The organism is Spirillospora sp. NPDC048824 (assembly GCF_043198455.1).
GTDB lineage: Bacteria > Actinomycetota > Actinomycetes > Streptosporangiales > Streptosporangiaceae > Spirillospora.
In genome coordinates this window covers 112,276-196,497 of the sequence record NZ_JBICUS010000016.1, presented here as the reverse complement: position 1 = coordinate 196,497, position 84,222 = coordinate 112,276, and the positions used below count along the sequence as shown (strand labels likewise).

Here is an 84,222-nt window from a genome sequence, read left to right as displayed (position 1 = left end):
TCGAGATCCGCCAACGCCACCCCGTCTTCGGCGTCGGCTCCTACGTCGAACTCTCCGCCTCCAACCCCTCCGTCCTCGCCTTCACCCGCGAGATCGGAAATGGCGACACCAACCAGTGGGGCGGCATGGACACGATCCTCTGCGTGAACAACCTGTCCCGGTTCCCGCAGCCCGTGGAACTGGACCTGCGGCGTTTCCGCGACTCCACCCCGATCGAGTGCATGGGCGGCGTCCAGTTCCCCGCCATCGGTGACCTGCCCTATCTGCTGACCCTGCCCGGACACGGCTTCTACTGGTTCCTGCTGCCGCCGCCCGAGGAACGCGACCCGGGAGAAGGAGTGATGTGACCGTGCCGCCGCCCGACCATTCCCTCGTTCGGCTCCTGGCCGGCTGGCTTCCACGCCAGCGGTGGTTCGGCGGCAAGGACGGCCCCATCGACGAGCTCTCCATCGGCACCGCCACCGAACTGCGCGCCGGCGACCCGGGCCTGCACCACCTCATCCTCGACGTCACCCAGAACGGCGTCACCGACCACTACCAGCTGCTCCTCGGCGTCCGCCGCGACCTGCCCGAGCGGCTGAACCCCCGCCTGATCGGACGGGCGGCCGGGGGGCCGGGCATCACCGGCCACGTCTACGACGCCGCGTACGACCCGGAGCTCACCCGCCCGCTGCTGACCTCCATGGCCAACGAGACGCTGATCGGCCCGCTGCAGTTCCGGCGCGCGCCCGGCACCGGTGTCCGCGCGGACCTGGAGGGCATCCCCATCGGGGCCGAGCAGAGCAACACCTCGCTGGTCTTCGGCGACTCCTACATCTGCAAGCTGTTCCGCCGCCTGTCCCCCGGCGTCAACCCGGACCTGGAGGTCAACCTGGCGCTGTCCCGCGAGGGCTGCGAGCACATCGCCACGGTGCACGGGTGGATCGAGCTGGAGCCGGGCGCGAGCGCCATCGGAGGCGCCGCCGGGGGCGAGCCCGTCACGCTGGCGCTGCTCTCGGAGTTCCTGCGCACCGCGACCGACGGCTGGCAGCTCGCCGTCACCAGCGTCCGCGACTGGTTCGCCCAGCCCACGCCGCCGGGCCTTGCCGGGACACCGGGCGGGCTCACCGCCGGCGACGCCGCGGCCGCCGGAGGCGACTTCGCCGCGGAGGCCGAGCGGCTCGGCGCGGCGACCGCGCAGGTGCACCGCGACCTCGCCGCCGCGTTCGGCGTGACGCAGGCGCCCGCCACGACGCTGCGGGACTCGGTCTTCGCGATGAACGAGCAGCTCGACGAGGTCAGCGCCGCCGTCCCGGAGATACGCCCGCACACCCCCGCGATCCGCGCGGTGTTCGACGAGGTCGCCGCGGAGGCGCGGACGCTGCCCGTCCAGCGCGTGCACGGCGACTACCACCTCGGGCAGGTCCTGCGCACCGACACGGGCTGGGTGCTGCTGGACTTCGAGGGCGAGCCGGCCCGCACGCCCGCCGAGCGCCGCGCGCCCGCGCATCCGCTGCGGGACGTCGCCGGGATGCTGCGCTCGTTCGAGTACGCGGCCCGGTTTCTGCTCGCGCGGGAGGACGACCTGCAGCCGGACACGGCCGAGGCGCTGGAGCTGCGCGCCCGGGCGTGGGCGGAGCGGAACCGGGAGGCGTTCTGCGCCGGCTACGCGGCGGCCGGCGGGCCCGACCCCGCCGCGCACGCGGCGCTGGTGCGGGCGTTCGAGTTCGACAAGGCGGTCTACGAGATCCGCTACGAGGCGCGGAACCGCCCGAGCTGGCTCCCCGTCCCCCTGCGCTCCCTGGCCCACCTCGCAACGCCCCCGGCTCGTTAGAGGTCGATGGAGTAGTCGAGGACCACTCGGTCGGCGGGCAGGACTATGTCGCGGCACACCTCCATCACACCGGCGCCCGACAGCAGCCTGCGGGTGATGGCGAGGACGGGCACCCCGGCGGTCATGCGGAGGGCCTCCGCCTCCTCCGGGGTCGGCATGCGGGAGCGGACTGCCTCCTCGACGCGGGTGGGCGGGTGGCCGAGATAGGCCAGCTGCGCGAGCGTCCCCCCGGGCCACGGCTCGCGCGCCGGGTCGGACACGGGGGTGTCGCCCACGAGGTCCCACGGCAGGTAGTTGACGGAGATCTGCTGCGGCTCGCCGCGGGCGTGGAACACGAACCGGCGGCGCAGCAGCTCGGTGCCGGCCGGCAGCTCGAACAGCGCGCCGAGCTCGGCATCGGCCCGCACCCGGCTGAACTCCTTGTCGAGCCGGTACTCCTCCCAGGTGATCCTCTGGTCACGGGTGAAGGTCGTCTCGGGGACCGCCATGGGCCGTGTCACCGCGCGGTAGCGGTCCATCGCAACCCTGCGAGCAGGGGGAACGAGCCGGACGAGCGTGCCGCCGCCGCGGCGGGTCTCGACCAGCCCCTCGCCGCGCAGCAGCGCGATGGCCTGCCGGACGACGATCTCCGAGACGCCGTGGGCCTCGCACAGCTCCGCGATGGTCGGCAGCCGGGTTCCCGGCGGGAGGCTGCCGTCCCGGATGCCCTCTCGCAGCGTGTCGGCGATGCGCAGGTAGGCGGGACGGTCCGGCACCGGCGTCACCTCCCCTTCCTCCGGCCGCGCCGTCCGGCCGCCCGGCCCGGTGTTGCCGTTCGACTCGGCGTTCGACGCGGTGTTCGATCCTGGCTCGTCCTCCCGCTCATCCATACCTTCCGCGCGCTATCCGCGGGGGCATGGTCCGCTTACGGACAGCTTGACACCTCTTTGACCGAGTACGACTTTTGTATACAGAAGAGCGGCCTCGGGGAAAGGACGACCTTGATGGGCGACTTCGATGATCTGAAGGCGGCCATCGAGGGGGAGTTTCCGGGTTGGCAGGTGTGGCGGAGCGACGCGGGGCGCTGGTACGCGACCCGCAGCGGCGATCTCAGCGACTCCCAGCTCCAGGCGGGATACGCGCGGACGGTGGCCTCCGACGACTCCGCGGGGCTCCGCCGGCTGCTGCTCGACCAGACGCGCGAGGAGCACGGAGACGGGTGACGGGACACCGTTGGGGAACGGCGCGGCCCGGTCCGCGAGCGGGGGCGGACCGGGCCGGGGCGTTCCGGTACGGCAGGTACCTGTGGCGCTCAAGTGACACAGGAGTGGAGCCCAGGGTGGCGGGGTCGATGTCACCACTGGGGCCAGGTAGACGTGGCCGCACGGACGGCACTATCGGCGCGACCCCCCGACAAAGAGTCGTGCCGCCCGTGCGGTCGCACACCGTCCTCCATCCCGCCCACCGCGCGGCCGCCGCCGAGCGTCCGGAAACTTCCAAGCTCCCGGAAACAGGTGCGTCCCCGACGTGAGACCGGCCGATCTCGGGGCACCTCTACTGAGGTGATGCCACTGGGACGGGAGGCCGTGAGGTCATGGCACGGGTGACGCGCGCGGAGATCGACCGGCTCGTCGGCGGCGACCACCACGATCCGCACGGCGTCCTCGGCGCGCATCCCGGCCGCGACGGCGTGACGATCCGGACGCTGCGGCCGCTCGCCGAACGGGTCGAGGTCGTCCTGCCGAACGGCGACCGGCACCCGCTCCGCCACTTCCACGAGGGCCTGTTCACGGGCACGCTGCCGGACGGCTCGTCCCTGGCCGGCGACGGCAAGGACGCCGACGGCAAGGACCGGGCGCCCCTCGCGGTCCCCGACTACCGGCTCGCCGTCACCTATGGGGACGGCATCGAGACGCTCCAGGACGACCCGTACCGGCACCTGCCCACGCTCGGCGAACTCGACCTCCACCTCATCAGCGAGGGACGGCACGAGGAGCTGTGGAAGGCCCTCGGCGCGCGGGTCCGCAGCTACGCCTCCGCGTTCGGCACCGTGCACGGGACGGGTTTCTCGGTGTGGGCGCCGACTGCGCGCGGCGTCCGGGTGGTCGGGGACTTCAACCACTGGGACGGCCGTGCGTACCCGATGCGGTCGCTCGGTTCCACAGGCGTCTGGGAACTGTTCGTCCCCGGCATCGGTGACGGCATGTGCTACAAGTACGAGATCCTCGGCGCGGACGGTGTGTGGCGCTCCAAGGCCGACCCGATGGCGCAGTGCACCGAGGGTCCCCCTGCGACGGCGTCCCGCATCTACACCTCGTCCTACGAGTGGGGCGACGGCCAATGGATGGACGGCCGCAAGGAACACGACTGGTTGCACGAACCCATGAGCGCGTACGAGGTGCATCTCGGGTCGTGGCGCCCTGGGCTCGGCTACAGGGAACTGGCCGACGAACTGACCGAGTACGTACGCGACATGGGTTTCACGCACGTGGAGTTGCTGCCGGTCGCCGAGCACCCGTACGGCCCCTCCTGGGGCTACCAGGTGACGTCGTACTACGCGCCGACCGCACGGTTCGGAAGCCCGGACGACTTCCGGCACCTGGTCGACCGGCTCCACCAGGCGGGCATCGGCGTCCTCATGGACTGGGTGCCCGCCCACTTCCCCAAGGACGAATGGGCACTGGCCCGGTTCGACGGCACCGCCCTGTACGAACACGACGATCCGACGCGCGGCGAACACCCCGACTGGGGGACGCTCGTGTTCAACTTCGGGCGCGCCGAAGTGCGCAACTTCCTCGTGGCCAACGCGTCGTACTGGCTGGAGGAGTTCCATATCGACGGGCTGCGCGTGGACGCCGTCGCCTCGATGCTGTACCTGGACTACTCGCGCAACGAGGGCGAGTGGACGCCCAACGTCTACGGCGGCCGCGAGAACCTGGAGGCCATCTCGTTCCTCCAGGAGATGAACGCGACGGTCTACAAGCGCAACCCGGGTGTGGTGACGATCGCCGAGGAGTCGACGGCGTGGCCGGGCGTGTCCCGTCCCACCCATCTCGGCGGCCTCGGCTTCGGGTTCAAGTGGAACATGGGCTGGATGCACGACACGCTGGAGTACCTGCGCCACGAGGCCGTGTTCCGGCACTACCACCACAACGAGATCACGTTCTCGCTGGTGTACGCGTTCTCGGAGAACTACGTCCTGCCGCTTTCGCACGACGAGGTGGTCCACGGCAAGGGGTCGCTGCTGAGCAAGATGCCGGGGGACGCCTGGCAGCAGTTCGCCGGGCTGCGCGCCCTGCTCGCCTACATGTGGTCGCATCCCGGCAAGCAGCTCCTGTTCATGGGGCAGGAGTTCGGCCAGGGCGCCGAATGGGCCGAGGAGCGTCCGCTCGACTGGTGGCTGCTGGAGAACGCCGCCGAGGGCGCCCACCACCTCGGCCTGCAGAAGCTCGTCCGCGAACTGAACCGCGCCTACCAGGCCGAGCCCGCGCTGTGGACGCGCGACAGCGACCACGACGGGTTCCGCTGGATCGACGGCAACGACGCGGGCGGAAACACGCTGTCCTACCTGCGTTACGGCACGGCGCAGGAAGGCGGGCAGCCGGTTCTCGCGTGCGTCGTCAACTTCGCCGGGAACCCGCACGAGAACTACCGGCTGGGCCTGCCCCGCGAGGGGCGCTGGCGCGAACTCGTCAACACCGACGCCTACGAGTACGGCGGCAGCGGCGTCGGGAACCTCGGCAGCGTCGAGGCGACCGCCGACCCCTGCCACGGCCTGCCCGCGTCCGCGGTGCTGCGCGTCCCGCCCTTGGGCGCGGTCTGGCTCGTGCCCGAGTAGCCCAGGCCTGAACGACCTCTACCCGGACATGACGTACCGGGTGGCCCGTGCTGAATAGTCTGGCGGGATGGAAGCGCAGCGCCTGCACGTCGTCCCCGGCCAGTTCATCATCGAGCACCTGCCTCACGCGACGTTCCCCGAGGACGACGACTGGATCGCGCTGATACGCGCCCCCGAGGGCCTCACCGTGATCCGGGACGCGTCGCCGTTCACCGAGACGGAACGCTGGGTCGGCTTCTACGGCGAGACCGGCCACGGCCTCCGCGTGCCCGGCACACCGGCCGAGATCGTGGGCCCGCTCGCCGGCGCCGGGATCCCCGTCTTCGTGGCGTCCACCTACCACGCCGACCTCGTCCTCGTCCCCGGGCACCGGCGGAAGGAGGCGGCCGACGCGCTCCGCGACGCCGGCCACCGCGTCGAGGACTGAGCGGTCCTAGAGGCGTTCGAGGAGCCAGCGCGGGCCGATGACGGCGGCGCCGGCCGCCTCGCAGCGGGCCCGCAGTTCCCGGTCGGCGGTCACCACGAGGTGGGCGGTGTCGGGCCCGGTCCCGCGGACCAGATCAACGATCTTGTCGTCGCCGCTGCCGGGGGCGGCCACGACCCGTACCCCGTTCCCCGGCTCCTCGGCGACGCTTCGCGCCGCACCCTCCACCACCAGGACGACCTCGGGGAAGCAGTGGTCGAACCGGACGAGACCGCCGGGCACGTCGCGCACGCCCGCGCCCAGGGCCTTCAGGTCGTCACGGAGCCTCGCGTTCGCCCCCGCGCGGTCCTTCCACCAGCCGTCGGCGCGCGAGCCGACGACGTTCGCCGCGTCCACGACGAGGACGACGCCCTTCATCGCGTCCCGCAGCCGGGGCCATGACCGCGCGAACGGCTCGAACAGGTTGCGGTCGGTGACCTCCTCGGCACGCACCCATTCGGCGCGGCGCGTCTCCCGCGACGCGGGCCGGACGCGCGGAAGCTCGGACAGCGACCCCATCACGGACGTGAACGACCAGCCGCCGTGGTCCTCGACGCTCGTGCCGTGCACGTTCACGATCCCGGTGTCGAGCGTGCACTCCTCGGACGTCTCGCGCAATGCGCCCGTCACGGCGTCCTCGTGGCTGTGGAGCGCGCCGCCGAACATGCCCCACGTCCCGCCACCGATCCCCCACCACGCGCGCTGCTGCAAGAGGATCCACACCTGGCCGCCGGGATCACGGTGGTAGGCCAGCAGGCCCGCCGCACCGAACCGCCCCCAGTGCGTGTGCCCGAGCCCGCAGCCGGCCCAGCCGTCGCCGTCTCCCATGCGACGACAATATCCGCTGGGCGTCATCCGTCCGCCGGGCCAAGTACGGTTGACGAGTCGCCGGGGACGATGCCCGCCGACCATGCCCGAGGAGTCCGCCGATGCCCGCCCATCCCCTGGCCCACGACGATCCGCGCACGGCCGGCCGCTACCGGCTGACCGGGCGCCTCGGCGAGGGCGGCCAGGGCGTCGTCTACCTCGGGGAGGGGCCGGCCGGGGAGCGCGTCGCCGTCAAGATGCTCAAGACCACCGACGCGGCCGCCCGCGGCCGCTTCGCGCGCGAGATGCAGGCCGCCCGGCAGGTCGCCCCGTTCTGCACGGCCGCCGTCCTCGACTCGTCGGCCGACGGCGAGGCGCCCTACGTCGTCAGCGAGTTCATCGACGGGCCGTCCCTCCAGCAGCGCGTCGTGGAGAGCGGGCCGCTGCGCGGCGGCGACCTGGAACGGCTGGCCGTGAACACCGCGAGCGCGCTCGCCGCGATCCACGGCGCGGGAATCGTCCACCGCGACCTGAAGCCCGCCAACGTCCTGCTCGGCCCGGACGGCCCGCGCGTCGTCGACTTCGGCATCGCCCGCGCCATCGACGCCGAGACCCACACGCAGCTCGTCGGCACACCCTCGTACTTCGCGCCCGAATGGCTGGAGGGGCATCCGCCGACCGACAGGTCGGACGTCTTCGCCTGGGCGGGCACGATCGTGTACGCGGCCACCGGGCATCCGCCGTTCGGCCCGGCGACCAGCATCCCGGCCACCATGCACCGCATCGCCAACGGCGAACCCGATCTCGGCGAGGTACCGTCCTCGCTCCTCCCCCTGATCACCGAGTGCCTCGCCAAGGACCCGGCCCGCCGCCCGGCCGCCCGCGACCTGATGGTCCGCCTCGTCGACCCGTCCGCCATGGCCGGGCCGGCCTCCGGCGGCCGGCCGCCGCATCCCCTGGCGCCTCCGGCCGTCGAGGGGCACACGCCCGCCGCCCACGCGCCCACGGTGCCCCGCGCCCCCGGCCCGGACGGCGGCCCGCGCACCGGTCCAGGTCATGACCCCGGCGGGCGCCGCGGGCGCGTCATCGCGGGCGTGGTCGGCGCCGCCGCCGCCCTCGCCGTCATCGCGATCGCCGCGGCGGCGTTCATCCTCGCGGACGCCGGGGACGACGGCTCCCCCGAGGCGGGACGCTCGACGGGCACCGCCGGCGAGACGACGCCGCCCTCGCAGACGACCCGCCCCTCCCAGACCACACCGGCGCCCCCAGGCGGCGGCGGTCAGGGCGGTGCCGCGACGGTGCCCGCCGAGTTCGGCGGCATCTGGACGGGGACGGTCACCCAGACCGGCGGGCTCACCGTGGGCGAGACCAGCACCAGGGTGACGATCACCCTGGCGGCCGGCGCGACGGGCGGCACGTCCGACTACCCCGACTGGGGCTGCCACGACACGCTGACCGTCACGAACGTGTCCGGCACGACCGTCCGGTTCCAGGAGACCCCCGAGAACGCGCAGGGGACCCAGGGCTTCTGCGTCGGCGGCACCCTCACGCTCACGAAGGCGGCGGACGGGCTGGAGTACACGTCCCCGGGAATCGGCACCACCGAGGGCACGCTCCGCAAGTCCGGCTGAAACCCCCGGCCGGGGCGGCGTCCGTGATGAACGGCACAGCACCGGGCCTCCGATGACCGAATAACATTCTAGAATCCGTTGTGATCAAGGAGTGCGAGTGAGCGTCGAGGCGAGCCCGGAGGCCCTGCAGGAGGCCGCCGATCTGTGGAACACGCTGTCCGGCGTGGAGTTCATCCGGGCGATGCGGGACAAGAGGCTCCCGGAGATCTCCGATATCAGCGACTACATCGGGCAGGTCGTCACATCCGCCGACCCGGGCCGGGTGGAGATCTCCTGGACGCCCGCGGAGAAGCTGTGCAACCCGGGCGGCATCGTCCACGGCGGCTACATCGCGATGATCCTCGACAATGCCGTCTGCCTCGCCGCGAGCAGCACATGCGACCGTTTCCTGCCGATGCTCACGCTCAACCTGAACATCGACTACCTGCGCGGTGTCCAGTCCGGTCAGACCTACACGGTGACCGGCACGTGCGTGCACCCCGGCAGCACCCGCATGGTCGCCAACGCGGTGATCGGTGACGCGCAGGGGCGCCCGCTGGCCCAGGCGTCGGCGAGCGTCATCCCCAACAAGGCGTTCATGCGCTAACAAGGCGTTCATGCGCTGACGCGCGCTCCGGCTCCGGCTCCGGCTTCGTCCTGGCGGCGGAGGCGGCCGGCGGCACCGAGCGAGGCCCCTCCGAACGCATAGGCTGGGCCCATGGTGGATCCCGGCACAGTCGTCAACGTCATCAAACAGGCCCGCGACCGGCGGACGGCTCCGCTGATCCTCGAACTGGACCTCACCGAGGGCATCGTGGAGACCGCGCCGTCCGACCCCATCTCGGCGATCATGTCCATGCGCCGAACGCACCTGCGCGACGTCCTGGACGGGCTGCGCCGCGCCCGCTCCGACAGCCGGGTGCGCGCCCTCGTCGTGAAGGTGAGCGGCGGCATCGGTCTGGCGCTCGTCCAGGAGCTGCGCGAGGCGGTGCAGGCACTGCGCGACGCGGGCAAGCTCACCGTCGCGTGGGCGGAGACCTACGGGGAGAGCGGCCGCGGCACCGTGCCGTACTACCTGGCCACCGGGTTCGACAAGGTCTACCTGCAGCCCACCGGCGAGGTCGGCCTGGTCGGCATGGCGCTCGAAGAGCCGTTCTTCGCGGGCGCCCTGGAGAAGGCGGGCGTGGAACCCAGGTTCGCCAAGCGCCACGAGTACAAGACCATGGCGAACACGTTCATGGAGAAGACCTACACGCCCGAGCACGAGGAGTCGTCGCAACGCCTCGTCGCCTCGATCGGCGAGCAGATCACCGCCGCCGTCGCCGCCGCCCGCGGCCTGTCCGAGGACAGGGTCAGGGAGCTGACCGACCGCGGCCCCTTCCTCGCCGGCGAGGCGCTGGAGGAGAACCTCGTCGACCGCCTCGGCTACCGCGACGAGGTCTACGCCGACCTGCGCGAGGAGTTCGGCGAGGACGCGCAGCTCCGCTATGTCGCCCGCTACAACCGCGCGCACGGCCTCGCGGCCATGCTCCCCCAGCCCGGCCGGCAGGACGCCGTCGCGCTGATCAACGGGCACGGCCCGATCCGGCTCGGCCGCAGCGGCCGCGGCGGCCCGCTCCCGGCCTCCGGCCCCGCGATGGGCTCGGACACGATCGGCGCCGCGTTCCGCGCCGCCGTGAAGGACGACACGGTCAAGGCGATCGTCTTCCGGGTCAACAGCCCGGGCGGTTCCGCCGTCGCGTCCGACGCGATCTGGCGGGAGGTGGTCCTGGCCGGCCGCGCCGGCAAGCCCGTGATCGTGTCGATGGGCAACGTCGCCGCGTCGGGCGGCTACTACGTCGCGGCGGCCGCGGACACGATCGTCGCGCAGCCCGGCACCATCACCGGCTCGATCGGCGTCGTCACCGGCAAGGCCGTGGTGAACGGCCTCCTGGACCGCATCGGCATCACCCTCGGCAGCGTCGCGAACGGCGACCACGCCCGCATGTCGAGCGCCACGAAGGACTTCAGCGAATCCGAGTGGGAACGCGTCAACGCCTCCCTCGACCAGATCTACGACGATTTCACCTCGCGGGTCGCCGAGGGCCGCGGCCTCTCCCGCGAACGCGTCCACGAACTGGCCCGCGGCCGCGTCTGGACGGGCGCCGACGCCAAGGAGCACGGCCTCGTCGACGAGCTGGGCGGCATCGACCGGGCCCTCGGCGTGGCCCGCAAGAAGGCCGGTCTCGCCGCCGACGCCCCGGTCCGCGTCTACCCGCACAGCTCTCCGCTGGAGCGGCTGCGCCCGCCGGAGTCCAGCGAGGACCGCGCCGCCGCCTCGGCCCGCTTCGACGCCTGGGGTTCGCTCGGCGGCGTCGCCGCCCGCCTGGGCCTGCCCGCCGCCGGCCCGCTGTCCCTCCCCGGCATCTGGGAGATCCGCTGACCGCCCCCACCGACTTCGTCGAGGCCGTCGCGGGCTTCGCGACGGGCGTCGTCGTCCTGACCGTCCGCGACGGCCGCGACGACCTCGGCACGACGGTGACGTCGTTCATGTCGGTGTCCCTGGACCCGCCGCTGGTGCTGGCGAGCGTGGCGACGTCCTCCTACCTGGCGGAGGTCCTGAACCGGCAGAGCCGCTGGGCGGCGACCGTCCTGTCCGCGCGCCAGCGCGCCCTGGCCGGCCGTTTCGCCGCCGAGGGCCGCCCGAGCGCCCGCATCCTCCTTGCGAGCGAACCGCACCACCGGGGCGGCCTCTCGGACGCCCTCATCCCCGAAACCGGGCAATCCGCCCTGGAATGCGAAACCCGCCAGACGGTCGAAGCCGGAGACCACACCCTTTTCGTCGCCGAAGTCCTCTCAACGGACTACATAGCCCGCGACCACAAACCCCTGATCAGAGTCAACCGCCGTTATCTGGAGGACGGGTCAAGTGCCGGACGGCGGTGATCGCTCAACCTGACCACCCTGTGGCACTGCCCGCCTGACCGTCACACCCGGCGGCCGGCCTTCCAGACGGCGGCCGTCTGGGGAACGCCGGGGCGGTAGGCGAGGTGGATGTGTGACGGGGCGTCCAGGACATGGACGTCGGCGCGGGCGCCCGGGGTGAGGTGCCCGACGTCGGTGCGGCGCAGGGCGCGGGCGCCGCCCGCCGTGGCGGACCAGACGGCCTCGGCGGGGGTCATGCGCATGTCGCGGACGGCGACGGCGATGCAGAAGGCCATGCTGGAGCTGTAGCAGGAGCCGGGGTTGCAGTCGGTGGCGAGGCCGACGGTGGCTCCCGCGTCCAGGAGGCGGCGGGCGTCCGGGTAGGGCTGGCGGGTGGAGAACTCGACGCCCGGCAGGAGGGTCGCCACGGTCCGGGAGGACGCCAGGGCGTCCACGTCGGCGTCGCTGAGGAACGTGCAGTGGTCGGCGGACGCGGCGTCCATCTCGACGGCGAGTTGCACGGCGGGGCCCTGGGTGAGCTGGTTCGCGTGCAGGCGGGGGCGCAGGCCCGCTTTGACCCCGGCTTGGAGGACCTCGCGCGCCTGGTCGGCGTCGAAGGCGCCTTGTTCGCAGAAGACGTCCACCCAGCGGGCATGGGGGGCGCAGGCCGAGAGCATATCGGTGGCGGCGAGGTGCGTGTAGGCGGCGGCGTCGCCGTCGAATTCGGGCGGGACGATGTGGGCGCCCAGGTAGGTGACCTCGTCGGCCAGTTCGGCGGCGATGCGGACGGCGCGTTCCTCCTGGTCGACGGTGAGGCCGTAGCCCGACTTGCACTCGACGGTGGTGGTGCCCTGCCGCGCCATCTCGGTGATCAGGCGGCGGACGTTGGCGCGGAGGTCGTCGTCGGACGCGGCGCGGGTGCGTTCGACGGTCGTCCGGATGCCGCCCGCGGCGTATTTGCGGCCGCTCATCCGGGCGGCGAACTCCTCGGCGCGTTCACCGGCGAAGACGAGGTGGGCGTGGGAGTCGACGAAGCCGGGCAGGACGGCCCGGCCGGCGGCGTCGAAGGACGCGTCGGCGGCGGGGGCGTCCGTGGACGGGCCCGTCCACGCGACGCTGCCGTCCTCGATCACCAGGGCGGCGTCGCGGACGATGCCCAGTCCGCCGAGGGCGGGGTCGTTGGTGACCAGTTCCCCGATGTTCGCGATGACGGTGCTGCCGGTGCTCACCTGGGCAGGATCTCACGCCGCGACCCGCAGCCAGACGTCGGCGGACCCGGTGCCGCACGCGCGAGCGGCCGGGCGTGCGGCTGGGCGGCGCCGGTCATGCGTCGTCGGGGGCCGTGGCGGCGGCGACGGTCTCGGCCAGGGCGGCGGGAACGTCGTCGATCAGGAGGTGGCGGCCGTCGTGGACGATCTGCCGGCCGGAGACGACCACGTGCCGGACGTCGGCGGCGGTGGCGGCGAACACGGCGGCCTCGGCGGTGTGGCCGGGTCCGGCTCCGGCCGTCCGCACCGAGTCGAGCGCCACGGTGACGAGGTCGGCGTACGCGCCGGGCTCCAGCCGTCCCGCCTCCGGCCAGCCGAGCCCGTAGTGGCCGTTGGACGTAGCGGCGGCGAGGAGTTCCCCCGCCGTCCAGTGGCCGCGGACGCGGGTGCGGAGCCGCTCGTCCAGCTCGACCGCGCGGGCCTCTTCGAACAGGTCGATGACGGCGTGCTGGTCGGAGCCCAGGCAGATCGGCGAGCCGGCGTCGGCGAGGTCGCGGGCGCGGCCGATCCCGTCGGCGAGGTCCCGTTCGGTGGTCGGGCACATGCACACGCCGGTCATGGTCGCCCCGAGCAGGCCGATGTCGTCGTCGGTGAGGTGCGTCGCGTGGACGGCCGTGGTCAGCGCGCCCAGCGCCCCCGACTCGGCCAGGAGGCGGGTGGGCGTCATGTCGTAGGCGCCGAGGCACGCCTCGTTCTCGGCGGGCTGCTCCGACAGGTGGACGTGCAGGGGCGCGCGGTGCTCCTTCGCCCAGGACGCGACGGCCCGCAACTGCTCGCGGGGCACGGCGCGGACGGAGTGGATCGCGGCCCCGACGCGGGCGTGGAGCCGTCCCGCCTTGTCCGTCTCCTCGTGCAGGCTTTCGACCCGGCGCATCCAGTTGCCCGCGGTTCCGTCGCCGAAGCGCAGCTGCGGCCCCTTGAGGGGACGGCCGATGCCGCCGGTGAGGTAGCAGGCGTCCAGGAGGGTGATCCTGATGCCCGCGTCGGACGCGGCGGCGATCAGCGCTTCGCCCATCGCGTTCGGCTCGTCGTAGGGGGTGCCGCCGGGGCCGTGGTGCAGGTAGTGGAACTCGCCGACGCAGCTGATCCCGGCGAGGGCCATCTCGGCGTAGACGGCGGTGGCGAGGGCGCGGTAGGAGTCCGGGTCGAGACGGTCGGCGACCTTGTACATCTGCTCGCGCCACGTCCAGAACGTCCCGGAATGGACTTGGGCGCGGGAGCGGAGGGCGCGGTGGAAGGCGTGGGAGTGCGCGTCGGCGAGGCCCGGCAGGGTCAGGCCGGGCAGGCGCTGTGCGTCGTGCGGGGCGGGGACGCCGGCGGCGACGCGGGTGATCCGCTCGCCGTCGGCCTCGATGAGCACGTCGGACGCCACACCGTCCCCGAGCCAGGCGAACTGGGCATGCCACTGCATATCCGGAGTCCTACCCGCACGCCAGGTCGTCCAGTACCGCGGTCAGGGCCTCCACTCCGGCCAGGCAGTCGGCCGGTTCCGCGAACTCCTCGGGGGCGTGCGAGACCCCGGTCGGGTTGCGGACGAACAGCATCGCCGTCGGCAGCCGGGCCGACAGGACGCCCGCGTCGTGGCCCGCGCCGGTCGGCAGGACGGGGACGCCGCCGAGCGTCCCGCCGATGCGGTCGCGCAAGGCCAGGTTGAAGTCGACGATCTCGGTGTAGGACTCCTCGGCGAGGTCGACGCTCACTCTGTGCGGGCGCGCGGCGATCCGCGCGGCCTCGTCGATCTCCGTGACCGTCCGCCGGACCGCCTCGTCCGCCGGACCGCGGGCGTCCAGCCAGGCCGTGACGGACGAGGCGATCGCGTTCACCCCGCCCGGAACGACCCGGACCTTCCCCACGGTCGCGACGGTCCCGTTCCGCTCGGCCGCCTCCCGCGCGGCGATCACCATGCCCGCGAACGGCAGCATCGGGTCGCGCCGGTCGCGCAGCCCCGTCGTTCCGGCGTGGTTGCCCTCGCCGCAGAAGTCGAACCGCCACCGGCCGTGCGGGACGATCGCGCTCGCCACCCCGACCGGTTCCCGAAGCGCCCGGCCCTGCTCGACGTGGAGTTCGACGTAGCAGGCGATCCGCCCGAGGAGGCCGTCGTCCGGGCCGATCGCGTCCGGGTCGAACCCGGCGTTGTGCATGACCTCGGCGAACGTGCGGCCGCCGGCGTCGCTCAGGGCGCGGGCCCGCGCCGGGTCGATCGCCCCGGACAGCAGCCGCGACCCGAGGCACGCCACCCCGAACCGAGCGCCCTCCTCCTCGGCGAACGCCCCGATCCCGATCGGCCGCCTCGGTTCACGTCCCCGGTCGCGGAGCAGATCGACGGCCGCGAACGCCGACACGATGCCGAGCGGCCCGTCGAACGCCCCGCCGCCGGGCACCGAGTCGAGGTGGCTCCCGGTCAGGACGGCGTCGCCGCGCGAACCGTCCCCGGGCCGCCACCAGGCGAACATGTTCCCGTTGGGGTCGTGCTCGACGTCCAGGTCGCGGCGCCGCGCCTCGTCCAGGAACCAGGCACGGCACTCCAGCTCGGCAGGCGTCCACGCGAACCGGTGGTAGCCGCCGGTCGCCTCGTCCCGCCCGATGGGCAGCAGCGCCGCCCACATCTCCTCGAACCCCATACCCTCCCTCTCCCCGGACCGCGTTCACCTGCGGCGTGTCAGCGCATCGGGATGCGGACGCCGCGGTCGGCGGCGACCTCGGCGGCGCGGTCGTAGCCGGCGTCGGCGTGCCGCATGACGCCGGTGCCGGGGTCGTTGGTCAGGACGCGCTGGAGCTTCTCGGCGGCGAGGGCCGTCCCGTCCGCGACGCAGACCTGGCCCGCGTGGATGGAGCGGCCGATGCCGACGCCTCCGCCGTGGTGGATGGACACCCACGTCGCGCCGGACGAGGTGTTCAGCATCGCGTTCAGCAGCGGCCAGTCGGCGATCGCGTCCGAACCGTCCGCCATGCCCTCGGTCTCCCGGTACGGGCTGGCGACGGACCCGCAGTCGAGGTGGTCGCGGCCGAGGACGATCGGCGCGCTGATCTCACCGCGCGCCACGAGGTCGTTGAACACCTCCCCGGCCCGGTCGCGCTCGCCGTAGCCCAGCCAGCAGATCCGGGACGGCAGGCCCTGGAAGTGCACCCGCTCCCCCGCCATCCTGATCCACCGGGCCAGCGGCTCGTTGTCCGGGAACAGGTCGAGGATCGCCCGGTCGGTGCGGGCGATGTCGCGCGGGTCGCCGGACAGCGCCGCCCACCGGAACGGGCCCTTGCCCTCGCAGAACAGCGGCCGGATGTAGGCGGGGACGAACCCGGGGAAGTCGAACGCCCGCGCGTACCCGGCGAGCTGCGCCTCGCCCCGGATGGAGTTGCCGTAGTCGAAGACCTCGGCGCCCGCGTCCTGGAAGCCGACCATCGCCTCGACGTGCGCGGCCATCGACGCGCGGGCCTTCTCGATGAACGCGGCCGGGTCCTTGTCGCGCTCGGCGGCCATGTCCTCGAACGCGACGCCGCGCGGCAGGTAGGCGAGCGGGTCGTGGGCGCTGGTCTGGTCGGTGACGACGTCGATCGGCGCGCCGCGGCGCAGCAGTTCGGGGACGACGTCGGCGGCGTTCCCGAGCAGCGCGATCGACAGCGGCCGGCGGGCCGCCTTCGCCTCCTCCGCGAGCCGCAGCGCCTCGTCCAGCGAGCCGGCGCGGACGTCGCAGTACCGGTGCTCGACGCGCCGCTCGATGCGGGACGGGTCGCACTCGACGCAGATCGCGACGCCGCCGTTCATCGTCACGGCGAGGGGCTGCGCGCCGCCCATCCCGCCGAGCCCGGCGGTCAGCGTGATCGTCCCCGCGAGGGTGCCGCCGAAGCGCTTCTCGGCGACGGCGGCGAACGTCTCGTAGGTGCCCTGGAGGATGCCCTGGGTGCCGATGTAGATCCACGACCCGGCGGTCATCTGGCCGAACATCGTCAGGCCGAGCGACTCCAGGCGGCGGAACTCCTCCCACGTCGCCCACTGCGGGACGAGGTTGGAGTTCGCGATCAGCACCCGGGGCGCCCACTCGTGCGTCCGGAAGACGCCCACCGGTTTGCCGGACTGGACGAGCAGCGTCTCGTCCCCCTCCAGGTCGGTCAGCGAGCGGACGATGCCGTCGAAGGCGTCCCAGCTGCGGGCCGCCTTCCCCGAGCCGCCGTAGACGACCAGCTCGTCGGGGTGCTCGGCGACCTCCGGGTCGAGGTTGTTCTGGATCATGCGGAGGGCGGCCTCCTGCGGCCAGCCCTTGGCGGTGAGGTCGGTGCCGCGCGGCGCGCGGACGGGACGGGGACCGGACATCTGCGGACTCCTTAGGAGAGGGGGCCGGTGACGGCCTCGGCGGCGGCGACCAGCGAGCCGTCCCGGACCAGCTCGGTCGCGGCGGCGATCTCGGGCGCGAGGTAGCGGTCCGGGCCGGGCGGCGGGACGGCCTCCCGCAGCCGCGCGACGACGGCGCCGGTCGCCGGGCCGGGCCGCAGCGGGGTGCGCAGGTCCAGCGCCCGCGCGGCGGTGAGGATCTCGATGGCGATCACCTGCGCCAGCCCGTCGACCGACCGGCGCAGCTTGCGGGCCGCGTTCCAGCCCATCGACACGTGGTCCTCCTGCATGGCCGAGCTCGGGATGGAGTCGGCACTGGCCGGGGCGGCGCGGCGCTTCAGGTCCGACACGATCGCGGCCTGCGTGTACTGGGCGATCATGTGGCCGGAGTCGACGCCGGGGTCGTCGGCGAGGAACGCGGGCAGCCCGCCCGAGCGGCCCTTGTCGAGCATCCGGTCGGTGCGCCGCTCCGACATCGACGCGACGTCGGCGGCGGGCACCGCGAGGAAGTCCAGCACGTACGCGACGGGCGCGCCGTGGAAGTTGCCGTTGGACTCGACCCGGCCGTCCGGCAGCACCACCGGGTTGTCGATGGCGGACGCCAGCTCCCGTCCCGCGACGAGTTCGGCGTGCGCCAGCGTGTCCCTGGCGGCACCGTTCACCTGGGGTGCGCAGCGCAGCGAGTACGCGTCCTGGACGCGGGTGCAGTCGGGCCCGCGGTGCGACTCCATGATCTCCGAGGCGCCCAGCAGCGCCCGCAGGTTCGCCGCCGACGCGGCCTGGCCCGGGTGGGGGCGCAGCTCCTGCAGGTCGGCGGCGAAGACCCGGTCGGTGCCGAGCAGCGCCTCGACCGTCATCGCGGCGGCGACGTCGGCGGCCGTGAGGAGCCGGCGCAGGTCGTGGACGGCCATGACGAGCATGCCGAGCATCCCGTCCGTGCCGTTCAGGAGGGCGAGCCCCTCCTTGGCGCCGAGCTCGACCGGTGCGATCCCGGCCTCCGCCAGCGCGTCCGCCGCGGGCTTCAGCTCGCCGGCGGCGTCCCGGACCGACCCTTCGCCGATCAGCGCCAGCGCCACGTGCGCGAGCGGGGCGAGGTCCCCGGAGCAGCCGAGGCTGCCGTGCTCGAAGACCTGGGGCGTGATGCCGGCGTTGAGCAGCGCGGCGAGCGTCCGCGCCGTCGCCGGCTGCACCCCGGTCCGTCCCGTGGCGAGCGTGCGCAGCCGGAGCAGCATCAGCGCCCGGACGACCTCCCGCTCCACCTCCGGACCCGACCCGGCCGCGTGCGACCGGACAATGTTGAGCTGCAGCTGCGCCCGCAGCTCCGGGGCGATGTGCCGGGTGGCGAGCGCCCCGAAACCCGTCGAGACCCCGTAGACCGGGGTCGGGCGGGCGGCCAGCTCCTCGACATGGGCCCGCGACTCGCCGATGAGCTTCAGCGCCGCGTCCGTCAGCGAGACCGCCGCGCCGCCGCGCGCCACCGCCACCACCTGCTCGAACGCCAGCGCCTCGGGGCCGACCTCGATGATCTCGTCCGCCATGTCGATGCTCATACCCACCATTGGAGCGTCCCCGGCGCCGCGGCGGGAGGGGTGGCGACCGGCGACTGTCTCAGATACGAGACTATTGCGGGATAATGGGGCCATGAGCCAGGTTCCGGCCGCCCGCCGCGCCCTGGCGGTGCTGCGCCTGCTGGCCGCGGCGCCCGGCCCGCTCCCCGCCTCGGCGATCGCGCGCTCCCTCGGGCTGCCCCGGTCCAGTACGTACCACCTCCTGGCGGCCATGGCCGAGGACGGCTTCGTCACCGCCATCCCGGAGGAGCGCCGCTGGGGCCTGGGCGTCGCCGCCTTCGAGATCGGGTCCGCCTACCTGCGGCACGAGCCGCTGGAGCGCCTGGCCCGCCCGCTGCTCCGCCGCCTGGTGGACCGCGTGGGCGAGATCGTCCAGCTGGGCGTCCTGCACGGCGCCGAGACGCTCTACCTGCTCAAGGAGCAGCCGCCCGGCCACGCCACGCTGCTCACCGACGTGGGCGTCCGCATGCCCGCCCACCTCACGGCGAGCGGCCGCTCGATGCTCGCCCACCTGCCCGCGGCGCAGGTCCGCGCCCTCTTCCCCGGCCGGTTCGTCGACCGCACCGGGCTGGGGCCCGCGTCCCTGCGCGAACTGCGCCGCGTCCTCGCCGAGGACGCGCGCCGGGGATGGGCGGTGGAGGACGGCCACATCACCGAGGGCTTCGCGAGCATCGCCGCCTGCGCCTTCGACCACACGGCCCACCCCACGGCGGCGATCACCGTGACGTTCCGCCGCGAGGCCCACCCGCCCGGGACATGGCCCGCCCTGGCGGGTCCGGTCCGCGACACGGCCACCGCCCTGACGACGCGCCTGACCGGCCGGGCGCCGGGCTGAGCCGGTCCCGGAGGGTCAGAGGCCGTATCGGGAGAGGACGTCGCGCTTGCCGCCGGCGAGGAACTTCCGCGTCATCCGGCCGCTGGTGAGCCACTTGATGGCGGCGCCGTTCTTCTTGCTGGCCAGCATCCGGTCGACCAGGTAGGGCGCGACGTCGTCGACGTGGTCGCACAGGATGTTGAGGATCTTCCGCTGGTCCCGCACCTGCTCCGGTGCCGCCGCGGCCTCCCGGAGCCAGCCCTCGGTGATGAGCATCCCGGGGCTGACCTGCCCGACCCGGACGTCCGTCCCGTCGACCTCCTTGACCAGCGCGCGGGTGAACGAGTCGAGGCCGCGCTTGGTGGCCGAGTACACGCCCATCCCCGGGCGGATCCGGCCGTCGCTGCCGCCGCCCAGGATGTTGAAGACCTGGCCGCCCTTCCCGCTCATGCCGCGCACGGCGACCTGGGAGCCGTACACGGTGCCGAGCATGTTCGTGGTCACCATCGTCCGGACGTCGGCGGCGGGCGTCTCCGCGATCGGGCGGGTGGTGTTGGCGACACCGGCGTTGTTGATCCAGAGGTCGACGCCGCCGAGCGCCTCCACGGCGGCGTCCCACAGCTTCTCGACCTGCGCGGGGTCGGTGACGTCCACGGCGACTCCGTGGACGGCGGCCTCCCCGGCGGCCTCGGGCGCGAGCCGCTCGACGGCGTCGTCCACCGCCGCCCGGGTGCGTCCCGAGACGACCACTCCGTGGCCGCGGCGCAGCAGCTCGCGCGCGAGCGCGAACCCGATCCCCTTGGTGCTTCCGGTGACGACTGCCTTCCGCATGGCCACTCCCGGGGTAAGCCGGGCCTTACGCCCGGACGGCGTTGATCGTACGCACGCCGCGAGCCCCCGCCACAGGCCCAATCCCGCACAGCCGCAGGCTTGATCCTGCACAGCCGCAGGCTTGATCCGGCCTGCCGCCGTCACGCGTCCGCGGGAGGACGCAACCCGTCGAGCAGGGCCTGGACGATCGGGTCGAGGTAGGCGGCGTCGCCGTCGATCCCGCCGATGGCGACGATCATGTCGAGGATCTGCTCCAGGGCGAGGTCGCGGCGGACCTCCCCGGCCTCCTGGGCGGCGGCGAGGAGCCCGCCCCCGGCCGCGAGCACCCTGGCGCGGTTCCGGCCGAACACGGGGTTGTCGCCGTCGATGTGGGTGAGCAGCTCGGCGGCGATGGGCCGCTTGCCCGCCGTGAAGACGAGGAAGCGCTGCAGCCAGGCCGTGAACACCGCGCCGGGCGTCTCCCCCTCGGCCGTCCCGGCGGCCGCGCAGACGGCGTCGACCTCGTCCTGGTAGAGGGCCTCCAGGAGCTCCCGCCGGCTGGCGAAGTTGCGGTAGAGCGTGGCCATGCCGACCCCCGCGCGCCGGGAGATCTCGGCCATGGAGATGTCGTGGTCGGAGCGGGCGAACGCCTCCCGGGCCACCGCGAGGATCTTCTCGCGGTTGCGCCGGGCATCGGCACGCCGCGTGGGAGGGCTCGCTGCGCCGGCTGGGCACTGACTGGATCGACCTGTTCCAGATCCACCGCCTCGACCCGGCCGTCGACGTGGACGAGACCCTCGGCGTGCTGTCCGACCTCGTGCACGCCGGGAAGATCCGGATGTTCGGCACCTCGACGGCCGCCGCCTCCGAGATCGTCGAGGCGCAGTGGACCGCGGAGCGGCGGGGCCGCGAACGCGTCCGCACCGAGCAGCCGCCGTACAGCATCCTGGCCCGCGCCGCCGAGTACGACGTGCTGCCGACCTGCCTGCGGCACGGCATGGGCGTGCTGACCTACAGCCCGCTCGCCGGCGGCTGGCTGACCGGCAGGTACCGCAAGGGCCGGGACGTCGAGCCGCCGGGTTCGGTCGCGCGCCGGGAGGGCTTCGCCGCCGTGTACGACGCGACGTCGCGGGCCAACGCGGCCAAGCTCGACGCCGCCGAGGCCCTCGCGGTGCTCGCCGAGGAGGCCGGGCTGTCGCTCGTGCAGCTGGCGCTCGCGTTCGTCACCCGCCACCCGGCGGTCACGTCCGCGATCGTCGGCCCCCGCACGATGGAGCACCTCGACTCGTACCTGGCGGCCGCCGGCGTCGAGCTCTCCGAAGACGTCCTCGACCGCATCGACGAGATCGTGCCGCCCGGCCACACCGTCAACATCGCCGACAACATGTGGAACACGAGCACGAGGGCCCTGGAACCCGCGTCCCGCCGCCGCTGAGCGGCCCCCTGCCGGCCACGCCGCCCCGGCACGCTGCTCTCAGCGGATCTGCCGCAGGCGGATAGGGCGTGAACCACCGCCGGCCCCGCCGCATAGTCGAGGCATGAGCGAGGAACAGAAGATCCCGTTGTTCAACGAACGAGCGCGGCGCGAGCTGTACCAGCAGCGCGTCCTCGTGCTCGACGGCGGACTCGACGACGACAACGGCACCCTGCTTGCCACCCAGCTGATCACCTTGGCGCGGGAGGACGCGTCCACCGACATCGCGCTGTGGATCCACTCCCACGGCGGGTCGGTGCCGTCGATGCTCGCGATCCGCGACGTGATGCGGCTCGTCCCCTGCGACGTCTCCACACTGGTGCTCGGCGTCGCCTACAGCGCGGGCCAGTTCCTGCTGTCGTCGGGGACCCGCGGCAAGCGCCGCGCGATGCCGCACGCCCGCGTGCTGATGCACCAGGGCTCCGCCGGCATCGCCGGCGCGGCCGTCGACATCGAACTGCAGGCCAACGACCTGCGCCACACCCGCGACACCGTCCTCGGGCTCATCGCCGAGGACACCGGGCAGCCGCTGGAGCGCGTCTTCGAGGACTCGCTGCACGACCGCTGGTTCACCGCGCGGGAGGCGCTCGACTACGGGTTCATCGACTCGATCGTCACCTCGCTGGACGAGGTCGTGCCCGACGCCCGCCGGCGCGTCGGGCTCGGCGTCCCCGCGGAAGGAGCCGCCCGGTGAGCAGCTACACGATCCCCAACGTGATCGCGCAGCACCCCCGCGGTGAGCGGATCATGGACGTCTACTCCCACCTGCTCACCGAGCGGATCATCTACCTCGGCACCGCCATCGACGCGGGCGTGGCCAACGCCCTCGTCGCGCAGCTGCTGCACCTGGAGTCCGACAGCCCGGACACCGACATCCAGCTCTACATCAACTGCGAGGGCGGGGACCCGAGCGCGATGCTCGCGGTGTACGACACGCTGCGCTTCATCCGGTCGCCGGTGGCGACGACGTGCGTGGGGCAGGCGGTCGCCGTCGGCGCGGTGCTCCTCGCGGCGGGCGCCCCCGGCAAGCGCGCCGCGCTCCCCCACACCCGCGTGGTGCTGCACCAGCCGATGGGGCAGAGCCGCGGCGCGATCCCGGACCTGATCCTGCAGGCGGACGAGGTCGTCCGCGTCCGCGCGGACATCGAGGAGATCCTGTCCCGGCACACCGGGCAGGACACCGCGACCCTGCGCGCCGACACCGACCGGGACCGGGTCTTCACCGCGCACGCGGCGCTGGACTACGGCCTCATCGACCATGTCCTCGAGGAGCGGCAGCCGCTCCCCGCGTAGGCACGCCGCCGGGGCGTACCGTCACGCGGCCAGCGCGTAGGCGGTCGGCCCGGCCGGCGCGCTGACCGGGGCGCTGACCGGGGCGCCGACCGGGGCGCCGACCGGGGCGCCGAGGAGGGTCGTCGCGACGGCGAGGGTCAGGTCGGCGAGCGTCACGTCGAGGGCGCCGGCGACCGCGGCGATCATCTCGCTCGACGGCTCCTTGACCCCGCGCTCCATCTCGGAGAGGTACTGCGGGGAGACCCCGGCCCGGCGGGCGGTCTCGACCAGGATCTCGCCGCGCTCGGTGCGCAGGCGCCGCAGGCATTCGCCGAGCGCCTCGCGCCACAGCGGCTCCTGGCCGGGCCCGCCCGGCTCGGGCGGCGTGTCGTCGGCGGGCGGGAACGGTCGGACGATCTCAGCCATGCCTCATCGTAAATCGGCCGTCCCGCGATGTCCCGGCCATTCCGCCCACCGCAGAACGGCCGCCTCCTAGGGCGCCTCGCCGGCGCGCCGGGCGGCACGGTCCCGCGCGTTCTCATGGGCCTCGCGCAGCAGGGCGACCACGGTCGGCCCGGTCCTCTCGCCCGGGACGACGACGGCGATCCAGCCGAGCGCCCCGTAGACGGGGTGCGGGAGGATCACGTCGGCGGCGCCGAAGTCCCGCGGCGCCGGTTCGCGGCCCGGCTCCGCACCGGTGAGCTCGGTGTACCGGGCGCGGCCGACGTGGACGTTGACCCGCCACCGTCCCGCCGGGCCGAGGCCGGACAGGGCGTCGCCGGGGTAGTCCTTGGTCACGATGGTGGCGTAGGGCTGCGCCCGGACCGGGACCGTGCCGTCGGGGGCGTAGTAGAAGAAGTGATCCCCCCACGCGATCTCGGGGCCTCCATCGCCTTCCGTGGGCGCGAGTTCGTGGACGCCGACGAACGCACGGATCGTCTCCAGCAGTTCCTCCATACTCATGCTTGAAGTGTGAGGTTGAAGTGCTGACGGAGGGTTTGCGGTGGGCGAAGGGCTCGGCACGGCCGCGCTTTCGGCGGCCTCGGGGTACTCCGCGCAGCAGATCCGCGACCTTGAGGCACTGGGCGTCATCCCGCGGGCGCCCCGGGCGGCGAACGGGTACCGGCGGTTCTCCCGGCGCCACGTGCGGGACCTGCGCGCGTACCGCGAACTCGCCACCGCCGTGGGGCCGGTCCGCGCCCGCCACGCCATGCGCGAGATCCGCGCGCTGCCGCCCGGCGAGGCGGCCGCCCTGGTGAGCTCGTTCCACATCGCCCTGAACCGCGAGCGGGACGACGCGCTCGCCGCGCGGGAGGCGCTGGAGATGATCCGCGCGGAGGCGGCGGCCGACGCGGCACCGGCCGCCGGGGACTCGATGACGATCACCGAGCTGGCCGAGGCCCTCGGCGTCCGCGCCTCGGCGCTCCGGTTCTGGGAGAAGGCGGGCCTCGTCCGGCCGGAGCGGGTGGCGGCCCGGGCCGGCTCCGCCCGCCGCTACCCGCTCCCGGCGATCCGCGAAGCCCGGATCACCGCGGTGCTGAGGGCGGCGGGCTACCGCGTCCCCGACGTCCAGCGGACGATGGCCGCCGTCCGCCGCGTGCACGACCTGGACGACCCGCTCCGCACCCTGGACGCCCGCGTAGAAGCGATCACCCACCGCACACGAGCCCTGTTGAGGGCCGGCACCGACCTGGCCGAGATCATCACCGACTCCGCAACCGGTGGCATCGACTGAAGGCGGTCCGACCGTCGACCTTGGTCGGTCGGGATTCGTCCTCGGGCTCTCGTGGGTGCGGTCGCGGAAACGCGACACTCCACTTGGAGAGCGAGGAGGAGCGCGGAAGTGAGCAAGTCATCCGAGGAGCACGACCGGCCCGCGGTGCTGCGGGAGCCCGCCTGGAGTACGGCGGCCGTGTACGTCGTCGCCGCGTTGCTGGGGGCGGCCGCCGGCTGGCTCCTCGGTCTCCTGGCGGAGTGGCTGGTGTCGCTGCCCTACGCGCCGATGAAGGGTCCCGCCCGGCTGGTCGACATGATCCCCGGCGTGGTGCTGCCCGTCCTGGGTGCCCTGGCGGGGCTCGTGGTGGGACTCATCGCCCAGTACGAGCAGCTGGTGATCCGCCTGTACAAGGACCATGTCGTGCTCACCCGCAAGGGGCACGAGCAGCGGCTCTCCCGCGAGGACATCGCCATCATCTGCCGGGACGGCGGCAAGCTGGTCGTGCTCGGCACCGACGGCGGCGAACTCGCCCGCGTCGAGAGCGGGCTGGACTTCGGCCGAGTCGCCGCGACGGTCGCCGAGCACGGCTACCGGTGGGCGGACGCCGATCCGTACGCGCACGAGTTCCGCCTCTGGGTCCCCGACCTTCCCGGCCTGTCCGAAGGGGCGAACGCCCTCCTCAAGGCCCGCCAGAACTCACTGGAAGACGACAACGAGGACGACGCGCGGCTGCTCCGCGAGGAACTGGCGCACCTCGGCGTCGTGGTGAAGGAGGAGAAGCGCCGCCAGTACGTCCGAACCCTGGGACAGGTGCCGGTGAGGAAGGACGAGAGACCCGAGCAATAGGCCACGCGTCAGGCCGGGAAGGTGGCGCGAACGGTGCGGGCCTCTGGCGTGCCGGTCCAGGACCAGGTGGCTGCGAGGGCGTCCACCGTGAGGAGTCCACGACCGCCCTCCGCGAGCTCGGCCAGGTTGCGGAGGCGGGGCTCCCCCGGCCCGCCCTGGTCGGTGACGTAGACGATGACGCCTGCCACGTCCATGCTGATGTCCACGGTGAACCGGCCGCCGGGGCGACCCGAGGCGGTGTGCCGGATCGCGTTGACGGCCAACTCGTCCAGGACGAGGAGGACGTCGTCCAGCGCCGGGAAGTCGGCCAGCAGGTGAGCGGCGAACGCCCGGACGAACCGGGCCTGTTCCGGCTTTCCCCGGAACTCGCGCCGCCAGTACATCGGCGCCTCCGGCTTTGCGGGGGCGGAAACGGCGAGGAGCATTGATCACCTCTCGGGGACGACGTGTTCTTCGGCCGTTCCATCTTCAGTAACCGAGCGACCACAGGACGGAAAAGCAGCAGCACAGCGGCCCGCCTGAGGCTTCGGCACGCCTTCAGGGCGAACGCGCACGCCCGTTTACGTAAACGAACGGAACGTTCGAGCGGAAGACCTTCGATGACACGCTCGGCGATCACGTGATAACACAGAGTCGACAACGCTGATCCCCCGGTCAGCGCCCCCGCCTGAGCACGGAGGTCTCCGGTGACCAGCCCGTTCGTCCGCCGGCGCCGCCTCGCCGCCGAACTGCGCACCCTCCGCGAGCAGAACGGAATTACGGCCGACGAACTGGCCCGCCGCATCTACCGCTCCCGCATGACGGTGTCCAAACTGGAGAACGCCCGCTGCCGCCCCGACGTCCGCGACATCGTGAAGATCATGAAGGTCCTCGGCGTCACCGGCGAGAGGTTCGACGCCATCTTCGAGATCGCCTGCGACGCCGCCGACCGCGGCTGGTGGGACGCCTACGGCGACGCCATGGGCGCCCGCCAGCGCATGTACGCCGACCTCGAATCCGGCGCCGCGACCATCCGCGAGTACAACCAGTTCACCATCCCCGGAGTCCTCCAGACACCCGACTTCATCCAGTTCATGATCGAGATGGCCGAGGCGGAGGGAGAGCGCGGCTTCGTCGCCGACCGCCTCATCGAGGCTCGGCTCCGGCGTCGGGCGCATGTGCTCGGTGCTGGAGGTCCGCGCTATGAGGTCATCCTGGACGAAGTCGTCGTGCGCCGCCCGACGGCACAGCCGCAGATCATGCTCGCCCAGCTTCGATCGCTGATCGAAACCGCTGCCCGCCACCCGTACGTCACGGTGCTCATGCTGCCCGTCGCGGCTGATTTCACCGGCCGCCTGCTGCCCAAGTCGGCCTTCTTCCTCTTCGACTTCAAGGATTCAGTCGATCCACTTATCGCAGTGGTTGACACGGTTAGCACGGACATCGTGCACACCCGAGCCAGAGGAGGTGATGCGATATAACCAACGGTACGAGTATCTTCGGCAGGCTGCGCTCTCGGGTACCGCAAGCCTCAGCTTGCTGGAAGACGCGGCCGACGGCCTTGAGAAAAGGATCGATCCCTCCCCATGACCCCTCAGTACGGCACTTGGCGCAAGTCCCGGATCAGCGAAGCCAACGGCGCCTGCCTTGAAGTCGCCGTTTCTGACCACGGGACCATCGGCGTACGGGACAGCAGGCAAGGCGACTCGAGTCCCGTCTTGGACTTCTCACCCCGCGAGTGGGGTGCCTTCATGCAGGCCCTCCGCTCCGCGAGGCTGTAGCGAGCAGCTCGGCCGGGCCTCATCCGCCGTACCGTTCGCACCAGTACCGGATCTTGGGGCGGAGACGTATCGCATGAACATGTGGTTCACATCGGACTCACAGGGAGTGAGCGGCGTCGAAGAGGGCCGACTGACCCGGGACGTCTCGGCAGCCGCGACGACACCGTCGTCGTGCAAGTCCTGACGGACGGCGAACGCCAGGGTGATCACAACAATCGCCGCGAACACCGCGCCGCAAGCCACGATCACGGGTATACGAACTAGGTCCATGCATATTCGTCCATGCATATTCCGTCCCCGGAGGTGTGCAGCACAGCAATATAGCGCTGACCTGCCCGAAGCGGGTTTCGCGTGCGGTCGGCGGGTGGGCGGGGGCAATACCCGGCGAGAGGCCATCAGGTGCCACGAGCACCACGTCGACCGCGGGGTCTACAGATCATCACCCGCCGACCGACCGGGCTCCCATCGGGATGGCTTGATGTCCATGGGGGGCTATGGGGGCATCTGCCCCGGTCAGGGGCCGGCTGCCTGGCGTCGGCCGCGGGTCGGGTTGGGGTGGAGCCGACGGGGCCGGGGCCGGACTCGATGCTTCGTGGTGGGGTTCCACAGGTCGGTGGCGGGCGTCGGCGGCGACGGGGGCGTATCGCTCGGCGGCCGGATGCGGTAGGTGTAGCGTCCGTCGCCGTCCTTGGCGATGTGGACGTGCTCGGGGTTGGTGGCCTTGAAACGGTTGTGGAACCCGCAGGTGAGGGCCAGTTCGTCGATGTCGGTGCGGCCGTTGCCCATGGCCCAGCCGTTGACGTGGTCGACTTCGCAGAGCGGACCGGGGACCTCACAGCCCTGGACCGCGCAGCTCGGGTTGAGGGCTTCCAGTACCTGGCGTTGAGCCGGGGTGGCGAAGCGGACGCGGCGCCCGAGGTAGAGGGGGATGTGGCCGCGCCCCAGAAGAAGTGGCGCCACCCCGGCGTTCAGGGCGATCCGGCGGGCCTGCTCGGCGGGGATCGGGGTGCCGTCGGTGAGGCGGGCGGGCGCGGTGCCGCCGGTCAGGGTGTCCAGATCGCAGATGACGGTGACCTTGGTGGCCTTGTGGCCCCCGGCGAGCACGTTCGTCAGAGCTGCCGCCGTCCGCTCTGACAGGTCGCGCTGGTCCTCGGTCCCGGCCGGTTTGGCGAGGGGCGCAAGGGTCCCGTCCCAGACGGCGGCGTCTTCGGCGTTCAACCAGCCCTTGACGTAGCGGCCACCGTCCAGTGAGCGGGTGGAGTCGATCCAGGACAGCTCGTAGCCGCGCCGACTGTCGGGATCGGGCTTCTCCGTGCCGTCGCGTTCGGCGATCAGATCGGTGATCCGGCTGCCGAAGGCGGCGACCTTTCCAGCGGAGAAGCCCTGCCCGGCCAGGTCGAGGAGGATGTCCTGGGCGGTGGCACAGTCGTCATCGTCCAGTCGCGTGACGGCGGAGGCGATGGTGGCGGCGTACCCGTAGGAGATGTCGCCGCGGGCGAGTCGCCTGGCGACCTCGCCGATTCGGTGACGTTGCCGGGCCAGGTTGATGCGCTCCTTGGCGCGGGCCTCGCGCATGCCGAGGCGGGAACGCAGCCAACTGCGGACGGACGGGTACCCCCAGCGGCGCATCTCCCCCGCCGCATCGACTCGGGCGATCAGCGTGGCGAGGGCGCTTTCGTGCAGGTCGTTGGCACGAGCCAGGGTTTCGGTGGCCCGCATGCATACGGCCGCAGAGTCGGGCGCATCACGTTGAGCGAGTTCGGCCGCGATCGTCGCCGCCGCGTCCACCAACTCACTGGTGGACATCGAGGCCACATCGATTTCAGTCGAACACATGACTCAATCATATCGAACAATTACAACGAGTGACGCCACATCAAGGTGAAAATAATTAGACCTTCAAGATAGTCCGAAAGCCAGAATACCGAGCAGAATTCGGCACCCGCTTGAGCGCCCGCGAAGCCACATGCCATGATCGAAACGCACTCGCCACTTCCTTCCTGAAGCATCCACCTCGACCGACCACCTCGACCCGGCGGACCGGTTACCGCTCCCACTGGCAGCAGATTTGTCGCAAAGTGACCACAACCCGCACAGTCCGAACCGAGCGCAACATGGGAACCTCACTTCAGAACCCTGCACAAAACTCAACACAGTCGCCTACCACCGACCGGCGAGCCCAGCCGAAGTGACGTCAACCGACAGCAACCCGCACCATTGCGCACCCAACTTGCCAGGGGCCACCTCAGCCAGGCACCCACCGCAACCACACCATTCCGATAAAAGATCGCCGCAACCCCAAAGGGCCACAGAACCACCGCTGGCACCGCGCCGAAATCCCGAATCTCGGGAGTGTCCAGAATCTGGGAGCGAGGCGGCTCTCACTTCAGGGCCGGGCCGGGCTGGCGAGCATCAGGCACACAGGCCGGCGAGACCAGGGCGACAGAGACGACCCCAGCCACACCTGGTTCCTCCGCCTGGTTCCGCGCTGCATCCTGCGCGGGCGGGGTGTGCAGGTCGGCGGAGGCGGGGCCGGCCATCGCCAGGCCCGCCGCGGCGGCGGCAGCTCCGGCCGGTGCGAGCATCCGCTGCCTTGTCAGGGCCGTCGGCTTCTTTCCATTCATACCGGTGCTTCCTTTCCCGCTGAGGTGGAGCATCGGCTGCACCATCCACTGACACGGCGAGTCAAGCATCGGCCCGCTTCGGGTTTACTTCTTGGCGGCTTCATGACCGTTCACCGGCCCGGAGCGCCGGGACGGGAAGCGCGATCTATGGCGGTAGGGCGGGGATTGCTGTGGGTGGTCTTGATCGATTCGGTTCGGGCGGGGATGTTCGAAGGGTGTGGGGTCTCGGTCCGGGTTCCGCGGCGGGAGTGTGATGGGCGGGCGTCGGTGGTTCTGGGCGGTGGTCGCCGCCGGGGCGCTACTGCTCGTCTCGGGGTTCGTGGTGGCCGAGCCGGCGCGGGGCGACGCGACCGTGCGGGTGATGACCTACAACGTGCGGGGGGTCAACGATCCGCCGCCACGGGACTGGCGCACCCGGCGGAAGCTGGTCGAGCGTCTCCTCGGCCGTCATGATCCCGACCTGCTGGGCGTCCAGGAGGGGCGGTGGCACCAGATCCGCGACCTCGCCCGAATGCTGCCGGACCACCGGTGGATCGGGCTCGGCACCCAGGGCGGCACCAAGGACCAGATCCTGGCGATCTTCTACGGCAAGCGGTTCGAGGTGCTGGACTTCGACCACTTCTGGCTGTCCGACACCCCCGACGCCATCGGTTCCGCGAGCTGGGGGAACCGGTACGTGCGGATGGTGACCTGGGCCAAGTTCCGCGATCGGCGCACCGGCGTGGTCTTCCACCACGTCAACACGCATCTGGACAACGGGTCGGCGGAGTCGAGGGTGAAGAGCGCCGAGCTGATCCTGCGCCGCGTCCGCGGGTTCCAGGCGGGCGTCCCGGTGGTGCTGACCGGGGACTTCAACTCCGCCGCCGGGACGTCGCCCGAGTACACCGTCCTCACCGGAGCGGACGCGTTCCACGACACATGGACGACGGCCCGGAAACGCGGCACCGAGTACGGCACCCTCGGACGGTGGCGTCCACCGAAACGGGGCGGCCGGCGGCTGGACTGGATCCTGGCGCGGGGGCAGGTGCGGACGTCGTGGGCCGAGATCGACCCGTACCGGGGCGGCGGGCTCTACCCCTCCGACCACCTCCCCGTCGTCGCGCATCTCCGGATCGGCTGAGTCACGTGCCGTGTCACCGTCGCGCGGCGTCCTTGCCGGACGCCGTACGGTGGCGCCGCAGCCGGTGCGCCGCCAGGGTCGCGGCCACGAGGGCGGTGAAGACGGCGGCGATCCACCAGACGCCGAGCTGGTCCAGCCAGGTCGTGAGCGCGCCCTGGACCTCGGTGGCGGTGTCCACGACCGTGGAGTCGGCCGAGGCCCCCGCATTGAGGCGTGTCTCGTACCAGCCGTAGTAGGTGACGTAGAGCCCGGCCGGGAGGAGGAAGGCGCCGCTGACGCGGGAGACGTGCGGCAGTATCCGGCGGGTGCGCGCCACGGCCGCCTCGCGTGCCAGCGCCACCAGCATCGACAGAAGCCCGACGACCAAGCCCATGCCGATGCCGTACGCGGCGAACGCCGCGAGTCCGGCCGCGATGCCCGTGCCGCCGGACACCAGCCCGGTGACGGCCAGGAACGGCGCGATCGTGCACGACAGGGAGGCGACGGCGTACGAGACGCCGTATCCGTACAGTCCCGCCAGTGAACCCGTCAGGCCGCCCGCCTGGACGCGGGGCAGGCGGACCAGCAGTTCCCGCCCGGTCAGCAGCCACCCGCCGAGCACGGCCAGGGCCAGGCCGATGACGATGGTGAGCCAGGGCAGGTACTCCTGGACCGAGGTCGTCAGAACGGAGATGAGCAGGCCGAACGCGCCGAAGACGGTGACGAACCCCGCGGTCACCGCGGCCGAGAGCCGCAACGCCCGCCACACCCCGCCCGCCCCCGGCGTCGCGACCAGCAGCGTCAGGTAGGAGGGCAGCAGCGCGAAACCGCACGGGTTGAACGCCGCGACCAGCCCGGCGGCCAGGGCGAGCGAGATCCGCTCCATCAGCCGAGCAGGCCGTCGACGTGGCGGCTCAGCTCGTCCTCGTCCAGCGGTCCGGAGTCCTTGCTCGTCTTGCCGTCGGGCGCCATGAACAGGAACGAGGACTGGGAGGTCACCTTGAAGTGGGAGTACAGGCTGCCGGTCCGGTCGTCCAGGTGGGTGAGGTTCCCGGTGCCGGTCCGGGAGACGAAGTCCCGCAGCCGGCCCTTGTCCTTCTCCAGGCCCCCGATGCCGACGAAGGAGACCTCGTCCCCATACTTCTCGGCCGCCTTGGCCACGTTGGGGCCCTCAGACTGGCATTTGGAGCACCATGGCGCCCAGAACCAGAACACGGCCGGCCTGCCTGCCAGGGCCGCCCCGTCGAACTGCTCGCCGGCCAGCGTCTCGCCCTTGAACCGCAGCGCCTCGGGGACGTCGCGGCCCTGCGCGCCGGGACTCTGCGCGCCAGAACTCTGCGCGCCGGGACTCGCGGGTGCCTCGCTCGGCGATTCGACGGCGCTCGTCGCCTCGCCGCCACCACCGCATCCGGCCACGAGCAGCGCGGCACCGGCCATCGTCACGATCGCCTTCTTCATGCCCATCACGCTAACGGCCGGAGGCGCCGCCATTCCTTACGAAGCGATGAAGTCCGCTCCGGCGGGTGGCCGGCCGGGTCAGACGACGCCGCGGAGCGGATCGGAGGCGAGTTCCCACAGCCTCCGGGCCACGGGATGCCGGAGGTCCGGGTCGATGGCCCGGGCCAGTGCCGCGAGCTGGTCGGGCGGCAGGAGCGCACCGCCGCGGGACGGGTCGCGCAACCAGATCCGTGCCGGCGCGGTGCCGGGTGCCCGCACGACCAGGCGGGGCAGGACGCCTCCGCGCCAGTTCGTCCAGACCGGCGTGGCGGTCTCCGCGGCGACATGGGCGGCCCGGAGATCGTACGTCCTGCGGCCGAAGAGCAGGCGCCGGACGAGGACCCTGCCGTCCAGCCAGTACGCGTTGCGGTACTGCAGGGCCAGCGTGAGGACGACCAGGACGTCGATCAGCAGGAGCATGAGCAGGAAGAAAGCGCCTACGCCCGGCACCTCCGACGAGGTGAGGAACATCCAGCCGAGGGCGCCGAGCATCAGGTTCGCCAGGGCGATCAGAGGGACCAGGCATCCGAGCCAGACGACCCGCATCGACCGGGGCATGCCGACGTGCAATCGGATCATTCGTCCTCCCTCGCCGGTCCGCCACGCCTCGCCGGGCGCCGGCCACGCCATGATCGTAGGAGGCGGCGCGTCGCGGACCGGCTCGGCCCCCGGGCGCTCCGCGCCTAGGCGTCGCCGCCGGGGTGCCGTGCCCGGTGCGCCAGGGCGGTGCGGAGGATGCTGGTGGGGTGCTTCCACAGCACGGCGCCGCCGACCGCGGGGACCGTGTGGAGGCGGGCGCCGGGAATGCGCGCCGCGAGGGTCCTGCCGTTGTCGGGTGAATGGCCCGTGTCCTCCTCGCCGTACCAGAGGTCGACCGGGACGCCGATACCGCCGAGGTCGAACGGCCAGCGGCCCATCGCCAGCACGGTGTCGCGGGCGTAACCGTCCGGGCCCTGCACGAACGCTTCGTCCAGAGCCCGCCGGTATCCCGCCATGAAGTACGGGTCCCGGTAGACGCGGAGGTCCGAGGGCGGGCTCGCGTCCATGACCATGCTCCACAGCGCGTCGGGGCCCAGCCCGCGGAAGAACAGCTCGGCACCCGCGCGATCTGAGGCGACACGGTCGACCAGGCCGCGCAGCTCGCCCGGGAGCGCGGACGCGAACTCCGGTGCGGCCACCTCGTCGGCCCCGGAGACGATCGCGACCGCCGAGCCGACCCCCTCGGCGGCGCAGGCGAGCGCGAACGGGGCGCCCTGCGAGTTGCCGACCAGGACGGGGTCCGCCAGCCCGCGCAGGGCGGCGAGGTCGCTCATGTCCGCGGCGAAGCCAGCGAAGGTCCTGCCGGGCGACGGGGTCGACGCGCCGAGGCCCGGCCGGTCGGCGGAGACGAGGCGCACCCCGAGGGGGCCGACCGCCTCCGGGCCGAAGCCGAGCCGGCGGCTGGTCGCCGCCCCCGGGCACAGCAGCACCGGGACGCCGTCCTCCGGACCCCATTCCGCCCAGCCGAGCAGTCGGCCGTCGGGCAGTTCGATCTCGCCCGCCCGCTCGGGCGCCCGCACATAAGCCATGACCCCCATCATGGGCGCCGGCGAGGCCGAGCGCACAATGCTTTTCCGGGCGTACACGACGGAGCCCGCCGTCACCGGGGTGACGGCGGGCTCCGGGGGGTGCGTCAGCTGAGGCCGGCCTTCTTCAGCCAGTCCTCGGCGACCTTCTCCTGGTCGTCCTTGTCGATGACGATGCGCTTCATCATGTCGAGGAGGTCCTGGGTGGTGAGCTTGGCGGAGATGGCGTTGAGCGCCGCCCGCGCCGTCTCGTTCACCGACTCCTTGTGGATCAGCGGCGTGACGTTCTGCGCGCTGAACACGTTCTCCGGGTCTTCGAGGACGACCAGCTTGTTCTCCTGGATCGTCGGGTCGGTGGTGAACAGGTCGGCGGCCTGGATCTTGTTCTCGGTGAGGAGCTTCACCAGCGTGGACTGGGCGCCGGCGTCGAACGACCGGAACTCCTTGAACTCGATCCCGTAGGCCTCCTTGAGGCCCTTGAGGCCCTGCTGGCGGGTCTCGAACTCCGACGGCCCGGCGATGACGAGCTCGTTCGCGACGCCCTTGAGGTCCGCGATGGACTTGAGGTCGTGCTTGGCGGCCGTCTGCGGGTTGACGGTGACGGAGTCCTTGTCCTCCGCCTCGGCCGAGTCGAGGATCTCGACCGACTGCGGCAGCTTCGCCTTCAGCTCGGCGTTGATCTCCTCGGTGGTGGCGGCCTTGCTGTTCTCGTCGACGGACGTGGTCAGCAGCGCGCCGTTGTACTCCGGCATGACGCTGATGCCGCCCTTGACGACCTGGTCGTAGTAGACCTCGCGGGCGCCGATGTTGAACTTGCGGGTGACCTTGAGCTCCTTGGCCTCCAGGGCCTGGGCGTAGATCTCGGCGAGCAGGTTGCTCTCCGGGAAGTTGGCGCCGCCGACGGTGATGGTGCCGCTCGCACCGCCGCCCTCCAGGGGGTTGTCGTCGCCGGAGTCACCGCCGCCGCAGGCCGACAGGGCCAGCGCGGCCGCGAGGCCGACGACCGCGCCACGGATCAGTTTCTTCATTGCGTTTTCCTCTGTTTCGGTGGTCAGGAGGAACGGGCGGTGCCGAGCAGGCCCGGCGAGACGACGAGGCGGCGCAGGCCCGCGAAGATCAGCTGGACGATCAGCGCGAGCAGCACCACCAGAACGGTGCCCCCGACGACGAGCTGGTAGTCGTTGCGGGCCAGCCCGTCGATGATGTAGCGGCCGAGGCCGCCGAAACCGGGGTAGGCGGCGATGGTCGCGGTGGCGACGACCTGGATCGCGGACGTGCGCAGCCCCAGCAGGATCAGCGGCAGCGCCATCGGCAGCTCCGCCCGCCACAGCACGCCCCAGCCGGACATGCCCATGCCGCGGGCGGCGTCCTTGGCGTCGGCGTCCACGCCGCGGACGCCCTCGAAGGTGTTGACCAGGATCGGCGGGACGGCCAGCGCGACCAGCGCGACCAGCACCGGCGTGATGCTGTAGTCGATCACGACGATGAACAGCACCAGGCCGAAGGTGGGGATCGCCCGCGCGACGTTGGCGACGCTGACCGCGAGGAAGCCGCCGCGGCCGGTGTGCCCGACGAGCAGGCCGAGGGCGAGGCCGATCACGGCGGCGGCGAACAGCGCCACCCCCGTGTAGTAGAGGTGCTCCAGCGTCCGGTGCGGGATGCCGTCGTCGCCCTCCCACTGGGAGGAGGCGGTCAGCCACGTCCAGAACAGATCGATCTGGTTCCAGAGGTCGTTCATGCTGCCTCCCCGTGGGGGGACGACCCCCCACACCCCCCGCGCTCGCTTCGCTCGTTCATGAGACCTTCCCCCGCACCCGCGCCCATGGGGTGAGCAGCCGCTGGACGGTGACCAGGATCGCGTCGGTGACGAGCGCCAGCAGCACGATCAGGACGGTGGCGGCGATGATCTGCGTCGGGAACGACAGCTGGTAGCCGCGGATGATGTCGTAGCCGAGCCCGCCCTGGCCGATCAGCTGCCCGACCGCGACGAGGCTGATGGACGAGACCGCGGCGACGCGCGTCCCAGCGATGACGATGGGCACGGCGATCGGCAGCTCGACCCGCAGCAGGCGGCGCAGCGGGCCGAACCCCATGGCCGTCGCGGCCTGCCGGACGGGGTCGGACACCGAGGCCAGCCCGTCCACCACGTTCGGGACGAGCACCGACAGGCTGTACAGCGTCAGCGGGATCATGACGGTGGACGCGGTGAGCCCGGTGTACTGGATGAAGATCATGAACAGCGCCAGCGACGGGATCGCGTAGAACACGTTCGCGATGGTCAGCGCGGGCGGGTAGAGCCAGCCCCAGCGGCGGCACAGCACCCCCACCGGCAGCGCGATGAGCAGCCCGAACAGCACCGGCAGCAGCGCGAGCCGCAGGTGGACGAGGGCGTGCTCGCCGAGCGAGTCGGTGTTGCGGGCGATCCAGTCCCAGTCGAACTCCATCAGCCACCGTCCTCGGCGGCCTCGGCAGGACGCGGGTCGGCGCCGGCGCGGGCGATGGCGGTGCTCAGGTCCTGCTGGTCGGCGACGCCCGCGAGGCGGCCCTCGGCGTCCACCCCGACGGCGCGGCCGGACGGCGACAGGATCGCGGCGTCGAGCGCGGCCCGGACCGAGTCGCCCGCGACGTCGAAGGTGTGCCCGATCGGCGCGAGGGACGCGTCGCCGACGACCCCGGACGCGGGCAGGCCGGCCGCGGCGGCCCAGCCGAGCGGGCGCCGGTCGGCGTCCACGACCAGGACCCATCCGCCGGCGGCGTCGCGGGCCCGCTCGATGGGGGCGTCGGCGGGCAGGACGTCCCGTTCGCTCAGCGGCGCCGAGGAGGCGGGGATGAACGACAGCCGCCGGATGCCGCGGTCGTGGCCGATGAACCCGGCGACGAAGTCGTCCGCGGGACGGGCCAGCAGCGTCTCGGGGCTGTCCACCTGGACGAGCTTGCCGCCGGTCTGGAACACCGCGATGCGGTCGCCGAGCTTGATGGCCTCGTCGATGTCGTGGGTGACGAACACGATGGTCTTGTGCAGTTCGTCCTGGAGGCGCAGGAACTCGTCCTGGAGTTCGGCGCGGACGACGGGGTCGACGGCGCTGAACGGCTCGTCCATCAGCATGATCGGCGGGTCGGCGGCGAGGGCCCGCGCGACGCCGACGCGCTGCTGCTGGCCGCCGGACAGCTGGAACGGGTACCGCCGCGCCATCGAGTGCTCGAGCCCGACCCGCTCCATCAGCTCGTGGGCCCGCGTCCGCGCCTCCTTCTTGTTCCAGCGCAGCAGGTGCGGGACGGTCGCGATGTTGTCCTCGATGGTGCGGTGCGGGAACAGCCCGGCGTGCTGGATCACGTAGCCGATGCCGCGCCGCAGCCGGGCGGGCTTGTGCTCGCGGACGTCCTGCCCGTCGATGAGGACGCGGCCGGACGTGGGCTCCACCATCCGGTTGATGGTGCGCAGCGCGGTGGTCTTGCCGCCGCCGGACGTGCCGACGAACACGCTGATGCGGCCGGTGGGGCAGTCGAGGCTGACGTCGTCCAGGGCGACGGTGCCGCCGGGGTAGCGCTTGGTCACGCCCTCAAAGGTGATCAAGGATTCACGTCCTGGTCGGGCGCCCGCGACGCCGATGATCGATTCGGCCTTCTTCCCAACCGTAACCACAGGGTACGGTCGGCGAAGAATCCCAGCTTGTCCTGAACATCGGATGTGGAGCCTACCTACCTGGAATCCGGGGAAAGTAGCCTCGCGGCGTGGAGAACAGCCGAATCGTTATCGACGGCACCGCGCTCACCTGCGCCCAGGTCGTCCGCGCCGCCCGCGAGGATGTGATCATCGCCATAGCCCCCGGCGGCGCCGAACGGGCCCGCGAGGCGTGGCGGGTGGCCGGTGCGGTCGCCGCGTCGCAGCCGGTGTACGGGCGGACGACGGGGGTCGGCGCGAACCGCGTGGTGGACGTGGAGTGGGAGGACGCCGACGCGCACGGCCTGCGGCTCCTGCGCAGCCACGCGGCGGGCGCGGGCCCCCTGGTCGCGCCGGAGATCGTCCGGGCGATGCTGACGGTCCGGCTGAACCAGATCGCGGCGGGCGGCTCGGGTGTCGAGCCGGGCGTGCTGCAGGCCCTCGCGGACGTTCTCAACCTTGGCCTTCTTCCTCCGGTGCCGGTGCACGGGGCGATCGGCACCGGTGACCTCACGGCGCTGGCCTCGACCGCGCTGTGCCTGCTGGGCGAGCGGGCCTGGCTCGCGGAGCCGGACGACGTCCCCGAGCGGGGCCCCGGGTACCGGCTGCGGTCGCCCGACGCGCTGGCCTTCATCAGCTCCAACGCGGCCACGCTCGGGGAGGCGGCGCTCGCGGCGGCCGACCTGCGGGAGATGCTCCGCGCGTCCACCGTCGTCGCGGCGCTGTCGCACTTCGCCGTGCGGGCCTCGGAGGAGCCGTACGCGCAGGCCGTGCAGGACGCGTGCCCGCATCCGGGGCAGCAGGAGGCCGCGGCGGCGATGCGGGCGCTGCTCGCCTTCGACCGGCCCGCGCCCATGCGCATCCAGGACCCGTACGGCTACCGGGCGTTCCCGCAGGTGCACGGCCCCGCGCTGGAGGCCGGCTCCTACGCCGAACAGGTCGTCACCCGCGAGATCAACGCGGCGGCCGAGAACCCGCTCATCGACGTCGCCGGGCGGACGGCCTGGCACAACGGCAACTTCCACACCGGCTACGTCGGCCTGGCCCTGGACTCGGCCCGCGCCGCCCTGTTCCAGACGATGGCCCTCGCCGCCGCCCGACTCGGAACGCTCGCCGAGCCGTCGTTCACCGGCCTGTACCCGTTCCAGGGCGCCACCGAGGCGTCCTCGGGAATCATGATCCTGGAGTACGTGGCGCACTCGTGCCTGGCCGACGTCCGCCGCCTCGCGACCCCGGCGGCCCTCGGCAGCGCGGTCCTGTCGCGCGGCGTCGAGGAGCACGCGGGCTTCTCCACCCAGTCGGCCCGCGCGACGACCGACGCCGTCGCCGCCTACCGGCTGGGACTCGGCTGCGAGCTGGTCGCCGCCGCGCGGGCGCTGCGGATGCAGGGACGCGCGCCGTCGGGCGGCCCGCTCCGGTCGGCGTACGACATGGCCGCCGCCGTGCTCGACCCGCGCGTGGAGGACCGGCCGCTGGACACCGACATCGCCGCCGCCGCCGACCTCCTGCCCGGGCTGGCCCGGCTCCATCCCTGACCCTTATCCCCGCGGCTCGCCCGTCGAGGCGCGCACGCGCAGGGACGGCTCGCGGACCACGCGGCGCTTGCGGGGCTTGCCCTCGATGACGTCCACGATGAGCCGGACGGCGGAGTGCACGATGCCGTCGATGTCCCAGTCGACGGTGGTCAGCGGCGGCGTGAGCAGCGCCGACATCGGATGGTTGTCATAACCGCAGACGGCGACGTCACCGGGGACGGCGAGGCCGAGTTCGCGGGTAGCGGCGTAGACGCCGTAGGCGATGGAGTCGGCGAAGCAGAACACGGCCGAGGGACGGTCGGGAGCGGCGAGTACCCGCATGGCGACCTCGGTGGCGGCGGCGAGCGACTGCGGTACGACGACCACGTCGACGCGCAGGCCGAGACGCTCTGCCTCGGCGTTGACGTGCACGTCGGCGGGACGGTCGGGGGTGCTGGCGCCCGTCGGGGTGAACACGGTGAGGCGCTCGTGCCCGAGGTCGCGCAGATGCTCCAGCGCGAGCGTGACGCCGCGCCGGTTGTCGAACACGACCTCGCCCTGCGCCTGCCCGCCGTGCAGCGCGTCGCCGATGGACACCACCGGGATCGCGGCGGCCAGCTCCGTCCACAGCGCGGCGGACGGGTCGAGCGGCTGGACGATCAGGCCGTCCACCCGCTGGTCGCGCAGCCGGCGGGCGAGGGCCAGCTCCCGCTCGGGTTCGCCGCCGGCGTCCACGATCAGGGCGTAGCGGTCGCGGGCCAGCAGCGCCCGGCCGATGCCGACCGCGAGCGACTGCTGCCAGTAGTCCTCGAGGGAGCCGCACAGCAGGCCGACCTGCGCGGTGCGGCCGCTGGCGAGGGCTCGGGCGATCGGGTGCGCCTCGTAGCCGAGCTCGTCGGCGGCGGCGCGGACCCGCTCCTGGGTCTCCTCGGAGGTCTGGATGCCGCGCAGCGCGTACGACACGGCGGCGGGCGACAACCCCGTCGCCTGCGCCACTTCCCGGATGGTCGCGCGCTTGCGCTTGTCCGACATCTCTCCAACCCTAGAGCCCGCCACCGACAACGCGGCGGACCCCGCTTGACGGGCGCGGCTCTGAACCGGTTCACTGAAGCGGTTAACTGATGCGGTTCAGTGATGCGGTTCAGTAGCCGTGTCCAGCCCGTTCACACAGTGCGGAGATCCCGCGATTCCCACGGATGAACGGTGCCGCGACAACGAGAGAACGGAAAGGAGCGAACCCGTGACATCCGAGGTCCTGCCCCGCGCCGCCTGCTTCGAGACCCTGCCAGGCCGTCCCCTGGACGAGCACGAGCTGCGCGAGCTCGTCGACGACCTGGCGGAGCGGCCGGACCTGTGGCGGCAGCACGTCGCGTTCCCCGGCGGGCGGCGCCACTACGCCTCGCTGTACCGGGACGACCACGTGGACGTGTGGCTGCTCTGCTGGACGCCCCAGAACGACACCGGCTGGCACGACCACGACGTCTCGTCCGGCGCCGTCCGCGTCGTCGCCGGCGCCGTGGAGGAGAACAACCCGCGCATCGGCGGCGAACCCCTGCGGACCGTGGTCGGGGAGGGCCGGTCGTTCTGCTTCGGGCCCGACCACATCCACCGGCTCACCGGCGTGGACGACGCAAGCGTCTCGATCCACGCGTACTCGCCGCCGCTGGAGCGTCTCGGCCAGTACTCCATTGACGAGTCGGGCGTGATGCGCCGCCTGACCGTCGGCTACACCGAGGAACTGCGGCCGCAGGACGACAAGCCCGCAGACGAGCCCGAGGACGGGGAGAGCGGGCCCGCGGCGTCCTGAGGTGGAACCCCCCGGCGGGCCCGACCGGGGGTGTACGGGCCCGCCGGAGGCGGCGCGTCCAGCCGATGCCCGCTCACATCGGCCGAGCGCCCACATCTCCTTCAGCGCGGACCGTCTCGGGAATGTCACACCACCGGTCGGTCAGCGCGCATACGGCCGCCACGACGGCGAAGCAGACCCCTGCCCCTCTGAGGAGTCCCGCCTCGTAGTAGGTGTCCTTCACCACCAGTACGGCCGCATACCCGGCCGCGCCCCCGGCGGACAGCGCCGCGACGGCTTGCGCCGCCCAGAGCACGATTCTTCTCGTCCCGACCCCTGCGAGGGTTTCCCTCAGACTGCACACGGAGGCGACCAGGCACACGACCAGTCCCGCCATTGCCGCGACGACGGGCGCACCGACGTTGGGCCCGTACCGGACGGCCAAGGCCGGGACGAAGAACAGGACCAGCACCCAGCGCAGCCCACCCGCGATGGACGACAACGCGACCCCGGCACCCGCGTCCGACCGCAACCGTGACGCCGTCCAGCGCGCCCCGACGAGAACGCACATCGCGACGATCGCGCCTGGCAGCCGTCCTCCCAGATGACCGAGGTTGTAGAGCAGGGCGGTGTCATAGACGGTCAGCACGAGATGCCCCAAGGCCCAGACTGAGGCGGCGAAGAGAAGCAGTCGCACCGGCGATGTCTCGCCGGCCTCGCTCTCCTCCTGCCCTGCCAGCCACCAGAGCAGCAGTGGTGTCACCACAGCCGAACAGACCCGGATCACGATGTCGTCCATCGTGTAGGGGTTGCGCAGATCCCACTCGACCGCGCAGAAGACGAACGTGTACGAGATCGATGCCGCCCACACCAGCCACGAACGTGCCAGACGCCGGTACAGGCCGCGATCCAGCCACCGCAGAACCGTCACGTACGCGAGCAGCACCAGCGGCAGCTCAAAGAACGCTTGCACCCGCAGGACGGACGGCTCCAGCGACTCCGGCACCGGAAAGCGTTCCGCCACCCCGCGCATGGACGGGCCGTCGGCAAGCGCGAACCATCCCTCGGGCAGATACTTCGCGATGAACGACACATCGCCGTCGTGCACGCGCAGTACGTACACGGTGAACAGCACCTGGTTCACATAGGCGAGCGCGACCACCAAGGCCAGGAACGCCTCTGGACGTGCCCAAGGCCGCCGTCCCGCACCCGGCCCGCGTTCACCTGTGCGCCGCATCAGCCGGGGTGCGATTCCCAGGCTCACCGCCGTTGAGGCTAGTACCGCCGCGTCCACCCCGACCGCCATGACCGACCAACGTAGACGTTTCCGCAGGCGGCCGCATCGGCTCCAGCGACGCGTACAGGCGGCGGCGCATCCAGGCCGCGCCCGGACGTTCGACCAGCCGGTGCACGGCGTAGGCGGCCAGCAGGGACGCGGCGATGACCACCGCGAGCGCCGCCCACCGGTCGATGCCCGGGTACAGCGCGTCCAGCAGTGGCAGCGCGAGCTGCGAATGGACGAGGTACAGCGGATACGTCAGCGCCCCGAGGACGGTCAGCCCGCTCCACCGGAGACGGCGCAGCCGCCCGGTCGCGACGAGGATCACCACCGCGAAGATCCCGGTGATGACGGCGCTGACCACGACCTCGTCGGCCCCGCGGAACACCGTCTCCGCGCGCCAGGCGCCCCAGCGGAGCGCCATCAGGTACGACACGGCCACGTACCCCCACAGCAGCAGCGTCGGCCCGAACCGGTGGATCATGTAGAGCGCCATGCCCGCGATGAAGTACGGGCTCCACGTCGGCACGAGCATCACCTGGAGCAGCTCGTGGTCGGCCTGGTCGGCGAACAGGCCGCCGAACATCCAGGCCGCCATGAAGACGAGGCACGACCGGTACGTGATCCCGATGGCCGCGAGGACGGCGACGAGCACGTAGAAGTGCAGTTCGACCCAGAGCGTCCAGTAGACGGCGTCCACGTTCCGGACGCCGAGCCCGCCCTGCAGCATGGTCAGGTTCGGCACGACCAGGCCGGGGACGCCGTGCCCCTGCCGGAACACCGCGTACACGAACGCGCCGAGCAGCACGCTGACCCAGTACGCGGGCATCAGCCGGACCAGCCGGGAGATCCCGAACTCGCCCGGCCCGCGCCCCCACACGCTCATCAGGATCACGAACCCGCTGATGACGAAGAACAGGTCGACGCCGAGGTAGCCGAACCGGGTGAGCGAGGCGATCTCGGGGAAGACCTCGCGCGCCGGTTCGGGCCAGGGGCCGGCCCCGCCGAACCCGGTGAAGTGGTACAGCACCACCGCCAGCGCGGCCAGGAAGCGCAGGAGGTCGAGTTCACGCAGCCGTTCCCGTCGAGTCACCGCGGAACCCTCTCGGCGGCAGATTGCCCGTCCTGAGCCAGGAGGTTAACGGCGGGTGTAGGCGAGGACGCGATTCCACGTCGGTTCGCCGACGCGCCGCCGTACGGGCGGATCCGGCCCGCCACGCGGGCGCGGACCCGGCCCCGGCAGGCGCGGCGGATCAGTAGTATGCGATGCGTCCCTGAGCCTTTGGCGGCTCCGGATGATTGGTGGTCCTCGATGACATCTCGCCGCGTCCGACGCGGCGCGGCGACTCTCGTCCTGTGCCTGAGCCTGGTGGCGGCCCTGGCCGCGACCGGCTGCTCCCCGCTCGGGGGCTCGGTGCAGCGTTCGGCGGTGGCGGACGCCCCCGGAGAGGGCGGCGAACGGGAGACGCGCGACGCCCCGTCCGTGGTGATGTTCCTCGGCGACAGCTACACGGTCGCCGACGGACGGGCCCGGCCCGAGGCGACGTACGCCTCCGCCACGGCCCGGCTGCTCGGCTGGCAGGTCGTCGTCGGCGGACGGTCCGGTACCGGGTTCGTCACGAAGGGCCGCGGGCGGCAGGCGTTCCTCGCGCTGTTCGAGAGCCAGCTCGGCTGGCGTCCCGCACCCGACATGCTCATCGTGTCCGGCGGCCACAACGACTTCCGCGTCCCGGCGCCGCAGGTCGCCGCCGCCGCGCACGTCATCCTCGAGCGCGCCGGGCAGCGCTGGCCCGGCACCCACATCGTGCTGATGGGCCCGGTCTGGGGGACGGGGACGCCGACGCGGGGCGCGATCGCCGTGCGGGACGCCCTGAAGAACCTGGCCGGGCAGCTCGGCGTCCCGTTCGTCGACCCGATCGGCGAGCGGTGGATCACCGGCGACTCGCTGACCGGCGCCGGCAACGCGCCGCGCTACATCAAGCGGGACCGCACCCATCCGACCCCGGAGGGCCACCGGTACATGGCGACCCGCCTGGCCGGGGACCTGAAGCGGATGGGCCTCGCCCAGCCCGTCCGCAAGAAGTAGCTCCACCGGCGGTGGGGACCGGGGCGGCGGGGACCGGGGCGGCGGGCGTCAGCCGGCGGCGGGGCGGGCGAGGCTGAGGGAGAAGTCGCCCTCCGCGTCCGTCCAGAACTCGGCGAGTTCCATCCCGGCCGCGCCGAGTTCGGACTCCAGCCGTTCCCTCCGGAACTTGGCGGAGACCTCGGTGCGCATCTCCTCACCGGCGTCGAACGACACCTCCAGGTCGAGGCCGCCGACGCGGACGTCCTGGTCGCGGACGGACCGCAGCCGCATCTCGATCCACTCCTCGGCCTCGTTCCAGACGGCGCGGTGCTCGAAGGCGTCCGGGTCGAAGCCGGCGTCCAGTTCCCGGTTGATGACGTGCAGGACGTTGCGGTTGAACTCGGCGGTGACGCCGGCCGCGTCGTCGTAGGCGCGGACGAGCCGGTCCGTGTCCTTGACGAGGTCGGCGCCGAGCAGCAGGAAGTCGCCGTCGGACATGGTGGCGCGGACGCCGCCGAGGAAGCCGACCCGCGCGGCGGGCGCCATGTTGCCGATCGTCCCGCCGAGGAAGGCGATGAGGCGGCGCTCACCGCCCGGCAGCAGGTGCAGGTGCTGCTCGTAGTCGGCGACGACGGTCCGGACGGCCAGGCCCGGATGGTCGGACGCGATGCCCGCCGCCGCCTCCTCCAGGAAGTCGCCGCTCACGTCCACCGGCACGTACGAGCGCAGCGTGCCGGCGAGGGCGTCGAGCAGCAGCCGCGTCTTCTCCCCCGACCCGGCGCCGAGTTCCAGCAGGGTCCGGGCGCCGGTGGCGGCGGCGACCTCGGGCGCCCGCGCGACGAGGATCTCCCGTTCGCGGCGGGTCGGGTAGTACTCCTCCAGCTTCGTGATCTCCTCGAAGAGCGCGCTGCCGCGCTCGTCGTAGAACCATTTGGGCGGCAGGGTCTTGGGCGTGCCGGTGAGTCCCTCCCGGACGTCCTGGCGGAGCGTCTTGGCGAGGTCGTCTGCGGTCAGGAACCGGTCCACGTGGTTCTCTCCTTCGGAGGGGAATCGGTGTTCACAGGGACGTGACGGAGACGCCGGCGGTGAGACCGGCGGTGACGAGTGAGCGGTCGGGGACGGCCCGCCAGGCGGCGTCGCCGTCGAGCGGCTCGGACGCGATCCGGATCTCGTCCGCGTCCTCGCGGACGAACAGGGAGTCGCCCCAGGTCGTGGCGGCCAGGGACGTGCCGTCGGAGGCGAGCAGGTTGTAGCGGCCGGGGGCGAGCGCGGTGATCGCCTCGACGACGGCGGCGAGGCCGTCGCCCAGGGGCAGCCCGTCCCGCCAGTGCCGGACGGCGAGGGCGAACAGCGGCGCGGAGTCGACGGGGGCGCGGGCGTCCGGTACCCCGGCGACGTCGCCGGCCAGTTCGCGGAGTTTGCCTTCGACGCCGCCGAAGTCGTCGATCTTCCCGTTGTGGCTGAACAGCCAGGCCCCGGCGCGGAACGGCTGGGCGCAGGACTCGTCCACGGGGAAACCGGCGGTCGCCGACCGGATCGCCGCGATCGCGCACGACGCCCGGACGGCCCCGGCGACCTCGCGGAACGACTCGTCGGTCCAGATGGGCTGGGCGCGCCGGAACCGGACGGCCTCGCCGTCCTGGTACCAGCCGGCGCCGTACCCGTCGGCGTTGAGGATGCACCCCTGCGTCATGCGCGGCGCGTACGACTGGGTCTCCAGGGAGTGCTCACCGTCGTAGATGAGCGAGTGCAGCGTCCGTTCGGGCCCCAGGTAGCCGAGATGGCGGCACATTCAGCGCGCCTCCCCTGTGAGGGAGCGCGCGCAGCGGAACCCGGAGAAGATCTGCCGCCTGATGGGGTAGTCCCAGTTGCGGAACGATCCGCGTACGGCGAGCGGGTGCGTCGCCCAGGAGCCGCCTCTCAGCACCTTGTACTCGGGGCCGAAGAAGACCTCCGAGTACTCCTTGTAGGGGAAGGAACGGAAGCCGGGGTAGCCGTGGAAGTCGGACGACGTCCACTCCCACACGTCCCCAAGGAGACGCCTGACCCCGTACGCGGACGCGCCCGCCGCGTAGGAGCCCGTCTCGGCCGGGCGGAGCGTGCGCTGCCCGAGGTTGGCGCGTCCCTCTTCGTAGGCCTCGCCCCACGGGTAGCGGCGTGACCGCCCGGCCGCCGGGTCCCAGCGGGCGGCCTTCTCCCACTCGGCCTCGGTCGGCAGTCTCTTGCCGGCCCATCGCGCGTACGCGTCCGCTTCGTACCAGCACACGTGCTGGACGGGCTCGCCGGGCGGGACGGGTTCGGTTCGCCCGAACCGGCGGCGCAGCCATTGGCCGCCCTGCCGCACCCAGAACGCGGGGGCGCGTTTCCCACCGCTGTTGCGCCATTCCCATCCGGCGGGGTCCCACCAGCGGGGATCGTCGTATCCGCCGGCTTCCATGAAGGCGATGTAGGCGGCGTTGGTCACCGGCTCGACGTCGATGTAGTACGCGGGCAGATCAACAACGTGCACGGGACGTTCGTTGTCGTACGCCCATGGGTCGTCCGAGGTGCCCATTCGGAATGGACCTGCCTCGATCAGGACCTCGTCCATCCCGCGGCCCTGGGAAATCCCGCGGCCCTGGGAAGGGGCCTTCTGAAGCGGCTCGGCGGCGGGGTCGAGGAGCGCGGGGGCGCCCTTGCGCAGCTGGTGCGTGGCCAGCATGGTCTCGTCGTGCATGTGCTCGTGCTGGACGACCATCCCGTACACGAACCCACCGGACGTGAGCGGATCCGCCGTGTCGAACCGCACCGACGACAGCGAGTCGAGCACCTTGGCCCGCACCGTGCCGATGTAGGAGCGGGCGTCCTCCGGCGGCAGGAGCGGCAGTGACGGCCGTTCGGCGCGTGGATGCTCGAACGCGTCGTACAGGCCGTCGATCTCGGGTCGCATCGCCTCCGCACCCGCCGCCGCGCGCAGCAGCCACAGTTCCTCGTAGTTGCCGACGTGCGCGAGGTCCCACACGAGCGGCGACATCAGCGGCGAGACCTGGCCGGTGAGGTCGTCCCCGGCCAGGACGTCGGTGGTGAGGCCGAAGCTGCGGTCCCGTACCGCGCCGAGTTCGCCGGCGATCAGCTCTTTGAGCGCGTCCTCATCGCCGGCGGCGACGTGGCCGGCGTACAGGTCGGCCGCGCCCGGGGGGGTCATCGGGGCCATGTCGGGTCCTCCTCGGACAGCGGTAGGGGGAAGTCCGGTGAATCTGGGGCGGGGTCGTCGGCGGGGGTGCGTCCCCGTTCGACGTACCGGCGCGCGTACTCCTCGACCAGCGGGACGAGGCCGGACGCGCCGAGCCGCGGCAGCGCGTCCAGCGCCGCGGCGAAGCAGGCCCGTGCCGCGGCGGCCAGGGGCGGGTCCGACAGCCCGCGCAGGGCGGCCTCCGCCCACCGGTGCGCCACCGGCTCGGCCGCGGCCTCCGCGGCGCGCGACGCGGCCGGGTCGTCCAGCAGCGCGGTGGCGACGGCGACGGGGACGGGCCAGTACGGGCCGGGCAGCGCGTCGATCATGCGCAGTTCGAGCCAGCCGCGCGGCCGGACCGGGGGGAACAGGGTGGACAGGTGGTAGGACAGGTCGTCCTCGCCGGGCTCGCCCTTGTTCAGCCACTCCAGGAACGACATCCCGGGGTCGGACACCCATTCGCCCTCGGCGGTGTGGACGAGCATGACCTGGGCGTCCAGCGCGTACCGCGTCCACGCCTCGGCGGGGTCGGCGTCCACGCCGTCGCGCAGGACGGGGAGGGTGCGGCAGGGGTCGAGTTCAGTCCAGATGCCCTGCCGGGACGAGCGCATCCCGGTGCGGCGTCCGGCGCGCAGCGGCGAGTTCGCGAACGCCGCGACCAGCACCGGGCCGAGCGCGTGAACGAGCCGCCAGCGGCGGAACGCGTCGGTGTGGTCTGCGCCGATGTCCAGGTTGACCTGGACTGACGCCGTGGAGCACATCATGGCCAAGCCCGCGTCGGTGAAGCCGCCCGCGAAGAAGTAGTCGCGCATGCAGGCGTAGCGGGGATGGTCTGCCTGGAAGCGCGGCCTCCGTACGGGGTCGACGCCGTGGCCGACGAGGGCGAGCCCGTCCGGCGAAAGGGCGTCCCGGACGTGCGCGATGTCCCGGTCGAGCGCCGAATGCAGTGCGCCGAGCCCGTCGAACGGCGCGGAGCTGAGCTCCAGCTGCCCGCCCGGCTCGTAGGTCACCCTGCTGCCGCCGGACGGCGGGCCGGCGTCGTCGACGAGCGCGCGCACCCGGTCGCCGGGGACATGGGCGGCGGGGTCGGCCGCGTCGATCACGAACCACTCGGTCTCCGCGCCGACCGTCCCGGGTGGGCCGGTCTTGAAGCAGACACCGCGAATGTGCTGGTAGACGTCGTCCACGGTCAGCCGGGTCACGGCTCACTCCTCACCTTTTCATCGGCGGGTGCCAACCTTCCCTGCTGAACCGCATCAGAAATCCGGCGAATTTCGTGAACTTCCTTAAATCTCCGTGAACGTCACTGTCAGCAGGGCTCTCCGTTACCTTCCGTGCTACTCGACGCATCGCCTAATCTCGGACTTCTCAGGCATTGACCGGAGGCGCTAGAGTCCGTCAACCAGCGGTATGCACTATTTGTACGTACCGTGGCGACGATCGGGAGGTCACATGCGCGGGGACATGGGTTCGCTCTACGACGCGCACGCCGACCGCCTGTACGCGTACTGCTGGTCGCTCGTCGGCGACCAGCTCGCGGCGGCCGCCGTGGGGGACACCTTCACCGCGGCCGTCCACCAGCCGCCGCGCGGCGACCGGGTCCTGTGGCTGCACTCGCTCTCCCGGTCGGCCTGCGCCGAGCGCGGCGCCTTCACCGGCAACCTCGGTGGACGGGGCGGCCTCCTGTTCGCCGATCCCGACCCGCTGCTGCGCGCCGCCGGGGCCCTGCGCTCCGACCACCGCGAGGTGCTGCTGCTGTGGGCGGGCGACTGGCTCGAACCCCACGACATCGCCCGCGTCCTCGGCATCGCGCCGGACACCGTCCTCCAGCTGCTCGACGCGGCGCGGACCCGGCTGGAACGATCCGTCCTCGACATCCTGATGCGCGGGGCGGCCGAGGCGCGCCTCGACCTCATCACCGCGTTCGAGAAGAAGCGGCTGCCGCAGCTGCTCGCCCGGCGGGCACCGGCCCGCGCGCCCGGCTGGCTGCGCGACCAGGTCCTCGCGGCCTGCGAGGACGAGGCCGTCCGGCCGCTGCCGAGCGTCATCTCCCCGAGCCCGCTCGTCGTCATCGGCGCGGACGGACCGCGTTCCGGCCGCTCCGGGCGCTCGGGCCGGGACGGCGACCGGGTGCGGCGCGGGCTGTCCGGCGGCATCTCCAAGGGCCTCGGCGCCGCCGCCGGCGTCGCCGCGTCCGCCGCGGCGGTCATCGGCCTGCTCGCCAGCTGGCCGTCGGCCAAGGGCGGCGGCGGGGCCGCCTCGCTGGTGCCGACGGCGAGCACCGGCCAGACGAACCCGGCGTCCGCGACGAGCGGTCCCGCCCCGCAGCACCCGCTGCCCGGCCTCAGCGGCACCGAGCGGGCGACGGGCAGCGCGCCCGGCACCCCGCGGGACCCGGCCACGGACGACGGCGACCCGGCACGGCAGGGCGCCGGAACCCCGGGCGCAGCCGCTCCCGCCCCGGCACCGCCGGCGGCGTCCCCGGCCGGCACGCCCACACGGGAGACGAGCCCGGCGCCGCCGGCCACGCCGCCGCAGCCGGACCGCCCGTCCACCCCGCCGACCGGCGAGTCTCCGACCACTCCCCCGGACACGCCGGGCGACCCGGCGACCCCGCCGCCCGGCGACGGCACCGCCGACCCGACCACGCCGCCGCCGGACACCCCGTCCGAGCCGCCCGCGGACGACCCGGGCACGCCGAGCCCCAGCCCGACGACCAACCCGGCGCCGTCCCCGAGCGGGAACTGACCGGCCCGCACACCCCGGCGGCGCATCAGGCCGCCGCGGCGCCTTCGACCGGGGAGGTGCCGCGCCGGACGAGCAGGGCCGCGAGGACCGCGACGACGGCGACCGCTCCGGCGACGGTCAGCGAGTTCTGGAAACCGTCCATGAACGCGAGGTGGCTTCCGGTGGTGATGGCCTCGGCGGCCGGGGCCGGTGTGCCCGGCGGGACCGGCGCGACGCCCTGCGAGACGATCCCGCCCTGGCCCGCGAGCTGCTGGGCGGCGGCGCCGGGGACGCCCGCGTCCGTCAGACGGCCGAACAGCACGTCGCCGACCTTGGTGGACAGCAGCACGCCCAGGACGGAGGTGCCGAGGACGCCGCCGAGCTGCGCGGCGGTCTGCTGGAGCCCTCCCGCGACCCCGGCGAGATGGGCCGGCGCGTTGCCGACGATGGCCTCGGTCCCGGCGACGATGACGAACCCGAACGCCATGCCGAGCAGCACGAACCACGGCCACAGCTCGACGTAGGGGGCCTCCACCCCGATGCGCGACAGGCCGAACAGCGCGGCCGCGGTGAAGCCCATCCCGAGGGCGAGCGGCACCCTCGGCCCGAACCGGCTGGTCAGCACCCCCGCCAGCGGTGAGGAGACGATGAACACGGCGGTCATCGGCAGCATCCGCACGCCGGCGTCCACCGGGCTCATGCCGTGCACCTGCTGCAGGTAGAGGGTGATGAAGAAGATCGTCCCGAACATCCCGAAGAAGCCGAGGACGATGAGCCCGGTCGCCGCCGACAGCGACACCGAGCGGAACAGCCCGAGCGGGAGCAGCGGACGCTCGACGCGCAACTCGTTCCGGATGAACCCGGCGAACAGCACGACGGACACGGCGAACGACACCAGCGGGACGGCGTCCCCGAACCCGGACTCGCCGGCCTTGATGAGCCCCCAGACCAGGGCGAACAGCGCACCGGTGAGCAGCGCGACGCCGGGCAGGTCGAAGGAGCCGGTGGCCTCCTCGTCCCGCGATTCGCGGATCACCCACAGGCCGACGGCGAGGGCGACCAGGCCGAGGGGGGCGTTGAGGAAGAAGACCGACTCCCAGCTGACGTTCTCGACCAGCAGCCCGGCGACGATCGGGCCGCCCGCGATGGAGATGCCGACGGTGGAGCCCCAGACGCCGATCGCGGTGTTGAGCCGGTCGGCCGGGAACGTGTTGCGCAGGATGGCGAGGCTCGCGGGCTGGAGCAGCGCCCCCGCGAAGCCCTGCACGACCCGCCAGAAGATGACCATGCCGAGACCGCCGGAGAGTCCGATCATGACCGACGCGGCGGCGAACCCGACCACGCCGGCCAGGAACGTCCGCCTGCGCCCGAACCTGTCGGCGATCTTCCCGGCCGGGATCAGGGTGACGGCGAGCGCCAACAGGTAGGCGTTGGTGACCCACTGCAGGCCGGACAGGTTCGCGCCCAGGTCGCGGGCGATCGCGGGGTTGGCGATGGACACGACGGTGGCGTCGAGCCCGACCATCATCACGCCGAGCGCGACCGCCACGAGGGTGAGCCACGGATGCCCGTGCCCGGCTCTCACGGGACGGCCGCGCTCCTTGTCGCGCGGCGGGACGTGGACGGCGCCGGGCTCGAGTGTTCCGGCGCCTGGGGAGTGAGTCATGGATCGACCTCCGGATGGGGAAGACCCAAAAGTGTCATGGCATGACACTTGTCGTCAACCGACTCAGGTCGCGGTACGACATTAGTTACATCAGGACATTGGTCGCCCGCTGTCTCTTGGCGCGGGACGACGAGATGGTTACACTTCGCCCATGACCGCGACCGACCCCGAGACCGGCGCCACCGGCCCCGGGCCCCAGCCCCCGGGCCGGCGCGAACGCAAGAAGCAGCGCACCCGGGACGCGCTCGTCGACGCGGCGTTCACCCTCTTCGCCGAGAAGGGGTTCGACTCCACCACCGTCGAGGAGATCGCCGACGCCGTGGACGTCTCGTCCCGCACGTTCTTCCGCTACTTCGCCTCGAAAGAGGACGTCGCGCTCACCTTCCAGGAGGAGCAGACCCGCGCCGTCCTGGCCTCGCTGACCGAGCGGCCCGCCGATGAGCCGATCATGACGGCGCTGCGCCGGGCCGTCGTCGGCATCGCCCGCGCCTGCGAGGCCGGCGAACTCGGCTTCGACCCCGAGCGCTTCCAGTGCATGCTGTCGATGATGCACGACAGCCCGTCCCTCATGGCGGGCAGCCTGGAGCACGCCCAGAAGAAGCAGGCCCTGCTGATCGAGTTCATCGCCGAGCGGCTCGGCGTCGACCCCGCCGCCGACCTGCGCCCGCACGTCATCGCCGCCGCCACCACCTGCGGCTTCCAGGCCGCCGCCGACGCGATGCGCCGCCACGGAGGCACGTTCGGCTCGCTCTCCGAGACCGTCGACCAGACCTTCGCCATCCTGGAGACCGGCCTCAACCGGCCCCCCTGCTAGACCTCGGGCCTCAGCGGGGCGCGCGGGGCAGGCCGAGGCCGATCATCGCGATCAGCTCGCGCTGGATCTCGTTGACGCCGCCGCCGAACGTCAGCACGAGCGCGCCCTTGGCGAGGCGGTCGGTGGCCTCGATGAACTCCGCGGTCACCGGGTCGCCCGGATCGCCGTACCGGGCGAGGACGTCCCCGACGATCCGGCCGACCTCCTGGACCCGCTCCGAGCCGTAGATCTTGGTGGCGGACGCGTCCGCCGCGCCGAGCCAGCCGAGGTCCTGGTTTGCGGCGACCTGCCAGTTGAGCAGCTCGTTGACGCGCAGGTAGGCGTAGATCCGCGCGACCGCGCGGCGGACGGCGGGCTCCTCGATGAGCGGCCGGCCGTCCCGCCCGGCGGTCGTGCGGGCCCAGCGCTCGAACCGGACATGGGTGTGGCCGATGTTGCCGGCGGGGCCGAGCGTGACCCGCTCGTGGTTGAGCTGGTTGACGATGAGGTCCCAGCCCTTGTTCTCCTCGCCGATCAGCATGTCCGCCGGGACGCGGATGTCCTGGAAGTACGTCGAGTTGGTGTGGTGCCGGCCGTCCATCGTGATGATCGGCGTCCACGAGAACCCCGGGTCCTCGCAGTCGACGATGAGCATCGAGATGCCCTTGTGCTTCTTCGCGTCCGGGTCGGTGCGGGCGGCGAGCCACACGTAGTCGGCGGTGTTCGCCCCCGACGTGAAGATCTTCTGGCCGTTCACGACGTAGTGGTCGCCGTCCCTGACCGCGGTGGTGCGCAGGGCGGCGAGGTCGGTCCCGGCGCCCGGCTCGCTGTAGCCGATCGCGAAATGGCACTCCCCCGCGAGGATGCGCGGGATGAAGAACTCCTTCTGCGCGTCCGTCCCGTACTGCAGGATCGTCGGCGCGACGGAGTTCAGCGTGATGAGCGGGTAGGTGACCTCGGCGCGGGCGATCTCGTTGGCGAAGATCGTCTGCTCGACGGGTCCGTAGCCGCGGCCGCCGTACTCCTTCGGCAGCGCGACGCCGAGCATCCCGTCGCGGCCGAGCCGCCGGCAGTGCTCCATGTAGGCGGTCCCGAACGGGTCCTCCAGGATCGCGGCGCGCTGCTGCCCGTCCAGGCAGCCCTCGAAGTACTCGCGCAGCTCGGCGCGGAGCCTCTTCTGCTCGTCGGTCAGATCGATGAACATCAGGCCTCCTGAGAAACGAGCGCGCCGAGCGAGTCGAGCTGGTGTTCCGCACCGCCGAGCAGGTGCGCGCACTGCTTGCCCCAGGCGAAGTAGCGGTGCAGCGGATAGGTGACGTCCAGGCCGATGCCGCCGTGCAAGTGCTGGCAGGTGTACAGGGCCTGCACGACGGGGTCGCAGGCGTTGTACGCGGCGACGGCGAGGACCTCGTCGGCGTCGGCGTCGCCCTCCGCGAGGCGCCACACGCCGGCCCAGACGGCCACGTCCAGGGCCCGCTTGGCGATGTAGACGTCACCGATCTGCATCGTCACGGCCTGGAACTGCGCGAGGGCGCGCTCGAACTGCTCGCGCGTCTTCACGTACTCCTTGGTCAGCTCCAGCGCGCCCTCGATGACGCCGGACGAGACGGCGACCGCGCCGGCGACCGCGGAGCGGCGCAGGGTGTCCCAGGCGGCGCCGTCCGCCGTTCCGCCGAGCAGGGCGTCCGGCCCGACCCGCACGCCGTCGAGCGCGACGCGCGACAGCGGCTCGGTCGTCGCCGACGGCTGCCTCGTGATCGCCGTGGCGGCGGGCTCGACGAGGAAGACCCCGACGCCCGCGCCCTCGACGCGGGCCGGGACGAGGATGCGGGCCGCCTCCCGCGCGTACGGGACGAACGTCTTCACCCCGTCGAGGACGAAGCCGTCACCGTCCCGGCGCGCCGTCGTGGAGACCTCGCCCGGCGGGCCGACCTCGCGGTACGCGCCGGTCAGGACCGTCTCGCCCTCGGTCAGCGGGCCCAGGAGGGCACACTGACCGGCGGTGCCGTGCCGCCCGATCGGAACGGCCGCCAGCGCGAGCGACGCGTACACGGGGACGGGCGCGACCGTCAGGCCGGCCTGCCGCAGGATGACCGCCAGCTCGACCTGCCCGAGGCCCGCGCCGCCGGCGTCCTCCGGCACGACGACCCCGAGCAGCCCCGCCTGCGCGAGGGCCTTCCAGGTCACCGCGTCGTAGGACGCACCGCTCTTCTCGAAGGCCTCCAGCCGCTCCTGCGTCGCCTCACGCGCGAGCAGGCCCGCCGCGAGGCCGTTGAGCTCCTGCTGGGTCTCGTCCAGGTTGAAGTCCACTCATCCGCTCCCTTCCAGAAGGTGCAGCCGGCCGCGCCGCTCGAACTCCGCCCGGGTGCCGGCCGCGTCCTCCGCGGTCATCCGGCGGTAGGCGAGGTCCGGGACGGCCGTCGTCCGCCCGCGCTTCCAGCAGTGCCGCGACGCTCATCCCGTCACCTCCGAGGACCCGCCCCACGGCGAAAAAGTAGAACAGATTCTAGTCTGTGTCCAGAGGCATGATCGCCCTCGTTCGCGGGCAGATTCGCCTAGCATGCCAGGGTTCATCGACCGGATGACGGGACCCGGCGGGCCACCCGCCCGCCGACGATCAGATAACACGTTCTCGTGAGAGCTGTATCCTTGGTGGGACACGTCGGGCGACCGCGCCCGCACAGAAGGGATCGACCGTGACCGCAGAGCCGACAGTGACCGGGGGCGAGACCCCGGGTCAGCCCGCGGAACAGGCGGCCGGCCGGCCGGGGCAGAGCGTGCGCTCCCGCAGCCAGCACCAGCGGCGCAAGCGTATCGTGCAGGCGGCCGCGGCACTGGCGTCGCGCGGCGGCATCGAGGCGATGCAGATGCGCACCGTCTCCGAGCGCGCCGGGGTCGCCCTCGGCACCCTGTACCGCTACTTCCCGTCCAAGATGGACCTGGTCGTCGCCGTCGTCAGCGAGGAACTCGACCTCCTCGAACGCAGCATCGAGCGCCGCCCTCCCCGCGCCGGCGACGCACCGCAGCGCGCGGTGGAGGTGCTGATGCGCGCCACCCGCGGCCTGATGCGCGAACCGGAGCTGGCGGAGGCGCTGATCCGCTCCCTGCTGCTGTCCGACGTCAAGACCGACTTCGGCGACCGGATGACCGGGCTGCTGCTGCTCGCCGCGTCCGGCCCGCCGCAGGACATCACCGACGACGATCCGCGCCGCCTGGTGGCGCGGGCACTGGCCGGCATCTGGACCATGGAGATGATCGAGATGCTGCGCGGCAACGCGACCGCGGAGGAGATCCAGGCCCGGCTGGAGATCTCCGCCGCCCGCCTGCTCATCGACTCCTGACGGCGGCGGACGGGCGACCCGATCGCCCGTCCGCCCTCCGGGAGGTCAGAGCCGCTGCCCCGCCTCGTCCACGATGCCCGCCTTGAGGCGGACGGTCAGGTTCATCAGGTCGCCCTTCTCCACCGACATGGTCCCGTCGACGTGACGGGTCCTGTGGTCCTTGATCACAACGGACCGTTCACCCAGGTACCCGTAGGTCTCCGCGTCGAGCAGCAGCTCCTGGTGCAGGTAGCCGTCGGTGACACGTCCGAGCCCCAGGGCCAGGCGTCCCGCCGCGTCCACCCGGCCCTCGGCGAGCGTCACGCCGGGAATCTGCTTGATCGCCCGGAACACCGCCGCCTCGGTCCTGGGCGGCAGGACGTTGTTCCGCAGGATCGCGCCGAACATCGAGTACGCGGTCGAGTACCGCCCCTCCTTCGCCGCACCGAGGCCGCCCGTCTGCTTGTAGATCCACTTCAGCAGCGCGTCCGGGTCGGCCGGCAGCGCGGCCAGCGAGGCGTAGTCGGACGGCGGCGTCGTCGGCAGCATCCCGGTGAACCGCAGCCTCCCGTCCTCGATCGTCGCCGACTTCGTGCCGTCGGCACGCTGCCAGTTCCGCGTCACGACGTCCTTGCCGGGGTCCGTGGAGACGGGGCCGTTCGGCTCGCGTCCTCTCCGCACCCGGGACTCGACGTAGATCCACTGGTCGGGCCGGGGCGGCGTGAACGCGCGCGTCTCCGCCGCGCGTGCCGCCCGTTCGAGCGCCTCGGACGCGTTGGCCACCGGGCCCGCCGGGATCCCCGGCACCACGGGGCGCGGGTTGCCGTCCCGGTCGGTGCCGCCCGCGGTCTGGACGACGGTCACACCGACCGCCACGGCGGCGGCCAGCACGCCCACGGCCACGAGCCGGACACCGAACCGCGACGGCCGGAAGCGCCGCCTCCCGCCACCGGACGCGCGTTCGAGCAGGGCCGTCCGGGCGGCGGCGCGGGACGCCTCCGCGGGCGCCTCGGGCTCGGTCCAGGCATCACGCAGAATTTCCAGGTCGTTCATCGGTCGATGTCCTCTCCAAAGGTCGTGGGGTCGGTCTCGCCCAGTACGGCGCGGATCCTCGTCCGGGCCCGGTGCAGCCGGGAGCGCGCCGTTCCCGCCGGGATCCCGAGCGCCTCGCCCGCCTCCCGCACACCGAGCTGAGCCCAGGCGACGAGCAGCAGGACGTCCCGGTCGCCGCGCGGCAGCCCGCCGAGCGCCGCCGCCAGCGGCCCCCGCGCCGCCTGCGCGTCGACCTGCCCGGCGACCCGCTCGTCGTGGCCCTCGGCGGCCTCGGACGCGCCGGCCCGCGCCAGCGCCCGGTACTGGCGCACCTCCGCGCGGTGATGCCGGGAGATGAGGTTGGACGCGATCCCGTACAGCCACGGCCGCGCGTCGTCCCGCGTCAGGTCGTAGCGGTCGCGCCGGTCGAACGCGATGAGGAACGTCTCGGCGGCCACGTCGTCGGCGGGGCCCCGCCCGAGCCGCCGCGCCGCGTAACCGTGGATGGCGCCGTAATGGCGGTCGAAGAGCGCGGCGAAGCACTCCGGCTCGTGCCGGGACCGCCGCAGGATCTCGGCGTCGCCGGTGGTCACCGCGACCATGCCGGTCTTTCTCGGGTCATGTCGTGCCTTCCTGAGCGTTGGTGGGTCACTCCTGGTTCGCCGAACGCCCGCCAGGCGTTCGCGGCGTTCGGGCGAAACGCAATCAACTGTGAAAAGTCAGTCGGGGGCGATTCGTTGTCCTCGGCGTTCAAGCGGTCCAGCATTCCGGGCATCGGGGCGACCATCCCTCACCCCCACCCCCCAGGAGCGCCCACATGGCCCGCAGAAATCTGGTGTTGGGCGTCATGGCCGTTTCCGGCCTGACCGCGTCGCTGGCGACCCCGGCGCACGCGCACACCAGCCCCACCGTCACCGACCGGCCGCAGGTCACCGCCGCACCCGCCGACCGCGCCGCCGGCATCCAGAAGCAACTGCAGATCTCGCTCGGCGCGGCGTTCGGCGGCGCCTGGGTCGAGCACGGCTCCAAGGTCGTCGTCGCGACCACCGACGCCGCGTCCACCGCCACGATCAAGGCGGCCGGCGCGGTGCCCAAGGTGGTGAAGTACGACGCCCGCGACCTCCACTCGGTCCAGACGAAGCTGAACCGGCACGCCCGGTCGGCCCCCAAGGCGGTGACCGCCTGGTACATCGACCCGGAGACCAACCGCGTCGTCGTCCAGGCGTCGTCCAAAGCCGCCGTGAAGCGGTTCGCCAAGGCCGGCGGCGTCGACGCCGGGGCCGTGCGGTACGTCCACTCGACGGCCACGCCGCGTCCGCTCTACGACATCGTCGGCGGCGAACGGTACTGGACGCCCTCGGCGGGCTGCTCGGTGGCGTTCTCGGTCGACGGGGGCTACGTCACCGCCGGCCACTGCGGCGACCAGGGCGAGACGACCAGCGGCGCCAACCGGGTCGCGCAGGGATCGTTCGGCGGCTCCTCGTTCCCCGGCAACGACTACGCGTGGGTCAACACCAACAGCCAGTGGACGCCGACGCCCACCGTCAACAAGTGGGACGGCTCCTACCAGACGATCCACGGCGCCGTGGAGGCACCGGTCGGCTCCGAGGTCTGCCGTTCGGGTTCCACCACCAACACCCGGATCTGGTGCGGCCAGATCCTCCAGCGCGGCGCGACCGTCCGCTACGCGGAGGGAACCGTCACCGGGCTGATCCGCACCGACATCTGCGCCGACCCCGGCGACTCCGGCGGCGCGCTGTTCACCCCGGAGGGGCAGGCGCAGGGCATCACGTCCGGCGGCTCGGGCACCTGCGACGACGGCCAGGGCGGCGGAGACCAGATGTACTTCCAGCCGGTCGGCGAGGTCCTGCAGATCCTCGCCCAGCAGGGCCGCGAACTCGTCACCTCGGGCGGCGGGCCCGGCGACCCCGGACCGGGCGACCCCGGCACCTGCGACGGCCACGAGGACAGCGCGACGGGCTCGCTGAGCTCCGGCGGCAGCGCCTACCAGCCGGACGGCAGCTACTACCGCAGCACCTCCTCCGGAACCCACTCCGCATGCCTCGACGGCCCCGACGGCACCGACTTCGACCTGTACCTCCAGAAGTGGTCCGGCTCGTCCTGGCAGACGGTGGCGCAGTCCATCAGCCCCACTCCCGACGAGAACATCTCCTACAACGGCACCGCGGGCTACTACCGGTACCGGGTCCACGCCTACAGCGGCTCGGGCCAGTACACACTCGGCTTCGACGCTCCGTGACCCCGCCCCCGGCCGCCCTCCCTCATGGGCGGCCGGGGATCCGGTTCCGGCCTGTCACCGTCCTCTCACGCACTAGCCTTGAGCCCGACAGAGCCAGGACGAAGAAGGTGGGCCAGTGACGGAGCAGGAACCGATCCTCAGCGACGGGGTCATCATCGAGTTCATTGATGGCAAGGACGTTCCCGTCCAGCACAAGGACTTCGGTGAGAGGGCCGTCGTCATGCGCGACGCCAAGAACCCCGCGGGGCCGATCCTCTACTTCACCGAGGCCGAGTGGGACGCCTTCATCGCCGGCGTCAAGGACGGCGAGTTCGACGACCTTCTGGAAGAGGACCCCACCGAGGCCCCCTGACGCACGCGAGCGCCCCCGGCACACCACCGGGGGCGCTCGACGTCCCGGCCGCTTCGGCGGTCCGTCAGACCTCGGGGTCAGACCTTGGCCCCCTCCCCGACCCCGGCCGGTGGAGCCGGCACCGTCACCGGCGCCCGGCGACCGGGCATCCACCAGTTGGCCTTGCCGCACAGTTCCATCACCGCCGGGACGAGGACCATCCGGACGATGGACGCGTCGATGAGCACGGCGACGGCCATGCCAAGGCCGCCCTGCTTGACCGCGACGTCGGGGCCGAGCAGGGAGGTCGTGAAGACGGCGATCATGATGGCGGCCGCGGCGGTGATGACCTTGGCGGTCCGCGCCAGCCCGCGGGTGACGGCCATCCGGGTGTCGCCGGTGCGCTCGTACTCCTCGCGGACCCGTGAGATCAGGAAGACCTGGTAGTCCATCGACAGGCCGAACAGGACCGGGAACATCACCATGGGCACCCAGGTCGTGACCGGCATTTCGGCGGGGAAACCGAGGGCCGGGCCGAACCATCCCCACTGCACGACCGCGACGATCACACCGTAGGCGGCGCCGATCGACAGCAGGTTCACCACGGCGGCCTGCAGCGCGATCGTGACGGACCGGACCAGGGCGATCAGCAGGACCATGGCCATCGCGATGACGACCGCGATCATCAGGGGCAGGCGCGAGCCGACGTCCTCGGCGAAGTCGATGGTGCCGGCGTTCGGCCCGCCGAGGTGCACCCCTTCGCCGCCGGGCGCCCCGGGCAGCACGTCGTCGCGGAGATGGTGCACCAGGTCCGCGGTCGCCTCGTCCTGGTATCCGGTCTTCGGGAAGGCCATGAAGGTGGCGGCCCGCCCGTCCTCGCTCACCTGGGGCGGCGTGACGTGGGCGATGCCCTCGGCCCTCCCGACCGCTTCGACGACGGGGCGCAGATCGGCGTCCCTGGAGCCGACCTCGGTGGCGAAGATCAGGGGTGCGCCGTAGCCAGGACCGAACCCCTCCGAGATGATCTCGTACGAGGTGTAGCTGCTCCGGTCGTGCGGCTGGACGCTGGCGTCCGGCTGGCTCAGCCGCATCGACAGCGCGGGCGCCGCCAGCACCAGCAGGACCGCTCCGGCCAGGAGGGCGGCGACCAGCGGCCTGCGCTGCACCACGCCGGCCCAGCGCTCGGCGGGAGTGCGGCGCTCCCGGAACGGGGCGCCGGCGGCCCCGCGCCGGCGCGAGGTGCGGCGCGGCAGCCGCAGCGAGTTGATCCTGTGGCCGGTGAAGCCCAGGAACGCCGGCAGCAGGGTCAGCGCGGCGATCATCGTCACCAGCACGGTCACCGACGTGGCGACGGCCACCCCGGTCATCAGCCGCTGTCCCATCACGATCAGGCCGAGCAGCGCGATCACCACGGTCGTGCCGGCGAACAGCACCGCGCGGCCCGCGGTCGTGATGGCCGTGACCGTGGCGCCCTCGGGGTCGTCGCCGTCCTGCAGGCGGTCCTTGTAGCGGGTCACGATGAACAGTGCGTAGTCGATGCCGACGCCGAGCCCGATCATCGCGGCGAAGACCACGGTGAAGTCCGGCGCGGGCATCACGTACCCGACCAGCTTCATCAGTGCGATGCCGCCGACGATCGACATCAGCGCGGTCACGATCGGCAGGCCCATCGCCACCAGCGACCCGAAGGCGATGAACAGGATCACCGCCGCCGCGAGGATGCCCACGCTCTCCGCCGACCCCTGCGCGGGCGTCTCGGCCTTCTCGGCCTTCTCCCCGCCGAGCCCCAGCGTCACCCCATCACCGGAGGCGTCCTTGACCGTGTCGACCAGGGGCTTGACCTCGGTCTTCTCCGCGTCCCCGTCGGTCAGCGGGATGGTCGTACGGGCGATACGGCGATCGTCGGTCACCAGATCCCCGTTCTGGTACGGCGACGTCACCGGTCCCGTCACGGGTGAGGCGGACAGATCGGCGATGACCTTCTCGATCTTCCGCCGGGCGGCCGGATCGTCGATCCCCCTTTCCGCTTTGATCGCGAGTGTCAGCGTGTCCCCCTGCCGCTCGGGGAAATGCCTCTCGATCAGCTCCTGCGTCTTGGCGGACTCGGAATCCCCGCCGGAGAAGTCATTGTCGGGTGCCGCGCCGTAGCCGAAGCCGGCGAAAGCCACGGCGATCACGCCGGCGATCCAGGTCAGGAGGACCAGGCGGCGGCGCCGGTAGCAGAACCGGGCCAGACCCGCCAGGACTCCCCCCGCGGCCGGAGTCTCGGTTGACATCATCTCGTCCCCAACTCTCTTCTCTTTCACAATGCGTCCTGATATTGCCCGCAGAACACAATTCCGGTCGTCCCCCGGACGCATGCAATTCGCGCTACCGCCAATGCCGCATTCCGTTACCGCGGAAAGCGCAGGCGCCGCGGAAGTACTGCGGTCGCGGTAGCCGGTTCCTCGTCCGCCAGCAGGAGTCGCAACGCGTCGGCACGCGGCTAGGGTGCGCGTATGAGCACAGGACTTTCGGCTGCCTGGGCCAGGTCCGGGCGCTGGGTGATCGCGGTCTGCGTGACGGTGACGCTGCTGGTCACCGCACTGACCGCGGACCACCCCGGCACGGACCTCGACGTACTCGGCTACGCCCTGCTGGTGACGAGCGGCATGGTGCTGGCCGCGGGCCGCCGGGCCCCCGTTCCCGTCCTGGCCGTCACCGGGCTCTGCGCGCTGGGCTACCAGGCGGCCGGTTTCGACGTACCCGCCGTCGCGTACCTGTTCGCGGTGTACGCCGCCGTACGCGCGGGGCACCGCGTCATCACGCTGGCGGCGAGCGTGGCCCTGCTGGCCGCGCTCCCCTTCGCCGCCATGGCGTCACTGGCGGACGGGCCCGCCTCCGACGCGTTCGCCCAGGCCCGGGGCGCCCTCGAAGTGGCCTGGCTGATCGCCGCCGGCGCCGCGGGTGAGGCGCTGCGGCAGGCCGAGCGGCGGGCGGACGAGGCCGAGCGCACCCGCGAGGAGACCGCCCGGCTGCGGGCGTCCGAGGAGCGGCTGCACATCGCGCGGGAACTGCACGATTCGCTCACCCACCAGATCTCGATCATCAAGGTGCAGGCCGGAGTCGCCGTCCACCTGGCCCGCAAACGCGGCGAGCAGGTGCCGGAGGCCCTGCTGGCGATCCAGGAGGCCGGCCGTGAGGCGACCCGGGAACTGCGCGCGACCCTGGACACGCTGCGGGACGACGACAAGACCCCCTCACATGGCCTCGATCACGTCCCCGACCTGGTGGAGCGGGCTCGCTGGACGGGCCTCAACACCACCCTGACGATCGAGGGCCAACGCCACGACGTACCGACCGCGGTGGACCAGACCGCCTACCGGATCGTCCAGGAGTCGCTCACCAACACCGCGCGCCACGCCGCCGCCTCCACGGCGTCGATCCGGATCGACTACCGTCCGGACACCCTCGCCATACGGGTCGACGACGACGGCAAGGCCATGCCGGGCACGGCTCCGGTGCCCGGCGTCGGGCTGCTCGGTATGCGTGAGCGGGTCACCGCCCTGGGCGGCCGCCTGCGCGCCGAACCGCGCAGTGAGGGCGGCTTCAGCGTCCAGGCCGAACTCCCCGTGGGCGGGCCGCGGTGATCCGTGTCCTGCTGGTCGACGACCAGCCGCTCCTCCGCGGCGGATTCCGCGCGCTCCTCGACGCCGAGGACGACATCGAGGTGGTCGCCGAGGCCGCCGACGGCGAGCAGGGCCTGGCCCTCATCAGGGAGCACCTCCCCGACATCGCGCTCATCGACATCCAGATGCCGGTCATGGACGGCATAGAGACGACCCGCCGCATCGCCGCCGACCCCGCTCTGGCCGGCGTCCATGTCGTCATTTTGACCAACTACGGCTTCGACGAGTACGTCTTCAACGCCCTGCGCGCCGGAGCCGCCGGATTCCTGGTGAAAGACATCGAGCCAGAGGACCTCCTCCACTCCGTGCGCGTCGCCGCACGCGGTGACGCCCTGCTCGCACCGTCGATCACCAGAATGCTGATCAGCCGGTACGTCGCGCAGCCGCTCAACACGGGAGCCGGCACAGAACTGAAGGAACTGACCAACCGCGAACGCGAGGCCGTCGCCCTGGCCGCACAGGGTCTGTCCAACGGCCAGATCGCCGACCGCATGGTGATCAGCCCCGTGACCGCGAAGACCCACATCAACCGGGCCATGATCAAACTCCACGCCCGCGACCGCGCCCAGCTGGTCGTCCTCGCCTACGAATCCGGCCTGGTGACTCCCCGGAACTCCTGAACGAGGGGCCACCACGCCCGAACGGCGTCAGTCGAACAACTCAACGGCGGCCCCCGCCGTCACTGCGCGCGTTGCCCACTCGGTGAGTTGCTCCTCGTCCGTGCAGGCCATGATCCGCTCACGCACCTCATCGGACACACTCAGCCCGCGGGCCGCAAGCACGACGAGCACCATCTTCGCTTCGCCCTCGGCCTTGCCCTCGGCCTTGCCCTCGGCCTTGCCGATGGCTTGGTGGCGGAGGAAGAGGTCGCTCTTGAACTCGTAGCCGGTGGCGCTCACCGCGGTCAGTCGAACAACTCGTCGGCGGTGTCGACCGTGATGGCGCGGGCCAGCCACTCGTCCAACTGCTCCTGATCCCGGCAGGACCGAATCCGCTCACGAACCTCATCCGGAACAGTCAGGTCCCGCGCGGCGAGAACCTTTAGCACCGACTCGGCCTCCCCGAGGGCTTGGTGGCGGAGGAAGAGGTCGCTCTTGAACTTGTATTCGGCGGTGCCAGTGGACACGAGTTCCTCCAGGATGCGGCGCGCCAGCCTCGGCAGCGCGCTGACCACAAGGTCAGTGTACAGGTCGGCGTTTTCGTGGTCCGCGTTCTCGATGGTGGCGAGGGCCGCATGGGTGATCTCCAGGGTCTCCCTGGTATGGCTGCTGACGTTGGCCAGCGTGCTGATGATGGCCAGTTCGGGCATCTGGGCCGCCTGCTCGGTCGTGGTGACGAGCGGCTTGGTGCCCGGGCCGATCACCAGGGGCTCCAGGACGAAACCGGGGTGGCCGATCCTGATCGGCTCGCGTGCCCAGTCGGCGACCGAGCGCTTGGGGCAGATGACGATGAGGTAGCACGGGCAGGCGGTTCTGTGGTGGAGCGCGGTGAGGTAGATGGGCCAGGACTTGCGCTTCCGCAGGTCCTTTGCCTGCTGCATTTCCGCGACGACGGCGAGGGTCGTCTTCCCGGAGCCTCCCTCGCAGATCTCTACGACGTTGTCGGCTCGGTAGGTGGTCGGGGCGATCTGGGTGCACTCTTCGGACGCCGATCTGATCATCAGGTCGTCCCCGACCTCGACGTCGAACGCGGTGCGCAGGATCTGGGCTATGACCTCCGGGTTGTCGCGGATGATCTGGATTGGTCCTTCGTGGACTGCGGTGACCATGCACGGGAAGTTATCGAGCCATCACCATTAGATACCTTGACTATCCAATGACTCAAAGTGTGGCTTCCATCACAGTGAGTTATGGATGGGATGGTTGGGTTACGAGGCGGTTTGGGCGGTAGCGGATGAAGGCCGAGGGGTCGAGGGAGAGGGACTCGGCGGCCTTGTTCAGGGAGCGGGCGGTGGTGTTCGGCCAGTGGCCGGTCTTGACGCGCTTCTCCAGGGCCCGGAGGGAGGCCACGTACTCGGACGCCGTGAAGTTGCAGTGGCCGATGCGGTGGACGTAGGCCTGGCGCAGCAGGTGGGTACGGCCGGCCCGGCGGACGGACGTGGCGTACTCCGCCTGGTGCTCGACCGGGACGAGCTGGTCGGAGATGGTGTGGATGTTCAGAGCCGGAACGTCGACGCGGCCGGTCGGCTGGGAGGTGCGGGCCATCCAGGCGAGGGGGCGTGGTTCGACCTTCTTGGCGGCGGTGGCGGTCAGGCGCGAAAGGTCTGCTTTCAGGTTCAGGCCCGCGGTGCGGTAGAGGGCCTTCACCTGGCGTTGGTTGCCGGACTCGTGGAGCAGGCGCGAGTGGTCGAGGCCTTTGTTCCAAGCGCTGTCGCCGCCGGCGGCCAGGTTGATCCAGTAGCGGCCGCCGAAGACGAAGTTGAGGACGCCGCCGGAGGTGAGCCACTGGTACTGCTGGCGTTCCCGGGCGGCGTGATCATGGCGGGGTGGCGGGGCGTCGCCCGAGAACCAGGATGACTGGTTGAGGAACGCGGAGGCCAGGGCGATGCGGGCGCGGCCGGCGGGGGTGTCCTGGGCATCGCTGACGGCCTGGGTGAGCTGGGCTCCGGCGGCCGCGGCCTCGGCGGGCGTCTCGTAGTCGGTCAGCTTGATGTGCTGGTCAGGGGCCAGGAGCGTGGCCACGGTGTGGCCCGCGTTGAGCTGGTAGTTGTTCAGGTCGACACCGCCGGCGACGATGCCGCAGGCGGTGAGGACGCCGTCCACCGCGCGGGTTTCGGCGATCTTGGCGCTGACGAGGCCGCCCATGGACTGGCCGAGGGCGAGCGTGGTGCGCGGGCGGCCGATGATCTCTGAGACGGCCCTGCCGGTGGCGAGCTGGTCTTGGACGGCGCTGCCCAGTGCCCAGAGGGAGCCCGACGGGTCGTAGGACGAGCCGGCGAGGGCGTAGCCGCGGTCGAGGAGGGCCTTGCCCGCGGCTTCGCTCGGGCGGTTCGCCGGGGCGAGGGGGCCGAATCCGTGGCTGAACAGGACGAGGGTCCCGTTCCAGTCGGCCGGGACGTCGGCGATCCAGGTGGAGCCGTCGGGGAGGGTGCCGGTGTAGTGCGCGGGACCGGCGAGCCCGTGGGCGGCGGTCGGTGTCAGGACTGCGGGGGCGGCGAAGACGGCGGCCACGGCGACGGTCGGCAGTCGTTTCATGGTGATCCTCCGGCCTGGGGGCGGGCCCAGAAATGGATACATGTGCCACGAACGTCAGAATTTTGTCGAGCATCGCAGAATGTAGGCAGAATCACTGCGGCAGTCAATGGTCTGCCTAGTATTGGCCTAGCCGACGATGTGCTCCGGGCGGACCGGGATCCGGGGCAGGGGGCGGCCGGTGGCGTCCCTGATCGCGGCGACGATGGCGGGAGTGGACGACAGCGTCGGCGGCTCGCCGGCGCCGCGCAGCCCGTAGGGCGCCGCGGGGTCCGGGTTCTCCAGGATGTCCAGGCGCATCGGCGGCATGTCGAGGATCGTCGGGATCAGGTAGTCGGTGAAGGACGGGTTGCGGACGAGGCCGTCCGACACGACGATCTCCTCCATCACGGCGAGGCCGAGGCCCTGCGCGGAGCCGCCGTGGATCTGCCCCTCCACCCCCGTCCGGTTGATGATCTTGCCGACGTCCTGGACGGCGGCCAGCTCGACGACCTTGACGAGGCCGAGGTCGACGTCCACGTCGACGACGGCGCGGTGGACGCACAGGGCGAGCTGGGTGTGGCTGGTGCCCTGCCCGGTGACGGGGTCCAGCGCCGTCGTGGGCCGGTGGTGGTACTCGCGGGTCTCCTCGATGGCGGCGTCGCCGAGGACGTCCTCGATGGTGCCGAGCACGCCGTCCGAGCGGGAGACGATCTTCCCGCCCGTGGTGGTCAGATCCGTGGTCAGGTCGGTGGAGGTCGCGCGGCCGAAGTGGCGGGCGGCGAGGGCGAGGAGTTCGGCGCGCACCGCTTCGCAGGCCGCCTTGACCGCGCCGCCCGTCATGTACGACTGGCGGGACGCGCTGGACGAGCCGGCGTCGCCGGCCCGGTCGTCCGCCGGGGCGATGGTGACCCGCTGGACGCCCAGTTCCGTCCGCGCGATCTGCGCCTGGACCGTGACGAGGCCCTGCCCGACCTCGGCGGCGGCGGTGTGCACGAGCACGGTCGCCTCGCCGCCGATGACCTCCAGCCGGACGCGGGCGGTGGAGTAGTCGTCGAAGCCTTCGGAGAAGCAGATGTTCTTGATCCCGACGCCGTACCCGACGCCCCGTACGACGCCTTCGCCGCGGGTCGTCTGGGAGACGCCGCCGGGCAGGTTCCTGAGGTCGGACGGGTCGAGCGGCGCCGGCATCGGCATCGCCTCCAGCCGGGCCAGCATCCCGGCGAGCGGAGCGGGCGAATCGATGACCTGCCCGGTCGCGAGCTTCGAGCCCTGGGAGACGGCATTGCGGCGGCGGATCTCGATCGGGCCGATACCGCAGGCGGCGCCGAGCCTGTCCATCATCGACTCGTAGGCGAAGCACGCCTGGACGGCGCCGAACCCGCGCATGGCGCCGCACGGCGGGTTGTTGGTGTAGACACCGTAAGCGTCGATGCTGATGTTCGGGATCTCGTACGGGCCGACGCCGAGTGAGGCCGCGTTGCCGGTGACGTTCTTCGTGGACGAGGTGTACGCGCCGCCGTCGAGGACGATGTCGACGTCGGCGTAGAGGAGCCGTCCGTCCGATGTGGCGCCGTACTCGTACCGCATCTGCGCGGGATGCCGGTGGACGTGCCCGAAGAACGACTCGTACCGGTTGTAGGACATCTTGACGGGCCGCCCGGTGTGCAGGGCGAGCATCCCGGCGTGGATCTGCATCGACAGGTCCTCGCGTCCGCCGAACGCGCCGCCGACGCCCGCGAGCGACATGTGGATCTGGTCCTCGGCCAGGCCGAGGCAGGGCGCGATCTGCTTGAGGTCGTTGTGGATCCACTGGGTGGACACGTAGAGGTCGATGCCGCCGTCCTCGGCCGGGACCGCCAGGCCGGACTCGGGTCCGAGGAACGCCTGGTCCTGGATGCCGACCTCGTACTCGCCCGACACGACGACGTCCGCCTCGGACCTGGCGGCGGCGACATCGCCGACGCGAACCGGCTGGTGGCGGGTGATGCCGCCGAGGTCCTGGACCTTCAGGCCCTCCGGGTCGGCGATCACGGCGCGCGGATCGGTGATCGGCTCCAGTACCGCGTAGCCGACGGCGATCTTCTCCATGGCGCGCCGCGCCGTCTCCGGATGGTCGGCGGCGACGAGCGCGACCGGCTCGCCCTCGTGCCTGACCTGGTCGATGGCGAGGACGGGCTGGTCCTCGGTGTGGTCGATGCCGAACATCTTGCGGCCCGGCACGTCCTCGTGGGTGAGGACGGCGCGGACGCCCGGCATCGCGAGCGCGGGCCCGATGTCGATCGACGTGATCAGCGCCCGGGGGTGCGGGCTGCGCAGGGTGGCGCCCCACAGCATCCCGTCCATCCACAGGTCGGACGCGTACGCGAACTCGCCGGCGACCTTGAGCGTCCCGTCCGGCCGCGGCGCGCTCTCCCCGACGCCGCCGAGCCCGGGGGCGGCGACGTGACCCGGAGTCCTCACCGGTGACGTCATCGGAGCACCTCCTCCGCGAGGCGCATCAGGCGGCGGTGGGCGTCGGCGCCGCGCCGCCCGGCCTCGTCCTGCGGGACGGTGACGAGGGAGTCGCCGTCCACGACCGTCCGGCCGCCGACGAGGAGGCGCTGGAGCGGCGGGGTCGTCCCGAACGCGAACGCGACGACGGGGTCGTCGACGGCCGCGTGGAAGCCGTCCACCCGCCACAGCGCGACGTCGGCGAGCTTGCCGGGTTCGAGGGTGCCGATCTCGCCGGCGCGGCCGAGGCAGCGGGCGCCGCCGAGCGTCGCCATCTCCAGGGCCTGCCGGGCGGTCAGCGCGGTCGGCCCGGACCGGGCGCGCTGCATGTAGATCGCCTGCCGGATCTCCCCGGCGAGGGGGACGAGTTCCGCCGACGCCGACCCGTCCACGCCGAGGCCGACGGCCGCGCCCTCCTCCAGGAGGCGGGACACGCGGGCGATCCCGGCGCCGAGGCGCGCGTTGGAACTGGGGCAGTGCGCGGTGCCGGTGCGGGTCTCGGCGAGCCGTTTGATGTCGGTGTCGTGCAGGTGGACGCAGTGGGCGAGCCACACGTCGGGGCCGAGCCAGCCGATCGAGTCCATGTACTCGGTCGGCGTCATGCCGAACTGCTCCGTCGTGTGCTCCTCCTCGTCCAGCGTCTCGGCGAGGTGGGTGTGCAGCCGGACGCCCTTGGCCCGCGCCAGTTCCGCCGACCTGACCAGCAGTTCCCTGGTGACGGTGAACGGGGAGCAGGGCGCGACGGCCACCCGCAGCATGGAGCCGGGCGACGGGTCGTGGTACCGGTCGATGGCGGCCTCGGTCTCGGCGAGGACCGTGTCGAGGTCTTCGACGACCTCGTCCGGCGGGAGCCCGCCCTGCGACTCGCCCCGGTCCATCGACCCCCGGCACGGGTGGAAGCGGACGCCCATCTCGGCCGCCGCCTCCACTTCGGCGGCGAACAGGTCGCCGCGCCCCTTCGGGAACAGGTAGTGGTGGTCGGTGGACGTGGTGCAGCCCGACTTGGCGAGCCACCCGAGGCCAGCGCTCGCCGCCCCGGCCACGACTTCGGCGTCCATCTTCGACCACGGCCTGTAGAGCGTGGTCAGCCACTCGAACAGGGTGTTGTCGACGGCAAGTCCCTGGCTGGCCCACTGGAAGAGGTGGTGGTGCGTGTTGACCAGACCGGGGGTGGCGAGGCATCCGGTGCCGTCGATCCGTTCGGCGTCCCCGCCGGCGGACGGGGCGGGGCCGGGGCCGACGGCCGTGATCCGGTCGCCGTCGACCACGATGTGGCCGCCCGGGTACTCGTCGCCGGAGACGGTGACGACGTGGGCGTTCTCGATGACGATCGTCATTTCGCGGCCGCCTTCCGCTCGGCGGCGAGGCGCACCGCGTCCAGGATCTTCTCGTAGCCGGTGCAGCGGCACAGGTTGCCGGCGAGCGCCTCGCGGATCTCGGCGTCGGCCGGCGCGGGGTTCCGCCCGATCAGGTCGTGCGCCTGGACGATCAGGCCGGGCGTGCAGAACCCGCACTGGACGGCGCCGGTCTCGGCGAACGCCTCCTGAACGGGGTCGAGCCGCTCGTCACCGGGCTGACCCTCGGCGAGACCCTCCACGGTGCGGACGTCACGTCCTTCCGCCTGCCCGGCCGCGACCAGGCACGCGCAGGCGGGCACACCGTCCAGGTAGACGGTGCAGGAGCCGCATTCGCCCTGTTCGCAGGCGTTCTTGGAGCCGGGGAGGCCCATCCGCTCCCGCAGCATGTAGAGCAGGCTCTCGCCCTCCCAGACGTCGTCCACGGTCTCCATGGATCCGTTGACGGTGACGTTCACGCGCATCACGAGGCCCCCCTTCCGGCGGCGCGGTGGTCGTTCCAGGCCCAGGTCAGGGTGCGGCGCGCCATCACCGCCAAGGCGTGCGCGCGGTAGCGGCCCGTTCCCCGGACGTCGTCGATCGGCGACGCCGCCCGCGTCACCAGCTCGCCGAACCGCCGCGCCGCCGATTCGGCGAGCGGCCCGCGGCCGTCCCAGTCGAGTTCGCGGGAGATGAACGCCTCGGCGGCGGTGGCGCGGCGCGGTGTCGGGGCGGCCGACCCGAGTCCCGTTCCGACGCGCCGCTCCCCCGGATGCAGGGCGACCGCGAACGAGCAGACCGCGATCACCATCGCGTTCCGGGTGCCGATCTTGGAGAAGTACTGCGGGCCGGACGCGGGCGCCGTCCAGAACGCGCGGATCAGCTCGTCCGGCTCCAGCGCGTTGCGTTTCACGCCGGTGAAGAAGTCCGCCGCCGGGATCATGCGGACGCCGCGCGCCGCCGACTCGGCCTCGATCTCGGCGCCGCCCGCCAGCAGCGGCGGATGGCCGTCCCCGGCGGGGGACGCCGCGCCGAGGTTGCCGCCGGCCGTGCCCCGGTTGCGGATCTGCGGCGACCCGACCGTCCGGGACGCCTGCGCGAGTCCGGGCAGGCGGTCCCCCAGCTCGCCGATCAGCCGGGTGTAGGTGACACCGGCGCCGACGCGCAGCCGCCCGTCCGCCATGCCCCACTCCGCCAGGTCGCGGACGCGGGTCAGGTCGAGCAGCGCCTCCGGCCGCCGCACATCGAAGTTGATCTCGACCATGACGTCGGTGCCGCCCTGGAGGGGCAGCGCACCCGGCCGTTCCGCCTTCGCGGCGAGGGCGTCCTCCCAGGTCACCGGTCGCAGGAAGTCCATATCTCGGTGTCCCTAGCTCCCTCGGTAGGTCGAGTAGGCGAACGGGCTGATCAGCAGCGGCACGTGCAGATGCCGCCCCGGATCGGTGACCGTGAACGCCACCGCGACCTCGGGATAGAAGTCCGACAGGCCCGCCGTGTCGAACGCCAGCCGGTGCACCCCGGCCCCGATCGGAGCGTCCCACTCCCTGATGCGGCCGTCGTCGTCGGTGCGGGCCTCGGCCAGGGGCGTCCAGCCGCCGTCCGCCGCGCGCCGCTCCAGCCGGACGGCGATGCCCGCCGCCGGCAGCCCCTTCGCCGCGTCCAGCACATGCGTCGACAGGCTCACGCGTCCTCCGATCCGTGGGTGACTCCGCTTCGGGCGACTCCGCTTCGGCCGACCAGGAGGTTTCCTCCCCTCACTGCCCGAGTACACACAGCGGCACGGGCGCCGGTCGAGGCACAGGACGTCCGAACTGTGACGCCGCCGAGCCGCCGGCGTTTGTAGGTTGCTACGTGTGAAGCTGCGTTCCCTGCTCGCGATGCCCGCGTTGCGGCTCGAGGTCGTCACCGGGGAGGACGAGCTCGACCGGACGATCCGATGGGTCGTCACCACCGATCTCCTCGACCCCGGCCGCTACCTGCGCGGGCGGGAACTGGTGCTGACCGGGCTCGTCTGGCGGTCGGGGCCCGCCGACTCCGAGACGTTCGTGCGTGCCCTCGCCGGCGCGGGGGTGTCAGCCCTCGCCGCCTGGGACCTCGCGCTGGGGACCGTCCCGGACGACCTCGTCGAGGCGTGCCGGCGGCACCGGATCCCGCTGTTCAAGGTGCCCGAGGACGTCGCGTTCGCGACCGTCACCGAGGAGGTCGTCCGGCACCTGTCCGGCGCCCGCGCCGCGGACCTGACCGCCGTCCTGGACCGGCACCGCCGGCTCGTCGAGGGCACCGGCCTCGGCGCCGTCCTCGACCTGGTCGGCCGCGACCTCGGGATGCGCTGCCACGTCCTCACCCCCACCGGACGGGTCGTCGCCGGCCCGCGCCCCGCCGAACCCGCCGCCCTGGCCAGGGCGTTCCTCACGGCGCCGCGGCTGCCCCGCCACGTCCCCCGGCTCGGCACGTCGATCTTCGCGGTCGCCGAGGACACCACGTCCCGCGTGGCCGACTGGTTCATCGCCTGCGAGGGCGACTTCGCCGACTGGCCCGCGGAGCACCGCACCCTCACCACCGAACTCGCCGCGATCGTCGCGCTGGAAAGGGCCCGCCAGAACACCGAGCACCGTTTCGCGCAGGAGGTCGTGACCGCCGCGGCCACCGGCGCCGAGATCGTCCCGAGGCTGGACCAGGCGGGTTTCGCTCCGTCCACCGGGTTCGTCGCGGTCGCCGCATCGGCCCATGGCACCCTGCGCCCGGGGGAGCTGCGCACCGTCCTCACCGAGGTCCTGCCCGGCACCCGGCCGCTCGTCGGCCTGCTGGACGACCAGGCCGTCGCGCTGGCCGAGGCGGCCGGGCAGGACGTCGCCGGCGAGATCCAGGACGCCCTCGACGCGCTGGCCCCCGGCCTGTCCGCCGACGGCATCGCCGTGGGCGTCAGCGACACGGTGCCGGCGGCCGGCCTGCGCGGCGCCGTCGAGGAGGCCCGCTACGCGCGCCGCCTGGCCGCCACCCGGCTCCGCATCTCCCGAACGCCCGAGTCGCACTCCCCGGTCCGCGTCGTCCGCCACGACGAACTCGCCACCCACGTCCTGCTGCTCGCCAGCGTCCCCGACGACGTCCGCCACATGTTCCAGGTAAGGCTGCTGGACCCGCTGCGCGCCTACGACGAGACCCACGGCGCCGACCTCGTCCGCACCCTTGAGACGTTCCTCCAGAACTCCGGCTCATGGACGCGCTGCGCCGAGCAGCTGCACCTCCACGTCAACTCCGTCCGCTACCGCGTTCAGCGCATCCAGGACCTCACCGGCCGCGACCTCTCCCGCCTGGAGGACCGGGTCGACTTCTTCCTGGCCCTCCGCCTGATGTCCGGCTGAGCCGCGTCACGACGTGTGGCGGAGGATCGCCGGGACGACCGTGTCCCACGTGCGGCGCGGGAGTTCGCTGCCGGTGCCGGGCAGGATGATCAGCTCGGCGGCGGGAATCTCGGCGGCGAGGGCCCGGCCGTTGCCGGGCGGGAAGAACGGGTCGTCCTCGCCGTGGATCACGAGGGTCGGCGCGGTGACGGCGCCCAGGCGTTCACGCCAGCGCGGGCCGCTGTCGAGGGCGGCGAACGCGGCCGCCATCTGGTCGGCGCGGTGCGCCTTGCCGGGGTCGGGAGCGGCGGGCGTGCGGTCGTGGACGCGTTCGATGTTCTCCCGGGCCTCGGCCTCGTCGAACGCCCGGCCGGACAGGTGGCGGGCGCTCTCCAGCATGAAGGCGACGACGGACGCGCGGTCCGTCCAGTCGACCTCGGGCGGGTTCATGATGTGGGCCATCAGCTCGGGTGCGTGCCCGGGCAGGTCGGGGTCGGCCGGGCCGGGCGCGGTGGGCCTGGTGGCGATCAGGGTGAGCGTGTCGACTCGGGCGGGATGGTCGAGGGCGAGGAGCTGGGCGATCCAGCCGCCGACCCCGAAGCCGGCGATGTGCGCGCTGGGCAGGCCCAGTGCGTCCAGGACGCCGGTGGCGTCGGTGACCAGGTCGCGCAGCGTGTACTCGGGGGCCTCGGGGTCGGCGGTCGTGGACCGCCCGGTGCCGCGCAGGTCGTAGCGGACGACGTACCGGCGCAGCGCCGCCAGGCGGGCGCAGAGGTCGTCGTGCCAGGTGAGCATCGTGTTGCCCACCAGAAGGATCGGCGCGTCACCCGCCTCGCCGAACGTCTCGGCGCACAGTTCCACCCCGTTGGTCTTGATGAACTTCTCCATGAAGGGTTGGACCGTCCGGGCGCCCGAAACTCATCCCTGCTGGTCGGCGATGGCGTTGACGAACTCGACGGTGCTCGCTTCGGCCTTCGCCTTGTCGATGCCGAGTGCCGACAGGACGCCCGTCCCGTCCTCGAATTCGAGGAGGGCCAGCAGGATGTGCTCCGTGCCGATGTAGTTGTGGCCGAGGCGGAGCGCCTCGCGGAAGGTCAGCTCCAGGGCCTTCTTCCCCTCGGCGTCGTAGGGGATGAGGTCGGGGACGTGCTCGGCCTCCGGGGGAAGCGCGGCGGTGGCGGCCTGGCGGACGGAGTCGAGCAGGACGTCCTGCGCGGCGATCACCTTGGCGGCGAGCGCGTCGGGCTCAGACAGCAGCCCGAGGACGAGGTGGACGGGCCGGATCGCGTCGTTGCCCGCCGCACGCGCCTCGTTCATCGACGCCACGACGACGTTGCGGGCCCGCTGGGTGAACCGGGAGAAGCCCTCGGAGGGGTCGAGGTCGCCCGCCTGCCCCTTGGGGACGAACCGTTTCTGCGCGGCCTGCTTGCTGACCCCCATGCTCCTGCCGATGTCGGTCCAGGAGGCGCCGGAGCGCCGGGCCTGGTCGACGAAGTGGCCGATGAGGTGGTCGGCCACGTCGCCGAGGTGCTCGGCGGCGACGACCGCGCTGGTGAGCTGTTCGAGGGCGTCGGTGTGGACCTTCTTGATGCCGTCGATCAGATCGTCGAGCCGGATCTGACCGACGGGCCGGGTGGGTTCCGTCATGCGTCAACCATAGGTTGACCATCCATGTTCGTCAACCCAGGGTTGACGCTCACCAGCCGGCGGCTCCGGCGAAGGTCGTCGCGTGCGGGTCGTAGCCGAGGACCTCGCGGGCGGCGGTGATGTCGAGGGTGCGTTCGACCGCGAGATGGCTGATGGCGTAGCGGGTGAGGCGCGGCGGTTCGGGCCGCCCGGCCAGCAGGAACGCGCCTTCGGCGACGGCGGCGAGCGGACGGGCGACGGCCGCCGGGACGTAGACGGGCCGCGCCCTCACGCCGCGCTCGCGGAGGATCTCGCGGAACGCGTCGTCGATCGTCACCGGGGCGGCGTCCGCGATGTTGAAGACCCCCGAGGCGATCGGGCCGGTGGCGGCCAGGACGCAGGCCCGGACGAGGTTGCCGATCGAGGTGAGGCTGATCCGCTGCCGCCCCGTCCCGGCGGCGGGCAGGAGCGGCCCCCGCACGGCGGACAGGACGCGCGGCAGTAGGGTCGTGTCCCCCGGCCCGTAGACGGCGTGCGGACGCAGGATGATCGCGTCGCGGGCGGCGCGCAGGACGGCGCGCTCGGCGGCGGCCTTCGACGCCCCGTAGGCGTTGATGTAGCGGCGCACCGGCGCCTCGTCCTCGGCGGCCATGACGCTCGGCCGGAACGGGTCGTACACGCTGGCCGTGCTGACGTGCACGAACCGGGCACCGGGGAACGACGCGAGGGCGTTGCGGGTACCGGTGAGGTTGGCGGCGAAGAGCCCCGCCGCCGGTCCCCAGTCGGAGACGCTGCCCGCGCAGTGCACGACCGCGTCGACATCCGGGGCGTCGTCGAGCACGCCGTCCGTGAGGTCCCACGACCGGTAGACCGCGCCGCCCAGATGGGCCGGGGCCACGGCGGGACGGCGGCCATAGGCGAACGCCGTGACGCCCTCGGACGTGAATGCCCGGCACACGGCGCCGCCCACGAAACCCGAGGCGCCCGTCACCGCGATCCTCATGGGGCCACCAGTTCGCGGAGGCGGTCGCGGTCGAGCTTGCGCGTCCGGCCGGAACGGGGCAGCTCGTCCAGGACGACGATGCGGTCGGGGAGGGCGTCATGGTCGATGACGTCCGGGAGGCCGCGCCGGAGCCGGACGGGCAGGTCGGCGGCGCCGACCACGGCCAGCACGACCTCCTCGTCCCCGGTCTCCGGATCGGGCACGCCCACGATGGCCGCCTCGGCCACGCCCGGCAGGGCGGAGATCGACGGCTCGTACAGGCCGGGGTAGAGGTTGAACTTGCCGCGGATCAGCATGTCCTTCTTGCGTCCCGTGAGGACGAGGCGGCCCTCGTCCAGCCGCGCGAGGTCGCCGGTGGGAAGTTCGTCGAGAGGTTCCGCGCCGAGGTAGCCGCGGCACAGGCCGGGGCCGGACAGCAGCAGTTCCCCGTCGTCGGACAGCCGGGCGCCGACGCCGGGCAGCGGTGCGCCCAGCAGGTCGCCGGCCTCGGTGTGCGCGAGTTTCTCCTCCGCCGACGCGATCGCCACCGGCAGGATCTCGGTCATCGCGTAGACGGACAGGACCTCGGCGGACGGCGCCGCCGCGACCGCCCGCCGCAGGACCGCCGGAGGCGCGGGCGCGGCCCCGAGCAGCACGTACCGCAGTGACGCCGGCAGCTCCGGTGACGCGTCCAGCACCTCGGCCAGGTGGACGGGGACGCAGAACGTGTGCGTGGCGCCCCGTTCCCGCAGCAGCCGGGCGAAGCCGGCGGGCGAGCAGAACAGCGGCGGCATCGACCAGCGCGCTCCGGAGATCAGCGTCGGCAGCCCCAGCATGAGCTGGTCGGTGTGGACGACGTCGCCGGGGCCGAGCGGCAGCCGGGCCCGGAAGAGGTCGAGGGCCGCGGCGAGGGACGCCTGGGTGTGCACGACGGCACGCGGGTCCGCCGTCGTCCCCGAAGTGAAGATCACGGCGGCGGGGGCGCCGGGGTCGGCGTCGGTGCCGGGCTCCGGCGCGTCGCCCCGCACCAGGCGCGCGAACGACAGGGCGCCCCGCGGAACACCGGGCAGCCGCCGGCCGACGTGGATGTGCCGCATCGGCTCCTCGCCCGGAATCCGGAGGTCGGCGAGGTTCGGCAGCAGCAGCCCGCGCCGCCGCGCATACGCCCGGACGGGACGCAGCCGGCTGCCCGCGTACAGCACCGACTCGGCCGCCGACCAGCGCGGGCGGGCCAGCCGGAGCCGCGCGGTGAACATCTCCGGCCCGGCCCCCGGATCGGCGAACACGACCACTCCCCCGGCCGCGACCACGCCCAGCGCGAGGACGAGCGACTCCGGCGAGGGCCGCACGGAGTACAGCACCCCGTCGCCCGCCGCGAGCCCGGCGGACAGCAGGCCGTGCCGGACGGCCAGCACCTGCCGCCGCAGCTCTCCGTAGGTGAGTTCCGCACCGTCCCCGGAGACGAGCGCGACGTCGCCGGGCGTCCGGGCGGCCTGGTCGAGCAGCCTTCGGACCAGGGTCATCTCGTGCCTCGTTCCGCGCGGACGGTCAGGTGCTCATAGGTGGGGATCAGCACGCCGCGCGCCGCCGCACGCCGCGTGATCGTGAGGGGAGCGGCGGCGAGCACCGTCCGGGCGACCATCCTGATCTGGGCCATGGCCAGCGGATACCCGATGCAGAAGTGCGGGCCCGCACCGAACCACAGCCGCCGCAGCTCCGGCGGGTGGGGGCGGTCGAGGTCGAACGGGCCGTACGCGCGGCAGCAGTTGTGCGTGGCGATCAGCACCCGGTCACCGGGACGGATCGCGACGCCCCCGACCCTCGCGGGACGGTGCACGCTGCGCAGCATGACCGGTGTCGGGGTCGTCACCCGCATGGCCTCCTCGATGGCCCGGTCGAGCAGAGCGCCGTCGCCCGCGGCGACACGGGCGAGCTGCCCGTGGTCGGAGAGAAGGGCGATCAGGCGCGGCAGCAGCGTGGCGACGGTCTCGGTGCCGGTCAGGAAGAACGCCCCCGCGGCTCCCCGCGCCTCGTCCTCGGAGAGGCCGAGTGCCCGCATCCGGCCCATCACGGTCGACTCGTCCCCCGTCAGGTAGGCCTTGGCCGCGATGTCGCCGAGCGGGTCCAGCACGGCACGGGCCCGCCGCACCTGGGACGGGGAGAGCCGGCGCGTCCGCAGCGACACCATGGAGACGATGCGCTCGCCCTGCTCGAACAGGTCCCGGTAGGCCGCCTCGGTCCCGGTGCCGAGCCCGATGACCTCGCCGATCACCGCGCCGGCCATCACCCGCGCGGAGTCCACCAGGTCGACGGCCGCGCCGCGCCCGAGGCGGTCGGTGAGCCGGGCGAGCGGCTCGGCGAGGACGCGGGCGCACAGGGCCTCGGTGTGGGACGGGACGAACAGGTCGGTGAGGCGGCGGCGCAGGGCCCGGTGCGCGTCCCCTTCCATGTTGAGCAGGACGGACGGGCCCAGGACCGGCGTCCACAGATCGCCCGGCGAGCCGGGACCGTCCTTGCGGAACGTCCCGCCGTCCATGAGGACCTCGCGGGCCAGGGACGCGTCGTTCACGACGACGCCGACGCCCGGCACGCGGACGATCGGGCCGCGCCGCGCCGCCGCGCGCAGCAGCGGGTACGCGAACGGATGCGCGGTCAGGTAGAGGCGCCGTTCCCAGTCCATCGAATGTCCGCGCTTCACCGGATGTCCACCACGGGTGGCCTGTAGCGGTGGTCGGCGTACCAGCCGAGCGTCCTGACCAGCCCGAACGCCCGCAGCCGCCGCACCGAGCCGTACATGACGACGTCCTTGCGCAGCCCGTAGGCGTCGGTCACGCGGCGGACGCGGTTGACGAGCTCGCGGTCCTCGTGGACGTCCTCGATGCGGGTGCGGGGGAATCCGCCCGCCCGCTCGTACAGATCGGCGGTGATGGCGAGGTTGCAGCCCGGCATCATCACGTACGGGCCGAGGTAGAGCGGGTCCTGGTTGCCGGGCCGGAAGCGTCCGAAGAGTGCGGCGATGCCGATGACGGCCGGCAGCAGGCGCCGCTCCCAGAACTTCAGGGGGAACTCGTCGGTCCGGGGCAGCAGCGGCCCGCTGACCAGGTCCAGGCCCTCGCCGAACGCGCGCCGCACCGCCGCGATCCAGCCGCGGTGCGGGAGGCAGTCGGCGTCGGTGCGGGCGATGTGCGTGGCCCCGGCGCTGATGGCGTGCCGGATGCCGGTGTCGGCGGCGGCCCCGGTCCCCTTCTCCGGTTCGTGGACGATCCGGACGTCGAACGCCGTGTTCCCGGCGGCGAACTCCTTGACGACCTGGGCGGTCCCGTCGGTGCTGCCGTTGTCGACCACGACGAGCGAGAAGCCGGTGTCGGTCTGCCCGGCGAGGCGGCGCAGCGTCGCGCCGATCGAACGTTCTTCGTCGTAGGCGGGGATGACGACCCACAGGTTCATTTCACAGCTCCGCGAACATGACGCCGAGGCTGACGCCGCCGGCCAGGCCGATGAGCGCGATCCGGTCGCCGGGCCCGCAGCGTCCCTCGGCGCGGGCGGTGGCGATCTGGAGCGGGAGGCTCGCGGACGCGACGTTGCCGTGGCCGCGCAGCGTGACGACGAGCCGGCCGGGCGGGATGCCGAGGATCGAGCGCAGCACCTCCAGATACGGCAGGGTCACCTGGTGGACGGCGACGACGGCGAAGTCGTCCCACGTCAGCCCGGTCTTCTGGAGCGCGGTCGTGAAGATCTCCGGGCCGCTCGCGACGAACGCGTCCTTGAGCCGCCGCCCGTCGCCGCTGAAGTAGGTGGAGTCGGGGTCGCGAGGATGCATCGAGCCGCCCCCGGGAAGCGTCCCGATCTGCCAGGCGCCGGAGACGGCGGCGAAGTCGCGGTAGAAGATCCCGCCGTCCGGGGCGGCCTCGACGAGCATCGCGGCGCCGCCGTCGGAGAGGGTGTAGCCGGCGAAGGCGTCGACGAACTGGGCGCGGTCGCGGACCTTCCAGCGGATCGCGCGGGACGGGCTCTCACCCGTGCAGACCAGCACCCGCTCGTGCTGCCCGGTGCGGATCAGCGCGTCCGCCGTCTGCAGGCCGTTCAGGAAGCTGTTGCAGGCGTTCTTCACGTCGAAGACGGGGCAGGTCGCGCCCAGCTTGGCGGCGACGATGTGCGCGGTGGCCGGTTCGATGAGGTCCTGAGAGGCGGAGCCGAAGACCAGCAGGTCGATGCCCGCCGGCTGGATCCCGCGTTCGGCGAGGACGCCGCGGGCGGCGGCGACGGCCAGGTCGGAGGCCTGCTCGTCGTCGCGCATGACATGCCGGGCGCGGATCCCCGTCATCCGTTCGACGATCGTGGGATGCGGCCGGTATCCGCCGTCCCCGGTGGCGCTCTCGGCCGCGACCCGGGCCTCGACTTCGGCGCTGGTGACCGTCCGCTCGGGCAGGTGCGCCGCGACGGCGGTGATGCGGGCTCTCATGGGCTGGGGTCCCCCGGTTCCTCGTGCTCCGTGGACGATCAGACTCGCCGACCCCGGACGCTCCCGGCCAGAGCGACCCTACGGAACACAGGGTGGGCGTTGTACCCCGGTTCGCCGTGAGTACCGCCACTCATCCGGATTGAGTACTACCGCGTTTCCGCCCGGATCCGCCACCCGGCAGAATCGCCGGGATGACCAGCACAAAGATTCGGAACGCGGCGCGGCACGAGGCGCGGCTGCTGTGGGCGGCCAACCCCGGACTGTTCGCGCTGCTGGAGGCGGCGCGCCACACCGGGCCCATCGCGCGCGTGCCGCGGCTCGGCTGGGTGGTGACGGACCCGGTCCTCGCCCGCCGCGTCCTCAACGACCACGCGGGCTTCGGCATGAACGGCGAGGGCGGCGTCGGCCACCTCTGGACCCAGCTCTTCGGGGACGGGATGGCGCGGTTCTTCGGCGGGCCGGGGCACGCGGAGGTCCGGACCCGGGTCCGCGACCTGTTCACCGAGGACGCGGCCCGCACTCTGGTGGAACGTTCCCAGGGCCCGTCCCACACCGTGCTGGCCCGCCGCCTCGCCGCCGGGGAGACCGTGGACGTCGCGGACGCCGCCCGCGTCCTGGCCGGGCGGATGGTCGCCGATCTGCTCGGGCTGCCCGCCGGCCTGGACGACACCGCCCACCGGGACGTCTTCGCGGCCGGGGAGCGGCTGGCCCGGCTGGCGATGGGCACCACCGCCTCGACCGAACTCGACCCGGCGGTCATCGACCGGGCCCGCGCCGTCGTGGACGAGATCACCGCCGGCGTCCCGGACGCCTACCGGACGGCCGGGCCGGACACGCTCCTCGGCCGCTGCCGCGAGATGGGCCTCGGCCTGCCGCTCAGCCGCGGGCTGGCGACCCTGCTGGTGATCGCCGGCACCGAGACGGGCGCGTCGGGGACCGTCCGCACCGTGGCGCTGCTGCACGACACCGGCCGCCAGCGGGCCCTGCTCGGCGACCCGTCGCTCATGGACAACGCGGTGCGCGAGGGCCTGCGCGTCTCGACCCCCGCACCGTTGATCGGGCGGCACGTGTCCCGGGACGCGACCGTCGCCGGGCGCCGGCTCCGCGCGGGCGAGCGGATCCTCCTGCTGACCTACCTCGCCACCAACGGCGCCGGGCCGTTCGACGTCCACCGCGCGTACGTGCCCGAGACCCGTCAGCTGTGGTTCGGCGCCGGCCGCCACCTCTGCCTCGGCGCGGCCGTGGCGCGCACGCAGGTGGCCCGGACGCTGGCGACGCTGCACTCCGCCGGCCGCCCGTACCGGATCGTCTCGCGCCGCGCCGCCCGCCGCGTCCTCGTCCCGGCCTACGCCGAACTGCGGGTGCGGCTCGACTAGATCTCGGGAACCCCGGTCGGGAAATCCCCGGTCGGGCCCGGGGCGGGCGAATCGGGCTCGGCCGGGCCGCCCGGCCCCGGTGCCCCGGGTTCGGGTGCCCCGGGTTCGGACGCCTCGGGTCCCGGCGCCGTCGGGACGACCGGCTGCACCGGCCGCTCGGGTTCCCCGGGGGAGGAGTTCCACCACCAGAGCGCGAACGAGATCGCGAACAGCACCGCGATGGCGCCGATCAGCTGGAGGACGGCCGTCCGGTGGCTCGGGTCGCGGTAGGGACGCCGCCGCCGGAACCGGGCGCCGCCGCCGGCCCGCCGGGCGCGCTTGGCGGCGCGGCGCATGCGCCGCTGCTCGCGCCTGCTCGGCGGCCGGAAGCGCTCTCGCGCGCTCGGCTCGGTGAACGTGGCGCCTCGGACGAAGTTCTCGTCGAACACGGGCTCGTCGAAGTCTGCGGCCATGAGGATCTCTCCGGCGCCGGGGGCGGTCGAACGCCCAGGCTAGTCGACGGCCCCGGGTGAATCTGCATCCACATTTCTAGAACGTGTTCCATCTAAACCTCACCGGGGCCGTGACGGACCTCACCGGCGGCCGATCTTGAGTTCAGCCAGGCTTTCATGCCACGCGCGGGCCGTCGCGTTCGAGCACTTGAGAGCGCCGAAGATCAAAGAGACCTGTGACAAGACCCACGATCAGACTGGAGTCTCATTTTCCCTTGAAGTCCACCTGAAACCAGTTCTACGGTGTGGACGAGCAGCCAGACGTATCGGGAGGAAGCGCGCATGCCCGCCACCACACCTGAGACCGCCGTCCCCGCCGGATTCGACTTCAGCGACCCCGACCTGATGGCCGAGCGCGTCCCCCTCGCCGAGTTCGCGCTGCTGCGCCGGACCGCCCGCCCGTGGTGGAACGAGCAGCCGCGCGGCCGCACCGGGTTCGACGACGACGGCTTCTGGGTGATCAGCAAGCACGCCCACATCAAGGAGATCTCGCGCGACCACGAGCTGTTCTCCTCCAACGCCAACGGCGCGGTGATCCGGTTCAACGAGACGTTCAGCCGCGAGGAGCTGGACGTCCAGCGCGAGAACCTCCTGCTGCACATGGACCCGCCGCAGCACACCAAGCTGCGCCAGATCGTCTCCCGCGGCTTCACGCCCCGCGTGATCAACGCGCTGCACGACGCCCTGCACGAGCGGGCGGGGCGGATCGTCGCCGAGGCCCGCCGGCGCGGCGGCGAGGGCGACTTCGTCACCGAGATCGCGGCCGAGCTGCCGCTGCAGGCGATCGCCGAGCTGATGGGCGTCCCGCAGGAGGACCGGCGCCGCCTGTTCGACTGGTCCAACAAGATGCTCGGCTACGACGACCCGGAGTACAACGACGACCCGGCCTGCGCCGCCGCCGAGATCATCGGCTACTCCATGAGCCTCGCCGAGCAGCGCCGCGGCTGTCCCGCCCACGACATCGTCACCCGGCTCGTCCAGGCCGACGTGGACGGGCGCGGCCTCACCGACGACGAGTTCGGCTACTTCATGATCCTGCTCGCGGTCGCGGGCAACGAGACGACCCGCAACGCCATCACCCACGGCATGATCGCGTTCATGGACGACCCCGGCCAGTGGGAGCGGTACAAGGCCGAGCGTCCCGAGACGGCGGTGGACGAGATCGTCCGGTGGGCGACGCCCGTGACCGCCTTCCAGCGGACGGCCGTCCGCGACACCGAGCTCGGCGGCGTGGAGATCAAGGCGGGCGACCGCCTGGCCATGTACTACAGCTCGGCCAACTTCGACGAGGACGTCTTCGACGCCCCGGCCTCGTTCGACGTCACCCGTTCCCCGAACCCGCACCTCGGCTTCGGCGGCACCGGTGCGCACTACTGCATCGGCGCGAACCTGGCCCGCCTGGAGATCCGGCTCATGTTCGACGCGATCGCCGACCAGATGCCGGGGATCACCCGCCTGGGCGAGCCGCGCCGGCTCCGCTCCGCCTGGCTGAACGGCATCAAGGAACTCCCCGTCCACTACGGCTAGGGCCCTCGTCCTGCTCTCCGGGACGTGGTCTTCCATGAAATCTAGAACCGGT

General features: G+C 72.4%; 79 protein-coding genes and 2 pseudogenes. 31 read left to right on the top strand and 50 right to left on the bottom strand.

All coding sequences use genetic code 11. From position 1 onward, the window contains the following. Both ACGFIS_RS28940 and ACGFIS_RS28935 read left to right on the top strand, forming a co-directional pair. Nucleotides 1-347: alpha-glucosidase C-terminal domain-containing protein (locus tag ACGFIS_RS28940; protein ID WP_392973184.1), on the top strand; the 347-nt coding region annotated here is incomplete at its 5' end. Further along, complete coding sequence (locus tag ACGFIS_RS28935; protein ID WP_392973182.1) at nt 344-1,813, top strand: phosphotransferase; 1,470 nt, start codon at nt 344-346, stop codon at nt 1,811-1,813. The genes ACGFIS_RS28940 and ACGFIS_RS28935, both read left to right, overlap by 4 nt. Here the strand turns inward: ACGFIS_RS28935 and ACGFIS_RS28930 are convergent. After that, nucleotides 1,810-2,682 carry a GntR family transcriptional regulator gene (locus ACGFIS_RS28930; RefSeq protein ID WP_392901409.1) on the bottom strand — a complete coding sequence of 291 codons (873 nt, stop codon included), beginning with the start codon at nt 2,680-2,682 and terminating at the stop codon, nt 1,810-1,812. The two genes, ACGFIS_RS28935 and ACGFIS_RS28930, sit on opposite strands and share 4 nt — an antisense overlap. 114 nt (nt 2,683-2,796) lie before the next feature. Here ACGFIS_RS28930 and ACGFIS_RS28925 point away from each other — a divergent pair, with 114 nt between their 5' ends. The 3 genes from ACGFIS_RS28925 to ACGFIS_RS28915 all read left to right on the top strand — a co-directional run bounded on the left by ACGFIS_RS28925 (nt 2,797) and on the right by ACGFIS_RS28915 (nt 6,057). Beyond that, nucleotides 2,797-3,015 carry a hypothetical protein gene (locus tag ACGFIS_RS28925; protein WP_392901407.1) on the top strand — a complete coding sequence of 73 codons (219 nt, stop codon included), beginning with the start codon at nt 2,797-2,799 and terminating at the stop codon, nt 3,013-3,015. A gap of 371 nt (nt 3,016-3,386) precedes the next feature. Beyond that, the gene (gene glgB / locus ACGFIS_RS28920) at nt 3,387-5,630 is read left to right on the top strand and encodes a 1,4-alpha-glucan branching protein GlgB (RefSeq protein WP_392901405.1); all 2,244 of its coding nucleotides are present in this window, start codon (nt 3,387-3,389) and stop codon (nt 5,628-5,630) included. Nucleotides 5,631-5,697: 67 nt separating this feature from the next. Further along, on the top strand, nt 5,698-6,057 hold the full coding sequence (locus ACGFIS_RS28915) for an ACT domain-containing protein (protein WP_392901403.1): 360 nt from the start codon (nt 5,698-5,700) through the stop codon (nt 6,055-6,057). Nucleotides 6,058-6,063: 6 nt separating this feature from the next. On the opposite strand, the gene ACGFIS_RS28910 is transcribed toward ACGFIS_RS28915, so the two are convergent. After that, nucleotides 6,064-6,921 carry an NUDIX domain-containing protein gene (locus ACGFIS_RS28910; protein WP_392901401.1) on the bottom strand — a complete coding sequence of 286 codons (858 nt, stop codon included), beginning with the start codon at nt 6,919-6,921 and terminating at the stop codon, nt 6,064-6,066. 101 nt (nt 6,922-7,022) lie between these two features. On the opposite strand from ACGFIS_RS28910, the gene ACGFIS_RS28905 reads away from it, so the two are divergent. From ACGFIS_RS28905 to ACGFIS_RS28890, 4 genes are all read left to right on the top strand, one after another. Further along, the gene (locus ACGFIS_RS28905; RefSeq protein ID WP_392901399.1) at nt 7,023-8,531 is read left to right on the top strand and encodes a serine/threonine-protein kinase; all 1,509 of its coding nucleotides are present in this window, start codon (nt 7,023-7,025) and stop codon (nt 8,529-8,531) included. Between the two features lie 97 nt (nt 8,532-8,628). Beyond that, nucleotides 8,629-9,117: a PaaI family thioesterase gene (locus ACGFIS_RS28900; RefSeq protein WP_392901397.1), complete on the top strand. Its 489-nt coding sequence runs from the start codon at nt 8,629-8,631 to the stop codon at nt 9,115-9,117. Between the two features lie 111 nt (nt 9,118-9,228). Beyond that, nucleotides 9,229-10,932, top strand: coding sequence for a signal peptide peptidase SppA (gene sppA, locus ACGFIS_RS28895; RefSeq protein WP_392901395.1), 1,704 nt, complete (start codon nt 9,229-9,231; stop codon nt 10,930-10,932). Continuing rightward, entirely contained in the window at nt 10,845-11,435 is a 591-nt protein-coding gene (locus ACGFIS_RS28890; protein WP_392901461.1) for a flavin reductase family protein, read from the top strand. The genes sppA and ACGFIS_RS28890 overlap by 88 nt, the downstream gene beginning before the upstream one ends. Before the next feature lie 41 nt (nt 11,436-11,476). Here the strand turns inward: ACGFIS_RS28890 and hutI are convergent, their stop codons facing one another. From hutI to hutH, 5 genes are all read right to left on the bottom strand, one after another. Continuing rightward, entirely contained in the window at nt 11,477-12,643 is a 1,167-nt protein-coding gene (gene hutI / locus ACGFIS_RS28885) for an imidazolonepropionase (RefSeq protein WP_392901392.1), read from the bottom strand. A 94-nt stretch (nt 12,644-12,737) separates the two neighbouring features. Beyond that, nucleotides 12,738-14,093, bottom strand: a complete 1,356-nt coding sequence (locus ACGFIS_RS28880; protein ID WP_392901390.1) for a formimidoylglutamate deiminase — start codon at nt 14,091-14,093, stop codon at nt 12,738-12,740. Between the two features lie 10 nt (nt 14,094-14,103). After that, on the bottom strand, nt 14,104-15,303 hold the full coding sequence (locus ACGFIS_RS28875; protein WP_392901389.1) for an allantoate amidohydrolase: 1,200 nt from the start codon (nt 15,301-15,303) through the stop codon (nt 14,104-14,106). Between the two features lie 38 nt (nt 15,304-15,341). Beyond that, nucleotides 15,342-16,991, bottom strand: a complete 1,650-nt coding sequence (gene hutU, locus ACGFIS_RS28870; RefSeq protein ID WP_392901387.1) for a urocanate hydratase — start codon at nt 16,989-16,991, stop codon at nt 15,342-15,344. 11 nt (nt 16,992-17,002) lie between these two features. Beyond that, nucleotides 17,003-18,547 (bottom strand): histidine ammonia-lyase, encoded by a 1,545-nt coding sequence (gene hutH, locus ACGFIS_RS28865; protein WP_392901459.1) that lies wholly within the window; start codon nt 18,545-18,547, stop codon nt 17,003-17,005. A 103-nt stretch (nt 18,548-18,650) separates the two neighbouring features. On the opposite strand from hutH, the gene ACGFIS_RS28860 reads away from it, so the two are divergent. Beyond that, on the top strand, nt 18,651-19,412 hold the full coding sequence (locus tag ACGFIS_RS28860; RefSeq protein WP_184887233.1) for an IclR family transcriptional regulator: 762 nt from the start codon (nt 18,651-18,653) through the stop codon (nt 19,410-19,412). Nucleotides 19,413-19,427: 15 nt separating this feature from the next. Here the strand turns inward: ACGFIS_RS28860 and ACGFIS_RS28855 are convergent, their stop codons facing one another. Together ACGFIS_RS28855 and ACGFIS_RS28850 are read right to left on the bottom strand one after the other, a co-directional pair. Further along, complete coding sequence (locus ACGFIS_RS28855; RefSeq protein WP_392901385.1) at nt 19,428-20,222, bottom strand: SDR family oxidoreductase; 795 nt, start codon at nt 20,220-20,222, stop codon at nt 19,428-19,430. Nucleotides 20,223-20,362: 140 nt separating this feature from the next. Further along, a complete protein-coding gene (locus tag ACGFIS_RS28850) occupies nt 20,363-20,863 on the bottom strand; it encodes a TetR/AcrR family transcriptional regulator (protein WP_392901383.1) in 501 nt (166 codons plus the stop codon). A 23-nt stretch (nt 20,864-20,886) separates the two neighbouring features. On the opposite strand from ACGFIS_RS28850, the pseudogene ACGFIS_RS28845 reads away from it, so the two are divergent. The 3 genes and pseudogenes from ACGFIS_RS28845 to ACGFIS_RS28835 all read left to right on the top strand — a co-directional run. Further along, nucleotides 20,887-21,636 (top strand): annotated as a pseudogene (locus ACGFIS_RS28845) (aldo/keto reductase); the annotation flags it as partial. Nucleotides 21,637-21,739: 103 nt separating this feature from the next. Next, complete coding sequence (locus ACGFIS_RS28840) at nt 21,740-22,369, top strand: ClpP family protease (protein ID WP_184887241.1); 630 nt, start codon at nt 21,740-21,742, stop codon at nt 22,367-22,369. Continuing rightward, nucleotides 22,366-22,968, top strand: a complete 603-nt coding sequence (locus ACGFIS_RS28835; protein WP_184887243.1) for a ClpP family protease — start codon at nt 22,366-22,368, stop codon at nt 22,966-22,968. The genes ACGFIS_RS28840 and ACGFIS_RS28835 overlap by 4 nt, the downstream gene beginning before the upstream one ends. Nucleotides 22,969-22,989: 21 nt before the next feature. Here the strand turns inward: ACGFIS_RS28835 and ACGFIS_RS28830 are convergent, their stop codons facing one another. Together ACGFIS_RS28830 and ACGFIS_RS28825 are read right to left on the bottom strand one after the other, a co-directional pair. Then, nucleotides 22,990-23,373, bottom strand: a complete 384-nt coding sequence (locus ACGFIS_RS28830) for a helix-turn-helix domain-containing protein (protein ID WP_184887245.1) — start codon at nt 23,371-23,373, stop codon at nt 22,990-22,992. A 66-nt stretch (nt 23,374-23,439) separates the two neighbouring features. Further along, nucleotides 23,440-23,910: a DUF6194 family protein gene (locus ACGFIS_RS28825; RefSeq protein WP_308428021.1), complete on the bottom strand. Its 471-nt coding sequence runs from the start codon at nt 23,908-23,910 to the stop codon at nt 23,440-23,442. A gap of 40 nt (nt 23,911-23,950) precedes the next feature. On the opposite strand from ACGFIS_RS28825, the gene ACGFIS_RS28820 reads away from it, so the two are divergent. Next, complete coding sequence (locus tag ACGFIS_RS28820) at nt 23,951-24,682, top strand: MerR family transcriptional regulator (RefSeq protein ID WP_184887247.1); 732 nt, start codon at nt 23,951-23,953, stop codon at nt 24,680-24,682. A gap of 108 nt (nt 24,683-24,790) precedes the next feature. Then, nucleotides 24,791-25,510 (top strand): hypothetical protein, encoded by a 720-nt coding sequence (locus tag ACGFIS_RS28815; protein WP_392901379.1) that lies wholly within the window; start codon nt 24,791-24,793, stop codon nt 25,508-25,510. An 8-nt stretch (nt 25,511-25,518) separates the two neighbouring features. Here the strand turns inward: ACGFIS_RS28815 and ACGFIS_RS28810 are convergent, their stop codons facing one another. Then, nucleotides 25,519-25,935, bottom strand: coding sequence for an ATP-binding protein (locus tag ACGFIS_RS28810; RefSeq protein WP_392901377.1), 417 nt, complete (start codon nt 25,933-25,935; stop codon nt 25,519-25,521). Nucleotides 25,936-26,196: 261 nt separating this feature from the next. Between ACGFIS_RS28810 and ACGFIS_RS28805 the strand changes: the two genes are divergently transcribed. Together ACGFIS_RS28805 and ACGFIS_RS28800 are read left to right on the top strand one after the other, a co-directional pair. Continuing rightward, the gene (locus ACGFIS_RS28805) at nt 26,197-26,970 is read left to right on the top strand and encodes a helix-turn-helix domain-containing protein (protein WP_392901375.1); all 774 of its coding nucleotides are present in this window, start codon (nt 26,197-26,199) and stop codon (nt 26,968-26,970) included. A 105-nt stretch (nt 26,971-27,075) separates the two neighbouring features. Continuing rightward, entirely contained in the window at nt 27,076-27,270 is a 195-nt protein-coding gene (locus ACGFIS_RS28800) for a DUF397 domain-containing protein (RefSeq protein ID WP_392901373.1), read from the top strand. A gap of 513 nt (nt 27,271-27,783) precedes the next feature. Here the strand turns inward: ACGFIS_RS28800 and ACGFIS_RS28795 are convergent. Further along, nucleotides 27,784-29,106 carry a DUF222 domain-containing protein gene (locus ACGFIS_RS28795; protein WP_392901371.1) on the bottom strand — a complete coding sequence of 441 codons (1,323 nt, stop codon included), beginning with the start codon at nt 29,104-29,106 and terminating at the stop codon, nt 27,784-27,786. A gap of 1,041 nt (nt 29,107-30,147) precedes the next feature. On the opposite strand from ACGFIS_RS28795, the gene ACGFIS_RS28790 reads away from it, so the two are divergent. Beyond that, nucleotides 30,148-31,014 (top strand): endonuclease/exonuclease/phosphatase family protein, encoded by an 867-nt coding sequence (locus ACGFIS_RS28790; protein ID WP_184887259.1) that lies wholly within the window; start codon nt 30,148-30,150, stop codon nt 31,012-31,014. Nucleotides 31,015-31,027: 13 nt separating this feature from the next. Here ACGFIS_RS28790 and ACGFIS_RS28785 read toward each other — a convergent pair whose 3' ends face one another. The 8 genes from ACGFIS_RS28785 to ACGFIS_RS28750 all read right to left on the bottom strand — a co-directional run bounded on the left by ACGFIS_RS28785 (nt 31,028) and on the right by ACGFIS_RS28750 (nt 37,629). Next, the gene (locus ACGFIS_RS28785; RefSeq protein WP_392901369.1) at nt 31,028-31,879 is read right to left on the bottom strand and encodes a cytochrome c biogenesis CcdA family protein; all 852 of its coding nucleotides are present in this window, start codon (nt 31,877-31,879) and stop codon (nt 31,028-31,030) included. Then, nucleotides 31,879-32,451 carry a thioredoxin domain-containing protein gene (locus ACGFIS_RS28780; RefSeq protein ID WP_392901367.1) on the bottom strand — a complete coding sequence of 191 codons (573 nt, stop codon included), beginning with the start codon at nt 32,449-32,451 and terminating at the stop codon, nt 31,879-31,881. The genes ACGFIS_RS28785 and ACGFIS_RS28780 overlap by 1 nt, the downstream gene beginning before the upstream one ends. Before the next feature lie 78 nt (nt 32,452-32,529). After that, nucleotides 32,530-33,069, bottom strand: a complete 540-nt coding sequence (locus ACGFIS_RS28775; RefSeq protein ID WP_184887265.1) for a hypothetical protein — start codon at nt 33,067-33,069, stop codon at nt 32,530-32,532. 104 nt (nt 33,070-33,173) lie between these two features. Then, on the bottom strand, nt 33,174-34,058 hold the full coding sequence (locus ACGFIS_RS28770) for an alpha/beta fold hydrolase (RefSeq protein ID WP_392901365.1): 885 nt from the start codon (nt 34,056-34,058) through the stop codon (nt 33,174-33,176). 104 nt (nt 34,059-34,162) lie between these two features. Next, nucleotides 34,163-35,083, bottom strand: a complete 921-nt coding sequence (locus ACGFIS_RS28765) for an ABC transporter substrate-binding protein (protein ID WP_184887269.1) — start codon at nt 35,081-35,083, stop codon at nt 34,163-34,165. Nucleotides 35,084-35,106: 23 nt separating this feature from the next. Continuing rightward, nucleotides 35,107-35,793: an ABC transporter permease gene (locus ACGFIS_RS28760; protein ID WP_132047983.1), complete on the bottom strand. Its 687-nt coding sequence runs from the start codon at nt 35,791-35,793 to the stop codon at nt 35,107-35,109. Nucleotides 35,794-35,848: 55 nt separating this feature from the next. Continuing rightward, on the bottom strand, nt 35,849-36,499 hold the full coding sequence (locus tag ACGFIS_RS28755) for an ABC transporter permease (protein ID WP_184887271.1): 651 nt from the start codon (nt 36,497-36,499) through the stop codon (nt 35,849-35,851). After that, nucleotides 36,499-37,629, bottom strand: a complete 1,131-nt coding sequence (locus ACGFIS_RS28750) for an ABC transporter ATP-binding protein (RefSeq protein WP_392901362.1) — start codon at nt 37,627-37,629, stop codon at nt 36,499-36,501. Before ACGFIS_RS28750 ends, ACGFIS_RS28755 begins: the two co-directional genes overlap by 1 nt. A 158-nt stretch (nt 37,630-37,787) precedes the next feature. Here ACGFIS_RS28750 and ACGFIS_RS28745 point away from each other — a divergent pair, with 158 nt between their 5' ends. Further along, entirely contained in the window at nt 37,788-39,251 is a 1,464-nt protein-coding gene (locus tag ACGFIS_RS28745; RefSeq protein ID WP_392901360.1) for an aromatic amino acid ammonia-lyase, read from the top strand. Nucleotides 39,252-39,254: 3 nt separating this feature from the next. On the opposite strand, the gene ACGFIS_RS28740 is transcribed toward ACGFIS_RS28745, so the two are convergent. Beyond that, nucleotides 39,255-40,262, bottom strand: coding sequence for a LacI family DNA-binding transcriptional regulator (locus ACGFIS_RS28740; RefSeq protein WP_392901358.1), 1,008 nt, complete (start codon nt 40,260-40,262; stop codon nt 39,255-39,257). A gap of 208 nt (nt 40,263-40,470) precedes the next feature. Here ACGFIS_RS28740 and ACGFIS_RS28735 point away from each other — a divergent pair, with 208 nt between their 5' ends. Further along, nucleotides 40,471-41,037 (top strand): cysteine dioxygenase, encoded by a 567-nt coding sequence (locus ACGFIS_RS28735; RefSeq protein ID WP_392901356.1) that lies wholly within the window; start codon nt 40,471-40,473, stop codon nt 41,035-41,037. Nucleotides 41,038-41,110: 73 nt separating this feature from the next. Here the strand turns inward: ACGFIS_RS28735 and ACGFIS_RS28730 are convergent, their stop codons facing one another. After that, entirely contained in the window at nt 41,111-42,178 is a 1,068-nt protein-coding gene (locus ACGFIS_RS28730; RefSeq protein ID WP_392901353.1) for a hypothetical protein, read from the bottom strand. 58 nt (nt 42,179-42,236) lie between these two features. Continuing rightward, nucleotides 42,237-43,388 (bottom strand): acyltransferase family protein, encoded by a 1,152-nt coding sequence (locus ACGFIS_RS28725; protein WP_392901351.1) that lies wholly within the window; start codon nt 43,386-43,388, stop codon nt 42,237-42,239. A 219-nt stretch (nt 43,389-43,607) separates the two neighbouring features. On the opposite strand from ACGFIS_RS28725, the gene ACGFIS_RS28720 reads away from it, so the two are divergent. Then, nucleotides 43,608-44,381 (top strand): SGNH/GDSL hydrolase family protein, encoded by a 774-nt coding sequence (locus tag ACGFIS_RS28720; protein WP_392901349.1) that lies wholly within the window; start codon nt 43,608-43,610, stop codon nt 44,379-44,381. A gap of 48 nt (nt 44,382-44,429) precedes the next feature. On the opposite strand, the gene egtD is transcribed toward ACGFIS_RS28720, so the two are convergent. Genes egtD through egtA form a run of 4 tightly spaced genes read right to left on the bottom strand, consistent with a single transcriptional unit; the run spans nt 44,430 to nt 48,773 of the window. Beyond that, nucleotides 44,430-45,386 carry an L-histidine N(alpha)-methyltransferase gene (gene egtD / locus ACGFIS_RS28715; protein WP_392901347.1) on the bottom strand — a complete coding sequence of 319 codons (957 nt, stop codon included), beginning with the start codon at nt 45,384-45,386 and terminating at the stop codon, nt 44,430-44,432. Between the two features lie 31 nt (nt 45,387-45,417). Then, on the bottom strand, nt 45,418-46,152 hold the full coding sequence (gene egtC, locus ACGFIS_RS28710) for an ergothioneine biosynthesis protein EgtC (RefSeq protein ID WP_392901345.1): 735 nt from the start codon (nt 46,150-46,152) through the stop codon (nt 45,418-45,420). Further along, the gene (gene egtB / locus ACGFIS_RS28705) at nt 46,153-47,544 is read right to left on the bottom strand and encodes an ergothioneine biosynthesis protein EgtB (protein WP_392901457.1); all 1,392 of its coding nucleotides are present in this window, start codon (nt 47,542-47,544) and stop codon (nt 46,153-46,155) included. Then, nucleotides 47,541-48,773, bottom strand: coding sequence for an ergothioneine biosynthesis glutamate--cysteine ligase EgtA (gene egtA, locus ACGFIS_RS28700; RefSeq protein ID WP_392901343.1), 1,233 nt, complete (start codon nt 48,771-48,773; stop codon nt 47,541-47,543). Before egtA ends, egtB begins: the two co-directional genes overlap by 4 nt. Nucleotides 48,774-49,023: 250 nt before the next feature. On the opposite strand from egtA, the gene ACGFIS_RS28695 reads away from it, so the two are divergent. After that, on the top strand, nt 49,024-50,319 hold the full coding sequence (locus ACGFIS_RS28695; RefSeq protein ID WP_392901464.1) for a hypothetical protein: 1,296 nt from the start codon (nt 49,024-49,026) through the stop codon (nt 50,317-50,319). On the opposite strand, the pseudogene ACGFIS_RS28690 reads toward ACGFIS_RS28695, so the two are convergent. Continuing rightward, nucleotides 50,320-51,883: pseudogene (locus tag ACGFIS_RS28690) on the bottom strand (MFS transporter); the annotation flags it as partial. A gap of 232 nt (nt 51,884-52,115) precedes the next feature. On the opposite strand from ACGFIS_RS28690, the gene ACGFIS_RS28685 reads away from it, so the two are divergent. Then, the gene (locus ACGFIS_RS28685; protein ID WP_392901341.1) at nt 52,116-52,778 is read left to right on the top strand and encodes a TetR family transcriptional regulator; all 663 of its coding nucleotides are present in this window, start codon (nt 52,116-52,118) and stop codon (nt 52,776-52,778) included. A 10-nt stretch (nt 52,779-52,788) separates the two neighbouring features. On the opposite strand, the gene ACGFIS_RS28680 is transcribed toward ACGFIS_RS28685, so the two are convergent. Together ACGFIS_RS28680 and ACGFIS_RS28675 are read right to left on the bottom strand one after the other, a co-directional pair. Then, complete coding sequence (locus ACGFIS_RS28680; RefSeq protein ID WP_392901340.1) at nt 52,789-53,961, bottom strand: acyl-CoA dehydrogenase family protein; 1,173 nt, start codon at nt 53,959-53,961, stop codon at nt 52,789-52,791. Continuing rightward, nucleotides 53,961-55,067 (bottom strand): acyl-CoA dehydrogenase family protein, encoded by a 1,107-nt coding sequence (locus tag ACGFIS_RS28675; protein ID WP_392901338.1) that lies wholly within the window; start codon nt 55,065-55,067, stop codon nt 53,961-53,963. The genes ACGFIS_RS28680 and ACGFIS_RS28675 overlap by 1 nt, the downstream gene beginning before the upstream one ends. 386 nt (nt 55,068-55,453) lie before the next feature. Between ACGFIS_RS28675 and ACGFIS_RS28670 the strand changes: the two genes are divergently transcribed. Continuing rightward, nucleotides 55,454-56,098, top strand: coding sequence for a TetR family transcriptional regulator (locus tag ACGFIS_RS28670; protein ID WP_392901336.1), 645 nt, complete (start codon nt 55,454-55,456; stop codon nt 56,096-56,098). 45 nt (nt 56,099-56,143) lie between these two features. Here the strand turns inward: ACGFIS_RS28670 and ACGFIS_RS28665 are convergent, their stop codons facing one another. Continuing rightward, nucleotides 56,144-57,130: a CU044_5270 family protein gene (locus ACGFIS_RS28665; protein ID WP_392901334.1), complete on the bottom strand. Its 987-nt coding sequence runs from the start codon at nt 57,128-57,130 to the stop codon at nt 56,144-56,146. After that, the gene (locus ACGFIS_RS28660; protein WP_392901332.1) at nt 57,127-57,711 is read right to left on the bottom strand and encodes an RNA polymerase sigma factor; all 585 of its coding nucleotides are present in this window, start codon (nt 57,709-57,711) and stop codon (nt 57,127-57,129) included. Before ACGFIS_RS28660 ends, ACGFIS_RS28665 begins: the two co-directional genes overlap by 4 nt. A gap of 215 nt (nt 57,712-57,926) precedes the next feature. Here ACGFIS_RS28660 and ACGFIS_RS28655 point away from each other — a divergent pair, with 215 nt between their 5' ends. Together ACGFIS_RS28655 and ACGFIS_RS28650 are read left to right on the top strand one after the other, a co-directional pair. Beyond that, nucleotides 57,927-59,369, top strand: coding sequence for a S1 family peptidase (locus ACGFIS_RS28655; RefSeq protein ID WP_392901330.1), 1,443 nt, complete (start codon nt 57,927-57,929; stop codon nt 59,367-59,369). A 115-nt stretch (nt 59,370-59,484) separates the two neighbouring features. Further along, entirely contained in the window at nt 59,485-59,721 is a 237-nt protein-coding gene (locus ACGFIS_RS28650) for a DUF397 domain-containing protein (protein WP_358454994.1), read from the top strand. 77 nt (nt 59,722-59,798) lie between these two features. Here ACGFIS_RS28650 and ACGFIS_RS28645 read toward each other — a convergent pair whose 3' ends face one another. Then, the gene (locus ACGFIS_RS28645) at nt 59,799-61,979 is read right to left on the bottom strand and encodes an MMPL family transporter (RefSeq protein ID WP_392973179.1); all 2,181 of its coding nucleotides are present in this window, start codon (nt 61,977-61,979) and stop codon (nt 59,799-59,801) included. 219 nt (nt 61,980-62,198) lie between these two features. Between ACGFIS_RS28645 and ACGFIS_RS28640 the strand changes: the two genes are divergently transcribed. Next, nucleotides 62,199-63,329 carry a sensor histidine kinase gene (locus ACGFIS_RS28640; RefSeq protein ID WP_392901325.1) on the top strand — a complete coding sequence of 377 codons (1,131 nt, stop codon included), beginning with the start codon at nt 62,199-62,201 and terminating at the stop codon, nt 63,327-63,329. Beyond that, on the top strand, nt 63,326-63,988 hold the full coding sequence (locus ACGFIS_RS28635; protein WP_392901323.1) for a response regulator: 663 nt from the start codon (nt 63,326-63,328) through the stop codon (nt 63,986-63,988). Before ACGFIS_RS28640 ends, ACGFIS_RS28635 begins: the two co-directional genes overlap by 4 nt. A 27-nt stretch (nt 63,989-64,015) precedes the next feature. Here ACGFIS_RS28635 and ACGFIS_RS28630 read toward each other — a convergent pair whose 3' ends face one another. From ACGFIS_RS28630 to uraH, 8 genes are all read right to left on the bottom strand, one after another. After that, the gene (locus ACGFIS_RS28630) at nt 64,016-64,267 is read right to left on the bottom strand and encodes a hypothetical protein (RefSeq protein ID WP_392901321.1); all 252 of its coding nucleotides are present in this window, start codon (nt 64,265-64,267) and stop codon (nt 64,016-64,018) included. Between the two features lie 5 nt (nt 64,268-64,272). Next, the gene (locus ACGFIS_RS28625; protein ID WP_392901319.1) at nt 64,273-65,136 is read right to left on the bottom strand and encodes a hypothetical protein; all 864 of its coding nucleotides are present in this window, start codon (nt 65,134-65,136) and stop codon (nt 64,273-64,275) included. A gap of 79 nt (nt 65,137-65,215) precedes the next feature. Next, a complete protein-coding gene (locus ACGFIS_RS28620) occupies nt 65,216-66,562 on the bottom strand; it encodes a hypothetical protein (RefSeq protein ID WP_392901317.1) in 1,347 nt (448 codons plus the stop codon). Nucleotides 66,563-66,688: 126 nt separating this feature from the next. After that, entirely contained in the window at nt 66,689-69,013 is a 2,325-nt protein-coding gene (locus tag ACGFIS_RS28615) for a xanthine dehydrogenase family protein molybdopterin-binding subunit (RefSeq protein WP_392973177.1), read from the bottom strand. Beyond that, complete coding sequence (locus ACGFIS_RS28610) at nt 69,010-70,368, bottom strand: 8-oxoguanine deaminase (protein ID WP_392973175.1); 1,359 nt, start codon at nt 70,366-70,368, stop codon at nt 69,010-69,012. The genes ACGFIS_RS28615 and ACGFIS_RS28610 overlap by 4 nt, the downstream gene beginning before the upstream one ends. Beyond that, nucleotides 70,365-70,850: a (2Fe-2S)-binding protein gene (locus ACGFIS_RS28605; RefSeq protein ID WP_392973186.1), complete on the bottom strand. Its 486-nt coding sequence runs from the start codon at nt 70,848-70,850 to the stop codon at nt 70,365-70,367. Before ACGFIS_RS28605 ends, ACGFIS_RS28610 begins: the two co-directional genes overlap by 4 nt. After that, entirely contained in the window at nt 70,850-71,722 is an 873-nt protein-coding gene (locus ACGFIS_RS28600; RefSeq protein ID WP_392901309.1) for an FAD binding domain-containing protein, read from the bottom strand. Before ACGFIS_RS28600 ends, ACGFIS_RS28605 begins: the two co-directional genes overlap by 1 nt. Nucleotides 71,723-71,734: 12 nt before the next feature. Next, nucleotides 71,735-72,049 (bottom strand): hydroxyisourate hydrolase, encoded by a 315-nt coding sequence (gene uraH, locus ACGFIS_RS28595; protein WP_392973173.1) that lies wholly within the window; start codon nt 72,047-72,049, stop codon nt 71,735-71,737. A 169-nt stretch (nt 72,050-72,218) separates the two neighbouring features. Here uraH and ACGFIS_RS28590 point away from each other — a divergent pair, with 169 nt between their 5' ends. Continuing rightward, nucleotides 72,219-73,727 (top strand): PucR family transcriptional regulator, encoded by a 1,509-nt coding sequence (locus tag ACGFIS_RS28590; protein ID WP_392973171.1) that lies wholly within the window; start codon nt 72,219-72,221, stop codon nt 73,725-73,727. Nucleotides 73,728-73,733: 6 nt separating this feature from the next. Here the strand turns inward: ACGFIS_RS28590 and ACGFIS_RS28585 are convergent, their stop codons facing one another. The 7 genes from ACGFIS_RS28585 to ACGFIS_RS28555 are packed head-to-tail and all read right to left on the bottom strand — an operon-like array spanning nt 73,734 to nt 80,776. Beyond that, nucleotides 73,734-74,594, bottom strand: a complete 861-nt coding sequence (locus ACGFIS_RS28585) for an alpha/beta fold hydrolase (protein WP_392973169.1) — start codon at nt 74,592-74,594, stop codon at nt 73,734-73,736. Between the two features lie 30 nt (nt 74,595-74,624). Continuing rightward, nucleotides 74,625-75,353, bottom strand: a complete 729-nt coding sequence (locus ACGFIS_RS28580) for a Clp protease N-terminal domain-containing protein (RefSeq protein ID WP_392901301.1) — start codon at nt 75,351-75,353, stop codon at nt 74,625-74,627. Nucleotides 75,354-75,402: 49 nt separating this feature from the next. Beyond that, on the bottom strand, nt 75,403-76,335 hold the full coding sequence (locus ACGFIS_RS28575; RefSeq protein ID WP_392901299.1) for an NAD-dependent epimerase/dehydratase family protein: 933 nt from the start codon (nt 76,333-76,335) through the stop codon (nt 75,403-75,405). After that, nucleotides 76,332-77,837: a class I adenylate-forming enzyme family protein gene (locus ACGFIS_RS28570; RefSeq protein WP_392901297.1), complete on the bottom strand. Its 1,506-nt coding sequence runs from the start codon at nt 77,835-77,837 to the stop codon at nt 76,332-76,334. The genes ACGFIS_RS28575 and ACGFIS_RS28570 overlap by 4 nt, the downstream gene beginning before the upstream one ends. Beyond that, a complete protein-coding gene (locus tag ACGFIS_RS28565) occupies nt 77,834-78,994 on the bottom strand; it encodes a cytochrome P450 (protein WP_392973167.1) in 1,161 nt (386 codons plus the stop codon). The genes ACGFIS_RS28570 and ACGFIS_RS28565 overlap by 4 nt, the downstream gene beginning before the upstream one ends. Nucleotides 78,995-79,008: 14 nt before the next feature. After that, a complete protein-coding gene (locus ACGFIS_RS28560; RefSeq protein ID WP_392901293.1) occupies nt 79,009-79,761 on the bottom strand; it encodes a glycosyltransferase family 2 protein in 753 nt (250 codons plus the stop codon). 1 nt (nt 79,762) lies between these two features. Next, on the bottom strand, nt 79,763-80,776 hold the full coding sequence (locus tag ACGFIS_RS28555) for a 3-oxoacyl-ACP synthase III family protein (RefSeq protein WP_392973165.1): 1,014 nt from the start codon (nt 80,774-80,776) through the stop codon (nt 79,763-79,765). Between the two features lie 191 nt (nt 80,777-80,967). On the opposite strand from ACGFIS_RS28555, the gene ACGFIS_RS28550 reads away from it, so the two are divergent. Next, a complete protein-coding gene (locus ACGFIS_RS28550; RefSeq protein ID WP_392901289.1) occupies nt 80,968-82,152 on the top strand; it encodes a cytochrome P450 in 1,185 nt (394 codons plus the stop codon). Here ACGFIS_RS28550 and ACGFIS_RS28545 read toward each other — a convergent pair. Further along, nucleotides 82,149-82,604: a hypothetical protein gene (locus ACGFIS_RS28545; protein WP_392901287.1), complete on the bottom strand. Its 456-nt coding sequence runs from the start codon at nt 82,602-82,604 to the stop codon at nt 82,149-82,151. The two genes, ACGFIS_RS28550 and ACGFIS_RS28545, sit on opposite strands and share 4 nt — an antisense overlap. A 321-nt stretch (nt 82,605-82,925) precedes the next feature. Here ACGFIS_RS28545 and ACGFIS_RS28540 point away from each other — a divergent pair, with 321 nt between their 5' ends. After that, entirely contained in the window at nt 82,926-84,170 is a 1,245-nt protein-coding gene (locus tag ACGFIS_RS28540) for a cytochrome P450 (RefSeq protein WP_392901285.1), read from the top strand. Nucleotides 84,171-84,222 lie beyond the last annotated feature (52 nt).

Bases quoted from the DNA above. Each gene is read 5' to 3' on its own strand.
- ACGFIS_RS28540 (WP_392901285.1), top strand. From the start codon at position 82,926: ATGCCCGCCACCACACCTGAGACCGCCGTCCCCGCCGGATTCGACTTC.
- ACGFIS_RS28550 (WP_392901289.1), top strand. From the start codon at position 80,968: ATGACCAGCACAAAGATTCGGAACGCGGCGCGGCACGAGGCGCGGCTG.
- ACGFIS_RS28780 (WP_392901367.1), bottom strand. From the start codon at position 32,451: ATGAAGAAGGCGATCGTGACGATGGCCGGTGCCGCGCTGCTCGTGGCC.
- ACGFIS_RS28555 (WP_392973165.1), bottom strand. From the start codon at position 80,776: ATGAGAGCCCGCATCACCGCCGTCGCGGCGCACCTGCCCGAGCGGACG.
- ACGFIS_RS28930 (WP_392901409.1), bottom strand. From the start codon at position 2,682: ATGGATGAGCGGGAGGACGAGCCAGGATCGAACACCGCGTCGAACGCC.
- ACGFIS_RS28810 (WP_392901377.1), bottom strand. From the start codon at position 25,935: ATGCTCCTCGCCGTTTCCGCCCCCGCAAAGCCGGAGGCGCCGATGTAC.
- ACGFIS_RS28825 (WP_308428021.1), bottom strand. From the start codon at position 23,910: ATGAGTATGGAGGAACTGCTGGAGACGATCCGTGCGTTCGTCGGCGTC.
- ACGFIS_RS28665 (WP_392901334.1), bottom strand. From the start codon at position 57,130: ATGAACGACCTGGAAATTCTGCGTGATGCCTGGACCGAGCCCGAGGCG.
- ACGFIS_RS28560 (WP_392901293.1), bottom strand. From the start codon at position 79,761: ATGAACCTGTGGGTCGTCATCCCCGCCTACGACGAAGAACGTTCGATC.
- ACGFIS_RS28925 (WP_392901407.1), top strand. From the start codon at position 2,797: ATGGGCGACTTCGATGATCTGAAGGCGGCCATCGAGGGGGAGTTTCCG.
- ACGFIS_RS28615 (WP_392973177.1), bottom strand. From the start codon at position 69,013: ATGACGTCACCGGTGAGGACTCCGGGTCACGTCGCCGCCCCCGGGCTC.
- ACGFIS_RS28620 (WP_392901317.1), bottom strand. From the start codon at position 66,562: ATGAAACGACTGCCGACCGTCGCCGTGGCCGCCGTCTTCGCCGCCCCC.
- ACGFIS_RS28565 (WP_392973167.1), bottom strand. From the start codon at position 78,994: ATGGACTGGGAACGGCGCCTCTACCTGACCGCGCATCCGTTCGCGTAC.
- ACGFIS_RS28610 (WP_392973175.1), bottom strand. From the start codon at position 70,368: ATGACGATCGTCATCGAGAACGCCCACGTCGTCACCGTCTCCGGCGAC.
- ACGFIS_RS28685 (WP_392901341.1), top strand. From the start codon at position 52,116: ATGACCGCGACCGACCCCGAGACCGGCGCCACCGGCCCCGGGCCCCAG.
- ACGFIS_RS28795 (WP_392901371.1), bottom strand. From the start codon at position 29,106: ATGTGTTCGACTGAAATCGATGTGGCCTCGATGTCCACCAGTGAGTTG.
- ACGFIS_RS28905 (WP_392901399.1), top strand. From the start codon at position 7,023: ATGCCCGCCCATCCCCTGGCCCACGACGATCCGCGCACGGCCGGCCGC.
- ACGFIS_RS28580 (WP_392901301.1), bottom strand. From the start codon at position 75,353: ATGACGGAACCCACCCGGCCCGTCGGTCAGATCCGGCTCGACGATCTG.
- ACGFIS_RS28655 (WP_392901330.1), top strand. From the start codon at position 57,927: ATGGCCCGCAGAAATCTGGTGTTGGGCGTCATGGCCGTTTCCGGCCTG.
- egtC (WP_392901345.1), bottom strand. From the start codon at position 46,152: ATGTGCCGCCATCTCGGCTACCTGGGGCCCGAACGGACGCTGCACTCG.
- ACGFIS_RS28910 (WP_392901401.1), bottom strand. From the start codon at position 6,921: ATGGGAGACGGCGACGGCTGGGCCGGCTGCGGGCTCGGGCACACGCAC.
- ACGFIS_RS28875 (WP_392901389.1), bottom strand. From the start codon at position 15,303: ATGGGGTTCGAGGAGATGTGGGCGGCGCTGCTGCCCATCGGGCGGGAC.
- ACGFIS_RS28855 (WP_392901385.1), bottom strand. From the start codon at position 20,222: ATGCGGAAGGCAGTCGTCACCGGAAGCACCAAGGGGATCGGGTTCGCG.
- ACGFIS_RS28860 (WP_184887233.1), top strand. From the start codon at position 18,651: ATGAGCCAGGTTCCGGCCGCCCGCCGCGCCCTGGCGGTGCTGCGCCTG.
- sppA (WP_392901395.1), top strand. From the start codon at position 9,229: ATGGTGGATCCCGGCACAGTCGTCAACGTCATCAAACAGGCCCGCGAC.
- hutU (WP_392901387.1), bottom strand. From the start codon at position 16,991: ATGTCCGGTCCCCGTCCCGTCCGCGCGCCGCGCGGCACCGACCTCACC.
- ACGFIS_RS28575 (WP_392901299.1), bottom strand. From the start codon at position 76,335: ATGAGGATCGCGGTGACGGGCGCCTCGGGTTTCGTGGGCGGCGCCGTG.
- ACGFIS_RS28645 (WP_392973179.1), bottom strand. From the start codon at position 61,979: ATGATGTCAACCGAGACTCCGGCCGCGGGGGGAGTCCTGGCGGGTCTG.
- ACGFIS_RS28785 (WP_392901369.1), bottom strand. From the start codon at position 31,879: ATGGAGCGGATCTCGCTCGCCCTGGCCGCCGGGCTGGTCGCGGCGTTC.
- ACGFIS_RS28605 (WP_392973186.1), bottom strand. From the start codon at position 70,850: ATGCGCGTGAACGTCACCGTCAACGGATCCATGGAGACCGTGGACGAC.
- hutH (WP_392901459.1), bottom strand. From the start codon at position 18,547: ATGGCGGACGAGATCATCGAGGTCGGCCCCGAGGCGCTGGCGTTCGAG.
- ACGFIS_RS28790 (WP_184887259.1), top strand. From the start codon at position 30,148: ATGGGCGGGCGTCGGTGGTTCTGGGCGGTGGTCGCCGCCGGGGCGCTA.
- ACGFIS_RS28570 (WP_392901297.1), bottom strand. From the start codon at position 77,837: ATGACCCTGGTCCGAAGGCTGCTCGACCAGGCCGCCCGGACGCCCGGC.
- glgB (WP_392901405.1), top strand. From the start codon at position 3,387: ATGGCACGGGTGACGCGCGCGGAGATCGACCGGCTCGTCGGCGGCGAC.
- ACGFIS_RS28765 (WP_184887269.1), bottom strand. From the start codon at position 35,083: ATGAAGAAACTGATCCGTGGCGCGGTCGTCGGCCTCGCGGCCGCGCTG.
- ACGFIS_RS28720 (WP_392901349.1), top strand. From the start codon at position 43,608: ATGACATCTCGCCGCGTCCGACGCGGCGCGGCGACTCTCGTCCTGTGC.
- ACGFIS_RS28640 (WP_392901325.1), top strand. From the start codon at position 62,199: ATGAGCACAGGACTTTCGGCTGCCTGGGCCAGGTCCGGGCGCTGGGTG.
- ACGFIS_RS28760 (WP_132047983.1), bottom strand. From the start codon at position 35,793: ATGAACGACCTCTGGAACCAGATCGATCTGTTCTGGACGTGGCTGACC.
- ACGFIS_RS28830 (WP_184887245.1), bottom strand. From the start codon at position 23,373: ATGGCTGAGATCGTCCGACCGTTCCCGCCCGCCGACGACACGCCGCCC.
- ACGFIS_RS28770 (WP_392901365.1), bottom strand. From the start codon at position 34,058: ATGGCTTATGTGCGGGCGCCCGAGCGGGCGGGCGAGATCGAACTGCCC.
- ACGFIS_RS28680 (WP_392901340.1), bottom strand. From the start codon at position 53,961: ATGTTCATCGATCTGACCGACGAGCAGAAGAGGCTCCGCGCCGAGCTG.
- ACGFIS_RS28585 (WP_392973169.1), bottom strand. From the start codon at position 74,594: ATGGAGAAGTTCATCAAGACCAACGGGGTGGAACTGTGCGCCGAGACG.
- ACGFIS_RS28800 (WP_392901373.1), top strand. From the start codon at position 27,076: ATGACCCCTCAGTACGGCACTTGGCGCAAGTCCCGGATCAGCGAAGCC.
- ACGFIS_RS28695 (WP_392901464.1), top strand. From the start codon at position 49,024: ATGCGCGGGGACATGGGTTCGCTCTACGACGCGCACGCCGACCGCCTG.
- ACGFIS_RS28740 (WP_392901358.1), bottom strand. From the start codon at position 40,262: ATGTCGGACAAGCGCAAGCGCGCGACCATCCGGGAAGTGGCGCAGGCG.
- ACGFIS_RS28775 (WP_184887265.1), bottom strand. From the start codon at position 33,069: ATGATCCGATTGCACGTCGGCATGCCCCGGTCGATGCGGGTCGTCTGG.
- ACGFIS_RS28915 (WP_392901403.1), top strand. From the start codon at position 5,698: ATGGAAGCGCAGCGCCTGCACGTCGTCCCCGGCCAGTTCATCATCGAG.
- ACGFIS_RS28600 (WP_392901309.1), bottom strand. From the start codon at position 71,722: ATGGACTTCCTGCGACCGGTGACCTGGGAGGACGCCCTCGCCGCGAAG.
- ACGFIS_RS28840 (WP_184887241.1), top strand. From the start codon at position 21,740: ATGAGCGAGGAACAGAAGATCCCGTTGTTCAACGAACGAGCGCGGCGC.
- ACGFIS_RS28545 (WP_392901287.1), bottom strand. From the start codon at position 82,604: ATGGCCGCAGACTTCGACGAGCCCGTGTTCGACGAGAACTTCGTCCGA.
- ACGFIS_RS28755 (WP_184887271.1), bottom strand. From the start codon at position 36,499: ATGGAGTTCGACTGGGACTGGATCGCCCGCAACACCGACTCGCTCGGC.
- ACGFIS_RS28660 (WP_392901332.1), bottom strand. From the start codon at position 57,711: ATGGTCGCGGTGACCACCGGCGACGCCGAGATCCTGCGGCGGTCCCGG.
- ACGFIS_RS28625 (WP_392901319.1), bottom strand. From the start codon at position 65,136: ATGGTCACCGCAGTCCACGAAGGACCAATCCAGATCATCCGCGACAAC.
- egtB (WP_392901457.1), bottom strand. From the start codon at position 47,544: ATGACCCCCCCGGGCGCGGCCGACCTGTACGCCGGCCACGTCGCCGCC.
- ACGFIS_RS28880 (WP_392901390.1), bottom strand. From the start codon at position 14,093: ATGCAGTGGCATGCCCAGTTCGCCTGGCTCGGGGACGGTGTGGCGTCC.